At 34.5% G+C, this 115,343-nt stretch carries 102 protein-coding genes and 1 riboswitch (1 of these 103 only partly in view); of the genes, 67 read left to right on the top strand and 35 right to left on the bottom strand.

Annotation, left to right across the window (positions count from 1 at the left end):
• The 9 genes from der to HZY91_RS01000 form a co-directional block, all read left to right on the top strand.
• Positions 1-1,243, top strand: the 3' portion of a protein-coding gene (der, locus tag HZY91_RS01040) for a ribosome biogenesis GTPase Der (RefSeq protein ID WP_197113810.1). It extends 71 nt beyond the left edge of the window; the window shows 1,243 of its 1,314 coding nt (coding positions 72-1,314); its start codon lies off the left edge, out of view; the stop codon is at positions 1,241-1,243.
• A 140-nt stretch (positions 1,244-1,383) separates the two neighbouring features.
• Positions 1,384-1,659: a non-specific DNA-binding protein Hbs gene (gene hbs, locus HZY91_RS01035; RefSeq protein ID WP_197113808.1), complete on the top strand. Its 276-nt coding sequence runs from the start codon at positions 1,384-1,386 to the stop codon at positions 1,657-1,659.
• A 94-nt stretch (positions 1,660-1,753) separates the two neighbouring features.
• On the top strand, positions 1,754-3,019 hold the full coding sequence (locus HZY91_RS01030; protein WP_197113806.1) for a tetratricopeptide repeat protein: 1,266 nt from the start codon (positions 1,754-1,756) through the stop codon (positions 3,017-3,019).
• 39 nt (positions 3,020-3,058) lie between these two features.
• The gene (locus HZY91_RS01025; protein ID WP_197113804.1) at positions 3,059-3,589 is read left to right on the top strand and encodes a YpiB family protein; all 531 of its coding nucleotides are present in this window, start codon (positions 3,059-3,061) and stop codon (positions 3,587-3,589) included.
• A 4-nt stretch (positions 3,590-3,593) separates the two neighbouring features.
• A complete protein-coding gene (locus HZY91_RS01020) occupies positions 3,594-4,832 on the top strand; it encodes a CCA tRNA nucleotidyltransferase (RefSeq protein WP_197113801.1) in 1,239 nt (412 codons plus the stop codon).
• Positions 4,833-4,846: 14 nt separating this feature from the next.
• On the top strand, positions 4,847-7,378 hold the full coding sequence (locus tag HZY91_RS01015; RefSeq protein WP_197113798.1) for an exonuclease domain-containing protein: 2,532 nt from the start codon (positions 4,847-4,849) through the stop codon (positions 7,376-7,378).
• Positions 7,379-7,408: 30 nt separating this feature from the next.
• Positions 7,409-7,885, top strand: coding sequence for a hypothetical protein (locus tag HZY91_RS01010; protein WP_197113797.1), 477 nt, complete (start codon positions 7,409-7,411; stop codon positions 7,883-7,885).
• Between the two features lie 17 nt (positions 7,886-7,902).
• Positions 7,903-9,201 carry an asparagine--tRNA ligase gene (gene asnS / locus HZY91_RS01005; protein WP_197113796.1) on the top strand — a complete coding sequence of 433 codons (1,299 nt, stop codon included), beginning with the start codon at positions 7,903-7,905 and terminating at the stop codon, positions 9,199-9,201.
• Between the two features lie 23 nt (positions 9,202-9,224).
• The gene (locus tag HZY91_RS01000; RefSeq protein ID WP_197113795.1) at positions 9,225-9,956 is read left to right on the top strand and encodes a DnaD domain-containing protein; all 732 of its coding nucleotides are present in this window, start codon (positions 9,225-9,227) and stop codon (positions 9,954-9,956) included.
• A gap of 61 nt (positions 9,957-10,017) precedes the next feature.
• Here the strand turns inward: HZY91_RS01000 and HZY91_RS00995 are convergent, their stop codons facing one another.
• Positions 10,018-12,525, bottom strand: a complete 2,508-nt coding sequence (locus tag HZY91_RS00995; protein WP_197114539.1) for a transglycosylase domain-containing protein — start codon at positions 12,523-12,525, stop codon at positions 10,018-10,020.
• A 53-nt stretch (positions 12,526-12,578) separates the two neighbouring features.
• Entirely contained in the window at positions 12,579-13,166 is a 588-nt protein-coding gene (gene recU, locus HZY91_RS00990; protein ID WP_197113786.1) for a Holliday junction resolvase RecU, read from the bottom strand.
• 219 nt (positions 13,167-13,385) lie between these two features.
• Between recU and tig the strand changes: the two genes are divergently transcribed.
• The 6 genes from tig (at position 13,386) to rpoD (ending at position 20,957) form a co-directional block, all read left to right on the top strand.
• Positions 13,386-14,666: a trigger factor gene (gene tig, locus HZY91_RS00985; RefSeq protein ID WP_197113783.1), complete on the top strand. Its 1,281-nt coding sequence runs from the start codon at positions 13,386-13,388 to the stop codon at positions 14,664-14,666.
• 131 nt (positions 14,667-14,797) lie between these two features.
• A complete protein-coding gene (gene clpX / locus HZY91_RS00980) occupies positions 14,798-16,039 on the top strand; it encodes an ATP-dependent Clp protease ATP-binding subunit ClpX (protein WP_197113780.1) in 1,242 nt (413 codons plus the stop codon).
• Positions 16,040-16,056: 17 nt separating this feature from the next.
• Positions 16,057-16,638, top strand: a complete 582-nt coding sequence (gene yihA / locus HZY91_RS00975; protein WP_197113777.1) for a ribosome biogenesis GTP-binding protein YihA/YsxC — start codon at positions 16,057-16,059, stop codon at positions 16,636-16,638.
• Positions 16,639-16,658: 20 nt separating this feature from the next.
• On the top strand, positions 16,659-17,945 hold the full coding sequence (locus HZY91_RS00970; RefSeq protein ID WP_197113773.1) for an MFS transporter: 1,287 nt from the start codon (positions 16,659-16,661) through the stop codon (positions 17,943-17,945).
• Positions 17,946-17,957: 12 nt separating this feature from the next.
• Positions 17,958-19,796 (top strand): DNA primase, encoded by a 1,839-nt coding sequence (gene dnaG, locus HZY91_RS00965; RefSeq protein WP_197113771.1) that lies wholly within the window; start codon positions 17,958-17,960, stop codon positions 19,794-19,796.
• Between the two features lie 12 nt (positions 19,797-19,808).
• On the top strand, positions 19,809-20,957 hold the full coding sequence (gene rpoD / locus HZY91_RS00960) for an RNA polymerase sigma factor RpoD (RefSeq protein WP_197113769.1): 1,149 nt from the start codon (positions 19,809-19,811) through the stop codon (positions 20,955-20,957).
• 52 nt (positions 20,958-21,009) lie between these two features.
• Here the strand turns inward: rpoD and HZY91_RS00955 are convergent, their stop codons facing one another.
• The gene (locus HZY91_RS00955; RefSeq protein WP_197113767.1) at positions 21,010-22,914 is read right to left on the bottom strand and encodes a LysM peptidoglycan-binding domain-containing protein; all 1,905 of its coding nucleotides are present in this window, start codon (positions 22,912-22,914) and stop codon (positions 21,010-21,012) included.
• A 370-nt stretch (positions 22,915-23,284) separates the two neighbouring features.
• Positions 23,285-23,881, bottom strand: a complete 597-nt coding sequence (locus HZY91_RS00950) for a TetR/AcrR family transcriptional regulator (protein WP_197113753.1) — start codon at positions 23,879-23,881, stop codon at positions 23,285-23,287.
• A 273-nt stretch (positions 23,882-24,154) separates the two neighbouring features.
• On the opposite strand from HZY91_RS00950, the gene HZY91_RS00945 reads away from it, so the two are divergent.
• The 5 genes from HZY91_RS00945 (at position 24,155) to addA (ending at position 34,512) form a co-directional block, all read left to right on the top strand.
• Positions 24,155-24,889: a tRNA (adenine(22)-N(1))-methyltransferase gene (locus tag HZY91_RS00945; protein WP_197113750.1), complete on the top strand. Its 735-nt coding sequence runs from the start codon at positions 24,155-24,157 to the stop codon at positions 24,887-24,889.
• Entirely contained in the window at positions 24,876-25,679 is an 804-nt protein-coding gene (locus HZY91_RS00940) for a Nif3-like dinuclear metal center hexameric protein (protein ID WP_197113747.1), read from the top strand. The genes HZY91_RS00945 and HZY91_RS00940 overlap by 14 nt, the downstream gene beginning before the upstream one ends.
• A 23-nt stretch (positions 25,680-25,702) precedes the next feature.
• Complete coding sequence (gene pepT / locus HZY91_RS00935; RefSeq protein ID WP_197113733.1) at positions 25,703-26,926, top strand: peptidase T; 1,224 nt, start codon at positions 25,703-25,705, stop codon at positions 26,924-26,926.
• 79 nt (positions 26,927-27,005) lie between these two features.
• Complete coding sequence (locus HZY91_RS00930) at positions 27,006-30,623, top strand: PD-(D/E)XK nuclease family protein (RefSeq protein ID WP_197113731.1); 3,618 nt, start codon at positions 27,006-27,008, stop codon at positions 30,621-30,623.
• Entirely contained in the window at positions 30,610-34,512 is a 3,903-nt protein-coding gene (gene addA / locus HZY91_RS00925; RefSeq protein ID WP_197113728.1) for a helicase-exonuclease AddAB subunit AddA, read from the top strand. Before HZY91_RS00930 ends, addA begins: the two co-directional genes overlap by 14 nt.
• Before the next feature lie 38 nt (positions 34,513-34,550).
• Here the strand turns inward: addA and HZY91_RS00920 are convergent, their stop codons facing one another.
• Positions 34,551-35,903, bottom strand: coding sequence for a putative glycoside hydrolase (locus HZY91_RS00920; protein WP_218957721.1), 1,353 nt, complete (start codon positions 35,901-35,903; stop codon positions 34,551-34,553).
• A 23-nt stretch (positions 35,904-35,926) separates the two neighbouring features.
• Positions 35,927-36,559: a YkyA family protein gene (locus HZY91_RS00915; RefSeq protein ID WP_197113725.1), complete on the bottom strand. Its 633-nt coding sequence runs from the start codon at positions 36,557-36,559 to the stop codon at positions 35,927-35,929.
• A gap of 128 nt (positions 36,560-36,687) precedes the next feature.
• Here HZY91_RS00915 and lspA point away from each other — a divergent pair, with 128 nt between their 5' ends.
• From lspA to HZY91_RS00895, 4 genes are all read left to right on the top strand, one after another.
• On the top strand, positions 36,688-37,146 hold the full coding sequence (gene lspA / locus HZY91_RS00910; RefSeq protein WP_197113722.1) for a signal peptidase II: 459 nt from the start codon (positions 36,688-36,690) through the stop codon (positions 37,144-37,146).
• On the top strand, positions 37,147-38,091 hold the full coding sequence (locus HZY91_RS00905) for an RluA family pseudouridine synthase (protein WP_197113719.1): 945 nt from the start codon (positions 37,147-37,149) through the stop codon (positions 38,089-38,091).
• A gap of 19 nt (positions 38,092-38,110) precedes the next feature.
• The gene (locus HZY91_RS00900; RefSeq protein ID WP_197113716.1) at positions 38,111-38,821 is read left to right on the top strand and encodes a DUF2786 domain-containing protein; all 711 of its coding nucleotides are present in this window, start codon (positions 38,111-38,113) and stop codon (positions 38,819-38,821) included.
• 65 nt (positions 38,822-38,886) lie between these two features.
• The gene (locus HZY91_RS00895) at positions 38,887-40,401 is read left to right on the top strand and encodes a pyruvate kinase (protein WP_197113713.1); all 1,515 of its coding nucleotides are present in this window, start codon (positions 38,887-38,889) and stop codon (positions 40,399-40,401) included.
• Position 40,402: 1 nt separating this feature from the next.
• Here the strand turns inward: HZY91_RS00895 and nth are convergent, their stop codons facing one another.
• The gene (gene nth / locus HZY91_RS00890; protein WP_197113710.1) at positions 40,403-41,032 is read right to left on the bottom strand and encodes an endonuclease III; all 630 of its coding nucleotides are present in this window, start codon (positions 41,030-41,032) and stop codon (positions 40,403-40,405) included.
• Positions 41,033-41,062: 30 nt separating this feature from the next.
• Here nth and HZY91_RS00885 point away from each other — a divergent pair, with 30 nt between their 5' ends.
• Positions 41,063-41,350 carry a DUF503 domain-containing protein gene (locus tag HZY91_RS00885; RefSeq protein ID WP_197113707.1) on the top strand — a complete coding sequence of 96 codons (288 nt, stop codon included), beginning with the start codon at positions 41,063-41,065 and terminating at the stop codon, positions 41,348-41,350.
• Between the two features lie 209 nt (positions 41,351-41,559).
• Positions 41,560-45,000 carry a pyruvate carboxylase gene (locus HZY91_RS00880; RefSeq protein WP_197113705.1) on the top strand — a complete coding sequence of 1,147 codons (3,441 nt, stop codon included), beginning with the start codon at positions 41,560-41,562 and terminating at the stop codon, positions 44,998-45,000.
• A 40-nt stretch (positions 45,001-45,040) separates the two neighbouring features.
• On the opposite strand, the gene HZY91_RS00875 is transcribed toward HZY91_RS00880, so the two are convergent.
• A complete protein-coding gene (locus HZY91_RS00875; protein ID WP_197113702.1) occupies positions 45,041-45,307 on the bottom strand; it encodes a DUF1294 domain-containing protein in 267 nt (88 codons plus the stop codon).
• Between the two features lie 136 nt (positions 45,308-45,443).
• Between HZY91_RS00875 and HZY91_RS00870 the strand changes: the two genes are divergently transcribed.
• Positions 45,444-45,941 (top strand): ECF transporter S component, encoded by a 498-nt coding sequence (locus tag HZY91_RS00870; protein WP_197113699.1) that lies wholly within the window; start codon positions 45,444-45,446, stop codon positions 45,939-45,941.
• Positions 45,942-45,987: 46 nt separating this feature from the next.
• Here HZY91_RS00870 and HZY91_RS00865 read toward each other — a convergent pair whose 3' ends face one another.
• Complete coding sequence (locus tag HZY91_RS00865) at positions 45,988-46,536, bottom strand: cysteine hydrolase family protein (protein ID WP_197113696.1); 549 nt, start codon at positions 46,534-46,536, stop codon at positions 45,988-45,990.
• Between the two features lie 122 nt (positions 46,537-46,658).
• On the opposite strand from HZY91_RS00865, the gene HZY91_RS00860 reads away from it, so the two are divergent.
• The 12 genes from HZY91_RS00860 to HZY91_RS00805 all read left to right on the top strand — a co-directional run bounded on the left by HZY91_RS00860 (position 46,659) and on the right by HZY91_RS00805 (position 60,662).
• A complete protein-coding gene (locus HZY91_RS00860; protein WP_197113693.1) occupies positions 46,659-47,504 on the top strand; it encodes a hypothetical protein in 846 nt (281 codons plus the stop codon).
• 63 nt (positions 47,505-47,567) lie between these two features.
• Positions 47,568-47,661: riboswitch (NiCo riboswitch) on the top strand.
• A gap of 67 nt (positions 47,662-47,728) precedes the next feature.
• On the top strand, positions 47,729-49,576 hold the full coding sequence (locus HZY91_RS00855) for a heavy metal translocating P-type ATPase (RefSeq protein ID WP_197113690.1): 1,848 nt from the start codon (positions 47,729-47,731) through the stop codon (positions 49,574-49,576).
• Between the two features lie 109 nt (positions 49,577-49,685).
• Entirely contained in the window at positions 49,686-51,449 is a 1,764-nt protein-coding gene (locus HZY91_RS00850; RefSeq protein WP_197113687.1) for an ABC transporter ATP-binding protein, read from the top strand.
• A complete protein-coding gene (locus tag HZY91_RS00845) occupies positions 51,442-53,220 on the top strand; it encodes an ABC transporter ATP-binding protein (protein WP_197113668.1) in 1,779 nt (592 codons plus the stop codon). The genes HZY91_RS00850 and HZY91_RS00845 overlap by 8 nt, the downstream gene beginning before the upstream one ends.
• A gap of 77 nt (positions 53,221-53,297) precedes the next feature.
• Positions 53,298-54,248, top strand: coding sequence for a TM2 domain-containing protein (locus HZY91_RS00840; RefSeq protein ID WP_197113665.1), 951 nt, complete (start codon positions 53,298-53,300; stop codon positions 54,246-54,248).
• A gap of 124 nt (positions 54,249-54,372) precedes the next feature.
• A complete protein-coding gene (locus HZY91_RS00835; protein ID WP_197113662.1) occupies positions 54,373-55,014 on the top strand; it encodes a DUF937 domain-containing protein in 642 nt (213 codons plus the stop codon).
• 192 nt (positions 55,015-55,206) lie between these two features.
• Positions 55,207-56,316 carry an S-(hydroxymethyl)glutathione dehydrogenase/class III alcohol dehydrogenase gene (locus HZY91_RS00830; protein ID WP_197114535.1) on the top strand — a complete coding sequence of 370 codons (1,110 nt, stop codon included), beginning with the start codon at positions 55,207-55,209 and terminating at the stop codon, positions 56,314-56,316.
• Positions 56,317-56,334: 18 nt separating this feature from the next.
• The gene (fghA, locus tag HZY91_RS00825; protein ID WP_438940304.1) at positions 56,335-57,156 is read left to right on the top strand and encodes an S-formylglutathione hydrolase; all 822 of its coding nucleotides are present in this window, start codon (positions 56,335-56,337) and stop codon (positions 57,154-57,156) included.
• A gap of 66 nt (positions 57,157-57,222) precedes the next feature.
• On the top strand, positions 57,223-58,212 hold the full coding sequence (locus HZY91_RS00820) for an MsnO8 family LLM class oxidoreductase (protein ID WP_197113656.1): 990 nt from the start codon (positions 57,223-57,225) through the stop codon (positions 58,210-58,212).
• A 123-nt stretch (positions 58,213-58,335) separates the two neighbouring features.
• Entirely contained in the window at positions 58,336-58,608 is a 273-nt protein-coding gene (locus tag HZY91_RS00815; protein ID WP_197113653.1) for a YkvA family protein, read from the top strand.
• A 111-nt stretch (positions 58,609-58,719) separates the two neighbouring features.
• Entirely contained in the window at positions 58,720-59,535 is an 816-nt protein-coding gene (locus HZY91_RS00810) for an HAD family hydrolase (protein WP_197113649.1), read from the top strand.
• Positions 59,536-59,576: 41 nt separating this feature from the next.
• Positions 59,577-60,662 (top strand): M42 family metallopeptidase, encoded by a 1,086-nt coding sequence (locus HZY91_RS00805; protein ID WP_197113646.1) that lies wholly within the window; start codon positions 59,577-59,579, stop codon positions 60,660-60,662.
• A 39-nt stretch (positions 60,663-60,701) separates the two neighbouring features.
• On the opposite strand, the gene HZY91_RS00800 is transcribed toward HZY91_RS00805, so the two are convergent.
• A complete protein-coding gene (locus tag HZY91_RS00800) occupies positions 60,702-61,223 on the bottom strand; it encodes a biotin transporter BioY (RefSeq protein WP_197113643.1) in 522 nt (173 codons plus the stop codon).
• Positions 61,224-61,394: 171 nt separating this feature from the next.
• Between HZY91_RS00800 and HZY91_RS00795 the strand changes: the two genes are divergently transcribed.
• The 14 genes from HZY91_RS00795 to HZY91_RS00730 all read left to right on the top strand — a co-directional run bounded on the left by HZY91_RS00795 (position 61,395) and on the right by HZY91_RS00730 (position 76,656).
• A complete protein-coding gene (locus tag HZY91_RS00795) occupies positions 61,395-62,285 on the top strand; it encodes a formylglycine-generating enzyme family protein (RefSeq protein WP_197113640.1) in 891 nt (296 codons plus the stop codon).
• On the top strand, positions 62,278-62,718 hold the full coding sequence (locus HZY91_RS00790) for a DUF202 domain-containing protein (RefSeq protein WP_197113638.1): 441 nt from the start codon (positions 62,278-62,280) through the stop codon (positions 62,716-62,718). The genes HZY91_RS00795 and HZY91_RS00790 overlap by 8 nt, the downstream gene beginning before the upstream one ends.
• A gap of 18 nt (positions 62,719-62,736) precedes the next feature.
• Positions 62,737-64,575 (top strand): SulP family inorganic anion transporter, encoded by a 1,839-nt coding sequence (locus HZY91_RS00785; RefSeq protein ID WP_197113636.1) that lies wholly within the window; start codon positions 62,737-62,739, stop codon positions 64,573-64,575.
• Between the two features lie 72 nt (positions 64,576-64,647).
• Positions 64,648-66,285 carry a sulfatase family protein gene (locus tag HZY91_RS00780; RefSeq protein WP_197113634.1) on the top strand — a complete coding sequence of 546 codons (1,638 nt, stop codon included), beginning with the start codon at positions 64,648-64,650 and terminating at the stop codon, positions 66,283-66,285.
• A gap of 59 nt (positions 66,286-66,344) precedes the next feature.
• Positions 66,345-67,646, top strand: a complete 1,302-nt coding sequence (locus tag HZY91_RS00775; RefSeq protein WP_197113632.1) for a cation:proton antiporter — start codon at positions 66,345-66,347, stop codon at positions 67,644-67,646.
• 116 nt (positions 67,647-67,762) lie between these two features.
• Positions 67,763-69,265, top strand: coding sequence for a DUF1846 domain-containing protein (locus HZY91_RS00770; RefSeq protein WP_197113630.1), 1,503 nt, complete (start codon positions 67,763-67,765; stop codon positions 69,263-69,265).
• A 142-nt stretch (positions 69,266-69,407) separates the two neighbouring features.
• Entirely contained in the window at positions 69,408-69,881 is a 474-nt protein-coding gene (locus HZY91_RS00765) for a GNAT family N-acetyltransferase (protein ID WP_197113628.1), read from the top strand.
• Positions 69,871-71,262 (top strand): CapA family protein, encoded by a 1,392-nt coding sequence (locus HZY91_RS00760; protein ID WP_197113627.1) that lies wholly within the window; start codon positions 69,871-69,873, stop codon positions 71,260-71,262. The genes HZY91_RS00765 and HZY91_RS00760 overlap by 11 nt, the downstream gene beginning before the upstream one ends.
• A gap of 71 nt (positions 71,263-71,333) precedes the next feature.
• On the top strand, positions 71,334-71,717 hold the full coding sequence (gene tsaA / locus HZY91_RS00755) for a tRNA (N6-threonylcarbamoyladenosine(37)-N6)-methyltransferase TrmO (RefSeq protein ID WP_197113624.1): 384 nt from the start codon (positions 71,334-71,336) through the stop codon (positions 71,715-71,717).
• A 138-nt stretch (positions 71,718-71,855) separates the two neighbouring features.
• Positions 71,856-72,623: a dimethylarginine dimethylaminohydrolase family protein gene (locus HZY91_RS00750; RefSeq protein ID WP_197113621.1), complete on the top strand. Its 768-nt coding sequence runs from the start codon at positions 71,856-71,858 to the stop codon at positions 72,621-72,623.
• Between the two features lie 29 nt (positions 72,624-72,652).
• A complete protein-coding gene (locus tag HZY91_RS00745) occupies positions 72,653-74,092 on the top strand; it encodes a basic amino acid/polyamine antiporter (protein WP_197113618.1) in 1,440 nt (479 codons plus the stop codon).
• Between the two features lie 102 nt (positions 74,093-74,194).
• Entirely contained in the window at positions 74,195-74,719 is a 525-nt protein-coding gene (locus HZY91_RS00740) for a P-loop NTPase family protein (protein ID WP_197113615.1), read from the top strand.
• 302 nt (positions 74,720-75,021) lie between these two features.
• Positions 75,022-75,849 carry a DUF2785 domain-containing protein gene (locus tag HZY91_RS00735; protein ID WP_197113612.1) on the top strand — a complete coding sequence of 276 codons (828 nt, stop codon included), beginning with the start codon at positions 75,022-75,024 and terminating at the stop codon, positions 75,847-75,849.
• Between the two features lie 57 nt (positions 75,850-75,906).
• Complete coding sequence (locus HZY91_RS00730; protein WP_197113609.1) at positions 75,907-76,656, top strand: nucleoside phosphorylase; 750 nt, start codon at positions 75,907-75,909, stop codon at positions 76,654-76,656.
• Between the two features lie 505 nt (positions 76,657-77,161).
• Here the strand turns inward: HZY91_RS00730 and HZY91_RS00725 are convergent.
• Positions 77,162-77,986, bottom strand: coding sequence for a metallophosphoesterase (locus tag HZY91_RS00725; RefSeq protein ID WP_197113606.1), 825 nt, complete (start codon positions 77,984-77,986; stop codon positions 77,162-77,164).
• A gap of 351 nt (positions 77,987-78,337) precedes the next feature.
• Positions 78,338-78,616 (bottom strand): GNAT family N-acetyltransferase, encoded by a 279-nt coding sequence (locus tag HZY91_RS00720; RefSeq protein WP_197113603.1) that lies wholly within the window; start codon positions 78,614-78,616, stop codon positions 78,338-78,340.
• Positions 78,617-78,762: 146 nt separating this feature from the next.
• On the opposite strand from HZY91_RS00720, the gene HZY91_RS00715 reads away from it, so the two are divergent.
• Positions 78,763-80,667: a DUF2207 domain-containing protein gene (locus tag HZY91_RS00715; RefSeq protein WP_197113600.1), complete on the top strand. Its 1,905-nt coding sequence runs from the start codon at positions 78,763-78,765 to the stop codon at positions 80,665-80,667.
• Positions 80,668-80,703: 36 nt separating this feature from the next.
• Here HZY91_RS00715 and HZY91_RS00710 read toward each other — a convergent pair whose 3' ends face one another.
• On the bottom strand, positions 80,704-81,138 hold the full coding sequence (locus HZY91_RS00710) for a DUF1801 domain-containing protein (protein ID WP_197113597.1): 435 nt from the start codon (positions 81,136-81,138) through the stop codon (positions 80,704-80,706).
• A 13-nt stretch (positions 81,139-81,151) separates the two neighbouring features.
• The gene (locus tag HZY91_RS00705) at positions 81,152-81,556 is read right to left on the bottom strand and encodes an iron chaperone (RefSeq protein ID WP_197113594.1); all 405 of its coding nucleotides are present in this window, start codon (positions 81,554-81,556) and stop codon (positions 81,152-81,154) included.
• A gap of 125 nt (positions 81,557-81,681) precedes the next feature.
• Between HZY91_RS00705 and brnQ the strand changes: the two genes are divergently transcribed.
• Together brnQ and HZY91_RS00695 are read left to right on the top strand one after the other, a co-directional pair.
• Entirely contained in the window at positions 81,682-83,001 is a 1,320-nt protein-coding gene (gene brnQ, locus HZY91_RS00700) for a branched-chain amino acid transport system II carrier protein (protein ID WP_197113591.1), read from the top strand.
• Positions 83,002-83,048: 47 nt separating this feature from the next.
• Positions 83,049-83,837, top strand: coding sequence for a threonine/serine exporter family protein (locus HZY91_RS00695; protein WP_328751347.1), 789 nt, complete (start codon positions 83,049-83,051; stop codon positions 83,835-83,837).
• 33 nt (positions 83,838-83,870) lie between these two features.
• Here the strand turns inward: HZY91_RS00695 and HZY91_RS00690 are convergent, their stop codons facing one another.
• The 4 genes from HZY91_RS00690 to HZY91_RS00675 form a co-directional block, all read right to left on the bottom strand.
• Entirely contained in the window at positions 83,871-84,590 is a 720-nt protein-coding gene (locus tag HZY91_RS00690; protein WP_235991441.1) for a TraX family protein, read from the bottom strand.
• 68 nt (positions 84,591-84,658) lie between these two features.
• Positions 84,659-85,039, bottom strand: a complete 381-nt coding sequence (locus tag HZY91_RS00685; RefSeq protein ID WP_197113588.1) for a PH domain-containing protein — start codon at positions 85,037-85,039, stop codon at positions 84,659-84,661.
• 79 nt (positions 85,040-85,118) lie between these two features.
• A complete protein-coding gene (locus HZY91_RS00680) occupies positions 85,119-85,823 on the bottom strand; it encodes an RluA family pseudouridine synthase (protein ID WP_197113585.1) in 705 nt (234 codons plus the stop codon).
• A 79-nt stretch (positions 85,824-85,902) separates the two neighbouring features.
• On the bottom strand, positions 85,903-86,781 hold the full coding sequence (locus tag HZY91_RS00675) for an LCP family protein (RefSeq protein ID WP_328751342.1): 879 nt from the start codon (positions 86,779-86,781) through the stop codon (positions 85,903-85,905).
• Between the two features lie 192 nt (positions 86,782-86,973).
• On the opposite strand from HZY91_RS00675, the gene galU reads away from it, so the two are divergent.
• The 10 genes from galU to atpC all read left to right on the top strand — a co-directional run bounded on the left by galU (position 86,974) and on the right by atpC (position 95,175).
• A complete protein-coding gene (gene galU, locus HZY91_RS00670) occupies positions 86,974-87,843 on the top strand; it encodes a UTP--glucose-1-phosphate uridylyltransferase GalU (RefSeq protein WP_197113582.1) in 870 nt (289 codons plus the stop codon).
• Between the two features lie 13 nt (positions 87,844-87,856).
• Positions 87,857-88,732 carry a UTP--glucose-1-phosphate uridylyltransferase gene (locus HZY91_RS00665; RefSeq protein ID WP_197113579.1) on the top strand — a complete coding sequence of 292 codons (876 nt, stop codon included), beginning with the start codon at positions 87,857-87,859 and terminating at the stop codon, positions 88,730-88,732.
• 244 nt (positions 88,733-88,976) lie between these two features.
• The gene (gene atpB, locus HZY91_RS00660) at positions 88,977-89,684 is read left to right on the top strand and encodes a F0F1 ATP synthase subunit A (protein WP_197113576.1); all 708 of its coding nucleotides are present in this window, start codon (positions 88,977-88,979) and stop codon (positions 89,682-89,684) included.
• A 21-nt stretch (positions 89,685-89,705) separates the two neighbouring features.
• Entirely contained in the window at positions 89,706-89,918 is a 213-nt protein-coding gene (gene atpE / locus HZY91_RS00655) for a F0F1 ATP synthase subunit C (RefSeq protein WP_218957723.1), read from the top strand.
• A gap of 26 nt (positions 89,919-89,944) precedes the next feature.
• Positions 89,945-90,445: a F0F1 ATP synthase subunit B gene (atpF, locus tag HZY91_RS00650; protein ID WP_197113573.1), complete on the top strand. Its 501-nt coding sequence runs from the start codon at positions 89,945-89,947 to the stop codon at positions 90,443-90,445.
• Positions 90,432-90,833 carry a hypothetical protein gene (locus HZY91_RS00645; RefSeq protein WP_197113564.1) on the top strand — a complete coding sequence of 134 codons (402 nt, stop codon included), beginning with the start codon at positions 90,432-90,434 and terminating at the stop codon, positions 90,831-90,833. Before atpF ends, HZY91_RS00645 begins: the two co-directional genes overlap by 14 nt.
• Entirely contained in the window at positions 90,830-92,365 is a 1,536-nt protein-coding gene (atpA, locus tag HZY91_RS00640) for a F0F1 ATP synthase subunit alpha (RefSeq protein ID WP_197113561.1), read from the top strand. The genes HZY91_RS00645 and atpA overlap by 4 nt, the downstream gene beginning before the upstream one ends.
• Positions 92,365-93,291 carry an ATP synthase F1 subunit gamma gene (gene atpG, locus HZY91_RS00635; RefSeq protein WP_197113558.1) on the top strand — a complete coding sequence of 309 codons (927 nt, stop codon included), beginning with the start codon at positions 92,365-92,367 and terminating at the stop codon, positions 93,289-93,291. The genes atpA and atpG overlap by 1 nt, the downstream gene beginning before the upstream one ends.
• Before the next feature lie 2 nt (positions 93,292-93,293).
• Complete coding sequence (gene atpD / locus HZY91_RS00630) at positions 93,294-94,754, top strand: F0F1 ATP synthase subunit beta (RefSeq protein ID WP_197113555.1); 1,461 nt, start codon at positions 93,294-93,296, stop codon at positions 94,752-94,754.
• Positions 94,738-95,175, top strand: a complete 438-nt coding sequence (gene atpC / locus HZY91_RS00625) for an ATP synthase F1 subunit epsilon (protein WP_197113552.1) — start codon at positions 94,738-94,740, stop codon at positions 95,173-95,175. The genes atpD and atpC overlap by 17 nt, the downstream gene beginning before the upstream one ends.
• Before the next feature lie 79 nt (positions 95,176-95,254).
• Here atpC and HZY91_RS00620 read toward each other — a convergent pair whose 3' ends face one another.
• From HZY91_RS00620 to HZY91_RS00605, 4 genes are all read right to left on the bottom strand, one after another.
• Positions 95,255-96,418: a nucleotide sugar dehydrogenase gene (locus HZY91_RS00620; protein WP_197113550.1), complete on the bottom strand. Its 1,164-nt coding sequence runs from the start codon at positions 96,416-96,418 to the stop codon at positions 95,255-95,257.
• A 102-nt stretch (positions 96,419-96,520) separates the two neighbouring features.
• The gene (locus HZY91_RS00615) at positions 96,521-97,498 is read right to left on the bottom strand and encodes a uroporphyrinogen decarboxylase family protein (protein WP_197113534.1); all 978 of its coding nucleotides are present in this window, start codon (positions 97,496-97,498) and stop codon (positions 96,521-96,523) included.
• Between the two features lie 93 nt (positions 97,499-97,591).
• A complete protein-coding gene (locus HZY91_RS00610) occupies positions 97,592-98,194 on the bottom strand; it encodes a DUF4230 domain-containing protein (protein WP_197113531.1) in 603 nt (200 codons plus the stop codon).
• A gap of 140 nt (positions 98,195-98,334) precedes the next feature.
• Positions 98,335-99,636: a hypothetical protein gene (locus tag HZY91_RS00605; RefSeq protein WP_197113527.1), complete on the bottom strand. Its 1,302-nt coding sequence runs from the start codon at positions 99,634-99,636 to the stop codon at positions 98,335-98,337.
• 286 nt (positions 99,637-99,922) lie between these two features.
• On the opposite strand from HZY91_RS00605, the gene HZY91_RS00600 reads away from it, so the two are divergent.
• The gene (locus tag HZY91_RS00600; protein WP_197113524.1) at positions 99,923-101,776 is read left to right on the top strand and encodes a polysaccharide biosynthesis protein; all 1,854 of its coding nucleotides are present in this window, start codon (positions 99,923-99,925) and stop codon (positions 101,774-101,776) included.
• An 845-nt stretch (positions 101,777-102,621) separates the two neighbouring features.
• Here HZY91_RS00600 and HZY91_RS00595 read toward each other — a convergent pair.
• The 13 genes from HZY91_RS00595 to HZY91_RS00535 form a co-directional block, all read right to left on the bottom strand.
• Complete coding sequence (locus tag HZY91_RS00595) at positions 102,622-103,206, bottom strand: hypothetical protein (protein ID WP_197113521.1); 585 nt, start codon at positions 103,204-103,206, stop codon at positions 102,622-102,624.
• 23 nt (positions 103,207-103,229) lie between these two features.
• On the bottom strand, positions 103,230-104,816 hold the full coding sequence (locus HZY91_RS00590) for a glycosyl hydrolase family 28-related protein (protein ID WP_197113518.1): 1,587 nt from the start codon (positions 104,814-104,816) through the stop codon (positions 103,230-103,232).
• A gap of 32 nt (positions 104,817-104,848) precedes the next feature.
• Positions 104,849-105,721, bottom strand: a complete 873-nt coding sequence (locus tag HZY91_RS00585; RefSeq protein WP_197113515.1) for an NAD-dependent epimerase/dehydratase family protein — start codon at positions 105,719-105,721, stop codon at positions 104,849-104,851.
• Positions 105,722-105,735: 14 nt separating this feature from the next.
• Positions 105,736-106,890: a glycosyltransferase family 4 protein gene (locus HZY91_RS00580; RefSeq protein WP_197113512.1), complete on the bottom strand. Its 1,155-nt coding sequence runs from the start codon at positions 106,888-106,890 to the stop codon at positions 105,736-105,738.
• A complete protein-coding gene (locus tag HZY91_RS00575) occupies positions 106,883-107,809 on the bottom strand; it encodes a glycosyltransferase family 2 protein (RefSeq protein ID WP_197113509.1) in 927 nt (308 codons plus the stop codon). The genes HZY91_RS00580 and HZY91_RS00575 overlap by 8 nt, the downstream gene beginning before the upstream one ends.
• A gap of 22 nt (positions 107,810-107,831) precedes the next feature.
• The gene (murJ, locus tag HZY91_RS00570; RefSeq protein WP_197113506.1) at positions 107,832-109,349 is read right to left on the bottom strand and encodes a murein biosynthesis integral membrane protein MurJ; all 1,518 of its coding nucleotides are present in this window, start codon (positions 109,347-109,349) and stop codon (positions 107,832-107,834) included.
• On the bottom strand, positions 109,350-110,282 hold the full coding sequence (locus HZY91_RS00565) for a glycosyltransferase family protein (RefSeq protein ID WP_197113503.1): 933 nt from the start codon (positions 110,280-110,282) through the stop codon (positions 109,350-109,352).
• Positions 110,248-111,459, bottom strand: coding sequence for a hypothetical protein (locus HZY91_RS00560; protein WP_197113500.1), 1,212 nt, complete (start codon positions 111,457-111,459; stop codon positions 110,248-110,250). Before HZY91_RS00560 ends, HZY91_RS00565 begins: the two co-directional genes overlap by 35 nt.
• 18 nt (positions 111,460-111,477) lie before the next feature.
• Entirely contained in the window at positions 111,478-112,062 is a 585-nt protein-coding gene (locus tag HZY91_RS00555) for a YdcF family protein (RefSeq protein ID WP_197113497.1), read from the bottom strand.
• A 123-nt stretch (positions 112,063-112,185) separates the two neighbouring features.
• A complete protein-coding gene (locus HZY91_RS00550; protein ID WP_197113494.1) occupies positions 112,186-112,671 on the bottom strand; it encodes a serine O-acetyltransferase in 486 nt (161 codons plus the stop codon).
• A 230-nt stretch (positions 112,672-112,901) separates the two neighbouring features.
• The gene (locus tag HZY91_RS00545) at positions 112,902-113,510 is read right to left on the bottom strand and encodes an acetyltransferase (RefSeq protein ID WP_197113491.1); all 609 of its coding nucleotides are present in this window, start codon (positions 113,508-113,510) and stop codon (positions 112,902-112,904) included.
• Complete coding sequence (locus tag HZY91_RS00540) at positions 113,503-114,117, bottom strand: sugar transferase (RefSeq protein ID WP_218957724.1); 615 nt, start codon at positions 114,115-114,117, stop codon at positions 113,503-113,505. Before HZY91_RS00540 ends, HZY91_RS00545 begins: the two co-directional genes overlap by 8 nt.
• A 6-nt stretch (positions 114,118-114,123) precedes the next feature.
• Positions 114,124-115,233, bottom strand: a complete 1,110-nt coding sequence (locus HZY91_RS00535; protein ID WP_197113488.1) for a DegT/DnrJ/EryC1/StrS family aminotransferase — start codon at positions 115,231-115,233, stop codon at positions 114,124-114,126.
• Positions 115,234-115,343: the final 110 nt, after the last annotated feature.

Raw genomic sequence — 115,343 nt, 5'->3', positions numbered from 1 at the left:
GGGGGATCGTCTATCGATTGTGGCAGATTACGAAGGCGTCACACGCGATCGGATCTATGCTAATGCTGAATGGTTGGGCAAAGAATTTCGACTTATCGATACGGGTGGCATTGATATGTCAGATGAACCCTTAATGAAACAAATCAAATACCAAGCAGAAATTGCAATGGAAGAAGCTGATGTGATTATTTTCATGGTATCTAGTCGTGAAGGACTGACAGATGCTGATGAGGCAATTGCCTATTACTTGCACCGAACAGATAAACCTGTAGTTGTAGCTGTGAATAAGGCAGATAACCCTGAGCAAAGAACACAGTCTTATGAATTTTATTCCTTAGGACACGGTGATCCTTATCCTATTTCCGGAACCCATGGAACTGGCACAGGAGATTTATTAGACCAAGTTATTCAATTCTTTCCTGATGAAGCGGGAGAAACAGATGGACAAGAAAGGATTAAATTTTCTTTTATTGGACGCCCCAATGTTGGCAAATCAAGTTTAGTAAATGCCATGCTTGAAGAAGAACGAGTCATTGTTTCAAACATTGAAGGAACGACTCGAGAAGCAGTTGACACTGAATTTATAAGTCAAGATGGTCGACCTTTTACAATGATTGATACAGCAGGTATCCGTAAAAGAGGAAAAGTATACGAAAATACCGAAAAATATTCCGTTATGCGCGCATTATCAGCGATTGATCGTTCAGATATTGTTTGTCTTGTATTAGACGCAGAAACAGGTATTATTGAGCAAGATAAAAAAGTAGCTGGCTATGCTTTTGAAGCTAATAAAGGAATCGTCATCTTGGTAAATAAGTGGGACGCTATTGACAAGACGGATAAACAATTCGAAAAATTCACTGATCAAATCAGACAAGAATTTCAATACTTATCTTTTGCTCCAATCCTTTTTGTATCAGCAAAAACGGGACAAAGACTAGAAAAATTACCAAGTATCTTGGAAGAAATTTATGAAAATCGCCATCGTCGTATTCAATCTTCTGTACTAAATGATGTCTTGATGGATGCAATTGCAATGAATCCAACCCCGACAGACAAAGGAAGAAGATTAAAAATTTATTATATGACCCAAGTAGCTGTCAATCCTCCAACATTTGTCGTTTTTGTCAACGACCCTGAATTAATGCATTTTTCTTATGCACGATTCCTTGAAAATAAAATGAGAGAATCATTCTATTTCGATGGTACTCCTTTAAAATTATTAATTCGAGAAAGAAGTTAAATTTTTAAAAAAACGTCTAAAAACAAGTGGATATCGTTGTCTTATAGCCAATGTTATGTTATTCTAATTAGGAAATAATCATTCAATGATTAATTTTCAATAATGCTTTTTAAAGGCATAATTATAAGGAGGATGTACTAATGGCAAATAAAGCAGAATTAGTAGAACGTGTTGCAAGCAAAACAAACTTAACTAAGAAAGATGTTACAGCTACTGTTGAAGCATTATTCGAATCTGTTCAAGAGTTTTTATCTGAAGGTGAAAAGGTTCAAGTAATTGGTTTTGGAACTTTTGAAGTTCGTGACCGTGCAGCTCGTAAAGGTCGTAACCCTCAAACAGGTGAAGAAATCGAAATTTCAGCAACTAAAGTTCCTGGATTTAAAGCTGGTAAAGCTTTAAAAGATGCTGTTAAGTAATGATTTTCACTGGCGCTCTATTGAGCGTCTTTTTTATTTTAATTAATTTTGTTGTAAACTGTTGATCATGTTATAATAGCATTGAGGTGTAAGAATGACCGATATATCTGAGATTATTTATGAAATAGAATCTTTTTCTGAAATTTCTGATCAAGTAGCTATGCTTGAACAAGTAGTTAATCAAGCATTGATAACCGAAGAAGATAAGGAACAGCTTCTTTTATACTTTGCCAAACAATGGGGAAAATTAGGCTATCGAGATCTACAAATTCATTATCTAGTTCAAGCATATCATCAGCATGCTAAGGCAAACACTGCTTATCAAATTGCTAAATCTTTTTTAGAATTAAACGCTATTTCTGAAGCAAAAAATTGGTTCCAGCAAATTGATACATCGGATTATGATTATGACATCTGGTTACTAGCCGCTGAACTTTCAAAAGAAGAATTCCAAATTAAACAAGCTCTCAAAATCTATCAAAGCCTAATACAAAAAGTGCCCGAAAAGTATCAAGGTTATGAAAAATTGGCTGAACTTTATGACCACCAGAAAATTTCTGAAAAGGCTATTTACTATTACGAAATATTGTTAGATTATTTCGGACAAGAAGATCCTAATTTAATTAGAAAATGGCGAACTCATCTATTAACTTTATATACCACTGAAGAAATAATTGATTTTCAAAAAATCGAAAAATTTATTCAAAATAATGAAACAATTACCATGTCAGCTGATGATCAGTATCTATTAGCCTATGCATTCTATTCAGGCAAGCAATTTCATAAGGCCATTCAAGCTGGAGAAAAAGCAATTCAAATGAATCCTGATCATTTAGAAGCAGGATTTTTGCTTTTAGAGCTTTATGCTACCATTTCGGATCCACAAAATTTTAAAAGAATTCTTCAATTTTTAACTAAAGCAATCCCAATCTACGATGATTCTATTAAGGAATGTTTAGAATGGGCTGAATACATGAAGCTCTATACAGCAGACTTTATTGATGCGATTACTGCTTACTTAGCACTTGAGGATGATCCATCTATCCGTTATCAGATCATTAAATCGATCTTGGAATATCATCTTCAAACCAATCAGCTCCAAGCTGCTAAAGATGTATTAGAAACTTATCAGGATGAATTCACACATATGCCCAATTTTACTTATTTAAAAGGTCGTTTTTATTTCGCAAGTAAAAACTACTCTTTAGCGATCAAATTCTTTGAGAATGCTTTAGATGCTTTGGCTGAAGAGGAAGATTTAATGGACTATTTATTTAAAGCCTATCAGGCTTTGGGATTAGAACATAAAGCACAAGAATTATCTGAACAATATCCTAATTCTTTATCTCATGAACAATAAGTTATTGCTTAAATAGCAAACCATAAAAAGGGGAAGACCATGGAAAGTGACACAAGAAAAGCCGATTTTATTAAATGGTTATTATCAACTTATCCCTATTTAAATTATGAGATCAATGCGTTTTTTAAATACCTACTTTATAATCAATCCGTCCTAAAATTTATCGAATTTTCGGACCATGTTGAATATGCACCCAGAGGAATTTGGATTTCTTTGCAGCCCGATACAGAGCCATTTTTTAAATACTATAAAGATCAATATACTTATCAATCGATTGAACAGGCTTTCCATGACTTTCGATTAAATGTAATGCGACATAAGTTAACCTTTTTTCTTGAAATAGAGGTTAGTGATTATTTCTTAAAAGCTTCGCATCTAAATGTATTTCAAGAAAATCCTTATGTTCCCTTATATATGACGGATTTAAAAAAACTTGATCAAGAAACTTTGTCAATTAGTAAAGAAGCCTTTCGTCGTTATCTCATGAATGAAATTGACCATGCATTGGATCAAGGTAAATTTAGCCATTTAGATCAAATGGCACATACATTAGAAAAGTTGATGGAGTGAGTCTGTGATTATCGATATTTCAAACAAAAAATTTCAAGATGCCATACCTGTATTAACAACAATTGAGTCTCATGGTTATGAGGCTTATTTTGTTGGTGGTTGTGTGAGAGATAGTATACTCAATAAAGAAGTTAATGATATTGACATTGCGACTTCAGCTTTTCCAAGTGAAATTCAAGAAATATTCCCAAAACATTTTGATGTTGGTGTTGAACATGGTACGATCGTGGTTCTACATCAAGGCAATGATTACGAAATCACCACTTTTCGTACAGAATCGACATATACAGATTTTAGAAGGCCTGATCATGTTGATTTTGTTAGAAGTCTTGAAGAAGATACATTACGAAGAGATTTCACCATGAATGCCATGGCAATCGATGCAAAAGGGAAGGTGTATGATTTTCATCAAGGACTATTAGATATTCAGCAAAAATCGATTCGAGCAGTAGGAAAAGCGGAAGAACGTTTTCAAGAAGATGCTCTTAGAATGATTAGGGGGATACGATTTGCAAGCCAATTAGGTTTTGACATTGAATCTCAAACTTTATCAGCTATTCGAAAATTAGCAGCAAACTTGGAAAAAATCTCTGTAGAAAGAGTTCGAATTGAAATGGATAAATTGTTAAAAGGTGTCTATCTTAAAGAGATGTTACCCACTATTTATCATAGTGGCTTATTACAATATTTACCTCTTGCTGACGAAGCGGTTTATTATCGAGCAATTCAAACCATTAGTCACCAAACAGAACATGTTCCAGTTAAAGATTCTGTCATGATGTGGGCCTTGCTAATGATCGAGATGGAAATTCATCATTTGGATCAAATTCAATCTTTTTTAAAGGGATGGACACATTCTAAACAATTTATACGAAAGGTTCATGAATTTATAGAACTTTATTTTCTTTATCAGACCAAAAGTCTCACCTCCATTCACTTATATCCTTTCAATCAAGAAAGTATCAATAGGATTTCAGAATTCTTAAAGTATAATTCGGATCCAAACTCTGCACAAAAAATTCAAAATCTTTATAAAACATTACCGATCCATCATCGCAAAGAACTTCATATAAATGGACAAATGATAATGGAGCATTTACAAGTTCAAAAGGGGGGACCATGGGTAGGAGAACTCTTATCCTTCCTTGAAGAATCTGTCATTAAAGGAGAAATTGAAAACGCTCAGCCCGTACTTATTCAACTAGCAACAAAATACTACCAGGATAAAATTAATCACAAATAGAAAGGGGGAATAGTATGAAATATGCAGTGGTAGATTTAGAATCAACCGGTCCTAATATTGGAGATGGTGACCGCATTGTTCAAATTGGTGCTGTTATCGTTGAAAATAATCATATTATTGCCCAACATGAAATGCTCATTAATCCTGAATGTCCGCTTCCTCCCCATATTCATAAATTGACTGGAATTGAGGAGCAAGAACTAAAAACAGCTCCTACTTTTTTATCAGTCGCAGGGCTTTGGTATGAAAGATTAAAAGACTGTATCTTTATAGCGCATAATCTAGCACATGATTTAAAATTTATGCAAGCTCATTTTGAAGAAGCAGGCTATAAATATAATCCTATGGCCATCGATACTGTTAGTTTAAGCAAATGCTTATTTCCACAATCACAAGGCTTCAACTTAATTGATTTAGGTAATTATTTAAATTTAGATTATAAAAATGCTCATCAGGCACTTGCGGATGCTAATGTCACGACCCAGTTATTGAACAAAATTGCTGAAAAAATAACGCAATTAAACCGAGAAACATTTAAAAAACTTGCAAAAATAGCCACTTATTTTACTCACCAAGAGGTCTTATTATTTGAAATCACTCAATCATTTTTAATCGAAGATTATTCTCAATCAACTAACGATCGGAGTCATGCCCTAACAGCTTGCAAAGATGTCAAAGTAATTAATTTCGAACTCATTCAACAAAAAAACTTAACCTTTTCCCATTTGATTATAGAAGGACATAAAAGACCAATTAGTCAGCTGTTCAAACATCAATTCTATCGCGAAATATTTACCCATCAACAAGAAGCCTGTTTGTCTTTTTCATCAACTAAATTATTGTATAAATGGTTAACTGAAATGAAAGATTTTCCGTTATCTGAGTTTCAAATTATCCTACCCAAAAAATATTATCTCAATTTAGCAGATTTTGATAATTATTGTCAAAAAATTGACTATCAGCAATTAAATCAACATGAATTGATCGTTCTTGGATCATGTTGGGTTTGGCTAAGTGAAACAGAATCAGGTATCCTTTCCGAATTAAATCATGAAATTAATATTCAAGAGCAAATAGACAAAATGTTAGAAGTGATTGATTATAGTTCGAAGCACTATTTTTATGAAAAAGCTCTTCAAGATATCAAACAAAATCACTTAATATTAACAATTAATCCTTTTTTATCTTATTTAAGTCGGTTAAGTCCTGATTCTGTTAGACCCTTTAATTTAAAGAAATATCATTTAATTGTAGATAATTTAAGTGAGTTAAATCGCCAAGAAAGTTTTCATAATCAAATTTTTACTAATTTAAGTCAGTCATTGGTCCAAATTCAACAGTTAATTGATTTTGATCATCAAAATATTCCTCAACAAAACCGAAATAACTCTATTTATCAACAGTTAGTTAGTTTCAGATCACTATTCAGAGAATTAATAGATAAAATTGAACAAAATTTTATTTCTCAATCTCCATGGACAGACCGTCAACAAAGAAAAGAATTTTACCTAAAAGATTCTTCCAAAATTTTATCCGAAGTTTTATCAATTATTGAAAAATTAATCAAAAATAACGGTTTAAATAATGCTATAATTGAGAAGTACTTTCCTAAAAATATGCAAGCTAAATTAATTCATCTTCAAAATAGTATAAAAAATTTGGAATATTTACTCATCGTCAGTCAAAAGAAAGATAGAGGGTATTATTCTGTAAAAATGGAACAATACCAGAATCATTTTTATCATATTCATCTCTTCTGGACTCCTATCCGCCATTCTAGTCAAATGTCTGAACTGTTTGATCATTTTAATAAAGTACTCTTATTTAGCCCTGGGGATACATTCTATAAACAAACGATTGGAAGCTATCATCAATTAGGCCTGCATTCCTTTAAATACTATCAATTGAATCAAGAAAAGGATCTATTACAAGTTCAAATTCCGGCTGCATACCTAGAAAGTAAAGATCAAATGATCGATTCTTTTGGCTTCCAAATAGAAAAGCTCGGAATATTACTTAATGAACAGTTCCCATTAACGAGTAAACTTAATTTGATTATCGTTAATAATCGTCAGCAAGCAATTGACTGTTATGCTAGTTTGAGACATTCGATAGACGCAGCAGATCAAATCCGAATTTTAAGTCAACATGTTTCGGGGAGTTTAAATAAAATAAAACGCTATGTCATTGAAGGCGATTCTTCGATTGTTATTATTCAATGGCAATCTCTTCTAAACCACAACTGGTATATTGAAGACTGTTCAACAAGCTTTTATTGGATGAATTTACCTTTCCAATCCTTGAAAAAATCCAGTATACAGGCACAAGCAGAAGTTTTAAAAATCAATGAGGATCAAATTTTTGACCAACTCCTTTTACCACATATGCTGAATGATTTAAGCGTTGGAATACAATATCTCAGGGATTATTTCAACATTCAGCAAGCCTTTCTAATGGATGATCGTGTTTTTACAAAATATTATTCAAAAGATATTCGTCAAAGACTTGATGAATCGATACAGTTTAATTTACAATATGATTTATGATTTAAGGAAATATAAAGGAGTGATGATCCCGTGAAACGCCGTACCGTTTCTATTCTAACCTTGATTCTATTGATCATCATGATTGCATTGTTATCAGTTTTTATGGGAAGCCAAGCAGATTTAAATAGAGCTGAAGAAGAATTGGTAGCCTTAGTGGAGTATGATTATCAGGTTAAGGCAATTAATGACTTTTATTGGACGACCACTGATCGCTCATACTTTAGTTTAGACTTTCAAGATGAGAAAGATCAACAAATATATGCAATTGTAGCTCGAGAGGGTGGAGATATTGAGTATTATCAAGGTGATGAGATAATTACTGAAATGGATGCTAAATCGATCACTGCCAGTGCGATAGAAAATCCAAATATTATTCAAACGCGCTTAGGTAAATATCAACAGAAGCCAATTTGGGAAATGACGATCAAAAATAGCAATCAAACCATCACCTATTATGTAATTGATGCAATAACAGGTGAATGGGTTCAAACAATTTCAAATATTTAGAGAGGAAGAACATAACAATGGAAATAATTAGTATGCGTCAAGCTGAGGATTTTTTAGATCAAGAAGTGATTGTAAAAGCGTGGATAACCAACAAGCGCTCTTCTGGTAAAATCGCCTTTTTACAATTGAGAGATGGACAAGTTTACTTTCAAGGGATTGTGCTAAAAAATGAAGTAGGTGAGGAGGTATTTGAACTCGTTAAAACGCTTGGGCAAGAATCAAGTGTAGAACTTCAAGGAATTGTTCAAGCAGACGATCGTTCAAATCTTGGTTATGAATTATTGATAAAATCAATCAAAATAATAGGTGAGAGCCATGAGTATCCAATCACACCTAAAGAACATGGGACAGACTTCTTAATGGATCATCGCCACTTATGGCTACGTTCTAGCAAGCAGCATGCTATTATGCAAGTGAGAAATGAAATTATTCGTGCAACTTATCAATTCTTTAATGACCGATCTTTTATAAAAATTGATCCTCCTATTTTAACAGGGTCAGCACCTGAAGGAACAACAGAATTATTCCATACTAAATATTTCGACGAGGATGCTTATCTTTCGCAGTCTGGACAATTATATATGGAAGCAGCCGCAATGGCTTTTGGAAATGTTTTCTCGTTTGGACCTACATTTAGAGCAGAAAAATCAAAAACACGTCGTCACTTGATTGAATTTTGGATGATGGAGCCTGAAATGGCCTACACTGATCATGAAGCTAGTCTAAAAGTTCAAGAAGAGTATGTTGCATTTCTTGTAAGATCAGTAATTGATAATTGTCGACTTGCTTTAGAAACACTAGAACGTGATATTAACCAATTAGAGAAATATTGCCAATTACCTTATCCAAGAATTGAATACACAGATGCTGTTAAATTACTTCAAGATAATGGGTTTGATGATATTGAATGGGGAGAAGATTTTGGTTCTCCGCATGAAACATTTATTGCTAATCAAAATGACCAACCCGTCTTTATCATTAATTGGCCTAAATCAATTAAACCTTTTTATATGAAGATTAATCCTGATAATCCTGAAACAGTTCTATGTGCGGATATGATTGCTCCTGAAGGCTATGGAGAAATCATAGGAGGATCTCAAAGAATTGATGACTATCAGACCTTGGCAGAAAATATTCATAAGTATGGATTAGATCCCGAAGTTTATGCTTGGTACTTAGATTTACGTCAATATGGAAGTGTGCCTCATTCTGGATTTGGTTTAGGACTTGAACGTGCGGTTGCATGGATTGCTGGTATTGAACATATCCGAGAAGCCTCACCATTCCCACGCTTGTTAAATCGTCTCTATCCATAAATTTCAACTAGAAGGGAGGACATATGGGAACGTCAATTTATGATTGGATGAAAACAGGTTATACGATCGTACCCAATGTATTTATCAAGCATTTCGCTAAACTAAAACTTAATTCAGATGAGTTTGTGGTGATTGTTTATTTATTACAACATCTCAATCAAAGTCAGCCTGTGTCTACAATCGTGAGCATCGCTGATCAACTTGGATGGGAAAGTGATCAGCTATATGCGACTTTAAATTCGTTAATGGATAAAAATTACTTAAACATAGAATTAGTCCCAAATAAAGAAGGCAAACAAACAGATCATTATACTTTAAGACCTTTATTTGAATCATTAGATGCAGATCTTAATAGTCAAAAAGAGAAAAGCCAGGAAGTTGTTTCGAAACCAACTATCTCTACCCACATAAGTCAAGAAAAGGAACTTAAACAGTTAATCTCTTTATTTGAAAAAGAATTTGGCAGAGTTCTCTCTAATCTAGAATTAGAGACCATTAACACATGGGTTCACCAAGATCACTATCCAATTGAATTGATTACTGCAGCACTAAAAGAAGCCATATTAAGGCAGGCCTATAATCTTAAATATATTGACCGTATTCTTTTAAACTGGCAAAATCAGAATATCAAAACAGTAGAAGAGGCTCAAATAGCGAGCCAAAACTTTCAAAAAAAACAAAATCAGCAATCCGATTCATCCCAATCCACCTTTCAAAAAATTGATATCCCCATTATTGATTGGGATAAACGTTAAAAGCAGACCTTCCATAAAGAAGGTCTGCTTTTTAATTAGATTCTTTATTTTTAAAAATTGATCATGGATTAGGATTATTAATTAAATTTTCTACACTAGTTTGTGGGATCGTTGATTCTATAGGATCTGTCGTTGAACTAGAATCCGGATCTTCTACTGAAGTTGTACTTGTTTCTTCAGTAGAAGTTGTAGAATCGAGACTAGTAGTATTAGGTTCATTTGCTTCAGTAGACAAATCAAAGGTAATAATCAATGTATCTGAAGATACAGAACCATCCACAATTTTTAAACCTAATTCGTAATAACCAGGTGCTGGTGCAGATACTCTATAAGAAGTATCTTTTCCTGAATAAATTAATGTTCCATTCAGAGTTAATTCAAAATGAGCAGTTGAATTATCAGGTAAAGCCTGCCAATTGCTCACAATTTCTTGGGTCACCTGATCATAACTAGCATCAAAGCCTTTCGGAGCTTCAATAGCACGGTAATTATCTGACACTTGTGCAGGTTGACTTCCTTTTATAAAGAGTTCTTTAGAACGTAAGTCTTTTGGTGTACTTGCACTAGGTTTCTTAATCGGATCTGTGTATTTTTCGATTTCAGCTTGTTCAACAGAGTCAGGCATTTTCCAATCAGTTTTAGGAACATCTTTCATCAGAAAGCTCATCATTTCATGATAAATCTCTTGTGGAATACGTGTTTCTTCTAATGAAAGATAATTTCCTGCTTCCAGAGGATTATCATAACCAACCCAACTCGTCACCGCAAATTGTGGACTAATTCCAGCATACCAACCATCTGGTGCAGCATAAGTCGAAGAATCTATTCCAAGCTGTGCTAATTGATCTTTTGTATAATTTGTTGTTCCTGTTTTTCCTGCATGGTGAAGACCATTAATATCCGCAGCTGCTGCAAAATCACCTGGAACTCCTTTTAATATATCTATCAACATATAGGCTGTAGAATCTTTCATTGCTTGACGTTCTTCAGCTTTAAACTCTTGAACCGTCCCCGCTTGAGTAACAACTTTATTGACTGTATACGGTTGCTGATAGACCCCGTAATTAGCAATCGTTGCATAGGCTGCTGAAAGTTGAATTGGAGTCATTTCGCCCCCAATAGCATTTGATTCAACTAATTCTCTTTGGTCATTATTCATCAGATTGATATCCATCTTTTGTAAGAAAGAATAAGCTTTATCTAAACCAACTTTTTGTAACATTTTTAAAGCAGGAATATTTCGGGAACCTGATAATGCCTCACGTATTGTCTGTTTACCTTTATAATCAAAATCATAATTATAGATTTCATCACCATTTGTATATTGATATTCTTCATCGACAACTAACTGTCCAGTAGAATAGTTTAAATATTCGATGGCAGGGCCATAAGCACTAAGTGGCTTAATGGTCGATCCTACACTTCGATTCAGGGTGGATGCTCGGTTAAGTCCCATCGCAACTTCTTGATTACGCCCTCCCAGTAGGGCATAGAGTTGTCCGGTATCAACATCAATGATTGAAACTGCTGTTTGCATTGTATCGTTAGGGAAAATTTGACCATGTTTGTTATGGACTGTTTCATAAAGATGCTTTTGAGCATTCATATCAATATTCGTATAGACCTCTAGACCATCCGTAAAAATATTAAGATTCATTTTATCTTGTACTTCTTGCGCTACATTATCTAAGTAGGCATCAATGATTAAATCGGTTTCTGAAACTGTGTCTTCATTTAAGGGTTGTAACATATCTGCTATGGGGGTGTTCACAGCAGACTCATATTCTTCTTCATTAATCATCTTACGGTTTAGCATCACGTCTAAGACTAAATCTCGTCTTTCCTTAGCATTTTCTGGAAAAGCATATGGATCATTTTGAGAAGGAGCTTGAGGAAGTCCAGCTAATAAGGCAGCTTCCGCCAAATTAATTTCATTTAGTTCTTTACCAAAGAAAGTCTTAGCAGCTGTTTTTGCACCGTATACATTATTTGAATAAAAAAGTTTGTTCAGATACAACGCTAAAATTTCATCTTTATCATACTCCTGTTCAATACCGAGAGAAAGCCAAGCCTCTTGAGCTTTTCTTTCTAATGTTTGATCTTCAAAATCAGTTGAGAACACCGATAACTTTACCAATTGTTGTGTAATGGTAGAGCCACCTTGTTGAATATTCCCAGCCTGCAAGTTTGCAAAAGCGGCTCCTAAGATTCGGATGGGATCCACACCATTATGCTTAAAAAATCTCGCATCTTCTATTGCTAAAACTGCATCAGAAAGAAGAGAAGGGATCTCCTCTGCAGACATTAAATCACGATTTTGTCCACCTAGAGATTTAATCAGTTGACCTTCACGATCAAATATTTTTGAAGAAACCTGTCCTCGAAGATCCTCTTTACTAATTTCTGGAGCTGACATCGCATAATATGTAAATAATCCGCCTCCAGCTAGCAATAGTAAGGTACCCAATCCAATCATGAAAATGATGATTCGTTTAATCCAACGCTTTTTATTTGGTTTCTGACTTCGTTTTTTATACTGATTTCTTTCAACTCGACTTCCTGTTACCATCGTCAAAATCCTCTCCTAAGTTACTCATACTAAATCCTTATTAGTTTTACCCACTATTGTTGATCTAAGAACTTATCCAGAGCTTGTATATAATCAATAGGTGGGAAAATTCCTTGCGAACATACAAAAGCATTTTGTTCAATAAATTCATAAGGAATACTTTGTTTTTGGAAATGATCCAAATAATATTGCAAAAGCTTAAAAGGCAATAAATAAACAGTTTGATTACTTCGAAACGAAATTAAAAGAAAAACGACTCCCCCGTGTTGATAACAATCATGCATATGCTTTAGTTGGTGATCATGTAAGTTCGATAAGGGAAAAGAAGTTTTATTTTTTGTTTCTTTTGTTTCAAAGTCAATATATAAGCCTTTGTAAATGCCATTATAATCAGTAGTCGAAGCATTACGATAGTAAGCCTCTGTAATTTTTGCAGCAGATCTTTTCGGATAATCTACTTTAACGACTTGAATGGGTGTAGGCTTTTTGTGAATAACAGCAATTTGATGCTTAAGATAATATAAATTACTTTGATTAATTTTGTCTTCAAAAGACATCCCTCGACTACTATAATTTGTTGCAGAAGAGTAGGGATTCCTTCGTTTTTTATGGGGGCCTTGCCCAGCTGGATAATTAATCATCGGTTCACCCCTTTGAGTATTTTACATTATACCTAAGAAATGTAAAATAAAACAGTTAAAATGTTTTTAAGCCTCTTAATACTAGTCTTAATTTAGCAAATCCTCATGAATATTATAAGAATTTATTTAGAAGAATGAAAATAGGTTTACAAACACCAATTATTTAGCTAAAATGAATAGGTATGTAAATTATATACTAGTCTTGGAGGAAAGATTTTTATGACAACAAAATTTGAAAAAACTTCAACTAACGAAGGAATCTTAACTTTTGAAATTCCAGTTGAAGATGTGAATAAAGGACTGGATACAGCCTATAAAAAAGTACGTAAAAATATCTCTGTCCCTGGTTTCCGTAAAGGAAAAGTGCCTCGTCAAATCTTCAATAATGTATATGGAGAAGCTTCGCTATATGAGGAAGTTTTAAACATATTATTACCAGATGCTTATCAAAAAGCAGTAGAATCTGAAGATTTAGATGTAGTGACTCAACCTGAAATTGATATTGTTTCAATGGAAAAAGGGCAGCCATGGGTATTGACAGCTAAAGTTGTTCTTAAACCAGAAGTTAAACTTGGAGAATATAAAGGTTTGACGGTTGAAAAGCAAGACCGTGAAGTTAAAGAAGAAGAAATCAATGAAAGAATTGAAATGACTCGTCAACAACTTGCTGAATTAGTCGTAAAAGAGGACCCAGCTGTTGAAGGTGATACTGTTATTATTGATTATGAAGGATTCAAAGATGGGGAACCTTTCGAAGGTGGAAAAGGAGAAAATCATTCACTGGAATTAGGCTCAGGCTCTTTTATACCAGGATTTGAAGAACAACTTATTGGTGCCAAACCTGGAGATGACCTAGAAGTAAATGTAACCTTCCCTGAAGAATATCACGCAGAAGATTTAGCTGGAGCAGACGCGACTTTCAAAGTTCATGTTCATGAAGTGAAAGCTAAGGAATTACCAGAATTAGACGATGAATTTGCTAAAGATGCCGATGAAGAAGTAGAATCTTTTGAAGAATATCAAAACAAAATTAAAGTTCAATTAACAGAAGAAAAAGAATCACAAGCCAAAGAGATGGTAGAAGATCTAGCGCTTCGTCAAGCAGTAGATAACGCTGAAGTGGTAGAGTTACCAGACGAAATGGTTCAAGATGAAATCAAACGCCAAATGGATCACTTCTTAAATAATTTAAAACGTCAAGGTATCAATGAAGACCTTTACTACCAAATTTCTGGTACAAGTCGCGAAGATTTACAAAATCAATTCTCTGAGGAAGCAGAACTTCGTACAAAGACTAATTTAGTATTAGAAGCGATTGTTGAAGCAGAACAAATTGATGTAAATGAAGAGGAAATTAAACAAGAAGTAGAAACTCTTGCTGGTCAATACGGAATGAAATCGGACCAGGTTCGTCAATATGTAACAGAAGAAATGCTAAAATCTGATATTCGCTTGAAGAAAGCAATGAGCTTAATTGTTGACTCAGTTGAAGAAAAATAAGATAATTAATTCAGAAGATTAAATGATATATAAAAGAGGGATTGCAATAGTCGAACGGTATGTGAGTCGTATTGCATCCCTTTTTAGTATTATCCATTTCTAGATAACTCTCTAGAATAGAAGGAGGTATTATGGCAAAAACAACTAAGATGAATGACTATTTTTGCTCATTTTGTGGTAAATCGCAAGATGAAGTCAATAAAATTATAGCTGGACCGGATGTCTATATATGTGATGAATGTGTTGATCTATGCAAATCGATTATTGAAGAAGAGAAACGATTCGAGTCCCAGCAAGGACCTATTAAAGTGCTACGTCCACAAGAAATAGCTGATCAATTAAACCAATATGTTATTGGGCAAGAAGAAGCTAAAAGGGCACTTTCGGTTGCAGTATACAATCATTATAAGCGAATTAATTTTGAAACTGATCAAGAAGATGATGTTGAATTACAAAAATCAAATATTTGTATTATCGGTCCTACGGGTTCAGGTAAGACCTATTTAGCGCAAAGTCTAGCAAGAATTATTAATGTTCCTTTCGCAATAGCGGATGCTACCACCTTAACAGAGGCTGGATATGTAGGGGAGGATGTAGAGAACATTCTCTTAAAGCTTGTTCAAGCAGCTGATTATGACATTGATCGAGCAGAAAAGGGCATCATTTATATTGATGAAATAGATAAAATATCAAGAAAATCAGAAAATACATCCATTACACGTGATGTATCCGGTGAAGGCGTCCAACAAGCCCTTCTAAAAATTCTAGAAGGGACAGAAGCCAATATTCCTCCAAAAGGAGGGCGCAAACATCCTAACCAAGAATTTATTAAAATGGATACGAGTCAAATATTATTTATTGTAGGCGGTGCATTTGACGGGATTGAAACCATTATTAAGGAAAGGTTAGGAGCGAAAGTAATTGGTTTCGGAGCTGATTCGCATAACCATTATCAAAAAGACAACATTATGCAACTAGCTACACCTGAAGACCTATTAAAATTTGGTCTAATCCCTGAATTTATTGGACGTTTACCTGTATTAACTGTTCTCAATCAATTGACAGAATCAGATTTGATTCGCATTTTAACAGAACCTAAAAATGCTCTGGTTAAACAATATCAACGTTTATTAGACATGGAAGAGGTTGACCTTGAATTTGAAGAAGAAGCGTTACACTCGATTGCTCACAAGGCCTTAGAACGAGAAATAGGAGCCCGAGGGCTTCGTTCAATTTTAGAGAGTGTTATGCTTGATATTATGTTTGAAGTCCCACAAAGGGAAGATATTAAACGAATTATCATAACGAATGATTTAGTCGAAGGTACAGGAGAAGCACTTTATTATGATGAAGAGAATTTAAAAATTTCATAATAAGACAGGAGATCAATATGCAGATTAAACATGCTAACTTAGTGATTTCTGCTGTTAATCCTGAACAGTATCCCCAGGATTCTATACCAGAAATCGCTTTAGCTGGCCGCTCGAATGTTGGAAAGTCAAGTTTTATTAATAAAATGATTCAACGTAAAACACTCGCAAGAACTTCTAGCCAACCAGGCAAAACGCAGACACTCAACTTTTATAATATTGATAACCGTTTTCGCTTTGTTGATGTGCCAGGCTATGGCTATGCTAGAGTCTCTAAAAGGGACCGTGAAAAGTGGAATAAAATGAATGCCACCTATTTACAGAAACGAAATAATATTGAGCTATTATTATTGTTAATGGATATTCGTCATGAACCAACTCAATTGGACAAAGAAATGTACCTTTTTGCTGAAGACTTAGATTTACCTTTTGCAATTTGTCTGACAAAATTAGATAAGATCAAAAAAAGTCAATTAAATAAACACTTATCCTTCTATACAAAAGCGCTAGAACTTCCAAGCACTGATGCCTTATTTCCTGTTTCTGCTGAAACAGGAGAAGGCTGTGAGGAAATATGGGAAATCATTAATTCTATTGTTTAAATGTAGAATAGGAGCAAAATATGATCAATAAAATTAAGTCGACCTATAGCCGGGATGAATTTTCTTGGATTCTCCAAGACTGGGCCAATTCTGCATATTCTTTGATGATTACAACAGCCGTTTTTCCAATTCTATACAAGGAAATAGCAAATAAAGCTGAAATGACAGATGCTAATTCAACAGCTTATTTGGGTTACGTCAATGCGGCTGTAACGATAGCTGTCGCTCTAATGGCACCATTATTAGGAAGTCTAGCGGATTTCCCTGGCCTAAGAAAAAAGATGTTTACCATTGCGACCATGGCGGGCGTTCTTTCTGTCTTGTCGATGGCCTTTATTAGTTATTCTTGGCAATTATTACTTGCTTTATACTTAATTTCGGCCATAGGCTTCGGAGCCGCTAATATTTTTTATGATGCTTCTCTAATGGATGTTACTTCAAAAGAGCGTTTCGATTTAGTTTCATCTGCAGGCTTTGGCTTTGGCTATATTGGGAGTGTCATTCCTTTCTTAATCTTTATGATCTTTCAATTTGGAAAACTACTTCCCACTGATTTGAATATAAAATTAGCCTTTATCCTCACAGCAATTTGGTGGTTTGTATTTACGATTCCTTATTGGAGAAATGTCAAACAATCTAGCTTTCAAAAAGGAATGAACAATGAAAAGCAGGGCGATATCATCCGATCTAGTTGGCAATCAGTTAAAGTGACGATACAGGAGATCCGAAAATATCATCTGGTTCTTATCTTCCTATTAGCCTATTTCTTTTATATCGATGGCGTTGGCACCATTATAAAAATGGCTACGTCTGTTGGAACAGATCTGGGCTTAAGTCCTACCGAATTAATCATCATGCTCCTAATTGTTCAGGTTGTGGCTTTTCCCTGTACACTTTTATATGGCGTATTAGCTAAACGTTATTCAGCTAGTAAGATGCTATTTGTTGGGATTTTTACTTATATTATAATTTGCGTAATGGCTTTACGACTATCAACTTTTAAAGATTTTATTATGCTAGCCATTCTAGTTGGAACCGCTCAAGGTGGAATTCAATCGCTTAGTCGATCTTACTTTGCTAATTTAATACCCGATCAGAAAAGCAACCAATTTTTCGGTTTTTATAATATTTTTGGGAAGTTTTCTTCCGTACTAGGAACTACCACCTTGGCAATTGTCTCCCAGTTAACAGGCGATTCACTCAAAGGATTATTTGCTATTATCGGGCAATTTATCTTAGGGGCTGGCTTGCTTTGGATGGTACAAAGTAAACGAACAAAATCAAAAAACAATCCAGTGTCCAGGTAAGGAAGTGGCATCATGAGTCGAATCCCAAACGAGCTTATTGACGAAATTAGAAATAAAGTAAATATCGTAGATGTCATTAGCCAATATGTTAATTTAGATAAGAGGGGACAAGGCTATACAGCCTCTTGTCCTTTTCATGAAGACCGTAACCCTTCTTTTTCAATCCATACGGGTAAACAAATTTATAAATGCTTTTCGTGTGGGCGCGGAGGAAATGTTTTTAGTTTTATCCAAGAAATAGAAGGAATTTCTTTTGTTGAAGCAGTCAAAAAAGTAGCAGAATTTGCTAATATTTCAATCGATAGCCAGTATTTTAGTCAAACTTACGAATCACAACTAACTCCTAAGCAAAAATCTTTATATTTAATCCATGAAAAGGTTGCAGAATTCTATCATTATTATTTAACTGCCACCAAAAATGGTCAACAAGCTTATGATTATCTTAGAAATCGGCGCCTTTCTGAAAACACTATCAAGGCATTTGGTTTAGGTTTAGCCCCAGCAAATTCTAAACTTTTATTAAGTTTTTTAGAATCAGAATCCTTTAGTCAAGATGACCTACTGGCTTCAGGTGTTTTTTATTTAGATGAAAAACAGGAGCTTTTAGTCGATCGTTTTCGTGATCGTTTAATTTTTCCATTGAGATCGAGTACCGGCAGCGTCTTAGGTTTTTCTGGTCGAATTTATCTTGAAGGTGACCAGCGTAAAGCTAAATATGTCAATTCACCAGAAACTGAAATATTCCACAAAAGTCGCTTATTATATAATATAGATTTAGCTCGACCACATATTCGTAAGCTTAATCAAGCTCTAGTATGCGAAGGCTTTATGGATGTTATTGCTTTGCATGATGCTGGATATCAACATGCGGCTGCCACGATGGGAACGAGTCTCACCAAAGAGCATCTTGATTATTTGACTAAACTATCTAATGAAATTATCTTTGTGTTTGATGGCGATCATGCGGGACAAAAGGCTACTGACTCAGCCTTTCGTTTAGCAGAGCCTTTTCAACACACTCAATTTAAATCTATTACCATCCCCCAAGCGATGGACCCTGATGAATGGATAGCATTTAAAGGGAAAGAATCTTTTCAACAGCTAATTAATCAAGCGGTACCAGCTTATACTTTTAGGAAAAATTTTATTAAGCAACAGTATAATTTAAAAGATAAGCAAGAACTAGCAAGTTATATTGAAGAACTGCTTAAATTAATTAGCAAGATTCAATCTTCTATTGAACAAGAATTATATTTAGCGGAACTCTCTCAAGAATATCAAATTGATGAGCAAATCTTAAAAGAACAATTGACACGAATTAAAGCAAGAGAAAAAAATTATGCGAAACCTCAAGCTGTTACGAATGATCTATCAGTAGAGCACACTTTATCTGAAGAAAGTTCCTTATCCATTACATCTCAAAAAGCCTATCAAAGCGAAAAGCTCTGGTTAGGACAACTCATATTTTACCCACAAGCTTGGCATTATGTTGAAAATATGCAAGAAATGCCGATTCTCTACCATCAATTTGCTCAAAAAGCTTTTATGGAACTTTTCGAATATTATTATGCAGGAAATCAATTGCCATTAACGGGAATTGTTGGTAATATAAAAGATACGCAATTAAACAGTTATTTGTCGGGACTCATGTGGGAATTTGAAGATCTTGGTTATCATGACCAAATTATGGAAGACTGTTTAGCCGCAATTAATGAAGCATTTATCCTTGAAGAAATCAGTGAATTAAAACAACAAATGAGAACCTTTATCTTAGAACATGACCAAGAAAAAATAGCCATGATCGTTAATAAAATTATTGTACTTGAACGTCAATTGAAATTAAAACAATAGGGGGCCTTTCAAATGACAGAAAAAAAAGACCGAACAAAGCTTAAAGATGAGAACAAAGAACTACGCCTCTCACTAGAAGCTGCAACACAAGAGCTAATCACTGAAAAAAAATTAGTTGGACAAATTCATTATGATCTTTTAACAGACAAAATAGCGGTCCCTTATGGACTGGATGCCGATGGAATTGATAAATTAATTCAAAAAATTGAAGACCAAGGCATCTCTGTAGTAGGGGATGATGGTGGACCTACTAAGCAACAAATGGTCCGTGCAGAAGATATTCCAGTTGAAGAAATTTTAACAGCTTCACAAAAGGCAGCGGCCTCAAAAATTAAGGTAGCCGATCCTGTCAGAATGTACCTAAAAGAAATTGGACGTGTCGACTTATTAACGGCAGAGGAAGAAGTTAATCTAGCCGTTCGAATTATTGAAGGAGATGAGATTGCTAAACAAGAATTAGCTGAGGCTAACTTACGTTTAGTCGTTTCAATTGCTAAAAGATATGTAGGGAGAGGAATGCAATTTCTGGACCTTATCCAAGAAGGAAATATGGGATTAATGAAAGCTGTTGAAAAATTTGACCATACCAAAGGATTTAAATTTTCAACTTATGCGACTTGGTGGATTCGTCAGGCGATTACAAGAGCCATTGCAGACCAAGCCCGCACCATTCGTATTCCTGTCCATATGGTTGAAACAATCAATAAATTAGTCAGAGTTCAGCGTCAACTATTACAAGACTTAGGTCGCGAACCAACTCCTGAAGAAATTGGGGCAGAAATGGATCTCCCAACAGAAAAAGTTCGCGATATCCTAAAAATTGCCCAAGAACCTGTTTCGTTAGAAACACCAATTGGTGAAGAAGATGATTCTCATCTAGGCGATTTTATTGAAGATGATGGAGCATTAAGTCCCGAAGACTATACATCTTCAGCCTTATTACGTGAACAATTAGAAGATGTACTGGATACATTAACAGACCGGGAAGAGAATGTGCTTCGACTTAGATTTGGTCTCGACGATGGAAATATTCGAACCTTAGAACAAGTGGGAAAAGTATTTGGAGTCACTCGCGAACGTATTCGTCAAATTGAAGCAAAAGCACTTCGAAAATTAAGACATCCAAGTCGATCTAAACAATTAAAAGATTTTTTGGAATAAAGCAAAAAACAAAGACGCCCAGTACACATCTAGTGCTAGGCGTCTTTACTCATTAAGCTTTCAACATTTGGTAACGAACGCGATAACCGTCTCTCGTCCAATCTACAAACCAATTTTCATGAATCGATGGATTAAAATATTTTTTTGCTTGTTTTATTGCTTCATCTAAGCTCAAATAGTAGTTTTTCTGTATATCCATTTCTGGATTTTTTTCTTTCTCTTTATTGTCTTCATTTGCATTTGTATGGAATTTTTTGACTAAAAGTTTTTGATTCGGATGGATGAGATCACTGCTTAGATTGTTCAAGCGTTTTAATTCAGACACAGTGGTATTGAATTTACGTGCAATGATACCTAAGCTTTCTCCAGCTCGAACAATGTAATAATTGTCTTGTGGCTTGGGCTTTGTGGTTTCTTCTTGTCCTGGTGTTTCTTGATTATCACTTGGTGAAGGTATTTTTAAAGTCTGATTCGGATGGATGAGATCACTGCTTAGATTGTTCAAGCGTTTTAATTCAGACACAGTGGTATTGAATTTACGTGCAATGATACCTAAGCTTTCTCCAGCTCGAACAATGTAATAATTATCCTGGGGCTTGGGATTTGTGGTTTCTTCTTGTCCTGGTGTTTCTTGATTATCACTTGGTGAAGGTATTTTTAAAGTCTGATTCGGATGAATGAGATCACTACTTAGATTGTTCAAGCGTTTTAATTCGGACACAGTGGTATTGAATTTACGTGCAATGATACCTAAGCTTTCTCCAGCTCGAACAATGTAATAATTATCCTGGGGCTTGGGATTTGTGGTTTCTTCTTGTCCTGGTGTTTCTTGATTATCACTTGGTGAAGGTATTTTTAAAGTCTGATTCGGATGAATGAGATCACTACTTAGATTGTTCAAGCGTTTTAATTCGGACACAGTGGTATTGAATTTACGTGCAATGATACCTAAGCTTTCTCCAGCTCGAACAATGTAATAATTATCCTGGGGCTTGGGATTTGTGGTTTCTTCTTGTCCTGGTGTTTCTTGATTATCACTTGGTGAAGGTATTTTTAAAGTCTGATTCGGATGGATGAGATCACTGCTTAGATTGTTCAAGCGTTTTAATTCGGACACAGTGGTATTGAATTTACGTGCAATGATACCTAAGCTTTCTCCAGCTCGAACAATGTAATAATTATCCTGGGGCTTGGGATTTGTGGTTTCTTCTTGTCTTGGTGTTTCTTTATTATCACTTGGTGAAGGTATTTTTAAAGTCTGATTCGGATGAATGAGATCACTACTTAGATTGTTCAAGCGTTTTAATTCGGATACAGTAGTGTTGAACTTACGTGCGATGATACCTAAGCTTTCTCCGGCCTTTACTGTATAATCATCATGACGACTGTCATCTTCGGTCGGTGAGGGAAGGGGAGCCTCTGCACTTTCTGGGTCAACTGTTTCAGGAATCCGTATAATTTGACCCGGATGTATTAAGTCATTAGCTAAGCCATTTAGTCGCATTAATTCCATTATAGTCGTATGATATTTTCGCGAAATAATCCCTAAACTTTCACCAGCTTTCACGACATGTGAGTGATAATTTTTTAAAGATGCTACTTGGTTATACGCTTCGTTTATATTTCTTTGAGAGGAAGCATCAGATTCTAATTTTTCTGTTTCATCTAAAACATTTTCTGACGTTTCAGGAATATTTCCCTCAACCTCAATTTCAGTCAATGATTGATTGTTGGAAGGGATGATCAACTCTTGATTTAGAAAAACAGTAGACGAGGTTAAAAAATTTGAATTTTTTAGTTCTTCGATGGACACACCATAGCGTTGCGAGATATTGTATAGGGTATCTCCCTCTTTAACATGATAAAGAGTTTGGGCCTCAACCAATTTGTGATTTAGCATCATTGAAGCAGTTGCAACTAAAGGGATGATTACTTGTTTCATAGATAATTTTTTCATAGAATTCTTCCTCTCTTTTATTTCTTATTTTTCATTACTTAAATCTTACAACTATTACATTTATATTACAATAACAAAACAATGAATATTTTGTGAATTCTTTTCATCATTGTTTATACCGATAAGAATGCAAACTATCAGTGTTATTTCGATTAATATCTTTGTAACAAAAAAGAGAGAGTAACAAAATAAAAAAAGCCCTTTTTAGGACTTTTATATCACAAATCAGCTTTTAAACACTTAGAAAAGCAATTCAACTATCTTTAGCATCATTATAAAATTTTAGAAATTAACTTTGAGAGGGCCATAAGAATTCTTCAATTTCATGGCTATTTTTTAAAATATTTATATGAAATACTTAACTCATTTGTTAATGCTGGGATAAATCCAATATAAAATCAAAAGTTCCTTTCGGTGCTTTAAATAAGAGTTCAAGATGATAAATAAATGATTCCATTCTTCTCTTTTGATTAGTTTGTGACGAACCTAGAGCATGGTTATCAATCACACCATTTACATATGCTACTATTAATTCACAGGCTTCATATGGATAGGGTGTTTCCATCATACCTAACTCAATACCATCTTGAATCACCCTTAATAAAATAGAAGGTAATTCTGACAGAATAGAATGACTAATTTTTTCATGCATTAAAGCGTTTTGAGGCTGATGAATATAATCAAAAAGCTGATTATCTTGAGCATTAAGACTAGCTATCACCTGAGCTAACCTCTGAGTAACCGGTATAGAAGAGTCTTGTGCAATTTGACGAGCTCGATCAAAACTTTTCTGACAAAATTGCTCAATAATCGAATCTAAAATATCTTCCTTTGATTTGAAATGATGGTATAGGGTCCCTCGTGCAATTCCAACTTCTTTTACAATATCATTGGTTGAAACGGTATCATATCCTTTTTTTTCAAACAATTCAAACGCAATGTCTAATATTTCTTGTTTGCGACTCATGTTATCCCTCCATTAAAAAAACCGACAAGTTGTCAATGTTTTATATTACCATCAAAACTTCCTAATAGTCAATCTTTTCTATCCAACCTTCGTTGTTATTAAAGACTAATCCTATAGTTATCATGAGAAAAAATTATTCTATTCGTTAAGAAGTTCGAATTTTATAAAGAGTGTCATTTAAATTTTTAGACTATCAATTCCAAATATTCACACATTGACTTAACAAGACTCCATTGTCTAGTATATAATAAAAGAGTAGAAAGGGAATTATTTATGAATATTGATAAATTATCAGATAGGCTTCAAAATGTAGCAAATTTTATCCTTCAGTTTAGTGAAAGCCCTCGACGTTTAGTCGATATAGGAAGTGACCATGCGTACTTACCATGCTATTTAGCGCAAAAAAGACAGATTGATTGGGCAATAGCAGGAGAGATTGCAGATGGTCCTCTACAAGCAGCTAAAACACAAATACAAGCTCACCAACTTAATACTATGGTTGAAGCAAGAAAAGGGGATGGATTTGAAGTCATACAATCTACAGATCAAATCAACGTTGCATCGATATGTGGAATGGGTGGCAATTTAATTACTAACATTCTTGAAGAAGGAAGGCAAAGAAACATCTTACCTTCCACTTTAGTTTTACAGGCAAATAATGGAATGGAAAGGCTAAGAAAATGGTTAAATAATCATTCTTATGCCATTCTAGCAGAAGACATCGTTCTTGAAAAAGATCAATTCTATGAAATGTTAGTCGCTAAAAAACAAAACGAAGTGAAAACTCTTAATCAAAAAGACTTTGTCTTTGGCAGCCATCATCTTCAGTGTCCCAGCAATCTTTTTTATCAAAAATGGCGACAAGAACTAAGTCACCAAGTCCATGTTTTAAACCAATTAATGACCAATATTGATACCACTACTAATCCTAAACGTCATGCAAAAATTAAAGAAACTCAGATAAGAATCGCAATGATTCAGGAGGTGCTTAATAATGAAAGCCACTAAGCTAGTAGACTTAATTAAACTTCTTGACCATTGGTACCCACTTAGTTTAGCAGAAGACGGAGATCCAAGTGGATTACACTTTGGTGATCCGCAACATGTCATACAAAAAGTTTTAGTCGCACTTGATATGCGTCCACAAACTGTAGAGGAAGCTAGAAAACGACAAGCAGATACTTTGCTAGTCCATCATCCACCCATCTATCGTCCTATTAAGCGATTTGATTACAACGATCCACAAGTAAATATGTATCGTCAAGCTATTCAATTAGATCTGAATGTCTTTGCGATGCATACCAATTATGACTTTGCGGCGGGAGGAATGAATGATTGTTTAGCACAAGCACTATCACTCCAAAACATTTGTGATTTGCATGCTTTTGAAGATTCTCAATCCGTCCCGGGAAGAATCGGCTTGTTGCCTAACCCCTTAAATAGATCGGCCTTGATCGATTATCTAAAGATTAACCTTGAATGCTCGAATCTTACACTCATTGAGAAAAAACCTAAAAAAGCCTATCAAAAAATAGCAATTATTGGTGGGGCAGGAGCAAGTATGATCAAAACAATCGATAAAGCTCAGCCTGATATTTTCATCACGGGAGATATTGACTATCATGCTGGTCACGACCTATATGAACGACCTTACTTGTCCGTTGATGCCGGTCATTATATTGAACATCTCTTTATTAAATATGAAACAAACAAATTAAATCAGTATGTTAAAACTGAGGGGTGGAACCTAGAATTTATGGCAAGTCAAGTCTCTACGGATCCATTTGAGTATGTCTAAAATTATTGAAAGAGGGTCACAACATGAAATTCTTTAACGAAACTAGAGATCGTTTGATTAAATACGCTAAAATCAATACACGATCTGATGAAAAATCAACTACTATTCCTTCAACTGAAAGACAATTCGATTTACTAAATCTTTTAGTCTCAGAATTAAAATCAATTGGGATGCAAGAGGTCGTCTTAAATCATGACAATGCTTTTGTGACTGCCACCTTACCAGCTAATATTGAAGGCGCCCCAGCAATCGGGTTTATTGCCCATGTCGATACGGCGGATTTTAATTCTGAAAATGTTCAACCACAAATTCATACCTATTATAATGGCAAAGAAATCCGCTTGAATGAAGAAATAATAATGAGTCCAGAAGATTTTTCTAGTCTCAATGCTTATATAGGGCAGACCCTAATCACAACAGATGGGACTACTCTTTTAGGTGCAGATGACAAAGCTGGGATTGCTGAAATTATGACAGCACTGGAATTTTTAATCCAACATCCTGAAATTAAGCACGGTAAAGTCAGGGTAGCCTTTGGACCAGATGAAGAAATTGGCAGAGGTGCTGATCACTTCGATGCTGAAGATTTTGGAGTTGATTTTGCTTATACAATGGATGGAGGACCTGTGGGAGAACTCGAATATGAATCGTTTAATGCTGCTCAGGCTATTCTCACCATTCAGGGTAAAAATATTCACCCAGGCACTGCTAAAGGCAAAATGATTAATGCGATCACTTTAGCTAATCAATTTATCTCTTCATTACCAGCAGACGAGGTTCCTGAAAAAACAGAAGGGCGTCAAGGTTTCTATCATGTATTAGAAATAAAGGGAACCGTTGATGAAGCAAGCTTACAATTAATTATTCGCGATTTTGATCGAGAAGAATTTGAAAACAGAAAACAATCCATTCAACAAATTGTCAATGAAATTAACCAACAGTATTCACAAGATCCCATTCAACTTCAACTCAATGATCAATATTATAATATGGCAGAGATCATTGAAAAAGATATGACACCCGTTAATCTAGCTCAAAAAGCGATGGAAGATTTGAATATTGAAGTCGACATTAAACCGATACGTGGTGGGACTGATGGATCAAAAATCTCTTTTATGGGTATTCCAACACCTAATATTTTTGCTGGTGGAGAAAATATGCACGGACGTTATGAATATATCGCAGTCGAATCTATGGTCAAAGCAACAGAAGTCATCATCAAAATTATCGAACTTAATGGTCAATAATTATCACCAGTTTAGTTCCTTTATTTAACTTCTAGTTAAGTGGGGGAACTTTTCGTATTTTGGCTATATTGGAGGAAATATGAGCATTCAAATTATTACAGGAGATTTAAAATATAATAAGAAAGAACCGATCATTGATCATCTATTAGATATTCTTGAAAAAGATCCCACTAGCAAAATTTTTTATATTGTTCCTGAACATTTAAAATTTAATATGGAAGAATACACCTTAGCCCAGATTCGGAAGAGATATCAACGATCTGATGCTAGTTTATTCAACTTTCAAGTAGCAAGTTTTTCTCGTTTAAAATGGTTTTTAGTCAATCATAAATCTGATCAGGACACTCTTAGTGATCTCGGTTTAACCATGATTGTAAGACAAGTTCTCAACCAATATCAACATAAATTACACGTTTATCGAAAGCAAGTGAATTATCAAAGCTTTGCAGAAACCATTATGGAATTGTTCAAAGAATTTATCGAAGGAAATATTTCACCTGAAGATATTACTGACTTCTCTTTCCAAGAGGATCTCTTGACTTTAGCCACACAAGCAGATCAAATGGAGGGACAGCGTTTAGCTGAAATAAAATTTCTGTATCAAGCTTTCTTAGACCACTTACAAGAATTAGAGATTAATAATTATAAAATGATTCAAAACTTGATCCATTTTTTTCAAACAGAAAAGTTAGAAAAACACTATTTTGTGATTGATCATTACTATTATTTTTCCAGTCAAGAATTGCAAATACTATTAGCAATGGCTCAAGCTTCCGAGAAAATATGGATAACCTTACCGATCACCCAACAACAACTTAAAAGTTACCAAGATGTGACGCTTAATAAAGTGGCTTTTCAAACCTATGCACAAATTAAAGAATTGAGTCAACTTTTAAACATTCCATTCGATGCTCCATGGGAAATCAATGCCTGCACTTTCAAATATCAGCCACAAATCCAACACATAGCGGATAAATTTTCCGAATATCAACATCATTATGAAGTATCAACCCATGAAAAATCACATAACGATTGGGCAGAAAGACATTATTTTTATGAATTTGATAGCATTCAAACAGAACTTCGTTATGTATCTAATAAAATTCATCAACTAGTAGTCGAAGAAGGCTATCGTTATAAGGATATTCAAGTATTTACTCGCAATATGGAGCGTTACCAATCGCTGGTAGATCCAATTTTTAAAATGAATAACATTCCTTATTTCTTTGACCACGAAAAAACAATGATGGATCATCCTTTTTTCGATTGGGTCATTAAATTAATTCAACTCGAAAAGTATAATTGGCGAATCCCTGACATCATAGGAATTTTGAAATCACCTTTATTTATCCCTCCTAAAATACGACAAATTGAAGACGCTGATCAACGGCTAGAAGCTCTTAAAAATTATGAACAAGTTATTTTTAGCTTTGAAAATATGCTGATAGAAAATGGCTATGAAGGTTATCGTTTTTATCATCTAAACTTTGAATGGAGTCGACTTTTTGATCCTATTAACTCTTTGTCTGACAAGAATGATACGCCTTCAAGTGAACCTTTAGAACAAATGCTTGAAATTAGGCAATGGATGATTTCCGAGATCCACGATCCCTTAATAAAATTGAAGAAGGTTTATTTAGGTTCTGACTTTGTCACTAAATTTTACAGATTGATTCAAGAGTCTGGAATCAAAGACCAATTGGAAACATTAAGAAATGAATGTCTCGAACAAGGGCTAGTGGGAGAGGCACGACAGCATGAACAAGTATGGCAAGTTTTTACTGATACTTTAGATGAGTTTGCAAAAGTATTTTCAAATGATCAGATCACCTATGAATTGTTTACCGATATCCTAACAGCTGGATTTAAAGCAGCTACTTATCACATTATTCCACCAACACTTGATCAAGTAGCCTTTACTAATATAGTGAGCCCTCAAATTCAACCCAACAAAATTGCTTTTATCATCGGTATGGATCGATCATCTTTACCTCAAAAGATCGAAAATAACCCCATATTAACACGTGAAAATCGTCAATCTATTCAAAGCAATTTATTAGCTCACCAATTTCTAGTGGATAAGGAAAGGCAACAAGGAAGTTTAGAAACGCTTTTAGCCTATCAAATTTTATTATTAGCAACCGATCAGCTTCATTTTTCCTATGCAATTAATTTAGAAGATCGTCTAGAGAATTGGTCTCCTTTCATCAAGCAGATTATCAGAATTGGTCACTTCAAAACACTCTCTTTAGATGCCAATTATGATATCAGACTCGAAGGGGAAGCTCGGTTCATCAATAATTTTGGAAATCACTCAAGCTTTTTAACTACTTTACTGCAGAGCACAAGAAAAATATATGAAAGCAAAGCTGAAGTTCCACTTGAGCTTGCAGGCTTGATCCAGCTAGTTGATAACCAAACTAATAAACCTTATCATCGAAATTTATCTGAAATTCTAAAGCTAGCCATTCGTTTTGATGGGCTTCCAGAAAACATAACAACTGATACTGCGCTTAAACTTTATGGTCAAAATTTAAATTTATCAGTGTCGCGTATCGAGCAATTTTTTCAAGATCCTTATTCTCATTTTCTTTTATATGGTCTTAAACTTAAAGAACGTAAACGATATGAAATAGATTTTGCTACTACTGGAGAATTTTTTCACCAAGCATTAGATTACTTTTCAAAATATTTAAAAGCAAATAATCTCTTAGCCTATCAATTAAATGACTCTAAAATCCATCAAGCTATTCAAAAAGTTCTAACTGGAGTTAAACAGAATCCTGATTTTGAGATTTATCAGCAACAAGGCCATACCTATGCGATTTTTCAACAAATCGAAAAAAGATTATCTCATTTTATTCGTTTTTCGATCGAACAGCAAAAATTAATTCGCAATCAACCATTAATTTCTGAAGCTATTTTTGGGATGCCAGGTAAAGACTCACTACCAGGGCTCATTTATCCATTACCTTCAGGCGGAAAATTAATAATCCGAGGGAAAATCGACCGAATTGATGAGATCAATTATTTTGATAACCAATACCTCCAAATTATTGATTATAAATCATCAAATAAGAAATTCAGCCTAGTAGATGCCTATTATGGCATGGATTTACAGATCCTAACCTATTTAGCAGTGGGATTGAGACATTATCCAGACCACCAACCACTAGGAGCATTTTACCAACCTATTATTCAATCTTTTGATAAAGCAAATGGCTTCTTCTTAGAAAGTAATTCTGAACACATTACTGAATTACAATTAAATAATAATAAATTAAATGGATTTATTACCATAGAAGCAGACTATTTAAAAGAACTTGAGTTAGGAGCAAGTGAATCTAATAAAAGTTTAGTTTATCCAGTTCAATATAAAAAAGAAGGCTTCTATGCCTCCAGTCCCACATTTAATTCAGAAGAATTGGAAGTATTAGTCCAGTATACTCATCTAATGTTCAAAGAAGCAGCAGCTCAAATTCAGCAGGGTGAAATTCATCTTGCGCCATTTGAAGATCATCCTTATACCACCTCAATCAATGAGCCATTTCGTGTTATCACTGGCTTCGATGCGAGTCAAAATTATCATTATTATCGACATAAAACTATTTCTTCTGATCAAGCTATTGAAGCAATGAAAGCTAAATTGATCGAAAATGGATTACTAGAAAAGGAGGAGGACATTGAAAGAAAGTAATATTCCTATCAAACCTGCTAATAGTAAATTTAATGATGAACAGTGGCAAGCGATTCACCACACTGGAAACAATATTCTCATAGCAGCTTCTGCTGGTTCTGGTAAAACAACCGTCCTAATTGAAAGAATCATGAACCATCTACAAACACAATATACACAATTAGAAAATTTATTAGTGGTGACATTTACTGAAGCTGCCGCTAACGAAATGAAAGAAAGAATGGAAGTTCGTCTTAAGAAAGCGATCAATAATAGCAATGATACCCATCATAGAGCCGTCTTGCTTGAGCAACTTAATCAATTACCGAGTGCTCAAATCCGAACCTTACATTCCTTTTGTCTCCAAGTCATTCAAAAATTTTTCTACCTTTTAGATTTAAATCCGGACCAGCACTTGATAACTGATAATAGTCAAATGGAGCTCATTTATACAAATGTTTGGAAGCAACTCATTGAACAGATTTATGAAGAAAAAATTGAAGATTTAACCATATCAGATTACCAAGATCTTCTATCCTGCTTTTCAAATGGCAGAGAAGATCAGGGGTTAAGACAGCTAATATTAGAAATATATCATTTTGCTTTATCTAATCCTGAACCTCAACTTTGGATCGACAAAATAACAAAAGAACATTTTGAACTTGGTGATTTCTGGACCTCCCAGTTATATAAAAACAGCATACAAAAACAACTCGCATCTTCATTAAATATAGCCTATCAGAGCCTTGTTTCAGCTAATGATATCCTATTAACTTGTTCACAGGCTTGTTTTGAAAAGTATCACACACTTTTAAATACCGAACTCGAAATCACTCAAGAATTATTCGAACTGCTAAAGAATCAAGACATGGCTTTATTTATTGATCAGATTCAGAGCATTAATTTTAAACGCTGGCCCTCAAACCGAGCAAAAGCTCTGGAAGAAGATCTAGAAATGATCGAAGAAATGAAAAACTTACGTGACAACAGTAAACTATACTTACAAAATATCCAAAAATTATTTCCATTTCCATACCAAGATAGTGAACAAATTGAAACTAGTCTGTTTCCTATTTTACAAAGGCTCAAAAAGATTATAAGTATTTTTCATGAGCAATTACTGGCTTACAAACGTAAAGAAAATTTAATCGATTATACGGACTTAGAACATATCACGTTAGATATCCTTGCTCCCTACCATCCTGAAGAAGGGCAACGCATTCCAAGTCCAGCAGCTCTGTACTATCAAGACCTCTTTACTGAAGTGCTTGTTGATGAATATCAAGATATCAACGAAATTCAAGCATCCATTCTCTCATGGTTGTCCCGAGAGAAAGATTCAAAACGAGCCGGCAATTTATTTATGGTAGGGGATGTCAAACAATCAATTTACGGTTTTAGAATGGCCGAACCTTCACTTTTTCTAGAAAAATATGAACTCTATCAGCACAGTAATCAGGGAGATTTAATCATTTTAGATAAAAATTACCGTTCTAGAAATGAAGTGCTAAATTTTGTCAATTATTTATTTGAACGATTAATGAATAAAGATTTTGGAGAAATGGATTATGGCCCTAAAGAAGCTTTAAAATATGGTAATTCTGAATTTGAAAATAATTCATCAGAGCAAAGCTATCATTTAGAACTGCTGCTTTATGACAAATCAGAATCACACGATGATAAAGAGGAAAACATTCCTAACTCTTATTCCATCAAAAAGAGCCTTGAAGCAGAAGCCATGATAATCGCCCAAGACATCCAAAAAAAAATAGAAACTAACTATCTTATCTATGATAAAGACACGCAAAACTATCGTCCAATCACTTTCAAGGATATTGTGATTTTAAGCGCCACTAGATCAGCTTTTAGTCCTTTACAAACTGCCTTCGACTACTATCAAATTCCCTTTGTTTCACAAGCGATCGAAAGATATTTTCAGCGCCAAGAAATCCAATTGTTGCTTGCACTTTTACGGATTATTGACAATCCTATTCAAGACATTCCATTAGTGGCTGTTTTAAGATCATTTTTTGTTGGTTTATCAGATGAAGAGCTAAGTCATATTAGGATTCATCAACCTAATGGAGATTTTTATCATGCCACGATCAATTTTTTGGAAGCCTATGAATCTGGCAATTATCAGGCAGAAACTGACCTTTATCATAAGCTATATCATTTTAAAGAAAGGGTAGACAAGTGGCGCCAATATGCGAGAAAACATGCGATAGATGAAGTCGTTTGGCTTATTTATCAAGAAACGGCTTTTTTAGATTATGTTGGAGGTTTAGATAATGGAATTCAAAGACAAGCTAATCTCCATGCTTTCTATCAAAAAGCCCGTAACTTAGCCGCCCATAACCAAGAAAGTAAAAATATTGCTGGTTTTATTGAGTATATTGATCAATTAATCAAACAAGAAAAAGATTTAGCAGAACCGATCATTTTAGATGATAACCAAAATGCTGTAAGGGCCATGACAATTCATGCGTCAAAAGGAAGCGAGTTTCCATTGGTTTACCTCATCAATACCGGCCGTAACTTTAAACGCCGTCAGGGAGTTCAAGCCATCATCCCTACCAAACATTATGGTATTGGTGTTAATTATTACAATACGAACTATCAAATTGAATATCCTTCTATTAGCAAAAAAGCACGTCAAATCTTAAAAGAAAAACAAAACCAAGCCGAGCAAATGCGCTTATTATACGTTGCATTAACAAGAAGTGAGCAGAAGATAATCATCGTCGCAACTATTGACTCGAGAGAAAAATGGGAAAATATGATGGACCAAACAAAAAAAGAAACCGATCCAGATGAATTACTCATTAATTTAGCCCATCGGTCTTCCAGTGATAATTATCTTACTTGGATTGGGCAAGCTTTATCTCTCTATCAGCGAAAACTGCCAGCAATCGCTCAATTAGAAGATGAAAGTTTTTCGATTCAATTTTTTAGCATTAATGATATCAATGATGGTTTAATAATTAATAGAGAAGAGACATCTGATCCAGATAAGTGGCTAGAAAAATTACTAACTTCTAAACAAGATAATAAAAGCCTTCAGCATCCAATTATCAAACGTTTACGAAAGCTTCAACATGCTCAATATCCTTATCAATTTGCGAGTCAAACCGCCTCTTATCAATCTGTTTCTGAATTAAAACGCTTATATGAGGAACCACATCATCAAGCATTATCATTTTATCAAGATAGGTCTAAAGGGGAGACACAACAGTCAGAATCTTACCAAGGAATCCAGGCAGTTCGTTATACTCAAAACACATTTGAAGATCCAAGCTTCTTGCAAGAAAAACGATATGATGCAGCTAAAATCGGGATTTTAAATCACTATTTCATGCAAGAACTAGATTTTGGCCGATTTAACCATGTCAGTCAAGAAAATTATTTAAAAGTTTTAAAAGAAGAAATTAAGAGAATGATTACTGAGGGGAAAATAACAGATAAAGATTGTCAATTTATTCAACTTGAGAAGATCGTGACTTTTCTCATTGATCCTCTCGGTCAAACTGTCATACAAAATGCTCCCCATCTGTTTCGAGAACAAGCTTTTTCATATTTAATTAAAGCTACTGATATTTTTACACATATTGGAGATCATCTTTCTCTTGAGGAAGATTCAGTCTTAATTCATGGTGTCATTGATAACTACTTTATCATTGAAAATCAAGGATTTATCTTAATCGATTTTAAAACAGACCGTTATCGTCAATATGCGAATAAGAGCAAAGCAGAACAAATCGAAGGGTTAAAGAATAAATATCGATATCAATTATCTCTTTATAATCAAGCTTTACAGAGTCATTTGCAACTTCCCAATTTGGGAACTTATATTGTTGCCATTGATTACCAAGAAGTCGTCAAAATAGAAGAATTAGTTCATTTCAAATAAAAAAAGACTTTCCACTTCAAAAGTGGAAAGTTTTTTTGCTAATAATAGAACTCATTTCCTGTAATTTCAGGGGCATAATCAACGCCTTCTGTATAAAAGCCTCCTGCATTCCAAAGCAGAAATTCATGAATTCCATACTCATGTAAAGCAACAATCTGTTCTTGGACTTGTTGAGCGCCATACTCTTGATAAGTACCAGGATCCAATCCCGAATCTGTAAAATCTTGTAGCCAAGGACGACTAGTTGCCGGGTTGGTCACCTTAGATAGTAATTCTTTTTCGGTATACATATATTGATCGACAACTTCATATGGGAACAAATCAGGCGACTCTAGACCAAAAAAGCCATAATCCCAGTGAGAAGGGTAGATCATAGAGGATATCACATCCACACGCTCTGCCATTTGTGAGAAGTTCTGACCAATCCCTCGTACATCGGCTGCATCTCCCGCAATAGCCGTATAACCAAAAACATCGGCTGAAACATCGGCTCCAAAAGGAGCGATTCTTTCATTGGCATATTCTAGGAAATCATTAATCGCATAGACGCGTTCCTGACCAAATAGCTCTGGATCATCCGTCACATAGGCTTCATAATCACCTAAGTTGTATTCCAATGTATCTGAAAAAGTTTCAAAACCTTCCGGAAAACGGATATAGTCAAATTGAATTTCTTTAAATCCCATCTTAGCAGCCTCAATCGCCACTGCAACATTATAATCCCATACTTCTTGCATAAAAGGATTAATGAATTGAGCACCATTACCATCTTGCCAGATTTCACCATCTTCAGCTGATTTAAAAGAGTATTCTGGATGAGAAGTAGATAATAGGTTGTCCTTAAAGGTAACAATCCGAGCAATCGGATAAATCTGTCGTTCTTCTAAATCTTTTAATATTTTCTTGAAATCAACCAAAGCGATCGAATTTTCATTTACCAACTTGTTATCAGAGTCAACATCAGAAACAATTTGCCCAAGGTCATCTTTAAAATCAATGACCATGGCATTTAAAGCGGTTTGATCGACATAGTCAAGCAATTGTTGATAGTACTCAGGATCTTCTAAAACAGAGGCGGGGACATAAACCCCTTTTACCCCTTCCTCAGGATAAGGAATGTTGACCCCCGAATCATAAAAGAGGGCTGGAGGAAGCTCCTCAGGTGCCGTTAAGAGGGGGGTATTATGAATATTTAAGCCTTCATATTGATTGGCTTCTCCTTGGTTAACCCGATTATTGAATGCTACAATCTCTTCATCACTATAATCCATTTCTACCGTCGGCAAGTCATAAGTTTCAACTGTTTCTTCTTTTTCTGCCTTAAGATTACAAGCAGATAATAAGAATAAAGTAAATAATAAAATTATTCCTTTATAGGATTGTTTTTTCAAAAAAACACCACTTTCACTATCGATTATTTATCAGTCAGATTCACAAGATAAACTTTTAAATTAACAAGTAAAACGTTTAAAGATTCAAAGTGACCTAAAACAGCATCTAAATTGATATTATTTTCAATGGCTAAATCATTGATATTATCAAATACCCCAAAGAAGGATTCATGATTAATCTCAGGATTGGCTACAGATTTAAAGGTGTCAGCTTCTACTTTTAAATTCTCTTGATAATTACTAACATATAATTCAAGGTCCTCACATAAGGCCTGAATATATTCAATCACTTTCTGGGTTTGTTCATCGGGTAAATCTTTGTGCTCAGGTATTTGATTTAGCTCTTCAATTAATTCCAATAAGTCTTGACGGCTACTATCAATATCAGTTAAAAGTTGCTCTCTTTCTTGAATATTTCCAATTACAGGATTGGTGTCTTTAGCAAAAGCCGACAGATCATCACTTTCTTTCAGTGTCTCTTCAAAATCTGCTTGTAAGTCAGATTCTTGATTCTGAACTTCACTAATCTTACCGATAATATTGGTGACATTTTCTTGGATCAAACCGATTGTTCTGCTAGCGCGCTCGATCGAATTGCCACAGCCGCTTAGTAGTATTAAGGTTATTCCAAGAAGGATTAATTTCTTATTTTTCATCTGTTCTCCTTAATCGCTATAGATGATTTATCTAAATTGATATTAATAACGAGTATAGTATATAATAAGAAGTATTATAAACACAAATATTATAGCAAACTATTACTAATTTAGACAAGGAGTAGACAATGATCTTTGCCTTTTTAACCGTTTTTTTTATCCTTTTGGCTGATCAAAGCTTAAAATATTGGATATTAACAAACTTCGATCTCTATGAACAGAAAGAAGCCCTTTCTGGTGTGTTCTCATGGTTCTATATTCAAAACAAAGGAGCAGGATGGGGGATACTGGATGGAAAAATTCCATTCCTTGTGGTGATCTCTCTACTAGTTAGCGGTTATCTTCTATACCTTATCATTCGAAATCGTCACCAGAAACCACTAGTCCAACTTGCTTATGGACTCCTATTAGGTGGTGCTCTCGGTAATTTGATTGATCGCTTACGAATAGGATACGTGGTCGATATGTTTAAACTAGAATTTATAAATTTCCCTATTTTTAATATAGCGGATCTGGCCCTGGCTCTAGGCATAATACTTTTACTATTAATAGTATTATTTGATAATGATGTAGAGGAGTTATTATAAATGAATAGCACCATTGAAATTCAATTACAAAATAAAGAATCAGATGGGGGAAGGTTGGATAAAGTTCTTCAGTCCTATTTAGAAGACATGAGCCGTTCCTCTATTCAAAAATTGATCAAGGACCAGCAGATAACGGTAAATGGAAAAATAGAAAAAGCCAATTATAAATTAATAGGCAATGAAGTCATCCAAGTTAACATGATAGAAGAAGAGGCAGAAGTTATTCAATTAATTCCTGAAAAAATGGTATTAGATATTCAATATGAAGATGATGCTATTCTTGTTATCAATAAACCAGCTGGAATAGTCGTTCATCCTTCCAAAGGACACCCAAAAGGAACACTTGTGAATGGTCTTTATGCCTATTTAAAGGATAATTTATCAAGCGATCATACTAATATTAGACCAGGGATCGTTCATCGAATTGATAAAGATACATCTGGTTTATTAGTAGTAGCTAAGCATGACCTGGCTCATGCTGAATTAGCCAAACAATTAGAAAATCATACTATGGGACGAACCTATTATGCACTCGTCAATGGTGTAATAAAAGAAGAGTCAGGACATATTGAAATGCCAGTCAAAAGAGATCCTTCTAATCGTTTACGCTGGCACGTAGATGAAAATGGAAAAGAAGCGATTACTGATTTTGAAGTCCTTAAGAGATGGCCAAGCGCCAGCCTTGTTAAAGTAAAGTTAAAAACTGGCCGAACGCACCAAATTAGAATCCATATGGAGGCAATTGGACATCCTATTATTGGAGATCCAGTATATCGTCGTCATTTACAACATATGACTGGTGAATTTACTCAATTAAAAGAAGGTCAATTACTCCACGCTAAAGAGTTACAACTCTATCATCCAACGCGTCAGGAAGCAATGAAATTCACTAGTCCACTTCCCGAGCGGATGCTAAAAATTATTAATCAATTAGATAATCGCTAATAGAAAGTTGGGGAAAGAATTGTCCGAAATCAATCAAAAAATATTAGCCAAAATACAAAATTTACTTTCTCTTGCAGAAGATGGCGGAAATGACGAAGAAAGCCAAACGGCTCTTTTAATGGCACAAAAATTAATGTTGAAACATCGAATATCTCAAGACAATCTTTCAGATACCGTTCAAGAAGAAATTGTTCTTAAATCTCTCTCCGTATACAAGCGTTTATATTGGTGGGAAAAATCTTTAATTAGAATCATTGCTGATAACTTTAGATGTATGTTCTATATCCAGAGCAATCGCTTACCTCATCAAAATTCTGTTCAAAGAAAAATTGTTCTTATGGGGTATCCAGAAGATGTTGAACTTGCTTACGAAATGTTTCATCTAGCAGCAGATACAATGAAATATTACTCTAAAATACATATCCAGCAACTCAATGAAGTAGAGATGAGAAATCCTGACAAAGCTAACCTTCGTAAATCTTATTATCAAGGCTTTATGGATGGCCTCAAAGAAAAATTTAACCTACAAATGCAAGCAATGAGACAAGAAAATGAAAAGTATGCTCTAATCATTAAAACACCAAAAGAGGTTGAAGATAAATTTCATCAAGAAATAACAGGAAGACTTTCTTTTAGTCAGCCAAAATTAAATCGAGAAAATCATGCTTATCATGATGGTTTTGAAAAAGGTAAAAATGTCAACTTAAATCAACATCAACTCAATGATTAATCAAAGTAAAATTTGATTGAATCTGTTATACTTTACTCAATAATGGAAAGGGTAGGTGGAGAAAAATGCCTGAAGAATATCGCAAGAAAGAAGCCAGACGCCTTTTAACCGAAATGACTCAACTCTATGAAGATGTAAAAGAAAAAGGCGACCAATATTACTCTGTCTTTGCCAAAGAAGTTAGTAGAGCAAGCTTTAAAGAGAGTGCCCATAATTTAAGTTACTATCTCGCATTAAGAAACTATGATTTACGTAAACTACAAGCTGAACTCGTTCCATTAGGAATCTCTTCACTTGGAAGGCTAGAAAATAAAACAATCGGAACACTTCAATCGGTCATACACTCTCTCGCTTCTATATCAGAAACCGAAACAGAATTTCCTCGACCTGATCTCAATGCTTTCACTCGTGGAGATCACCAACTTGATCGCAACGTCTTTACGATTCTCGGTGAGAAAACACAGGGAAGAAACACATTGATTATGGTGACGATGCCAAGCGAAGCAGCAAATGATCGTCAACTCGTAAAAAATCTGATTGACTCTGGAATGAATATTGCTCGAATAAACTGTGCTCATGATAATCCAGAAATTTGGTCACAAATCATTCAAAACATCAAATCCGTAGCGGCTGATCAAGCAAAAGATATCCGGATCTTAATGGATATTGCCGGTCCCAAAATACGAACAGAGTGGATATTCACCCAATATAAAAATCCAAAAGTTCAAAAAAATGATGAAATTCTTTTAACAGGTAACTTTGATAGACTTCCCCTTAACTTTCCAGGAAAAGTCGTGATTGGTAGCGATATCCAGCCAATTTACCAAGCTTTATCAATTGGTGATCCTGTCTTGATTGACGATGGTTCAGTCGAATGTGAAGTGATTGAAATAGAAGAAAATCAGGCTCTACTGAAAGTAACCAAAGCAAAGGGATCGGGTGTACGACTTAAAGCAGAAAAAGGACTAAATTTTCCACAGACTCATTTTGACATCGATATTATTTCCGATAAAGATCATGAAGATATTGCCTTTGCTTGTGAGCATGCTGATGTTGTTGGATGTTCCTTCGTTCGAACACCAAAGGATATTCAAGACATTCAAAAAAGAATCGATGAAGTTCTGGGAGAATATGCTGAAGACATGCCCATTTTAGCCAAAATTGAAACGGTCCAAGCTGTCGAGAATTTAGCTGAGATCATTTATGCTGCTGCAGGCAGAAATCCATTTGCCATTATGATCGCACGGGGAGATTTAGCGGTTGAGACCGGTTATATTCGATTAGCTGAACTTCAACAGGAAATTATGTGGATTGCAGAAGCAGCTGATGTTCCTGTCGTTTGGGGAACAGAGGTCCTGGCTAATCTAGTAAAATCTGGAATTCCAACAAGGGCCGAAGTCACCGACGCTGCTGAAGGAGCAAGGGCCGACTGTGTCATGTTAAACAAAGGAAACTATATCGTAGAAGCGGTTAAAATGCTAAACCAAATCTTCAAACGTATGCGTCAACATCAATATAAAAAGACCCCTAAACTAAGGGCCTTAAACATAGCGGATCTTTCTACCGAAACGGATCAATAATTTAGATTTCGTCGGTACAAAGATATAACTGAGGATAATCTGAACATTTAGGATTCCGCGGATGGCAAACCCGCCGACCAAAAATAATGAGTGATTGATGTGCCTGTGTCCAGCGTTCTGGAGGCAAGACTTCCATCACTCTTTCTTCAACTTGCCGAACACTTGCCCCCGGATCCACAATATTATGATGTAAGCAAATTCGATGAATATGGGTATCCACAGCAAAAGCAGGGATCCCAAAACCTACACTCAACACAACATTTGTAGTTTTACGACCAACACCTGCTAGTGCTTCTAACTCTTTTCGAGTATTTGGAACCTTGCCTCCATGTCTTTCAACTAATTGTTGTGCACAATTATATAAATACTTAGCCTTATTACGATAAAGTCCAATAGTTTTTAAATAAGGCATAATTTCTTCAGGGCTAACACTTGTGAGAGATTGAGGATCAGGAAAACGTTCAAATAGAGCAGGTGTTACTTTGTTTACCGCAACATCTGTTGTTTGGGCGCTCAGCATCACCGCTACTAACAATTCAAAATGATTAGAAAAATTTAATTCAGGTTTAGCATCCGGAAAAATTGCAATTATTTCCTCTAAAACTTTTCGAGCACATTCTGTCGTTAACATCTAAAAATCCTTTCTAATGGGAGCATCTCAATGTATATCTTAGCTTTAAAAATTGAAATAAAAATCTATCTTTCCAACTCATTAAAAGATAAACGAAAAATCATAAAAAAAATCACTCATCACATCCGACATCGCTTTCCTATTACCGTTTCAGAAATAGATCATCTCGATCTATTAAACTACAGTACGATTGGGATTGCAATGGTCGGCAATGATAAAGTCTACCTTGATCAGGTTAAACAAAAAGTCATAAATGAATTAGATCAATTCTTTGAATTTGAAATCATTGAAATCACCAATTATTTAGAACTTTATTAACCCAAACAAATATATTCAATTTTAACATTTATGAAGTAAAATGTCATTTAGATTAGATCTACAAAACTTTATTAAAATAGTGTAAGATAAAACCATTCCATAAGTATTTAGCCAGAAATAATGATCATCCAAAATATAAAATTTGTCTTCCTGAGGAAGTATGCGGCGAAATATAAATGAAACGAAGAATAAACTAGAGGAGAATCAGTATGAACAAAATTAAAAAAGTCTTAATTGCTAATCGTGGAGAGATAGCAATCCGTATAATTAGAGCTTGTAAGGAATTAAATCTCTCAACGGTCGCAATATTCTCCAAAGAAGATCTTGGCACACTTCATCGCCAAAAAGCGGATGAATCATACTTGATAGGAGAAGAGCTAGACCCAACTCAAGCCTATCTCGATATAGAGGGCATTATTGAGCTGGCAAAAGAAAAAAATGTTGATGCCATTCACCCAGGCTATGGTTTCCTAAGTGAGAACCAAACTTTTGCAAAACGTTGCCAAGAAGAAGGGATTATTTTTATTGGCCCTGATATTAAACATCTCAACATGTTTGGTAATAAAACCTCAGCCCGAGAAACAGCTATTCAAGCGGGAATCCCTGTAGTTCCAGGATCAGATGGAGAAATCACTTGCATAGAAGAAGCAGAAGCTTTTGCTGAAGAACACGGTTATCCAATCATTTTAAAAGCCGTTTCGGGTGGTGGAGGAAAGGGAATGCGTATTGTTGAGAACCATCCTCAACTTCTCGATGCTTATGAGCGCGTTAAGTCCGAAGCAAAAAAATCTTTTGCAAATGAAGCGCTCTATGTCGAAAAATATATTGCTAATCCTAAGCACATCGAAGTACAAATTATCGGTGATCACTACGGCAATGTCATTCATTTATATGAACGCGATTGTTCCATCCAGAGAAGACATCAAAAAGTAGTAGAAGTGGCACCTTCTTTTAATCTACCAGAAAATATGAGACAAAAATTAACAGATGCTTCTCTTCATTTGATGAAAAATATTCAATATGTCAATGCAGGAACTGTTGAATTTTTAGTAACAGAGGATAACTTTTATTTTATTGAGGTTAATCCTAGAGTCCAGGTAGAACATACGATTACTGAATTAGTCACAGGCATTGATATTGTAAAATCGCAAATTCTGATTGCAGATGGAGAATCTTTATATGACGAAGTCCTTGATTTTCCAAGTCAGGAAGAGATTCCATTAAATGGTTATGCCATTCAGTGCCGAATTACCACAGAAGACCCTTTAAATAATTTTGCACCAGATTCAGGAAACATTACAGGCTATCAATCGCCAGGTGGCTATGGCGTTCGTCTTGATGCAGGGGACGCCTTCACAGGAGCCAAAATATCACCTTATTATGATTCTCTTCTCGTTAAGATCTCTACCTATTCCGCTAGTCCTAAAGGCGCAATTGATAAGATGAGAAGAGCTCTAAGTGAGACAAAAGTAAGAGGCTTAAAAACTAATCTACTTTTCCTACAAAATATCATGTTTCATGAGGATTTTATTACTGGAGAATATTCCACCAACTTTATTGATACAAGGCCAGAGTTATTTGAAATTATTCCTTCTCGCGATAGAGGGTCAAAACTGCTCAATTATATCGGAAATGTGACGGTCAACGGTTTCCCAGGAATCGCAAATGAAATGAAGCCTGATTTTGCTCAGAGAATTAAACTTAAATCATACTCAAAGCTTCTTAGCAAAGATTCTTTTAAATCTCTATTAGAAAACCAAGGGCCAACTGCTGTTATTGAACAAATTTTACAAGAAAAAAATGTTCTACTAACAGATACAACCCTCCGAGATGCTCATCAATCTCTGATTTCTACCAGATTAAGAACCACTGATATGCTAGGTGCTACTGCTTATATGAATACTGAACTTAGCGATTATTTTTCATTTGAAATGTGGGGCGGGGCCACCTTTGATGTTGCCTATAATTTCTTAAAAGAAAGTCCTTGGGATCGGTTAACTCGCATCCGTCAAACAATGCCTGATAGTTTATTGCAGATGTTATTCAGAGCTTCGAATGCAGTTGGCTATTCGAATTATCCTGATAATGTTGTGCAACGCTTCATTCATGAATCCGCCAAACAAGGGATAGATGTTTTCCGAATTTTTGATTCTTTAAATTGGCTAGAAGCTATGAAAGTCTCAATCGATGCAGCTTTAGAAACAGGTAAATTAGTAGAAGGAACCATTTGTTATACCGGAGATATTTTAGATCCTAATCGCTCTCAAATATATACTTTAGACTACTATGTCCAGCTTGCTAAAAAAATTGAAGCTTTAGGTGTCCATCTCTTAGCCATTAAAGATATGTCTGGAATTCTAAAACCTGAAGCAGCCTTCCAACTCATTAAAGCTTTAAAATCTGAAATAAATATCCCCATTCACTTGCATACACATGATACATCTGGCAATGCTATTGCAATGTATTCTAGAGCTATAGATGCAGGGGTCGATATTGTCGATGTCGCAAATGAAGCTTTTTCTGGACTAACGAGTCAACCGAACGCTTCTTCATTATTTGTGACAAGACAGGGAACTGACCGACAAATTTTGACCAATATAAAAGCTAATGAAAAATTAGCAGACTATTGGAAAGTTACGCGTTCCTATTATCAGCCATTTGAATCAAAATTAAAATCCCCTTGGCCTTCTGTCTACGAATATGAAATGCCAGGTGGACAGTACACCAACTTCCAATTTCAAGCCTCATCACTCGGATTAGGTGAACGCTTTGAAGAAGTTTTGGATATGTATAAACGAGTAAACCAACTATTAGGCGACATCACCAAAGTTACTCCTTCTTCGAAAGTAGTAGGAGATCTTGCCTTATTCATGGTTCAAAATGATTTGGATGAAGAAAGTGTCATTAGTCAAGGTCACCACTTAGATTTTCCGGCATCTGTGGTTGAATTTATGCGAGGAGATATTGGTCAACCGCCTGCTGGAATGAATTCAGCGCTTCAAAAAGTAGTTTTGAAGCAGGAGGAAGCTTATACGATTAGACCGGGAGAACTCCTAGAAGATTATGATTTTGAAAAGGTTTCGAAGCATTTAAATTCAACCTCATATGTCCCGGTTCCAGGTACTATAGAATTATCTTATGCCCTCTATCCGAAGGTGGTTCAACAATTTATTGATTTTGTTGAAAATAATGGCTTAATATGGAATCTTTCTACGCCTATCTTTTTCTATGGTATGGCGATTAATGAAACTATTGCTTATGAATTAGAACCAGGAAAAACATTAGTTATCGAACTAATCAATATTGGTCCAACAAAAGCTGATGGGTATAAAACCGTACATTTTGAAATAAATGGACTCAACTATCGCACTGAGATCCCAGACCTTTCTTTTGAAGGGAAAATGACGGTAAATCCTAAGGCTGATAAAGGAAACCCTCATCACATTGCTGCGTCAATGCCTGGCTCAGTGGCAGCAGTCACTGTAAAAGTGGGGGATAACGTCGAACAAAACCAAGTTTTATTGGTTACTGAAGCAATGAAAATGGAAAATTCAATCCAAGCGCCTAAAAAAGGAAAAATCAAGGCAATTTATGCAGAAGTTGGAGCACAAGTTGCTGGGGGAGACCTTCTAATTGAACTCGAAAACTAAAAAAATAGGCTAAGACTGCACAGTCTTAGCTTATTTTTATTTATTTACTATATATAACACCTATTAAAACCACAGTGATTAATATAGAAAAAAGCGAAGAAGCAAGAAAAATCGATTTTTGAGTTTTGTGCCTAAAAAACTGAATAGCAAAAAAAGCTCCTATCCCTCCAAAGAGGAGAGTTATGGTCAATAAATGCTTTTCACTTAAACGCCAAGCTTGCAATTTTGCCTGTCGCTTGTCATAACCATAATTTAAAAAAACAATAAAATTCCAAAGCCCTAATGCTATTAATAAAAAATGATTCATACAATAAATCCTTTCCGTAGAGTCTTTTTATTTTAGCATAATCTTCACAAGAAAGAGTTACACTTTTCAAAATAACGCTTTCAAAGGAAGTTAAAAAAGTGTATATTGTGAATATAATACTGAAAGGATAGATAGAATGAAAAAAATTTCGAGAACGCATGGTCTAGTTTTAGCTGCCATCTTTGCTGCCATTACTACTATTTTTACCATGCTAGTCAGAATTCCAATTCCAAATGGTCAAGGCTATTTAAATATTGGTGATGGGATTTTAATGACCGCTTCTTTATTATTTGGTCCCTTTATTGGATTTGGAGTAGGTGGAATTGGCTCTGCATTAGCAGATATTTTATCAGGCTATGCAATGTATGCACCTTTTACATTTGCAGTCAAAGGAATAGAGGCTTTTTTAGCAGGCTACCTTTTTCACAAATGCCATATTAAATGGATGGCTACACTTATTGCAGGGATTGTCATGGCAGGAGGATACTTTGCTACCGACTTTCTTTTATATGATTTAGGAGCTGCTAGCGTAGGGCTACCCATGAATATTGGACAAGGAGTACTAGGAAGTTTAATGGCTAGTCTACTCTATCCCATTTTAAATAAAATGATCCCACAGATAAAGCCAGCATAATTCAAATTATTCAACCACTCGATTCTCTCACAGAATAGAGTGGTTTTTAGAGAAGCTCTGCCCCCAGGCAATTCTTGAAATGCTCTAATGCCCATAAATGTCCTTGTGAATTAAATGAAGTCACACAATTCTTAAATATCTTAATCGAATAACCCAAATTATAGGCATCAATAGCGGTATGCAAGACACAAATATCCGTACAAACACCCAAAAGATAAAGCTCTTCAATTTTTCTTTCCCTTAATTTCAAATGCAAATCTGTTCCCGCAAAAGCTGAATAACGAGTTTTATTTAGGTAATAAACATTTTCCTTCTCTTTGATGCTTTGATAATAATCTTCTAAACCGGAATATAGTTGATGACCTTTAGTCCCTAACAAGTTATGTGGAGGGAAGAGGCGACTTTCAGGATGGAAAGGGTCATCCTTCTGATGAGTATCAATCGCAAAGACTAAGTATTCTCCCTCTTCTACAAATTGTTTTGTCTTATCCATTATCTGGTCAAAAATAGCGATGGCATTAGGCCCTGCAGTAAGAGCTCCGTTCTCAGCAACAAAATCATGCGTATAATCCACATGAATTAACGCCTTTTTCATTATCATTACCTCCTTAATATATTGAATCTATTATATCTAAAAAATCGATTATGCAAAATATTTCTGCTTCGATTTAAACTAGGGTATAATAACATTAACTAAATTTAAAGGAGAGATAGAGTATGGATACAACAACAATTTTAATAATCTTGGCTATTATTGCTATATTAGCCATAATTCTTTTCACCAGTCGAAGCAAAAATAAAGACACTAATATTACTCCTCATGTCACAGATGAACATTATGAAGATGGTTTAGGTGTTCGCCATGTAAATGCAAGTACTGCTTCTTCAACAAACGCTTTAAATCAAGAAGAAAGTGATGAAGTTCAAATTATGAACGAAGGTCAAGCCGCTCAAAAAGTGCAACATAATGAAGACCATCAAGCTGACTTATCAAGAGAAGATGTAAAATTTACAACTTTTGATCATCATAAGGAAACGGATGAAGAAGATATATTTGAACAAAATAATAAAGATAATTTAAATGATCATTCTGACGTAAGAGAGGTTGAAACAGATTCAGAAACTATTCAAGAAGATGATTTAGATGATCATTCATCCGTAAAAATAGTTGAAGCTGAGAATGAGACTGATCCTACAATGAACATGGAAGAGCAAACATTCAACAGCACTTCCCCCGTACAAAATCAAGATTTACAAACGGTAACTTATGAAGACTTAATTAACAGTCCAAATGGAATGGCAGGTAGCCAGGTTACTTTAACGGGACAACTTGCTTCATTCTTTACTGAAGACTTAGGTGTCGAAGGAGCAACAGCTTTAGGCTCATTGAATGCAGATGAAAATGATCGAACAAAACTAGTTGCCTTAAAATTTATTAATCATGATCATTTTAACCTTCAATCAGGAGACCAAGTAAAACTTACAGGTAAAATGGACGGTCTTAAAGTATCAAATAAAAATGTTGTACCAGCTCTAACCGTTGAACAAGTTGAAAAAATTTAAATTGTCAAAAATAGTTGACTTTTCATTTTTTTGACAGTATCATATAAATATGAGTAAAACAAGTTAATATATCTGAACAAGCGGTGAATTTAATTCATGCAGCCGGGTTCCTAATATTGGAACAGCAGAGATGTGGGAGCACACCTGTGAGACAGTAGTTTATCTATCTGTCTTTGGTGTGCTCCTTTTTTTGTTTTCTCGAATAATTTTTAGGAGGAATATTCATGTTACAACATCTATTCAAAAGTCGAGAAGGGCAATTTTTTATTGTTGGGACAGTCTTTTTAATCGGTGGATTTATTCTCTTAAATCTTCATCCTGTACTCTCGCAATTTGCCTTTTATCTTTCCATTATTTTTCTTGGGTATTTTGCTGCTAAAGATGCACTGCTTGAAACTATACAAAATGGCAAATTAAACGTCGATTTACTAATGATCTTATCCGCTTTAGGTGCCGTATTAATCCAATATGAATCAGAAGGGGCGATGCTACTGTTAATTTTTGCAGGCGCAGAAGTATTAGAAGATTACGCCACTAACAAATCCAGTAAAGCTATTTCTGAATTAATGGGACAAGTTCCCAATACTGCTCAATTACTAAATGAAGAAGGAGAGATCATTGAAATCGCTACGGATGAGCTCGTTATCGGCAATACTGTTGTCGTTGCCAAAGGTTCTTCTATTCCAATAGACGGTATTGTCGATCGTCAGGTATTAATTAACGAAGCTGCTTTAACCGGAGAATCTCTTCCCGTAGAAAAGGATTCAGGACAAGAAGTATTTGCTGGGACCCTCAACCTCGGTGATGCCTTCCATTTAGAGGTGAACAAAACAAGCAGTGAGACTATCTTTTCAAATATTATTCGCATGGTGGAAGAAGCCCAAACTCGTCCTTCCAAAATCGCCAACTTTATTGAACGGTTTGAATCGCGCTATGCTCTAGGCGTTATTATTATTGTCCCGCTCTTTATAGCAAGTCTATATTTTCTATTAAACTACAGCTTCCAAGAAGCTTTTTATCGAGGAATGGTGCTATTAACGGTAGCAAGTCCATGTGCTTTAGTTGCTTCGGCAACTCCAGCAACCCTGAGTGCTATTTCAAATGGTGCCAAAAATGGCGTCCTAGTAAAAGGTGGGGCCGCTATGGAAGCCCTTAATACCATGGATCTTCTCTTTTCTGATAAAACAGGCACTCTTACAAAAGGTGAATTCTCTGTTGTAGATTATCAATTAGAAGACAGTATTCTAGAAGAGGTCGTTTTTATGGAACAACAATCTTCGCATCCAATCGCAACTGCTATTGTCGATCATTTCTCTCACTTAAATTTGAGTCAGATTGATCGCAATCAACCTGTAGAAGAAATAGCAGGTTCTGGTATTCAAAAAGGAAACATCCGAGTTGGAAAACCTTCTATTTTTGCTAATCTTTCTAATATTCACGACTATACTGACAAAATAGAAACAGCTTATACTACCATACTTGTGGCGAATGACCGAAAAATATTGGGCTATCTCTCTCTAGCAGATCAAATCCGCCCCCAAGCTATCCACGCTGTATCTAATTTTCAACAGTCAGGTGTTGAAATGTACCTCATTACCGGTGACAATGAAAAGGTTGCAGCCGATGTTGCCCAACAACTTGGCATCAAACGCTATCAAGCAGCTTGCTTACCCGAAGATAAGATTAATTTGGTAAAAGAAAAACAAAATGATCATAAAACCGTAGGTATGATAGGAGATGGGATTAACGATGCTCCTGCTCTTGCTAATGCTGATATTGGAATTGCGATGGGATCTGGATCATCAGTGGCAATGGAATCAGCAGATATCGTAATTGTGAAAAATGATCTCTCAAAATTATTTTACTCTTATGAATTAAGTCATAAGCTTAATCAAATTATCAAGCAAAACATTGTGTTTGCAGTTGGTGTGATCATTCTCTTAATTATTTTGAATTTAATGGGAATCTTGGATTTACCAGCGGGGGTTATTTTTCATGAAGGATCTACCATCTTAGTCATTTTAAATGGTTTAAGATTACTTAAACAGCATCATGTCCCAGAAGCAAACTAGTATTTTTTATAAATCATAAGCTAGACCCTCAAACAAAAGATAATCTTGCATGCAATTATGACTCAAATATATTACAATCATGATTGGAATATATTAAAGGAGCTTAAAAATGTTTGCTATATTTAAAAAATTAGCATGGTTTTTCAAATTACGATGGAAATCCTACGCTTTTGCAATCGGTGGCTTGACAGCGTGTGCAATCTTATCTGCTATCATTCCACTAATGATTGGTTCTGTTGTCGATCAAATGAGTAAGGGGACCTTAACAGGAAAAAGTTTATGGATCCATAGTATAGGGTTATTAGCTATTGGACTTCTAATGTATGCTCTTCGCTATATGTGGCGTAGTCATCTCTTTACTAATTCTACAATTTTAGAATCCATTATGCGTAATCGACTTTATCACCACTTTACCCAGATGGACCAAAATTTTTATAATCAATATCGAACTGGCGATTTAATGGCACATGCTACAAATGATTTAGCCGCCTTGCGTTTTGTTGCTGGTGGCGGAATTTTAACTTTGACTGATGCACTTTCTATTACGGTTGTAACTTTATTTTCCATGATCGTATTAATTGATTGGAAATTAACGATTACTACTATTTTGCCTTTTCCTCTCTTAATCATCGTGGCTCGCTATTTAGGCAAATGGATCAATATATTTTTCCGCGAATCCCTCGAGTCCTTCTCTCAAATGAATGATCATGTCCAAGAGAGTATTGCTGGGATGAAAGTTATTAAAGCATTTGGAGAAGAAAAAGACAATTATCAAGATTTTATTACCACAACAGAAAATGTCATTACTAAAAATCGAAAAGTTCATCTTATGAACTCTGCTTATACGCCTATTATCGATTGGATAACAGGACTTTCTTATGTTCTTACTATATTTTTTGGTTCTTACTTTGTAGCCCAAAACCGTATCAGTCTAGGGGAGTTAATTGCCTATTTTTCTTATCTTGGCAATATGACCTGGCCGTTGCTTGCAGTAGGGCGACTTGTTAATACAATGGAAAGAGGTAACGCTTCTTATGATCGAGTAACAGAATTGTTATCAACTAAAGCAATGATCACTAGCCCCTCTAACGGAATCTCCTCGCTTCCATTCCATGATATAGGAATTGATATTAAAGAATTTAGATATCCTACTTCTACAACTACCGCCTTAAATAATATTCAATTGCATATTAAATCAGGAGAGACACTAGGAATTGTGGGTAAAACGGGCTCTGGTAAATCAACCCTCCTCAACTTATTAGTTCGTCACTTTGATGTTAACCAAGGTCAAATTCTCTATGATAACGTTCCACTGGAAACTATCGACCTAGATTATCTTCATGAGCATGTCGGTTATATTGCTCAAAATAATTTGTTGTTTTCATCGACAATTAAAGATAATGTTCGTTTTGGACAACCTAAAATGACGCAAGAGAAATTAGAAGAATATACTCGATTAGCACACATTCATCAAGATATCCTCGATTTACCAGATGGATATGGCACTTACGTGGGTGAAAGAGGAGTGAGCTTATCAGGAGGCCAAAAACAACGAATTTCAATCGCTAGAACACTTGCACTTGAACCTGACATCCTATTAATGGATGATGCACTTTCTGCAGTAGATGCGCGAACAGAGCAAATTATCTTATCTAACTTAAAAGAAAAACGCCAAAAGGGGATAACCATTATTGCAACTCATCGTGTTTCATCTGTCATGGAAGCCCAAGAAATAATTGTCTTAGATCAGGGTCGCATCATCGAAAGAGGAAACCATAATGAACTCATGGCAATAAACGGTTGGTATGCAAATATGTACACGCAACAACAACTAGAAGAAAAATTAGCAGGAGGAGGGGAGTCGCATGAATAAAATCCATAAACAAACCTCCTTTTCTTTCCTAGAACAATTTAGTCTTCTAGCTTACTTATTCTCATTCGCCAAGAAACAGTGGTGGCGTTTTACTATTTCAATTTTAGCCATGTTGGCAGCCTCTAGTATTGCTGCTTATCTACCCATCATTATCCAGCGCTATCTTGACAACCTACTCGTCACAAATTCAGCCACATATAAAGTTACCTTACAAGTAGCTTTGACCTATCTTGGATTGTTAATCGTGAGAATGATACTCGTTTATATCAAGGATTTCTATTTTTTTATGGCCTCAGAATACACAGTAGCTCAAATTAGAAATCGTATATATCAGAAGCTTGGAGGGCTCAGTCTAAATTATTTCACTCTCACACCTAATGGCGAAGTAGTCTCGCGAGTTACAAATGATACAGAAACCATCAAAGAATTCTGGAATGTCTTTTTGACCTTTTTTGATGGATTTATCAACGCTGTAACAGTCGGAATTGCCATGTTCTCCTTAAATTCACAAATTTCTTGGGCATTTATGGCCTTTTTGCCCCTTATTTTTGCTTTAATTTACTTTTATCAAAAAATTTCAACCATTGTTTATCGCAAAATGCGGTCAGCATTAGGACAAGTCAATGCGAGGTTGAGTGAATCAACTACTGGAATGTGGCTTATCCAACAATTTAACCAAACCGAACGAATGAAACAAGAATTTGATGAAGTCAATCAAGATTATGTAACAGCCAGAATTGATATGTTCAAGATGAATGCCTTATGTTTGATGCCTGCTGTTAATCTAATTGAACAAATTGTATTAGTTCTTGTCATTATCATTTTTGGACGACAATTACTCAAAGGAATGGACCTGGATATTGGGATTATCTACGCCTTTACTTCTTATTCAAAATCTTTCTTTAACCCTATTGGAAGTATGCTCGATTCACTGTCAATTTATCAAGACGGTTTAGTGGCTGCCTCCCGAGGTAGAGATTTACTTGCTAATCCTGATCTCATTCCAACCCAATCAAGCAAACAATTAAATTATGAAATACAAGGAAAATTAGCAATTGATAACGTCAGCTTTTCCTATGATGGCATTCATAATGTCATAAGAGACATCTCAGTAAGAGCTGATCAAGGGCAAATGATTGCTTTAGTAGGTCATACTGGATCAGGTAAATCAACTATTATTAATCTTCTAATGCGCTTTTATGAATACGAAAAAGGGACCATTTCATATGATGATGTATCAATAAAAGATTTTAAGATTGAGCGTCTGAGGAAAGATATTGCGCTGGTTCAACAAGACGCTTTTATGTTCTATGGAAATTTTTACGATAATATTCGCCTTCATGGACAATATTCAGACGAAGAGGTTATAAAGGCGGCTAAATTCACAGGGGCCGATTCCTTTATTCGAGAATTACCGAGAGGTTATGATACCATAGTCAGTGAAGGAGGAGACTCTTTATCAGCAGGGCAAAAACAATTACTCAATATTGCACGTTCAGTCATTCGTCAACCCAACATCTTAATATTAGATGAAGCAACCGCAAATATTGATACAGAAAGCGAACAATATATACAAAACAGTCTTGAAAAAATTCGAGAACAATCTACTTTAATCGTTATTGCCCATCGTTTGTCTACGATTAAGAATGCTGATCAAATCTATGTTTTACACAAAGGAAAAATTATCGAACAGGGCAAACACCAAGAGCTCATTAAGCAAGAAGGCACTTATTATGATATGTACCGTTTACAGTCACTTCAACAAAATTAAAATGACATTTGTCTTAACTTATCTTTTTAGTATATAATTGTTATAATAAAACAAAACAGATTAAATGGGGTAAAAGCATGCAAAGAATCACTAATTTATTTTTTATACCAGCCGATGAATTTTATGAACAAGAAAAGAGTCCAATTTTTGCAGGGTTTTTATGCTTAATTGCGGGCATTTTTGGCTATCATCGCTTATATGTGAAACATGATCTTCGATTTTTATTAATCCTACTGCTCACAGGTATCTTTTTTTATCTAGGATTCACCAAAACTTGGATCTATTTAATTGGCTGGTGTCTATGGTTTGCTATGCAATCACTTGTTTATTTTATTATGAACTTTACCAAACCCAAACGTAAAGAAGTACAACATCGAACAATTGATTTCAGTGGCTCTAACCAGAATATAAAACTAGAAGATCTTCAACCAATCGAAAATAATAATACAAGTGATGATACTTTCTTACACAATACAGTAGGCATTAAAGATTTGAAGCCACTCCATCTTGAAGAATCAGATGATCCTCAACCTTTTGAAAGTGAAATAACTGAAGAAGCTGAAACCCAACATCAAAATATGGATGAAAATCAAACGATTGAAAAAGGCAATCTTACTTTAACTGATCAAGAGGTAAGAGACCTAAAACTTTATCCTACACATATCTCTGCCATCAATGCGATTAATGTGCCAAACATTGATTTATGGAAAAACACTACTACCCGTAGTGATATGTTCACGCACTACAAAGAAATGATCAATATCATAGGTTCTGATTTGGCATCTGATGAAGAGCTTTTAAGTAATAGTCAATATGCTTATCTCGTCGAATTTTTCCAGAAGCAAGAAATTAATGGTCCGATGAAACTGGCTTTACAATCGATCGCAAATCTATGTGAGAATTTGATTCTGAACCAAATAGTCGATGATGGACAACTCTCTACTTCTAATGACCTTATGATTTTAGATACTTTACTTCCTGCTTCAAGTATTCAAAAGTTAACAAATTATTACGTAGAAAATTCATAAAGATTTAAACAACCAGAAACAATTGTTCTGGTTGTTTCTTCTTATAATGGGGAAGATGCGTTTTACTAGCGCTTTCAAATTTATTATTGTATTCTTAACCTATCAAACTTTAGGAGATGAGAATATGGCATTATTTGATAATGTAAACTTAATGGAATTATTGTTATCTGGTTCTCAAGTACAAAGTAATAAAAATTTAGCAGATAAAGCAGGACTAGATATGGCTGATTTCGGAAGAATTGCTGCCGTTGGATTACCTGCGATCCTTTCTGCTATTAACAAAAACAATCAATCAGATAGGGGATTAGAATCCTTTGACCAGGCTCTTAACAAACATGAAGATGTTAAACAATATGATTCACTTGATCAATTAACTCAAAATGTCGATCCTCAAGATGGAGATAAAATTTTAGGCCACGTTTTTGCTGATAAGCAAACCAACATCATTGATCGCATTGCAGATACGCTTGGCTTAACGCCAGAAGCTGTAAAACGTGCTTTAATTGTAATTGCTCCCTTAGTATTAAAATATTTAGCAGATCGTAAGGATACAAAACAATTAGATAGAGACGGAATCCAGAAAGAAACTAAGAATTCAGTCGAAGAAATCAACTCTTCTTTACGTAACTATCAAAAGAAAGCACCAAGTAATGAGGGTGGAAGTATTCTAGATTCTATCTTTGGTCAAAATCAAGCGCAATCCTCAAACACACAACAAAATTCAAATGGTGGTCTTTTAGATAATATTTTAGATTTATTAAAATAATCACATCCTAAACAAAACATAGCCCTGAAGACTAAATAGTCTTTAGGGCTTTTATTCATACCGCCGATAATATGACTTCCACATTTATCAGATTTGATCATTAAAATTCATATTAATTGAATTCCTAAGAATAATTATGAGATGATACTTATAGAGTAATCAACGAAAATAAAAAGGAGTACACCCATGACCATTAAATCTAAAGCGGCAGTTGCCTTTGAAGCAGGAAAACCATTATCCATTGTAGAAATTGATGTTGAGGAACCTAAAGAACATGAAGTCCTTGTTAAGATCGATTTCACCTCAGTCTGTCACACCGATGTTTATACCTTATCAGGAAATGACCCCTCAGGAAAATTCCCCTGTATTTTAGGTCATGAAGCCACTGGTACAGTCGTGCAAGTCGGAGAAAGCGTCTCATCAGTCAAAGTAGGGGATAAAGTAGTTCCTCTGTGGAAGCCTGAATGTGGCGAATGTGACTATTGCAAAAAAGGCTTAAACTTCTGTTCTGCCATTTCAGAAACTCAAGGGCAAGGTCTTATGCCAGATGGAACCAGTCGTTTCTCTTATAATGGTGAGATCATTTATCACTTTATGGGAACATCTACATTTTCTGAATATACCGTATTAGCCGATATTTCCGTTGCAAAAATACCAGAAGGGGCAGAAGAAGATAAAGTTGCTCTACTAGGCTGTGGTGTAACAACCGGACTGGGTGCCGTTAAAAATGATGCTCAATTTGAGGAAGGATCCACTGCAGCAGTTTTTGGAGTCGGAACGCTCGGTTTAGCTTCCATTCAAATGTTAAAGACTCTAAATGCTTCTCGAATCATAGCGATTGACATCTTCGATGAAAAACAAACGATTGCGGAAGAATTTGGAGCAACGGATTTCATCAATTCACAAAAGATCGATCAACCTATCCAAGATTACATTATTGAAATGACTAATGGTGGCGTTGATTACTCCTTTGTATGTGTCGGCGATACTGATACCATGAATGCAGGTCTCGAATGCACCCACAAAGGCTGGGGACTTTCCGTGATTATGGGAGTAGCATCAGGTCAAGAAAAAATTGCAACACGTCCCTTCCAACTTATTACAGGTAGAACTTGGAAAGGATCCTCATTTGGTGGAGTAACAGGAAAAACTGGCTTACCTGAACTGATAAAAGAACATATGGCAGGAAAAATTGACTTAGATCCTTTCATTACACATAGAATGACCATTGATGAGATTAATACAGCGATCGACTTGCAAACACAAGGTAAATCTCTACGCGATATTATTACTTTTGCATAGGAGGACAACATGCCAATGATAGAATTATTGGAAGACGTCAAAGTTCATGGCGGATTTCAAAAACGATACCAACATGATTCAAAAGTTTTAGAATGTCCCATGACCTTTTCTCTCTTTTTGCCCGATAATCCTCAAAATGAAGCCCTTCCTCTTACTTGGTGGCTTTCAGGATTAACCTGTAATGATCAAAATTTTTCTACTAAGGCAGCATTCCAAGAACATGCTAATTACTATAAAATGGCCATCGCTATTCCTGACACTTCACCAAGAGGAGAATCCATCGCTGATTCTAATGAATGGGATTTGGGACAAGGTGCTGGGTTTTACTTAAATGCAAGTCAAGAACCATGGAAACACCATTATCAAATGTATGATTATATATTAGAAGAACTTTCAAAATTAGTCATTGATTTACTGCCAAACTTTAACCAGCAAGAAGCCATCATGGGGCACTCAATGGGAGGGTTTGGAGCGTTAATGATCGGATTAAAAAATCCCGAACGCTTTAAATCAATCTCTGCTTTTGCTCCTATCTCTAATCCAAGCCAAGTGCCGTGGGGACGCAAAGCTTTTACTGCTTATCTTGGAGAAGAATCATGGGATGAATGGGATCCAGTTTATTTAATTAAACAATCCACCGCTACAACTCCGATCCTCATTACACAAGGCGGGGCGGATAATTTCTATCCCGAACAACTTCATGAAGAAACATTTATTCACGCCGCCAAGCAGTCAAAACATCCTATCCAATATAAATATGAAGAAGGCTATGATCATTCTTACTATATGATCCAAACTTTTATTAAAGAACATTTAAGTTTCCATCACAAATACTTATAAGAAGAACAAGCTCTTCCCAACTATGAACGGGAAGAGCTTTCAATTAAAAGAAAAAGGAGGATTGTCATGAAATTAGGAATCCATGACCTCTTACCCCTTAGTGAAGGGGAAACAACACAAGAACGTTATCAAAAAACAATCAAGATGGTTCAGGCTTTAGAAGAAATAGGCTATGATCGCTATTGGGCCTCAGAACATCATGGTATGTCATCTGTTGCCAGCTCATCACCTGAAATTTTACTGGCCTATTTGGCAGCAATAACAGATCGGATCCGACTCGGAACAGGTGGCACCATGATTGTGAATTATTCTCCTTTGAAGATTGCAGAAGTATTTAAGACCTTAACCCTCTTAGCGCCTGACCGAATTGACCTTGGGATTGGAAGAGCCCCTGGAACCGATCACAATGGGATGATGGCTTTATCTCAAGGTAACCCGATTAATTTTGATCATTTATTTGAAAAATCTCAAATTATTTTGGACTATCTAACAGATAAAAAGCCACCCGCATTTTACCAATACACCAAGGCAATTCCTGAAAAAACAAGAACCTTTGCTCAGCCTTGGATGCTGGGTTCTTCAGGCCAATCAGCCATTAAAACGGGTGAAATGGGATTAGGTTATTCTTTTGCTAAATTTTTTGGAGTAGCGACAGACCCTGAAGTCTTTCAAGCTTATCGTGATCATTTTACAGTGAGTGAATTCTTTCAAGAACCGAGCGTAATGGTTTCTTATCTTATTATCTTAGCAGAAAGTGAAAAAGAGGCGAATTATCTAGCAAAACCAGCTGAAATAGCTAATCTTAAAAATCCGACAATTCAACTGATGAAATTAGAAGATGCAAAAGATATTACTTTTACTTCGGAGCAACATAACATGTTAAAAGAAAAGTATGATCGACGCTTTCTTATTAAAGGAACACCTCAACAAGTAGAAAGCATTCTAAGCGAAGAAATTGAACAACTTGGCATAGACGAAATAATGGCTTACATGCCAATCCCTGACCAAGAGGCTCGCATTCATTCATATAAATTACTGTATGAAATTTTCAACTAAATATTAAATAAACTGCATCTTAACAAGGTTTCATAAATAGGTCTCAAGCATGAGGGCGAATAAAATACCACCTGTTATAATGTTCTTATAGTCGTTAGAATATCTTAAAAAGGAAGTGTTTTTATGAAAACTAAACAATTAAAACTAAGCTTAGGTGATAAATTACCTTTATTCTTTAAATCAATCTTTAAATCTGAAACGCCTTTATTAGCTCGACTATTAATTCTTTTTACTTTTGCATATGTTATTTTACCAACTGATATGTTACCGGAAATCCTTGGTCCTTTGGGACTAATTGATGATGCTCTGCTTATCCCTTTAATGGCAAATATAGTCGTTAATATGCTACCAAAAGAGATGATTCAAAAAGAAATGGAACCTAAATTAGTCAATTAATTTTTAAAAAACGGGGATGAATTTCCTCGTTTTTTTATTATGCACTTAATGGATGATGAATAACACTTTCTATTAAAACGCTTATCATCTATAATGAGCAAAGGTGATGATATGTATAAATTATTCGTTTCAGATGTTGATGATACACTTCTAGATCACAACAAACAATTTGGTAAAAACTTTGATCTCTTTCTTCAAACTCTCCAAAATCATAATATTTATTTTACGATTGCAACTGGAAGATCAGGACAAGCTATTCAACCCATTATTGACCAACTTCAACTAAAGTTACCTTATGCAACAAGTAATGGGGCTGCAATCATGCAAGAAGGTAAAGTAATTGAGTCCTTTACAATTAAAATTGAACCCTTAAAAGAAATAATTACACAAGCACACGAAATGGGAATAACCGTTATTTATGCCATTAACGGTCAAGAATACGCTTTATCTGAAAGTCCATTTATCCTAAAAGAGCGAAAACAAAATTTTACCCATCAAATTATTCAACCTCTAACTGAACAGGATTGGAAAACATTAGAAGTCGATAAAATATTACTAGTAGATGATGATCCAACCACAGGATTAGAAAGATTATTGAACCTTTCTCAACAATTAGAGGAAGAATATGATTATCTGACTTTCTCAGATTGGGCCATGGATATCATTGGTAAAAATGTTAATAAAGGACGAGCTCTCGCCTGGATTGCAGATTATCTGAATGTTCCCATGGAAGCAACTATTGCAGCAGGGGATAATCATAATGATATTGCGTTATTAAGAGCAGCAGGAAAAGGAATTGCTGTTCAAAATGCGCTTAGTGAAGCTAAGGCTGTTGCTGATATTATTGCGAAACAAAAATATTGTGACGGTGTTATTGAAGAAGTTCAGAAGTTGATAAAAAATAAAACAAGCGCAACTATATTTTAGCGCTTACATCCACTATAATATGCATATAGAGGAGGATGGAAATGAAGTATTTAAATTTAATCGAAGATTTAACAAATGCTAAAGGAGCACCTGGATTTGAAGATGACGTAATCAAAGTGATTACACAGTATAAGAACAATTACCAACTGCAAGTAGACCACTTAAAGAATGCCTACTTAAATCTTGACCAAATAGATTCAACAAAACCTACTTTAATGCTAGATTCTCATACAGATGAAGTTGCTTTTATGGTTAAAGCAATTGATAGCAGGGGATTAATATTGATTCAACCATTAGGAGGATGGCTCCCTACACATATTTCTGCTCAACATTACTTAGTACGAGATAGTGAAGGAGACTACCACCATGGTATCTGTACAAGCAAACCTATACACTTTATGACCGCTGAAGAAAGACAAAAACCTTTGACGATTCAAGACTTAAAAATTGATATAGGGGCTTGTTCAAGAGAAGAAGTGATACAAGAATTTAAAATTGAAGTAGGTCAACCCATTATTCCAGCCACTCAATTTATCTATCATTCAAAAAACCAGACAATGTTAGCAAAAGCATTTGATAATCGCATTGGGGTTGCAGTGTCTCTTGCTGTCATGAATGAATTAGCTGATAAAATACAAGACCTTCCATATAATTTAGTGGCTGCTTTTGCAGCACAAGAAGAAGTAGGCTTAAGGGGAGCTAAAGTGACCAGTCAACTCGTAAAGCCAAATTTGGCAATCGTTTTTGAAGGAACACCTTCTGATGATTTTACTGGCGATGAGTTCACCGAACAGGCTCGAATGAACATGGGGCCTCAATTACGCTATTTGGATAATTCCTATATTGCAAATGAATGGCTACTTAAACGTTTTAAACTATTAGCATCTAAACATGAAATTCCTCTTCAACATGCCGTCAGAGAAGGGGGATCAACCAATGCTGGCTCTATCCATCTTTCAAATTTAGGAGTACCCACTGCTACTTTAGGCACTCCCACTCGATATGCTCATACAAATTTATCATTCTGTTCTTACAGAGATTTTCAAAACACTGTAAAACTAGCCAAAGTATTTTTGGAATCTTTATCTGAAGAAGATTTCAATGATTTTAAAGTTAAAACGTTTTAATCATCCTAAAGACAAGTCAGGAAACTGACCTGTCTTTTTTTATGAAAATTTCTTGTTCAAACGTCGACTCACGATAACTGCAATGATCGCTTTACCAATATCGCCTGGAATAAAAGGAAACATTGCTAAGGACAAAATCTGCATCATTCCTAAATTTTTATCCAAATAAATATTTAAGATAACTGCCATATAAATAAGTCCAATAATATAAATTAAACAGCTAGCAAGTCCCACATTAATAACAAGAGGAATTGTTAATTCTCTAAGCCGAGCCAATAAATACCCACTTATGGGAAATGATAAAAGAAAGCCAAATGAAGGGGATAAAACGGAAGAAAAACCTCCACTAAATCCTGCAAATACCGGCAGTCCAACTAAACCTAAAACTAGATAAAGAACTAGACTCACAAATGCTTCTCGTTTATTTAGTGTTAATCCAATAATTAACACTACTAACGTTTGTAAAGTAATGGGAACGGGGCCAATTGGAATAGTAAGCTGACTTGCTACTGTTAAAAGAGCAATAGCAATTGCGATTCGTGTAATCTCTTGTGTTTTCATAGTATCTCCTTTCAATAATAATTATAGTTTATCCATCTCCCTCTGATTGTCAACCTATTTTTAAAATAGGTTGACAATAGTGAGCTTTTTTTAAGTCAATTTATAACATGTATGATAAATTATAGAAGTAAATTGTAGGCAGAATTTTTAAGATTCTAGGAGGTCTTTAACATGACAAGTGATTGGATAATGATTTCTGCTGGTCATTTTATTATGGGAAGTGACGAACAAGAGGGCTTTAAAACAGATAAAGAGGGCAAAGCGATAGAAGTTTCTATTGATCATTCTTTTGAAATTTGTAATCACACGGTTACTAATCAAGAATTTTTAGACTTCTATTTAGCGACAGCTTATATCACTGATGCTGAAAAAGAGGGGAGCTCCTTAGTTTTCAGCTCATTATTAGATCCAAAAGTAAAACAAAAAAGTATACCGCTTAACCATGCTAATTGGTGGTATCTTGTAGAAGATGCTAATTGGAGAAAACCATACGGACCCGATTCAAAGATTGAAAATATACTTGATCACCCAGTTGTACATATTTCACGGAATGATGCGATTGAGTATTGTTTATGGAAAAACTATCGCCTTCCAAGTGAAGCTGAATGGGAATATGCTGCTAGGGGAGGATTGGAAGGTAAAAAATACCCCTGGGGAAATGAACTAACCCCTGAAGGTAAACATTTCGCTAACATATGGCAGGGATCTTTCCCTGACAAAAATACTCTAGAAGATGGTTACCTTGCAACTGCACCTGCGATTTCATTTCCACCCAATCATTTTGGACTTTACAATATGTCAGGAAACGTATGGGAGTGGTGTAGTAATCCTGAAAGAATTGACTTAACAACCTTTAATCAACAAACAGGATCCGAGATTTGGAAAGAACACTGTAAATACAGTCAAGAACCTTATGCCTTAAAAGGTGGATCATTTCTCTGTCATCATTCTTATTGCAATCGTTATAGGGTAGCAGGACGAAATGGAAATACTGCCAACTCTTCAACTTGTCATACCGGCTTTAGATGTGTAAAAGACATAACGGAGGCTAAAAATGACTGATACTAATCAACACCAAACAACCAAACACCCTAGCAGTTACGACTTAGCATTAGAAAGAACCAATTTAGCAGAAATCAGATCCGATTTGGCAAGAAACCGTACCCTACAAGCGGCAGAAAGAACGTATGCAGCTTGGATTCGGACCGGCTTCTCAATGGCAGGTGTTGGCTGGTCGTTAGGAGGATTATTAAGAGATTCTACCGATAGAAGCTTAGCTCTTTTATTAGGTGGAGGACTCATCTTATTAGGGATCCTCTGTTTTATCTATGCTTGGTTTGGCTTTAGACAAGTTTATCGTTATATCAATCATATCCACCGTCAAGATAAAGACGAAGAAGATTTCTTGGGCCATTTAAATCTAATCACAGTCACGATTTTAACAGTAAGTTTAGTCATTATTTTTATTATTGGCTACACCTACTTATTATTCTAGAAGAAAGAGAGTAAAGATATGAAAAACAAAATAGATCCGGAAAATAATTTAGAAACGTTTGAAAAGACTCCACCTAATAATCCAGATGGAATCAATATTTCAGATGCCTACCTTAAGGGAGTAGGCACAGAGGATGCTCAAAAAGCAAAAATTGAACGGATTCTAAATGCTGATAAAGAAATATCCCATGATAAGCAAGGTCTATTAGCCGATATAATGGCTTCCCTCGTTAACGGGATTTCAAATGTTCCAGATGGCCTTGCAACCTCTCTCATGGTAGGAGTGAATCCCATCCATGGCCTCTACGCTTCTATTTTTGGACCGAGCGTTGGGTCATGCTTCACCTCTTCACAGCTAATGCTGATCTCTGCAACCGTTGCATCAGCAGTTTTTGCCGGTGATGTAGTTGAAAATATACCAGAGCCTGAACGACTAAGCGCTTTATTTACTTTAGTCTTTCTAACAGGCATCGCCATGTTACTCTTTGGATTATTAAAATTTGGCAAACTAATGAAATACATTTCTTATCCCGTCATCCGTGGCTTTATGTATGGGGTCGGTCTATTACTAATCGTTGGACAGTTTTCAGGTTTAGTTGGATATACTCCACACGCTTCTAATAGTGTGCTTGGTTTCCTAGAAACGTTAATGAAAGTCAATGAATGGAACTTCATCGCCTTAGTCACAGCACTCATCACCATGGCAACAATGTTGTTCCTTAGAAAAACACCTGCTAAATTATTTTCATCTGCCTTGGCCCTTGTAGCTGGGACACTTTTTGTCTTTTTGGGAAATTTTGAATCGGTAGAAATTGTCAAAGACATTAGTGAGATTCCCAAAGGACTCCCCCAACTATCTCTACCTAACCTTAGTATTATTACACCCAATATCATCGGATCGGCTGTCATGCTTGCTGCTATTTCAGCTATTCAAGGAGTAGGAGTAAGTCAAATGGCTGAAAATCCAGATAATTCTGAGATTAGTCCTTCTCGAGATATGATTGCACAGGGAGTTGCTAATATTAGTTCGGGGCTCTTTTCTGGGATTCCAGTTGGAGCATCAATTGGATCTACCGCCTTAAATATGACATTAAATGCACAAAGTAGAATCGCTGGTGTTATGGCAGGTTTATGGATGCTTGCGATTGTTTTAATTTTTGGCGATATTGTCGAACAAATTCCAATGCCAGCCCTCACATCCCTCATCATGATTGCGGGGTATGGAGCGGTTAACATTAAAGATTCTATTTCCATTTTAAAAAGTGGTTGGTCTGCGATTCTTGGTTTTACCGTCACTTTACTTTGTGTTCTATTTATTAATATTCCTACTGCCTTTGCCGTTGGGATTCTACTTTCAATTTTGTTTTACTTCATTTCTTCTGCAAGTGACATCGAGGTCAAAGAATTAATTCCTTTAAATAATTCTTATCAGGTTGCTGAGGTTCCAACCACCTTATCCTCAAATAAAGTTTTATTACTAAATGTTGAAGGAAGCTTATTTTTTGCAGGAGCTCAGACTTTCAAAGAACGCTTACCAGATATAGGACAAGCCCAAAATCCTGTTGTCATTATACGCATGAGAAATCAAAATCAAATGGGCGCTACGCTCATTGAAATTCTTGATAATTATGCTGAAGATCTTCAAGCTGTTGGAGGAAAACTTTATTTAACAGGCCTTGATAATAATCAGATAAAATATTTAAAAGCTTCAGGTAAGTTACTTCCCGATGATGAAGCAGTCTTGTTCCCTGAAACAGATATCATCGGCGAATCTACTAAAAAAGCACTAGAACATGCAAATATATGGGTGAATCAAAACAAGAATTTTAATAGTCAATCTAACTATTCCTCAAAATAAGCATAATCATAGTGTGAGACTGGTGTTTTATATATAATAATATTATTACAACATAACACAGGAGGTTTAGTCATGTCTAAGAGAAAAAATATCATCTTATTTTTTGCTGATGATCTTGGAATTGGAGATGTATCAGCTTTTAATTCAGAAGCCAAATTTGAAACCAAAAATATTGATCGTTTAGCTGAGAAAGGAATGCGTTTTACCGATTCACACGCTACTTCAGCAGTCTGTACCCCTTCTCGCTATGGTCTCTTAACAGGGAGATATAACTGGCGCTCGAAATTAAAAAGTTATGTTATTCCAGGTGACGCCGAAAGCTTAATCGAAAAAGATCGACGAACGCTCGCTCAATTACTGAAAGATCATGGCTACAATACAGCAGCCGTAGGAAAATGGCATTTAGGACTAGACTGGGAACTGAAAGAAGAGAAGGATTATGATTATTTTGGTGTCAGTGAAGAATTAGCTGAAGATAAAAATGCAGAATTTCAAAAAGGACGCTTTGATAACTTTGGTAACAATACCGGTGAAGCCTATGTTAGAGGTTTGGATATTGATTACAGTAAACCGATTAAATTTGGTCCCAACCAACTTGGTTTTGATTACTTCTACGGCACACCAGCCTCTCTTGATCAGGGGCCATTTGTTATCATTGAAAACGATCGAGTCTTAGATCCTCCCGTGAATGTCATGGGAAATGCTAATATCAGTCGTGTTGCAGATAACACACAAAAAACATGGGAATTAGGAGTCGCTTCTCCCGAAGTAAGTCCTTATCATATTCCCGATCAAATGCAATCAAAATTTATGGAAATCCTTGAAGATTTTGTGGAAGAAAAAGATCCTTTCTTTATGTATTATCCTAATCACTTAGTTCATGGTCCAATCATCCCACAGGAACGATTCCAAGGAAAGTCTGGCATTGGAGATTATGGTGATTTTGTTCTTCAGCTAGATTCTTATGTTGGCGAAATTGTCGATTATTTAGAAGCCAGAGATGAATTTGATAATACAATTTTTATTTTTACCTCTGATAATGGAGTCTCAAGTATTGTGGATCTAGAAGAGTTAAGAAACAAGGGACATGATTCTTCCAATGGACTTAGAGGGCATAAAATGCACATCTGGGAAGGAGGGCATCGTGAACCCACGATTGTCTGCTACCCAGAAATGATTCAAGGAGGCCAAATTTCCAATCACATGATCTCTCATTCTGATATCTTTAAAACGATTGCTGACTTACTTGATGCTAATACTGCTGATGATGAGGCTGAAGACTCAATCTCGAACTTATCGCTTTGGCAAGGAGAAGATAAACCTGTCCGAGAAGATATTATTCACTCTTCCATTAATGGTGGCTTTTCAATTAGACGTGACTTCTGGAAACTAATATTTGTAACCGATGGTGGCATGTCGATTGATTATGAGAGAAACAAAGAGAGTTATAAAGAAACATTCTACCCATCTGAACTCTATGATCTTCGAGATGATATTAGTGAAAGTCACAATGTCATTGAAGAACATCCGGAAATTGTCAAAACATTAAGTGAAAGCTTAACTCGATATATTAAAGAAGGACGTTCTACAGAAGGTGTTCTCCAAACCAACCAGCCTGACAAACCAACAGGGGATTGGGAGCAAATAGTTTGGATGGATGGTTATGAAGAATATATTGAACAACTGAATGCGCAAAACCCTACTGAGTAATCTGCTTTGTGCAAAATCTATTGGCTTAGATTTTGCACTTTTTTATTGAAGGAGGACACATGTCATATATTTACTATCTATTAGCAGTTATAATGGTTTATCTGGGAGGCAAACTAGTCCAGAAAGTTAATTTACCCGCTATTTTAGGCTGGCTCCTTGTAGGAATCATCGTGGGGCCTTATGTCACCAATATTTTAAGTCAAGAAATCATCAATCAAGAATGGTATCAAGTTTTAATGATTTTTGTTCAAGTCTTTGTTGGAATGATGTTAGGGAAGAACATTGATTTTAATAGAATGAAAAAATCCGGTAAACAAATGATTACCCTGTCTCTTTCTGAAATCTTTATTACATTTATCGTCGTTTCAATCGCTTTTGGTATACTTTTTACAATCAGAGGCTTCCCACTTATACTTGCACTCGTAATAGGGGCCGTGGCTACAGCAACCGCGCCTGCCCCTCCAATTTCAGTTACTAAAGAATATGACACAGAAGGGCCTGTTACTAGGACTGTCATATCTTTAACTATTTTTAACGCTGTTTTTGTGACGACTTTATTTTTTACAGGATCAGCGATTTTACAATCCACACTACTTGAGACATCTACTTCAATTATTACTCAGCTATTAACGATGCTCATTATTCCAATCATTTATGGAGCTGTAATGGGAATGATCACCGCTAAAGTTTTAAAAGATGATTATCCACCACAGCGTAATTTATTACTCTATATCATTGCAATAGTTCTCACTATTTGCATAGCTATCTTTATAGATCAAACTCTTTACAAGGAGCCAGCTATGATGTTTCTAATGATGGGGATTGCTTTTAAAACAAGCTTTGTCAATTCGATGGATGATAATATTAAGACTGATTTAAGCAAGGTAGAAGGGCGGTTACATGAAATAGCGCTACTTTTACTGATCATTAATCTTTGCGCTCCTCTAAATCCCAATGCATTAATAAACGCAGGAGTAGGGGCCGTGCTTTACACACTTATACGGATGTTAGGTAAGTGGTTAGGCGGATATATTCCAGGAAAAATCATGAACTTAGACCAAAATGTCAGCAAATACATTGGTATTACAATGTTTTCTCATGCTGGACAAGGGCTTGTCTTCGCTGGAGTAGGAGCCAAAATCGTTTCATTCCTTAATCCTGCATATGGTGACTATATCATGACCATCATTCCAGCTGCCGCGATTATTACAGAAATAATTGGAATTTTATTATCCAAAAAAGTGTATGAATGGTCCGGGGAAATGGAAGTAGAATATGACCATGACGAACAAGAAACCTTTATTGATGAACACTCCATCTATAGATACTACGATCGATACGAAAAATATTTCGATAAATAATTTTTTTACATCTCTTCAAATAGAAGAGATTTTTTATGTTCAAAATCAAAATTTTATCTTCGTTTGCTTAGATTTTCTGTTAAAATGGTCTGTATGGAAGAAAGGAGTCATCATCTATGCAAACAATTGGTTTTGATAATGAAAAATACCTACAAGAACAGTCAAAATATATCTACCAAAGACTAGAAAACATCGACAAACTTTATCTTGAATTTGGAGGTAAACTCATAGGTGACAAACATGCGAAACGAGTTTTACCAGGTTATGATGAAGACGTTAAACTAACCTTACTCACCAAAATGAAAGATCGAGCTGAAATTATCATTTGTATTTATTCTGAAGATATCGAGCATAACAAAATGCGTGGTGACTACGGTATTACTTATGATCAAGAAGTTTTACGACTAATTGATGAATACAATGACTTAGAAATCCAAGTCAATAGTGTTCTTTTAACCCGATTTAACGGGCAAAAAAATGCCACAATCTTCAAAACAAATTTGGAAAATAGAGGCATCAAAGTTTATACGCATGAAGCAATTGCGGGTTATCCTACTGATGTTGAAGTCCTTTTCTCAGAAAATGGCTTTGCTAAAAATCCATACATTGAAACAAATAAGCCTTTAATTATTGTCACTGGGCCTGGAGCAGGTTCAGGTAAATTGGCAACTTGTTTAAATCAACTTTATCATGAACATAATCAGGGAATCAAAGCTTCTTATGCTAAATTTGAAACATTTCCTGTATGGAATTTACCCCTTAAACATCCTGTCAATGTTGCTTATGAAGCAGCCACCGTCGATTTAAACGATATCAACGTACTAGACTCCTACCACATTGAAGCCTACAATGAAATGGCTGTCAATTATAATCGAGATATGCAGATGTTCCCTGTAATTCGCCGTATCCTGTCCAATACATCAACGAATGATAAACTCTATCAATCTCCTACTGATATGGGCGTTAACTGTATTAAAGCCGGAATTATTGATAACCAAGTAGTAGAAGATGCAGCGAAACAAGAAATTATTCGTCGATATTATCAAGTCGAAAATGATTTTAAAGTAGGAATTATCGAAGAATCGGTTCGATCTAAAATGCATGTCATCATGGAAGAAAGTGATTTAAAGCCAGAGAATCGAATTCCAGTCCAAGAAGCTCATCAATATGCTGAAGAAGTCATTAATCGTACTAATTGTCCTGAACCAAGTGCAGTAATCGCTCTCCAACTTCACACCGGTAAGGTGGTGACTGGTAGAACCACCCAATTAATGGATGCTCCTGGCGCTGCTATTATGAATGCTTTAAAAGAACTAGCCGGAATAAGCGATCAAATAGATCTTTTAGCTCCAATGATCCTTGAAACCATCCAAAAATTAAAAGCAGATGCCCTTCAAAGTAAGCATCCCATTCTGACACTAAACGAGTTATTAATTGCCTTAGCGATATCAGCTGTCACAAACCCTACCGCTGAACTTGCTTATAAAAAACTTAATCAGTTAAGAGAAACTCAAGCTCATTCCACTGTTATTTTAACTCAAGACACAAAAAAACAACTTCAACAATTAGGCATTGAAACGACGTGCGATTCAGTCTTCGCATCTAGTCGCTTAAGCTAACTTATTTGACCATTAGATATATTCTAGTGGTCTTTTTTTTAATATTATCAAGTCATTCTACATATTCCGTGAGTTTTATAAACTTTCTCTGCTATACTGTAAATACCAAATAATCAAAATTTCAAAAGAAAAGGTGAGGTCAATGAACTGGATAAGTAAGCAATTCAATCAACTTACATTAGAGGAACTATATGAAATACTATTTTTAAGATGCAATATTTTTATTGTGGAACAAAACTGCCCATACCTAGATATTGACCACCATGATCAAGAATCGACTCATTTATTTTTGAAAAATGAAGAAAACATAATCGCCTATTGCAGAATACTACCCCCAAGTATCTCTTACGAAGAGGCTTCCATTGGTAGAGTAGTAGTAGATAATAATTTTCGTGGCTCTGGACACGCTAGAATACTAATGAAAAAAGCAATTGATTATATTTTTAACGAAATGAATTTGAATGAAATAAAAATATCAGGCCAAACATACTTGGTTAAATTTTATGAGAGTCTAGGATTTAAGCGTGTAAGTGAACCTTATTTAGAAGATAATATTGAGCACGTGGATTTATACTTAAATAAATCTAAGAGAGAAAAGGTGAGAGATGAAATCTAGCCAGAAGAATTATTCTCATAAGTGGAAATATTTCACAGTCCCTCTTTTCTTTTTATTAGCTTTATTATTGGCCATATTTTTCTTAACCAAATATTTTAAAAATCATCAGCTAGTGTCGTCAACCAATCAATCAGAAGCTGTGTCTACTGCAACTAACAGTCAAACTGAAGCAGCCATAGTGAGTGAAACAACTATTGAACAACTTCCATTAGAAAATGAATTTCTTTTTGAGGGGCTTGATAAGAAAGAGCAAAGTGAACCTTATGTTCCAACTGAGAATAAAATTACTCTGCGTTCTGTAGGAGATATCCTCATTCATGACCGCGTAAGTTTTATGGCAGATACTCAATCAGAAATTTATCAGAATAAGAAAGTAAAAATGCTTGATGAAGGCTTTGATTCAGACGCCTTTAATGAAGAGTTAGATTATGATTTTGCTCCCATGCTTGCCTACATCAAGCCTTATATAGAATATGCAGATATTTCGGTTGCTAATATGGAGGTCATTGCTGGTCATCCCACAATTCCTGTGTCAGGCTACCCATCCTTCAATGCCCCTCAAGAAATTCTTCCCGCCCTCAAAGATATTGGAATAGACATTCTATCTAATGCTACTAACCATACACTAGATTGGTCAAGTGAGGGAGTACAGGCATCATTAAGTAATATGAATGAATATGGTCTGATGTATTATGGAAGTTTTGATTCATGGGAAGATTATCAAACGCCTCGGATCATCGATAAAAATGGGATTAAATTAGGTTTCCTAGCTTATTCATATGGAACCAATGGAATTCCAGTTCCAGTAGGTGAAGAATATTTAGTTAACTTAATTGATTTACCAGTTATGCTCAAAGAAGTTGAGCAATTACAAAAAGAAGTAGATGCCGTTATTGTTTCCTTACAATTAGGCGGAGAATACGATACACTCCCCAATGACGAACAATTCTATATCTATCAAGCACTCAGCGACGCCGGTGTAAAACTCATCTTAGGCGGACATCCTCACTGTCTCCAACCCTATGATTGGTACAACGAGGGCCAAACCTTTGCTATTTATTCCCAAGCAAGTTTTCTAACAGGGCAAAGAGAATTAGATAACAAATTAGGTGGAATTACTGAAATTAGTTTTGTAAGAAATGAGCAAGGAGAAATTGTCCTAGAGAATCCTAAATTTATGCCTGTTTTTAGTTTAGGGGTAGAAAATGAAAAAATGTATCAAACAGTGCCCTTAGCTGATTTTGACTTTCAAGAGATCCCTGATGGTCAGTTATGGTGGGATACAAGCAAAGAACGAATGGAATACTATACTGAGGAAGTCGATTTTGTTAGCCATCTAGAAACAAACTCTAGCCATGAAGCGAAAGCTACTTTCCAGTAAAATTGTTGATAAACATTATCGTTATTTTTTAATCTATATGCAATCATAAATAATAATAAGGAGACGATTCCGTGCAACTAAAAGAGATTGGAACGATTCATAGCCCATACACTTGTCAAAAAAACACTCCTAAACAAGGAAGGGAATCGAATGAAATCCTAGAAATTGAAATTTATCCTGAATATCAGGATGGTTGCTTGGGATTAGAAAAAGGGCAAAAAATTGTAGTCATCTACTGGGGAGATCGTGCAGATCGCACTATCCTGCAGAATAAGAAAAGGGGAGTGAGACCGATAACAGGAATCTTTAATTCTCGATCACCGCACCGGTCCAACCCTTTAGCTATCAATCAATGCACAATTATTGAACTCAATGATAATCTTATAAAAGTAACAGGACTTGATGCGTTTGATCGTTCTCCACTTCTTGATATCAAATCTACACTCAAAAATTAAACTTATTCTGATAGTTTTATTCTGATATAAAGATTTTATGATAAATATATGAAAGAACTTTTACTATTTTTTAATGTAAAAGTTTACATAGCCCATATTTGTTATATAATTAAAGTAAATAAAAAAGGAGGCGTTATCATGTTTAAAAATGTTATCGTTCGTATCCCGTCAAAAACAGTAGTGGAAGGAATCACTAGTGCAGATGAAGGCAAGCCAATCTATGAAAAGGCCCTAGTTCAACATGAAAACTATGTCATGGCTTTAACTAAAGCAGGCGTTGAAGTAACTGTATTAGAACCAAAAGAAGAGTTTCCTGACTCTTGTTTCGTTGAAGATGTCGCTCTATGTACCAAGCATTGTGCTATTATAACTAGACCTGGTGCTGAAAGTCGTCGCTTAGAAGCAGAGCTACCTGACATGAAAGAAGCTCTATCAAAATTCTATGATAATATTGAACAAATAAAAGAACCTGGAACAATTGAAGCAGGCGATATTATGATGGTTGGAGATCATTTCTATATCGGACTTTCTGATCGTACTAATGAAGAAGGTGCAAAGCAAATGATCACTATCCTCGAGAAGTATGGTCTCTCTGGTGAAACGGTTGAATTATCAGAAATGCTCCATTTAAAAACAGGTGTTAACTATATTGAAAATAACAATATGCTTGCCGTTGGGGAATTCCTCACTAAAGAAGATTTCCAAAAATATAATTTAATCGAAGTACCAGAAGAAGAAGCTTATGGTGCAAACTGCATTTGGGTCAATGATTATGTAATTGTTCCTGAAGGTTATCCAACTGTTCAGGCTGAAATTGAAAAATTAGGTTATAAAGTTTTAGTAGTAGATACCTCCGAATATCGGAAAATCGATGGTGGTCTTAGCTGCCTATCACTTCGTTTTTAAACTAAACTAAATAGATCAGGAGAAAGAAAATGGAAGAAGATCAGTCACAAAGAACACTCGGCGTAGTACCTCTGACACTTTTTGCAATTGGGACAACCTTAGCGAGTGGAGTTTTCAGTTTATCTGGTGACTTTGCTGCCTCCGGAGCGCATACCTTGGCCGTATTGATCGGATGGGGTATTTGTGGTGTAGGAATGCTGGCTTTAACGATGTGCTTTTTCAACTTGAGTGTGGTGAAGCCAGAACTAACAAGTGGGATTTATACCTATGCAAGAGAAGGATTTGGTGAATTTTTAGGATTCAATTCAGCCTGGGGCTATTGGATGAGTGCCTTACTAGCACAAATATCGTTCATTTCATTATTATTCGCTGCTTTAGGAAATTTTTTCTCACTATTTGGTGATGGTTCAAATTTTGCCTCTCTAATCGTCTCTTCAATCATCATATGGGGATTATCCTACCTTGTATACCGAGGAGTCAATGAAGCGGTTCTGATTAATGCCATCGTGGTGTCAGCCAAGATACTTCCTATTCTGGTAATGTTAGGAGCCATCATGATGGCAGGAGCCTTCAGTCCAGAAACCTTTATGACCCATTTCAAAGGAGTAGAAGGCGGCTTAAGTCTTTTTGAACAAATTAAAGGAACTGTCTATACGACTGTTTGGATTTTTATCGGAATTGAAGGAGCTGTCGTATTATCTGGACGAGGCAAAAATACTAAAGTATCCGGGACTGCGACAATTTTATCTTTTGTTTCACTATTTATTTTATACCTCATTCTATCAGTCTTGAGTATGGGAGTCATGCCACAAGAACAACTGGCTGAACTCGCAAATCCACCTATGGCAGGTATATTAAAAGCAGTGGTCGGACAATGGGGTGCTAATCTTGTAAACTTAGCAGTTGTCATTTCTTTAGGAGGCGCCATGTTCACTTATACCATTCTATGTGTTGACAGTGCTTATGGTCCTGCAAAACACGGTGCTTTTCCTCAAATATTCGCTAAACTTAACAAACACGAAGCTCCCACTTGGTCAATCATCGCCTCTACAGTGTTTATTCAAATCTTTCTCATCATCCTGTATTTTAATGAATCAACTTATCAAGCCATGTATGCCATGTCTACCAGTGCGATTATGGTTCCGTATGTATTCTCAGCTTTCTATTATATGAAACTGATGATTCAAGGGAAAGGAACCGTTGGAACAATGAATAGAACCATCTCTTGGGTAATTGCAATAGTAGGATCAATTTATGGTTTCTGGTTACTCTACGCAAGTGGACTAACCTATATCTTAGTCTCAATGATGTTATATGCACCAGGCATCATTTTCTATGTCATTAATCGAAAAGAAAAGAAACTAAAACTCTTTAATAATTCGATTGACCTGTTCCTCTGCATTGCATTACTTGTAGCGGCAGGGGTCGCAGTATATCTAACACTAAACGGGACTTTACAATTTTTCTAACTTGATAGTGATTAATTAATTTAAATTCAATCAAAAAAGGGCGAATCTTTCGCTCTTTTTTATATAAGAACACAGTCATACATATTATAAGGAGATTCATTCATGAAGAAAATAATTATAATTGGTTGTCCAGGAAGTGGTAAGAGCACTTTTTCTCGAGCCTTACACCAAATAACAGGTCTTCCTCTTTATCATTTGGATATGTTAAATTGGAAGACTGATCGTACAACTGTTGAAAAATCTGTATTTCACGAAAAGCTAAGACAGACCATGCTAAAAGATGAGTGGATCATTGAAGGTAATTACGGCTCTACAATAGAACGACGTTTACAAGTCTGCGATACAGTATTCTTTCTAGACTATCCCGTAGATACTTGTTTGAAGGGCATCGAAGAAAGAAAAGGAAAAAAGCGAAGTGACTTGCCTTGGATAGAGACTTCCGATAATACTGATAAAGAATTTGAAAATTTTATTAAAAATTATCATACAGAAAGTAGACCGGACGTCATCCAACTATTAAACAAATACAGCCATAAGCAAGTACATATATTCTCCAATCGGGAGCAAGGCGATAAATATTTAGACCAGCTATCAAAGAATAATCAATCAAAAAAAGAAGACATTTGAACTGCATCGAGTATTTAGCAAAAAACATTATTACCATACTCATAATACATCATATTATGAACGTAGATTAATAAAACTTGAAAAACAATATCAAAAGATGTATTAAGCTAGTATTGGATAAATACTGAACTTTAATAATAGAATACCTTCCTTAAATGTTCTCTTTTATACTTATATAAATAATTATATAATTACTTTAAAACATTTACAGATCCAGACTACTAATATACTTAACAAAAATACCATTCGAAGAAAAATTACTGAAAAACAGACAAAATTTAAAGGTAAAAAAGGAGTTTGTTTTGGAAAAAATATTAATAAAAAAACTAAATCAAGAAAATTTCTTGATTACACAAGAAGAATTAAACTATATGTTGACTAATATCGGCAATAAAGATCCAAAAATTCGCGATCATTTAATTTATTCACTGATTGCAAAAGGCTTAGATAATAACTGTTTTTCCATTGAACAATCTAAATATATATTAAGTTATATACATGATCAAAATCTAATATCAAATAAATATAATAAAGATACCCTTGATTCCGAATTAACCAGGAGCTTTAGTGCATTAATATTAGCCCTATTATTACATAGCGATAATGACACAGATTCAGCATATTACAATTTGATTGAAATGAATGATAAATTGGAGATCTTTAGTAAAGCAATCACCGCTCTAACTGAAGAGAAATGTTTCAAAGGGTATGACAGTCACTATGGATGGATCCATTCAATTGCCCATTTATCAGAATTATTGCTGAGTATAGTCAAACATTCTTCTTATACAGGAGTCCTTAATAAGAATCTACTAGACGCAATCTATCATTGTTTAATCAGCCAATCAGAAGTATTTGGCGACGGTGAAGAAAAACGGTTAGCTCTAGTGATTTTATCATTAATAAAGCATGGAAAACTTAAAGAACATGAGTTAGAAACTTTCTGTAGTAAACTAGCAGATTATTATAATACAATGAATTCAGAAGAAGTGAGTAAATATAGAAGTAAAGACAATGTTGCAAACATGTTTAACTATATTTCTCAATTTTTAGATACAGAAAAACACAGTTACTTGATAAAATTTATCCAAGAATTTAATGGCATTTATCAACAATACTCGTATTGCTAATAATCTAAAAACATTATCCATTTATTAAAATCGATAATAAATTGAAGGAGTAAGGACATGATTACTGATAGTTTTGATATAGATACCGAACCAATGTTTACTTTAAAAGATTTTTATGGAGAACAAAATCATTTTGTTGAAAAGTGCTTCATTGTTATTTCTAAAGAAATACATGATTATTTACTGAATGAATTCAGCTGTGAAATTATAGGCTATATTGGAGCAGCGAATGGGAAGACGCCTATTTTTATGACTAAGTATGAAGGCATAAATTTTGCCTTTTATTTAACACAAATTGGCTCGGCATTGGCTTCTGGAAGTTGTGCAGAAGCGAACTGGATTACTGGGGCCAACAAATTTATTATGTGCGGATCTTGTGGTAGTTTAAATAAATCAATAACAAATGGAAAGTATATTGTACCGACAGAAGCATATAGAGGTGAAGGTGCTTCCTACTATTATGCAAAAGCATCTGATTATATTCGGATAACCAATAGTCAAGAAGTCATTTCTTTCTTCGAAAATGAAAATATCCCCTATGTCAAAGGCAAAGTATGGACAACAGATTCTATGCTAAGAGAAACAAGAGGATTAATAAATAGAAGAAAAGAAGAAGGATGTATTGCGGTAGAAATGGAGCTCGCAGGAGTACAAGCTGTGTGTGATTTTTACCATTTTGATTTGTATAACTTTTTAGAAGCAGGTGATGTTTTAGAAGAAAGCGGCTATGAACTAGAGGAACTACATCGAGCAAATCATCATTTAGGAAAATTATTTATCGGATTAAAATTACTGAAAATAATTTGAAAATCTTCAGGAAAAAGAATCAAAAACAATGTAACACCTATAAAGAAATAAGTGGTGAAGACTTTGAATTTTACTGCTATTTTTAATAAGAAAATCTGGTAACTGTTCAATTTATTCCAATAGAGAAAAAGAATGAATGCAATTAAAAACTGTCATATAAGAAATTTTTCATTTTCTATTTGTATCGATGATTAAATCAATCAAAAAAAGAGAGGAGATCCAAAACTTTAATATGAGTTTACATAATATACATTATCTTATTTTTATAGGGTTTTATATGTGCTAAATGTAAATAATGAATTTCCAACAAAACTTTTGTAATAAGAAATGCATTGAAGTTTAAGCCAATAATAATGGGATTATTTCTAGTCACTATATACAGCTTCAATATACTATCTGCGCATTTATTTGCCTAACAATTCTTTAACCTGCTATTTTAATATGAAATTTACTGAAAATACTTTTTTAAAAAATTCCCTTCTTAATCAAATAAGATAGGGAGATTTTATGATTTTTTAAATTCAATGACTACTAATTCTGGTGGATTATAAAAACGCGGAACATTAGGAATTTCACGACTCAAACCTCGGCTTACAATCAATTTAAAATGTTTTAAGTCATAAATACCTTGAGTATACTTAGGGAACAAGCCTTGTCCAGGGGCCATTAAACCATTTTCAAGTATATATGGGATGCGCCATTGACCACCATGAGCATGTCCAGAAAATACATAATCGACATCTAATCGTTGATAATCTTTAATTCTTTCAGGTCGATGAGCCAATAAGAAAGTCAATTGTTCAGAGTCATAGTGCTCAAGATCCTCTATTTGTTGCCAATAGTCAGCATAAACATTTGGATCATCCAAGCCCATTAAAGATATCGTTTGACCATTCACTATCATTTCGTCTCTTTTACCTGCTAATAATTTGATTCCAAAACTTGACAACTTCTTTTCAATGAATTCTACTTGTTTACTAGCGATCTCATGATTTCCCGTAACATAATAAGTAGGATAAGACTTTGCTATGTATTCAACCGTTCGAAATCCCACTTCCATCGGTAAACGATCATCTATAATATCCCCAGATAATAAAACAATATCAGGAGATGCCTCCTCTATCTTCGATAAAATTTCTTTCTGATCTTCCCCAAATCGGTTACTATGTAAATCCGTAACCAATAACACTTCAAAATCTTCTTCCACTTTAGAGTCAACAACTTGATAATAAGTCATAGTCAATTGATTGTTTAAGCCCAAAATAATAAAGATTATTAAAGAAACGGCAAAAAAAATCAATAAGATTACACTCAAATTATGATTTCCCATCCAAACATCCTTACTCTAATACTTTTATATTAATGTTCATATAAATAATTTAACTATCTCTTTTTTGATATTAGCCCTCAAATTAGATCATTTTCTATGCTAAAATCTGTTGAATATTAAGCTTACATCTTCTATCCAAAGGATTCAAGAAATTTTTAATATTCCTATGGCATCATGGAAGAGATAAACTGATCCCCATCAAATATGACAACCGATTACTAAAATATAACACCCACCTTTCTCGATTTTCTCTTTGACTTACCAAGCATGAAGTTCTGTTAATTATTGAAAATATTAATGACCCATAAAAAAAGGTTCAAACTAACGTTTGAACCTTAAAAGTTTACTTAATTATCCCATAACATGTTGATATTTTTCTGACTCTTGATCAAATTTTCTTTCAACATAAGAACAGGTTGTTGTTATTTTTTTATTTTCTTTTTCTGCTTTTTTTACCATTTGATCCAACAATTTTCCTGCTAGACCCTGCCCTTGAAATTCTTTGTTCGTAAATGTATGGGTCACATGAATCCTATTATGATCATCATGATTCTCATAAATCATTTGGCCCATTTCTTGTCCCGCTTCATTTACAACATATATTCTCTTATCATCGTCTTTAAATTCCATCATTACACCACCTCTTTTCTTTTATTAGTTTAATCATAACTTAAAAATTATCTAACCACACACATAATGCTCAATCGATGATTTTGAATATGTAAATATTAAAAATTAACTGATATACTATTCTTAATATTATAGGAGGATAATCTATGAAAAAATCAGCATGCTTTATCATTATTTTCATCCTAACAACTTTGTCACTATGGATTTGTATTCCTATCAACGCTGAAAATAATATTTCATATTCAATTGATCAAGTTGATATTGAGGTCACATTACACGACGATGGTTCTGCTACCTTCATACAGGACTATACTTATCAGATAGATCATATAAACGGTGCCTATCTATGGATCGATATCTCCAGTGCCAAAAATTCAAATATTCAACATAAAATACTAAATGAAACGATTTATACCTATACCTCTGGTAATACAAACAAACAAGAAGTATCAAATGAACCAACAACTTCAGGAGCAAATGTTCCCTACTATCTTCATGAAAGAGATGGTAGTCTGCATTCTTATCAAATTTTTATGCCTTCTGATAATGAAACACGTCATTTTGTTATTGAATATACTGTAGATAACATCATTACCAATTATAATGACACAGCTGAATTCAATTGGAAAGTTCTTGGTGATAGGGTTGAATCTCCAGTTGATGTAACCGGGAAAATTTTTTTGCCCGATAATATTAAAAACACAGACAAATTTAAAGCATGGGCGTTTGGTTCCCCACAAGGAAAACTAGAACTAATCACTCATCAGGATGAATCCTCTATCCAATTTGTAATAGAGAAAAATCCTCCTAAAAATTTCATCGAAATTTATGCTTTATTTCCTAGTGAATTAGTACCGAAGAATCAGAATTTTTCTCAATCAAATACTTCTTTTGATCAACTTTCCAATCAAATGACAAAAAAAGTAGCAAAATATAACCGCAATAACACACTAAAAAGATTGATTTATCAAATTTCGGCAAAATTATGCTTATATATACCAGCCATCTTCCCTATTCTTGGTTTTTTCAAACACTTCAGAAGGAGAAGACAACTTAGCTCCCAACCTCAAACTGTTCCTAATTACCTCTACTCCCCTCCTTCAAATATTCATCCAGCTCTATTAGGGATGTATTTAAAGTACTATAATACCCAACAAATGGGAGCAAGTAGAATTGAAATTGTAGCAGGCACATTAGAATTAGCGAGAAAAAAAGCAATTGAAATCAAACAAGTTAAAAAAAGCCGTTGGGAATACAAGACATATATTACTGCCTATCAAAATAAAGAAGATCAGCTAGAAATTTTTGAGCTTCCTTTATATGATTTTTACTATCAAGCAAACCATGAAAATCCTCTGGCTTTAAACCAATATCGAGATTATTATCAAGAAAATAACGAATTTTATACAGATAAAGTCCAAAATATTAATGATTATGAACAAGAACTAATAAAGGAAGTAGAAAAATTTTTACCAAAGATTGAAGCTCCCAACCGCTTTATTCTTACTGGGTGTCTTCTTCAATTTAGTAATTGGTTACCTTTAATTGTAATGATCGGTACATCAAAAGATAAATTTTTTACTGATGGGTTAACAAAAGAATTTATCCTTGTCTGGCCGATTATAACCCTCATTAGTTATTTAGTTCAGCGTTATGCCAAAAAACATCCTCTGGTAAATGATAGAGATGCAAATACATACCAGGAGTGGATGGCTTTTAAACGTATGTTATCAGATATTGGTAACATGAATATTAGAGAAATCGCAAGCATCCCTTTATGGGAAACCTACTTAATTTATGCCTATGTTCTAGGTGAGGGGGAAAAAGTCGCTAAAGAATTGAATCACTTTTATCAAACTGAAAATAATAGTGATACTCATCATACAATACTCACCCACAATTTCTCTGATTTAAATTCTATCGAGAAAAACATCGCTCATGCTAGTAATACCCATTTCAGCTCTGAATCTGATCGGGATTCAGGTTATGGGGGTGGTTTCTTTGATGGTACCTCAGATGGCGGTGGGGGTGGTGGCGCAGGTGCATTTTAACAAAAACTCAGAGAGCTAAAGCTCTCTGAGTTTCACTTATTTTGTAGCTGGATATTTTTCTTTCAAATAATTTATATTGAACTTTATCATTTCTTTCAAGACTCCAATGTCAATGTCCGATAATTTATTAATATACAAACAAGATTTGCCATGTGTAAATTTACCTAATTTTTCCATAAAAGGAGCCATCTCATTTGTATAAGGAATTAGTAGATATAATGATATTTTATGTCCTTTTCCTGGTGCAAAACCCGTTAAAGGAGCAGAACCACTATGACCAGACTTATATTGATAATCATATTTTCCAAAACCTATGATCGATGCCCCCCACATCTTTGCAGGGTAACCACTCACCTTTTCGAAAATTTCAAGTAGTTGGAGAGAATCTTCCCTCTTACGTTCCCTCTCAATTCGTTCAATAAATTCAAGAACATTTTGTTCATTTTCTTTCATTTTAGCTTCATATACCATCTACTTATCTCCTTTAATGATGATTTCCTGTCTGATAACACCATTCAGTTATTTTTTTAATTAAATCGTAATCAATTGTTTGATCATATGGAAATTTAATCGCTCCTTTTGTCGTTACATATGATTCTAATTGATGATCAAATTTTTCTATTGCTTCAGCTCCCGTGTATAAGTTGAAATACTTCTTATGGGCTGCAAAATGCATGATATTACGGTCTTCCCAATAAGACGGCATCCCCCATTTAATTCCAGACTCTGCATTTAATAACACTTCACGAATAACGCTATCAACTTTTTGTAAAATAGGCTGTATTTCTACCTCTTGAATCCGAATATAAGCTGAAATAGTCTTAGCCCTTCCCAAACAATGGTGTTTCACTTCTGATAGTTCTTCTCCACATTTTTCACAGAACGTCATTTCAAATCACCTCAATTTTAATTCTACCTACTTCGAAATAAAAATAATAGTAAATTCAATTTGTAATTTATTAATTTGCAAGTTATACTAGTTTTATTAAAATTCGATGATAGGAAGTGCCGATTATGAAAAACAAACTCACTTTTAAACAAACTTTGACAATAGGGTCTTTATTATTTGGCCTCTTCTTCGGTGCGGGAAATGTCATTTTTCCATTACAAATTGGACAAGATGCCGGAAATAAATTGTTTATAGCAGGATTAGGTTTTCTGCTCACAGCAACTGGATTCCCTTTATTAGCTGTTAATGCTCAGGGTGTTACCCAAAAGAATGATCTACTAGATCTTAGCCAATCAATTCATCCAAAATTTGGTTGGATTTTTACTTTACTTCTTTACCTTACCATTGGGCCTCTCTTTGCAATTCCTCGCTTGGCAAGCGTTTCTTTTCAAATTGGTATTTTACCATGGATTTCTAAAGACAATGAATCGATTTGGTTAGCTATCTTTTCAATTATTTTCTTTGCAATTATTCATTATTACTCTTTAAAACCTGGAAAAATAATTGATATTATTGGAAAAGTTATGAATCCACTATTTTTAATTATCATTGCTATTTTATTTTTAGTAGCCATTACTCATCCATTAGGAACACCAAACAATTTACCCGCTCTTAATAATTATCAAAATCATGCTTTCATGCAAGGTTTTACAGATGGCTATCAAACCATGGATGCCATTGCTGGACTGGCGTTTGGAATCATCGTTGTTCGAACGATCAAATCTTATCAAATTAATAATCCAAAAGAAATATCATTATCTGTTTTAAAATCTGGTATCATTTCGAGTCTCATGATGGCAATTGTCTATATTGCCTTAATTTACTTAGGTGCAATGCAAAGACATAAATTCTCACTTAGTGAGAATGGTGGCGATATATTGACTCATCTAATTTTTCATTATTTTGGTAATTGGGGAGGGTTTGTTCTCCTATTAACCATTACATTAGCTTGTTTTAAGACCGGGATTGGCTTAGTAACAGCTTGTGCTGAAATGGCAGAGCAACTTTTTCCAAAGACAGCTTCATACAAACAATGGGTCTCTGGTCTATGCATCACTGCATTTTTAGTCGCAAACCTAGGTCTAAATAGTATTATTTCACTCAGTTTACCCGTTTTGAATATTCTCTATCCCTATACCATAACCTTGATTGTGCTCGCAAATATTTCCCCTCTATTCCGACACAAATCAATCGTTTATTTAACCGCCTTTTCGATGATCGCGCTTTATCAAATACTCGATCAATTCCTTATTCATTTTAATCCTAATTTAATTAAAGCTTGGCCACTATATAGTGCAAATCTGGGGTGGCTACTTCCTGCAATTATTGGAGCAAGTTTTGGTTTTATTATTTATCGAACACACTCTAGACTTGCTAATCTTTAAAAGACATACTAAAATAATATAGATTAAAGAAGTGCATTGGGAAGGATGTGAGGACAATACGACTGCTTTATAAAAAAATATTCAAATTAGCTAGTCTTGCTGGACAAATCCTTCTAGAGTCAAATGCAGAAGAATATCGTGTGGAAGATACAACCTTAAGAATTATGCAAACTTCTGGACTTGACCAACCTTCCTCATTTTCGAATGCGACAGGTCTTTTTCTATCCTTAACCGATTCTGAATATACGGAATACAACTTTTCGGATGTAGTCCGTATCAACCATCGTGCAAATAATATTCAAAAAATTGTCCAAGTAAATGAAATTTCAAGACGCTATGTATCAAATGAAATTGATGTCGATGAGGCCTATAAATTATTAAAAGAAATTAAAAACCAGCCCAATTACAGACTGGTTCACTATACAAATATTCTCTTAATCATTTGCTTTGTTATCTTATTTGGTGGTAATGCCAATGATATCCTCGTTTCTATTTTAGTAGGCGGACTCATTATTTTACTGGCTTATACCCGGCAATTTATCTATTATACTAACTTTTCCTTTACCATGTTAGCCACTGCTGTGGGAACTATTTTTATTCTTTTTCTAGATGGTAAATTCCCAAATGAGCTCCATCATCATATCTTACTCAGTGCAATGATTATGCCTTTCTATCCCGCAACCTCAATGACAAATTCTATGAGGGATCTGTTAAAAGGCAATAATCTAGCTGGCATCATTAAAGCTTTAGATGCCCTAATGAATATTATAAGTATCGCTCTTGGTTTCGGTATTGGAATCATCCTTAGTCGAACCTTAGTTCTATATTTACTTTAAAAAAATCACTTTGAATTCTTTCAAAGTGATTTTTTATTGAATCATCCATAAATGAATCAGATACAGTAACAATAGATGAAGTGGATAAGCCCAATAATAGAGTTTTGAATTAATCTTTCCTCGATCACCATTATAGTAAAAAATAAAAACTGCACTTAAAAATACAAAGATTGAATAAAATTCAAATAGAAAAGCTGGAATAATGGATAACGCTTCTTTTGTTCTATTTCCATATGCATAAAACATTATGAAAGCTGCTATAATTCCATAAAAAGAGTAATCGAATTGAAAAAAATAGCTTATCGTGGCTATCACAATAGTTCCAGCTAAAATTTTTATCCATTCCCCTCTACACTTATCCAAGAAATAAAACAAAAACAAAATCGCTATCAATTCAAAGAAAATATTTTGATGACTCCAATTAAATATCTCACCATTTAACAACAAATCAAAAGGGATTTCAGAAACCAATGCCAAAATTAATAGCCTTTGAAAATATTTTTTAAGATTACTCGTATGAAAGTATCCCTCGATCATCAAATAAATATAAAGTGGGAAGGCAATACGTCCAATCATTCTCATCCAATTATACCATTGTTCGGCAATCAGCAAAAAATTTTCTGAGTATTTATACGATTGCATAAAAATTGTGTTTTGGATGATCGCAACAGCTGTATGATCAATAATCATTGTTATTAATGCAATTCTTTTTAAGCTTGCCCCTGTCATTATTTTTGATATATATTGATACATCTTCTTTGCCCCTGCTCCTTAAGTATCCACAGCATAAAAAATAAATTTCCACTTATCTCCACTGCTGATTAAGCAAATAATTCATTCGCCAAAGTTTTAGCAATTTTATAAACATTTTCTTTATTTCGACCTAATTCTAAGCTGACAACCTCTTTGCTTGATGCAGCAATATAAAGTTTAAGTTCAGAATCAAGGTCATTTATTCCGGCGGTTTCAATTGAAAAACGACTAATTGAATAGTATGGAATGCTTTGCATAACCTTTTTGGCACCCGTTCCTTGAACATCTACCATAATTAATCGCTTATTTGTAAAAATAACCAGATCTCGAACTAATTTAAAGCTTATTTCTAATTTTTCATTATCAGCAAGGATTTCCTTAACAGCACTTTCAACTTTTTGGTTATCAATTTGTCCTGCATTTCCCAAAAGACGATCAAATAGTGACATCTTTTTCCCTCCTATTTAGATAGTAATAAGTTTTCTTCTCTATTATATAAATCCTATTCCCATTTTTATAGCCCAATTTTCACTTTTTTAGAGATTCGATCGTATTTTTAAAGATTGACCAAATGGGTGTTTCCGGAGGAGAAAGGTGAAAAGTCATCCAATCTTTTTTTGTAGGATGAGTCATCCCTAATTCAAAAGCCCAAAGAGCGATTTGTTGTCCATATTTATTTTGATTGGATCCATACTTTTGATCTCCCCACAAACTAGCATCAATATTGGCGAACTGAACACGAATTTGATGCGAACGACCCGTTTCTAGATTTATTTTGACCAATGATAAAGGGCCATGTTCTTCATGCAAGATTGTTTCGAGCACTTCATAATTTAAAACAGCTTTTTTAGCTTGAGCATGGTCAGAGTCTACAATATAAACTTGATTTTGAATTCGATCTTTATACAAATAATGAGTTAAAGTACCTTTTTTAATAAGATGCTGGCTTCGTACAATGGCTAAATAACCTCGTTCGATAGCCTGTCGTCTTAATTGATCAGATAATCGACTAGCCGCCTTAGATGTCCGAGCAAAAACAACAATTCCCCCTACTGGACGGTCCAGTCGATGTACTAAACCTAAATAAACCTTTCCTGGCTTATTGTATTTTTTCTTTATATATTGTTTAGCCATGCTCAGTAAATCCTGGTCTTGACTATTATCGGCTTGGATCGGAACATTCACTGGTTTTTCAATGATCAGAAGATGGTTATCTTCATAAATCACATTCATTTCTCTCTCTCCTCTTTAATGAATTCCTTTTATTCTCTATAAAAAAAGAGCCGCTATAAAGCAGCGGTTCTTAAATTAACTAAGCAGGTTTATTAATTGTTTGTTCCTTATTTTCAATATTATCGGGACCAACTTCCAACTCACTTTTAATTATTTTTAAATTCTCCTGTAAAGATTCTTCCGTGATTTGGTCGTAATAAATACCATCAATTTCAGTTCCTTCCCCCTGAAACTGATTAAAATCTATCTGTGGATTCAAATCTCGGTGCTCAAGCGCTAAACTTCCTAAATCAACTAATGATAAATTAGTATCTAAATAATGCTCAATTTGAGTAGCCATCGACAAAACGTCTTTTATTCCGGAAGCATTCGCTAAACCAGAATTAACAATTCCCAATAAGATTTGTCGTTGTCTCTCTTGGCGTGCATAATCGCCACCAGAAGTATATCTCTCTCTAGCATATGCCAAAGCCTGATCACCATTTACATGAGTTTGTTGTCCTTCAACAAAACTATATCCCCCAATATCAAAACTAGATGGCGGAACTACATCTACACCACCCACCGCATCTACAATATCGGCTAAGCCTTTCATATCAACACAGACATGATATGGGATCTCAATGCCTAACCATGACTGCACAGTTTCTCGAGAAAGGTCCGCCCCTCCAAAAGCATAAGCATGATTAATTTTATCCATTCCATGACCCGGAATATCCACATAAGCATCTCGTGGAATAGAAGTAACCACTACTTTTTCAGTACTAGGGTTCACTGTCGCTACCATCAAAACATCTGACCGACCTCGATCAGTTCTTCCCTTATCCCCAGTATCTATGCCCATCAATAACATCGCAAAAGGCTCTTTAAAGTTTGCTGCCTCTACTCTCATTGACTGACCAAAAAATAGAATGCTAAAGAAACATATAAGTGCTATTTTGATTAAAATTCGCTTCACATTACTCTTCCTCTCTAAATAAACACTGTTATTATAGCGCTTTTATTCAAATTTGCCTAGGCTCAAAATAAATCTTCATAATTTAACCATAGTATATTCTAAAATCCTTTCATTTAAACTCTATTGTCTTGCGAACCTTAATTAAATAACATAGAATGAATAAAAACACCAAATAAGGTTAAGGGGGATTTTATGAAAGTCAGAAAAGCTGTTATTCCTGCGGCTGGACTAGGAACACGTTTTTTACCAGCCACCAAAGCAATGCCTAAAGAAATGTTGCCTATTGTAAACAAACCGACGATTCAATTCATTGTCGAAGAAGCCATTAATTCTGGTATAGAAGACATTCTCATTGTCACTGGACGAAGCAAACGCCCTATTGAAAACCATTTTGACGCTAATGAAGAGCTTGAAGCTGCTTTAGAAGCTAAAGGAAAAGAAGAATTGTTGGCTACAGTTAAAGATCTCAATAAGATCAATCTATTCTTCACCCGACAATCCTATCCTAAAGGATTAGGCCACGCGGTTCTCCAAGCTAAAAATTTTGTAGGGAACGAACCCTTCGTCGTGATGCTAGGCGATGACTTGATGGTAGATCAAATTCCACTAACCAAGCAGTTAATGAACAATTATGAACAGACCCATGCTTCAACTCTAGCAGTTATGCCTGTTCCCAAAGAAGAAACCTCAAAATACGGAGTGATTGACCCTGAAAGAGAATTTTCAGAAGGTGTCTATAATGTCAGACGTTTTGTTGAAAAGCCTCAACCAGAAGTCGCTCCTTCAAATTTGGCCATTATTGGACGTTACCTCTTAACACCTGAAATTTTTTCTTTGTTAGAAACGCAGGAACCAGGTGCAGGGAATGAGATCCAACTAACAGATGCCATTGATCGTTTAAATCAAATTCAACGGGTTTTTGCACTTGAATTCAATGGTAAACGCTATGATGTAGGGAATAAATTTGGCTATATGCAAACAATCATTGAATATGGGCTAACCTTACCTGAGATGAAAAAAAACTTGATCCAATTTATTAAAGAAACGGCTCAAAACTTATAATAGGAGGCTAAATATGACACATTTTCCCAAAGTAACCAAGGCTGTCATTCCTGCAGCAGGATTGGGTACTCGTTTTCTTCCTGCTACCAAAGCAGTCGCCAAAGAAATTTTGCCGATTATTGATGTACCTGCGATCCAATTTATTGTTGAAGAAGCATTAACAGCTGGTATCAAGGATATCCTGATCATTACAGGTAAAGGCAAGCAAGAAATAGAGGACCATTTTGATGCCAATTTTTCTTTGGAAAAAAATCTGAAATCCAAAGGAAAAGATAAATTATTGGAACTTGCAACCAAAACTTCTGATTTAAATATTCATTACACTCGACAACAATACCCTAAGGGTCTAGGAGATGCTGTTCTGCATGCCCAAACATTTGTAGGAGAAGATCCATTCCTCCTCCTCTTAGGGGATGATATTACTCGAGGAGAAAACCTCTCACAAAGTCTGATCAATCTTTATGCCGAATATGGTAAAACTACCATTGCAGGAGTACGAGTGAATGAAGATAAAGCCAAACGCTATGGCATGCTTGATATTGAAACAACTAATCAAGATCATATTTTTAATATCAAAGGGTTAATCGAGAAACCTCAAGGTGAAGCTCCCTCAAACTTGGCAGCAGCTGGCCGTTATATCCTAAAACCAGAAATATTTCCTATTCTCGAATCTTTAAAACCAGGTAGTACAGGCGAAATTGAATTGACGGATGCCTTAATTGACTATAATCAAAATCATGAAATTCTTGCCTATGAATACCCAGGTGAATGGTATGAAGTAGGAGAAGCCTATGGGATGTTGATCGCTTCTATTATTTTCGCACTTGACCACCCAGAAGTAAAAGATGAATTTATCCCTTATATTAAAAAATTGGCTGAATCTTTATAAATAATATTCTTAATTACAATAAGTTTGCTAAAGTGGACCACGATGATAACCCTTTAGCAAGCTTTTTTTGTATAATTTGAGAAATATTTTTTTTTGAATTATAGTAGTATGTGGCCCTCAACGCTGAATATGGCGTAAATTCTGTCGATTGAAAGTATCTAAACCAAACTTTCAGTTATAAAATTTGAATTTTCCAAAAAAAAGCGTAAAATAAGCCCATAATCAATTGAAAGAAGGAATGTAAATGGAAGAAACGCCGCTTATCCGCTTTTTTGGCTTATCTTTCAATTTTAATACCCTGATCTCAACAATCATTGTGGTATTAATTGTGTTAGCCATCTGTCTATGGACTAGCCGTCAGTTGTCACTAGATCGCCCTTCCAAAGCACAAGTTTTAATGGAATATATTATTGAATTTGTAGAAGGAATTTGTGATTCAACATTAGGCCAACATCAACCGATCTATGTTATTTTGGGTCTCACCTTTCTGATGTTTATTTTTGTCTCTAATCTGATCGGTCTCCCCTTTTTATTAGTGTCAGAACACTATTCATTTTGGCGAAGTCCCACTGCTGATCCCATCGTAACAGTTAGTCTTGCCGTGATTTCTATTCTCTCCGGCCATATTCTTGGAATTAAAACTAATGGATTAGGCGGACACTTAAAGCAATTTTATGCCTCACCCAACATCTTAAAGGCACCCATTCAGATTTTGGAAGAAACAATCAACACTACCACACTAGCCCTCCGTTTATACGGTAATATTTTTGCGGGGGAAGTGTTATTAGGATTAATTGCCTCTTTTGCTATGGTTTGGTTTCCAATCACATGGGGAGCAGCTTTACCCTTACAACTCATTTGGCAAGGTTTTTCTGTTTTTATTGGTGCGATCCAAGCTTATATTTTTACAACTTTAACAATGGTTTATTTATCACACAAAATTTCACATTAAAATTAGAGGAGTGTTATATCTATGAATACATTAGCTGCTGCACTAGCTGTCGGAATTGCTGCCTTTGGTGCTTCAATCGGTAACGGTATGGTTATTTCAAAAACAATTGAATCGATCTCACGTCAACCAGAATTAGATTCTCAATTAAGAACACTGATGTTTTTAGGAGTCGGTCTTATCGAAGCCATTCCAATTATGGCAGTTGTTATCGCATTTATTCTTATTTTTAGTTAAAAGTTTACAGAGAAGGAGTGTCCCCATTGAACATAAACCTAATTCTGGGTGAAGCTCTATTAACTATTATTGCATTCTCTACCCTCCTAATTATCATTTATAAATTTGCTTGGAAACCTTTTAATGAGACTTTAGAAGCTCGACAAACAAAAATAAGCAATGATTGGGATGCAGCAGAAAATGCAAAAAAGGTTAATCAAGAAGCGCAAGCTCAAATTGAAGAAAAATTGAAATTAGCCCATTTAGAAGCTGAACAGATTACACGTCAAGCCCATATTGACGCTACTCACCTTCATGACTCCATGCTAGCAGAAACCCGCCAAGAACAAGCAAGAATGATACATGCGACTGAAGAGGATCTTAAAATTCAGCGCCAACAATTTGCAGTAGATATGCAAGAATCACTCGTTCATATGGCATCTGCTATGGCTGAAAAAATTTTACAACGCGAAATTAAACCAGAAGATCATCAAAATATGATTAAAAGCTTTATTCAAAGAATGGAGGAATTAGATGAACAAATCTAAAATCCCAACCCTATTCGATATTGAATCACAAGCACTCGGAGCTGGTCGCCAGGTTAGTTATGAAGATGATTTATTACTTAAAATATTAGGTATATCACCAGAAAATGATGAAAACGGCGAAGATCCCAGCGAAGAACTTACTGGTGAAAAATTATTTATATCAAGTGCCGTTCCTCTAAACGAATCAGATAAAATCCGAATCGCAAAACAATTTATGCGTATTACCGGCTTATCAATTAAATCACTGATCACAATTGTTGACCCTACTCTTGTTATTGGAGTTCGTCTGATTAGTGAAAGATTTTATTACGAACTTTCTGGTCAAGAAATTCTTCGAAACTTACGTGACCAAATCGAAGTTCCAGAAATTGAAGAGGTGTCCAAATGACCCTAGATAAAAAATTTACACAAGATGTTATTCAACAAATAAAAGACTTTAAAATTGAAGACGCTGTTGAAGAAGTGGGAACTGTTTCTTACGTTGGAGATGGAATTGCTTTTTCTTCTGGCTTAGACAAAGCAATGTATGGCGAAATGGTTGAATTTGATGACGGGACAATCGGAATGGTTCAAAACCTTGAAGAAGATCAAGTTGGAATTATTATTTTTGGATCCTATCATCAAATTCATGAAGGTGATCTTATTCGACGACTGAATCGAACTATGGAAGTACCTGTTGGAACTCAATTATTAGGACGAGTCGTAGATGCGCTTGGCCGCCCCATTGATGATAAAGGACCCATTAATAATGAAAAATTTCGCCCTATTGAAATAGAGGCACCAGGAATTATGGAAAGAGAATCCGTTAATGAACCCTTACAAACTGGAATTAAGGCAATAGATTCCCTCGTTCCCATTGGTCGAGGACAACGTGAACTCATCATTGGCGATCGTAAAACAGGTAAAACAGCTCTTGCAATTGACACTATATTAAATCAGAAAGATCAAGACGTTATTTGTTTCTATGTGGCAATTGGCCAAAAAGAGTCAACAGTTAAAAACATTGTTCAAACTCTACAAAATCATGATGCACTAAAATATTCTGTTGTGATGACGGCTTCTGCTTCCAAACCTGCCCCCCTACTTTTTGTTGCTCCCTATGCAGCAACAGCAATGGCAGAAGAATTTATGTATCAAGGTAAAGATGTTTTGATAATTTATGATGACTTATCTAAACAAGCTGCAGCTTATCGTGAAATGTCACTCTTGTTAAAAAGACCACCTGGCCGAGAAGCCTATCCAGGAGATATTTTCTATCTACATTCTCGTTTACTTGAACGGTCAGCCAAATTATCAAAAGAGCTAGGCGGAGGTTCTATTACCTCACTTCCAATTGTAGAAACTCAGGCTGGAGATATCTCAGCATATATACCAACCAATGTCATTTCTATTACAGATGGGCAAATCTTTCTCCAGAGTGATCTCTTCTTCTCTGGTGTTCGGCCAGCTATCAATGCAGGCTTATCAGTTTCACGTGTAGGTGGAGCAGCCCAGCTGAAAGCTATGAAACAAGTATCAGGGACACTGAGGCTAGATCTCGCCTCTTATCGGGAATTAGAAGCTTTTACTTCTTTCGGATCTGATATTGATGAAATGACAGCCAGACAACTAAGACGAGGACGAAAAATTGTTGAAATACTTAAACAACCCTTGCATCGACCATTAAGAGCAGGAGTTCAAATTATAACTTTCTATGCCCTTGGACATGGTTTCTTTGATGATATTCCACTAAATCTTATTTCAAAATATGAGCAACAATTAACTGAATTTTTATCCATTAACTATTCTCAAATTTTAAAAGATTTAGAATCTAACCGTCCCTTGCCTACTGAATTAGAACTCCATAATATTTTAGATAAGTTTACAACTAATTTTAACCTTACTTATCAGCCAGAGCTAGCTTCAGGAAGTGATCATTAATGGCACTCAATGAAATAAAAAAACATATCTTAACTACTCAAAAAACAGCAAAAATTACAAATGCTATGCAAATGGTCTCTCATAATAAAGTGAATCATATGCTTGATATGGCACAAACATATCAAGTCTATATTGATCATCTACGTCGTACGATCATGCAATTGCATTATACGCTAAAAGTGACTCCACCTAATTTCACACAAGCTGATATTCAACAATTAATTAGAGCGAGAAACGTAAATAAAGTTGGGATTTTCTTAATTAGTATTGATAAGGGACTTGCAGGACCCTATAATGCTAATCTTTTTAATGGATTAGATGAATGGATAAAAGAACAAGGTTATACTCACAATGACTTATGCTTTTATACTTTAGGTAAAAGTGGAAAAAAATACTGTAAAGAACGAGATTACGAAATTGCTCGCTCTTACTATCCTTTATCAGATGAACCTTCTTATGAAGAAGCTCACTATTTCATTCGCCAATTACGTCAAGCCTTTATCTCAGGTGAAATCGATGAATTATATCTAGCATTTCATCATTACGGATCAGGCTCTGCCTATCATTTTGGTGTCGAAAAACTACTACCTATCCTATCTTTGAATAGTAACCTACCGTTAGACGATGGTCTCAAAAATGAAGATCCCATCACAAAAGTTTATCTAATCGAACCAAGTATCGAAGCTGTATTAGAAGGTCTCATTCCACAATATATTGAATCAAATATTTATGGGGCTCTCATTCAAGCAAAAACAGCTGAACATTTTGCACGAATGACCGCAATGAAAATAGCTACTGATAATGCCAATGAAATGATTGCAAACTTACAATTACAATATAATCAAGAACGACAAGTCAAAGTAACCAATGAAATTATAGAAATTGTTGCTGGAGCACAAGCACAACAAAAAGAAAGAAGGAAATAAAGATGCGCATCGGACATATTACACAAGTTATCGGACCGGTGGTAGATGTCTCATTTCCGGTAGAATTCGGAACACCAGAAATTCATCATGCACTAATCGTTACTGATTTAGAAGAAGTAACAAGTGAAACTGATATCAAAACCATTCTAGAGCATCGCAAGGTGGTGTTAGAAGTAGCGATTGATATTGGCCATGATACAGTCCGTACCATTGCGATGGAAGGAACAGAGGGGTTATCAAGAGGTATGGCTGTGATTGATATGCGTGAAGCAATCAAAGTTCCTGTTGGAGATGCCACCCTAGGCAGAGTTTTTAATGTGTTGGGAGATGTGGTAGATAATGGCCCTGATCTATTCCCAGATGTTCCTCGAAATTCAATTCATGCGGATGCACCAGAATATAGTGAACTAACTTCTACTTTTCAAATTTTAGAAACAGGAATTAAAGTAATTGACTTATTAGCCCCTTATCTTAAAGGTGGGAAAGTTGGTCTATTTGGAGGAGCTGGAGTAGGTAAAACAGTACTTATCCAAGAATTAATTCATAATATTACACAAGAACATGGTGGTTTGTCTGTATTCACAGGCGTTGGGGAGCGAACACGTGAAGGAAACGACTTAGTCCAAGAAATGCGGGAATCAGGAGTTTCTAAGAATACAGCCATGGTCTTTGGCCAAATGAATGAACCCCCTGGAGCACGTATGCGTGTTGCCCTATCAGGTCTCACAATGGCCGAATATTTCCGAGACGTGAAGCATCAAGATGTCTTGCTCTTTATTGATAATATTTATCGGTTTACTCAGGCAGGTTCTGAAGTATCTGCTCTTCTAGGTAGAATGCCATCTGCCGTTGGCTATCAACCAACACTGGCATCAGAAATGGGAGCCATGCAAGAAAGGATTACCTCCACAAAAGCAGGCTCTATTACCTCTATTCAAGCTGTCTATGTTCCAGCTGATGATTATACAGATCCTGCTCCTGCTACTACCTTTTCGCATTTGGATGCAACGACTAACCTTGAACGTAAACTAACTGAACAGGGGATTTATCCCGCAGTAGATCCCCTCGCCTCCTCTTCATCAGCCTTATCTGAAGAAATTGTAGGTGAGAGACATTACCGAATTGCTCGAGAAGTGCAACAAGCTCTACAGTCTTATCAAGATCTTAAAGATATCATTGCCATCCTAGGTGTAGATGAATTAAGTGAATCCGAAAAAATTACTGTAAGTCGAGCTCGTCGTATGCAACTATTTTTATCACAAAATTTCCATGTTGCAGAGGCATTTACCGGTATTCCTGGCTCATATGTCACGATTGAACAAACCTTAGATGGATTCGAAGGAATTTTAAACGGTCATTACGATGATTTACCTGAAGAAGCCTTTCGAAATGTTGGAACAATTGAAGATGCAATCACTAAAGCTAAGAATATGGGAGTGGATTTGGATGAAAGAAAGAACTAATCATTTCCAAGTTCAAATTATTTCTCCCAATGGACTGGTCTATATGAAAAACGCCCTCAAATGTCATGTTCAATCAGTTGCAGGTGGGTTAACCATTCTCCCCAATCATATCACCATGATAACGGCTTTAGAAATTTCTCCAGTCATTGTAACACCTCTTAAAAATCAAGATGACTTAGATTATATTGCGATTAATGGCGGTTTATTAGAAGTTCGCGACAACGATCTTACGATTATTGCAAATATGGCGATAAGAGCTCGAGACATTGATGATGCGAATGCACAAATGGAGAAAAGTTTAGCTGAAAATGCGATGAAACAAGCTTTGATCAATAAAGATATTAAAGCTTACCACATGGCTGAGATTGACTTAAAAAAAGCTCTTAATCAACTAGATGTTTTCAAACATCGTCATGATTAAAAAATAATAAAATGATCCCCCAAAAATTAGATTCATATCTAATTTTTGGGGGACTTTATTAATAACGTTTACGTAGAGCTTAATTATTATGAAAGATATCACGAGAATAAACCTTATCTTGAACCTGTTCTAATTCTTTTGAATAGCGATTTGCCAGAATTATATCAACTGAATTTATAAACTGATCAAAATTATTCATCACTTTCTCACCATCAAAAGTAGCCTCTTTTAAAGTAGGTTCATATATCAAAATCTCTTTACCTTCCGCTCTAATTTGTTTCATGATATCAATAATAGCTGATTGTCGATAATTATCAGAATTAGATTTCATGGTGAGGCGATATATTCCAACCGTTTTAGGTTGAGCTTTTAGTATTTGATCTGTTATATGTTCTTTTCGCGTTGCATTAGAATCTACAATCGCTTGAATTAAATTATTAGGAACATCTTTATAATTCGCTAATAGTTGTTTAGTATCTTTAGGAAGACAATAGCCTCCATAACCAAAGGAAGGATTATTATAATGACTGCCAATTCTTGGATCTAGTCCAACTCCCTCAATAATGTACTGAGCATTCAGACCTCTTACTTCAGCGTAAGTATCTAATTCGTTAAAATAAGAAATTCTAAGCGCTAAATATGTATTCGAGAACAGTTTAACAGCTTCAGCTTCTGTAGAAGGCATTAAAAGAATCGGAATTTGCTCATCCAAAGCGCCTTGAGCAAATAATTGTGCAATTTGCTCAGACTTGTAAGATTCTTCCCCCACTATAATTCGAGAAGGATGTAAATTATCGAATAACGCTTGCCCTTCTCTTAAGAATTCTGGAGAAAATATAATGTCCATTTTATACCGCTTACGAACCTCGCTGGTATATCCAACTGGAATGGTGGATTTAATGACAACTGTCGCATCGGGGGCGTATTTCGCAACCATTTCAAAAGCCGCTTCTACTGCACTCGTATCAAAATGATTGGTTTCATCATCATAATTAGTAGGAGTCGCTATAATGACCAGCTCAGCCCCTGAATAAGCAACTCGAGGTTCATTTGTCGCTTTTAGAGTAAGCGATTGATTGGCCAAGTATTCTGATATTTCTTTATCCACAATTGGAGACTTTCCCTTATTGATCAGTTCTACCCTCTCTGGAAGAATTTCCATCGCTGTCACATCATTATGTTGTGCTAATAGAATCGCATTTGATAATCCAACATAGCCCATACCCGCAACTGTAATTTTCATCCCATAACCTACCTTACAATTATTTATCTATTTCTTCTATTATACACTAATCAATTGATCAAAACATCACAAAACAAGATCATAAATCAACATTCGACTCATCTAACGATTTCCTAATTCACTTGCTGCTTCTATATATGCTTGTACATTTTCAACTGGTGTATCATATGGAACTCCACATCCTGAACGAATTATAAATCCTTTCGGACAATCATGTCCTTTTTTATAAGCCAAATCTACTTCGTTATAAACCATATCAGGGCTTCCTTGCATCAATACCTGAGTTGGGTTGATATTGCCCATCAGACCTATTTTATCACCAATAAGTTCTTTAGCCATTGCAATATCCACTACTTGATCTAATGAAAAGTAATCTGCACCCGTTTCAGCAATCTTTGGTAAAATTTTAGTGGTGTTGCCACATATGTGTAAAGAGACTTCTTCAGAGTAATGATGAAAATCAGCAATCACTTCTTTTAAATAAGGATGAGCAAATTCACTATACTGCTTAGGACTAATTAGTGATCCTGATGCTACAGGGTCAAAAATACAAAAATTTAGTTCTAGTTCTTTAAAATTTTCAGCCATTGATTTCAAAAAATCTGTCGTAAAGCGAAGTAATTGGTGTATAATCTCCTTCTCCTTACGTAATCCTCGAAGTAGTAATTCATGCCCCATTAATCCACCTGCAAGCGTAATAGGGCCAGAAACACCGTAAGTAATTGTGATTTCTTGCCCTATAGCTGCTTGAATTCTTTCAATTGCTTCATAATTAATCTTTTGTCGTCGATCTTTTTCAAAACTATAGTTAAAAGGGTCCAGTTTCGACACGTCAGAAAAATCATGGATCAAGGAAGAAGTATATTTTGGCATTCCAGTATACATCACTTGTACTTCATCCACACCGAATGTTGAATACATGTTGATTTCTCTTTTAGCTAAATTTTCTGCCTGAAAAGTAGACTCATGAACCGTCATTCCTAAGACTTTAGCTGCAAAATCAGGATGAAATAGAGTGATGGGTTGTCGGTCAACATCTTTACCTTGTCGAATCGCTTTTTTACGTTCTTTCGGAGTCATTAGTGATTACCTCAATCTATAAATTATAAATAAAGATTTCTTATAATATTATATCGCATTTAATTTGCTATGCAAGGAACCTAAAAAAGAAGCTTAAACCATTTCAATCTCGTAATCACCCATTTCATCTACAATTGAATGCAATAAATTTTTAAGATTATTCTCAGAATAACTTTGAGCTTGTTCTATCAAACCATTTTCAAGTGCTTCTTTTTCCATTTTATCAGATAAATTCACTTGAAGATCCGTAACATCCTCCACTTTCAGAGGATTAAAAACAGAAGTCTCTTCATTGAAAACTTCAATAGAATTTTCATCCACATCATGCGCGAGTATTTTTGCTTCAGGTAGGCTTACTTTTAAGGTCTCATTTTCAATCGATAAATCCACTTGACTCAAGTCAATCCCTGCATTAATGACCCCATTATAAGACAACATAAATTCAGATTTCGTTAAAGGAATCTTCCATTCTTTAACTGCTTTTTGATTTTCAAACATCCCCATATTGGTATAATAATATTTCATAGTGATCAACTCTTGAGATTCCTCTAATCGATCTTTCACTAATTCAGCATCTTCTTGTGTTAATTCATTATTCAAATCACTTGCAAAATGGCCTAAACTATAAAATCCTGCCCATAGAGCAAAACACAAAATTACCATTGTGACCGCTAAATACTTTAAAAATTTTTTCAAAATTATCACCTCTTTTACTTATTAATTAATGATACCTTATTTATAGAAAAAGACCTCCTACTTGAGAAGGACTTTTCAAAAAATAAATTCACCGCATTTAATTAAAAATACGGTGGATTTATTTTTATATTTTATATTTATTAGTTAACTCGCTTATTTTCCAATGAACGATCATACTTCACACGATGAATGTTATCATGATCATAATCATCATCTGGAACTGTTGTTTTTGATCCTAAATGTCCTGCTAATGAAGTTAAGAACAAGGCTGCTAGTAACCCTAGGAACAAGTATAGAGAGTATTTAGCTCCTTTATTTGTCACATCTTCTGCCACCTCTGGGGCTTCCTCAGCAACATTTTGTGCATCTTCAGAAAGTTTGTCCAATTCAGTTTGAGCCTGAGCTAATTTTTCCTCTGCTTCTTGACTCGCATTTCCATAGGCTTCCTCAATGTTTTGAACCGCTTGTTCCGCTTCTTGATCTGATAAGTCTGAATTTTTAGATACTGCTTCTACTAACTGATCATGGTCTAATTCTTTTCCAATTTCATCCACTCGTGCTTGGATACTCTGTTTAAGATCATCAAAAGCATTTTTTGGATCTTCTTGATCTACTACGATCGCTTTACCAGTCTCAGTGATATCATTAACAGAATCATCAATTTGATCTTGTAGATAATTTGGTTGTAATTGAGGAATATCAGTATCTTTCAACACTTCTTCTACTGTTCCATCTAATTCAGAAGTATCCACATTCATTTCTTCAGTGACTGTATTAAAGGCTTGTTCTGTAAGATTTGCAGTCCCTCGACCTACAGTTTGGGCTGCATCACCTACTGCCTGTCCCGTCATACCAAGAAAATTCCCCATCGCATTAAAAGTGCCAATAACCGCATTCGTTAATAAGAAGAATAAAGTAATTACACTAAGAGCCCAAGTAAGGAAACCATGAACAAATCCAGCTCGATTTGCGGTAATTCCTGCTACATAACCAGCTAATCCAAGCGAAATAATTAAAGAAACAACCAGCCAAATAATTAAGCCTGTTCCAACACCCTCCATTGGTTGAGAACTAGTAAGAGTTGGTACACCTAAACCAATTGCCGTTCCGATAAGAGAGAACATTAAACTTGAAGCTAAAAAAGTTATTAAACCGGCTAATACAGCACGCCATGATAAATTATAACCTGCTCGCGCATTTACTACATTATAATCACTATTAACAACATCATAATCGGTACTTGAATACTCACGATGTCTGCGGTCGCTCTCTACATATTCTGTAGAATGATCCGGATGTTTGATATTTACATCCTTATTTTCGATTCGATCATCATAATCATGAACGTAAACTGTTTCATCCTTAGCCTCTTTTATATCTATGTTATCATCCGACGTTACTTTTATATCTTTATAATCATTGTCTTTATCAACCTTTACCATTCCAATCTCTCCTTTGTAATTATATTTTTAACAAGTCTTTGATAATAACTATCCATTTTATAGGACAACTTTATTATATAGACTCTTTAAAAATCTTACAAATGAAATGCACTGACAAAATAGTACATAAAATATTAAGAAAATTTTCTCTCATTATTTTATTTAGCCTCTATATACAGTCAATATTATAATTAAATAAAATTTTAATTAATCTCAAATATTTCATAGGACAGTAAGAAAATTATGTTATAATTAATTAAGAATATATAATTTAGAAGGTGACGGAATGAAAAGCAATTTCACTAATTCAACGATACTTGATTTTGTAAATCAGCGATCATTAATCACAAAAAATATTATTTGGTTTATTTTTGATCTGATTATTTTAACTGTATCAATTGGAATTGGAAAAATAATTTTTGATGATTTAATATTTTTACCCCTTAAATATTTACTCATCTATGTTGGACTTACCTATCTTATTTATTTACTAGGTATGCATTTATTATCACTTAATAAAACAATCAATCGATATATCAGTCTTCTAGAGATAGGTTTGACTGGTTTAATTATTTTATCAAGTAATGTTTTTAGTAGCTTTATCGCAACCATGATTACTGGCAATTATTCTAAACGTTTTACTTTTATTGTCACTCTCCTCTCAACATTAGGTGTCATAGGAATTAGATTATTTTGGAAATTGATGTACAATACTATAACAGCACCTTCTTCCGAACAAAGTAATGAGAAAGCACTTCTGTACGGTGCTGGAGATGGATGCTCGCTTTATTTACAATTCTCAAATAGAACCAGTCAACACCATAATTTTATTGGGATAATTGATGATAACCCCACAAAAATTGGGACCAAAATTAAAGGAATCCCTGTACTAGGCAGTCTTGAACAATTAGAACATATAAAAAAAGAAAAAGACATTGATAAAATGATTGTAGCTATCCCTTCACTTTCATCAGAAAAATACGAAGAAGTCCTAGATATTTGCAACTCGCTTGATATTAATGTATTCAAAATGCCATCAGTAGAAAACATTATTACTGGAAATTATAAGCAACCTAATGTCCAACAAGTACAAATTTCTGATCTTTTAGGTCGAAAAGAAATAGAATTAGATACTAGTGTATTAAGAAATGAAATTGAAGGCAAAGTTATTCTTATTACTGGTGCTGGTGGTTCAATTGGTTCTGAGATAGTTCGTCAAATTTCAAAACATAGTCCTAGAAAAGTTATTTTACTCGGGCATGGTGAAAACTCTATCTATTTAATTTATCACGAAATCATTGAAAAATATACTGGAACTAACTATGTTCCAGTGATTGCAGATGTACAAGATTATGATACTATCTATAAAATATTTAAACGTGAAAAGCCTGATATTATTTACCATGCAGCCGCACATAAACACGTCCCACTTATGGAAGCCAACCCGTTTGAAGCAATAAAAAATAATGTCTATGGAAGCTACAATGTGGCCAAAGCAGTTGATCAAGCAGGAGTTTCAAAAATGGTCATGATATCTACTGACAAAGCTGTCCGTCCAACCAATATAATGGGGGCGACCAAACGTATGGCAGAATTAATTGTAACTGGAATGAATAAGAATTCAAATTCAATATATTGTGCTGTAAGATTTGGAAATGTTTTAGGAAGTCGAGGCTCAGTCATTCCCGCCTTTAAAAAACAAATTGAAGAAGGTGGGCCAGTAAAAGTTACAGACTACGAAATGACCCGATATTTCATGACAATACCAGAAGCAAGTCGTCTTGTCATTTATGCTGGTGCTTTTGCAAGTAACGGTGAAGTTTTCATTCTAGATATGGGTGAACCAGTTAAAATATTAGACCTCGCCCGAAAAATGATTTTACTTAGTGGTTATAATATCGATGAAATTGGGATTATTGAAAGTGGCATTCGTCCCGGAGAAAAACTATATGAAGAATTATTAACAGATTCAGAATTTATTGATAGAAAGATAAATGACAAAATAATGATTGGTAAAGTATCTGAAAAGCCTATTGATGAAACACTTGAACTCGCTAATAAGCTATTACATTCTAAATATACAGAACGTGAAATTAAAGAAATAGCTATAGACTATGCGATTCAAAGTTCATATAATTAGGAAAAATAATACTTAAAAATTTCTCAAAACTCACTTTTTTTTATTCATCTGAATAAAAAATTAGCTTTATTAAACAAATTACTCCCAAACTCTTTCGTAATAATTATTGTATATTTAAACGTTGTTTTTAATTCCTTATACCTAAAAAATGAAAAGCCATAATAAATTAATTATACCAACATCAAAAACACAGTCCATACTTTATTTTAAGTAATAACCATAGATCATCTATTAAGTTCATCCTTAAGCAGAGTAAAAAAATTCTTTATACCAATTCTGTTGCTCATTGACATAGACGAATTATTTTCCACTTATATAGAACCATCTGTCCATTAAAATCTAATTAATAACTTATCTGTCGTATTTTTTCTAAAAGCTAAAACTACTTACTCTACTCTTCTAACCTTCCCCACAAAATCAATATTAACCAAAGATAAGTCTTTTACATAATTGACTTGATATTAATTTTATTAATGATAATCATTAATTTACAATCGCACTTATTTTTATAACAATTGCCAAAATTTAGTATTCCTCAAAGATGCCAAGCATTTTTACAAACACCTTATCTGCATTCCGTGATCAAGTTATTCGTTCTATCTTTTTTAATCTAGCGTCAAACCAATAAAACCTGTAAGATGAATATAGAAAAATATCATTTCATACGACTTACATCTGAGAATATTTTTCCTTCCTTTAGCAAAATATCAACAAAATAGCTAATTTGACAAGTATAATTCAATTGTTATAACACATTTTTCAAGAAAATATTTACACATAAAAATACTGACTTCCAAAGGCCGGCTTTTGGAAGTCAGTTCAATTCTCAGTTATTTACTTTTTATCTACTCTACTTCCTCAACAATATACAAATCAGATAATTCAATAGCAACTTCATCAAACTCACTGCGATTCGGTTGAATAATTAAACGAGATTTTTCTGACTTATCTTTAGGCGTTGTAAAGAAAACTTCGACAACATTTTTTCCTTCTTTATCTGAGTATGCAGAATCTTCATCAGCAAACTCTCCTCTTTTCTCTCCATTTAAAACAACATAGTTATCAGCCCAAATTCCATCAGTGTGGGCACCAAAACTAAGCAGTTTGCCATCTATAACTTCATAAGTAAAACCTAAAATATAACTAGTTTCAGTTTCTAATCCTTCTGCTTCAATTAATAAACCACCATTTTCATTATCGATAGAGAGTATTAAATTACCATCTCTACTAACTAAACTAGCAGGACCATTAGCTTCAATAGAATCAAGATCAAGAATATTATCTCTCGATTTTGCTCGACTACTAGTCTCATCCATCACTTGATCAGAAGAGTTAGCTTCTGAGTTACTCTCTTCCGCATTAATATCTAAGACATTTGTAAATGTTGTTATTAATATCAATGTAAATACTACTGATATAAATTTTTTCATTTTATTCCTCCATAATTCAAAGTTTAATTAGAAATTTCGGCATGACCCATAGGTTCTTTCAGTTCCGGAGCTTCACGACCACTTGGGACATACCACTTAGGATCGAGAGTTCCTTTTGTAACATCATCTGTTCCTTTTGTAACTTTTGTTTTACCTTTAAATTTAACAGATTGAACATTTGGTTCACTAAATGGGCCTTTTAATAAACTTTCTGCTGTTTCAGTACTATTATTATCCAAATTAATTATAGAATTAATAAATTCACCTGAGGCATTAGTTACTAATTTAGAAGGTACGTTCATAAAAGAAGTTCCAACATACTTAGCTTTTACAGAATCTCCATAGCTCGTAGCTACTGGTGCACTCTTCCCGTCTATTGTAAGATACTCGATCTTCGAATTATACATTGAGAATTTATTATTTCCAGAAATATTATCATCACGCTCCTTTTCAGTATAATACAAGCCATGAACAACATCATTTCGGCCCCAAGGGGTCATTTTCATATTAATTCTATTAGATCGTTCTCTAAACTCTCCATTAACCCCTGCCATAATAAAATAATCTTTAGCAGTAGTTTCAATATTATCAGCATTCCAATATACATTACCAGCCATACTTTCGACATGAAAGGTCGTTTCATAATTATTAAAAGTTGAATTAGTAATATTCACCGTTGTGTTTTTATCTAAAATCCACTGATCTCTATTCTGTGATTGAATACTTCCATTCTCTAAGACAACTCCAATCCAAGCTGTATAACTTGGATCCTTTTCTGATAACATACCATTAGAGTGGACTTTATCAATATTTATCTCAGCATCTCCTTCGTGCCCTCCAAAATATAATGCCATGCCAAAACTATCTGTAATGTCATCTCCTCCGACATTATCAAAAGTCAAATTAGATATGTTTACATTTTTATAATGTTCAATCAGTAAACCATAACCACCATACATGTTTTTAAATTCAGTATTCGTTACCACAATTTCCTCAGCACCACTAATCAAAATTCCTCTTTGTAAAGGTAGCTCATAAACCTCACTTTGTTTTTCAAGAGTAAAAAACAAGTCTTGAGGATTTAACGATCCATCTATCGTTATCCCCTCTATCTTAACCCCAACATTATCTTTTGCCAAGTACAATTTTAAAAAATAATTTTCTGGAGGATTAATCATCGGATTTTTGGGTTTAAAAACTGCTCCATCTCCTTGAACATATAATCCTTTTATATCTGTAGCTTCTACATTAACAGCACCAGTACTCAAATATTCTCCTTTTGGTATTGTTAGTTTTAAAGGTTCCTTTTTGGCTTCTTTCAGTGCTGCAGTTAAAGCTGCTGAATCATCTTTACTATCATTGGGTTTGGCTCCAAAATCTTTCACTAAATCTTTAGTTTTAATCCCCTCTAAATCTTTAATGTCAGTAGTCAAAACCGCACTTTCTCTGGGTTCAATATACTTATCAGCATTTACCGTTTGACTGAAAATTAAATATATTAATCCAACTAATACTAAAGAATAGACAAAATATTTCAACTGTCTTTTTTTAAATTTACTATTACTAAACTTGTCCTGACTTTTAAGAAGATTTTGTTGTTTTTGTTTCAATTATTCACCTAATTTCTCAATACCTGAGTATATTATATCAGTTCGTCATCCTTAATATAACTAAAACCATCAAAAACATCTTTTATTTGATAAATATTATCATAGTGAGTACTAATAGCGGACGAATAGCTAATTCCACCAAACAATTTAATAACCAGAGAATTGTTCTGAAATAATTTAATAATAAAATTAAACAATCTAGTAAAAATAATTTTTTTATTACGATATCCAGCAATTATTTTCAACAATTCTACCGTACTAATTTGAGTTTTATCCTGCGGATGAAAATACAGCTCTGTTGGTTGAATCACTAATAATTCAATAAATTTCGTAAGGTTATCAATATGAAGAAAGCTTTGCTTGCTTTCTTTATAAATTTCAGGAAAAATTTTTATCCTATCAGCAATTCTAACGAATGTTGAAATATAATTTCCAGGACAATTGGGGCCATAAATACTTGGTGGCCTCACAATTGATACTTTAAATTTTTGATCATTTAATTCTTCCAATTTTTTTTCAGCTTCTCGCTTACTTTTACCATAATACGAGTTAACTCGCTTATTAATATTAGTCAATACATTTCCTGCTGGCAGTTTTTTGTCTTCTCCAAAAACAGCCATTGAACTGAAAAAGATAAAATGGTCTACTTTATATTTTTTTGCTTCTGTCGCTATATTCACAGGTAATTCTACATTCACTGAATAATAACTTTCCCATGGTAAGTCTTCTTTTGAATGAACAATTGCAGCCACATGAATAATAGTATCAAAACGTTCGAATTCTATATTATCAATCGGCTCATTTTTAATATCAAAAACTTCAACAAAAAAATTTTGTTTTTCTAAGTAAGTTTTAATATTTTCACCAATAAATGATCCTTTACCTGTAATCAATATATTTTTCATCTAAATATCCCTACCTATTTTGACTTTTGAATTAGTCTGTTACGATCATTAAGTACTTGTCGGCGAAATTCATTAGCTTCAAATTTTTCTTTCACAAAATCTATAGAATTATTACTTAGATAATCACGGAATTCTTTATCCTCAATTAAACGTTCAACTGCCTCAACAAGCTTCTCAGTATTTTTAACTGGAATCGTCAAACCAGTTTTACTCTCAACCATAGCATCGGTGGGCCCCGGAATATTCGTTACAATGGTCGGAACTCCTAAAGCCTGCGCTTCAATTACTACCATACCAAAGCCCTCTCGATAGCTTGGTAAAGCAAAAATATCCATTGAAGCATAATATTTTTCAATATCCATCTTTCTTCCACAATAAAGTACATTGGGACAGTCAAGTGACCACTGATAAAGTTCTGTTCCTTCTAAAGCTTTTTCTTCAAAGTCACCGATTAGTAATAATACCACCTTATGATTAGTTGAAATAACCTGCTGCATTGCTTGTAACAGCTCATAAATTCCTTTATCACGGTTTATCCTTCCAACAAATCCAACAATAATACTGTCAGGCGGTAAATCTAATTCATTAAATACTTCTTGTCTCCATTGAGCTTTATTTTGAATATCAAAGCGCTCTAAATCAATTCCACAGGCACTCCCATTCCATATCACACTACCTTTACTTTGAGAATATAAACCTTCCGAAAGACTAAACTCTAAATTTCCATAACTATCAGGTTGTATAGCTGTTGATAAGCTACAGACTATTTTTTCAATAACTTTAAAAATTTTTCTTTTCAAACCAGAAGAGCCCACATAATATATGCCCCACTGAGCATATAAACGAACGTTAATTCTTGCTAAAAACGCAGCTATAGCAGTATAAAGTGAAGCATTTGGTGTTGAGTATTGAACTATATCAAATTGCTCTTCTTTAAATATTTTATACAAATGATAAATTATACGAATAAAAGTTAAATCTATTCCTCGTTCCATATTAACTGGTCTATATTTCATATAGTCGGGTATCATATTTTTGAAATTTTCATTATGATCACAAATTAAAGTAATATCATAGTCGCCATTTTTATGTAAATATTCAGCAGTTGGAAGGACAAAAGTCTGTAGTGTTGGTGCGATGGTTGTGACATAGCAAATCTTTTTACTCAATATCTCCCATCCCCTTCTTTGTAAAGAATAGTATTACAAAAGATAACAATATCTTTAATCGAATAATAAAGCCAGGATTGCCCTGTTTTTTATAAGTTTTTAAGGTCTCAATCACTTTATTTTTTTCACTACTCGTAGCTGTTGCTATTCTTTTTAAATAGTGACCAGTTGTAATTCTCAATAGAAAATTAATATATCTATTAACCACCATTGGGTGGAAGCTATATAAAGTCAATAGATAAACACATTTTTCTAATGCATCAATTTGTGTAAATGCTTTTTTAGTTCTCATACGTCTAGTAATACTGGCATTTGTTGGTTCATAAAAGTATAAAACTTTGTCTAAATGTTTCGTATGCTTAATTTTGCAAGCATATTCTACACAAAACAAAAGATCTTCACACATATGAACACTCTGATCAAAACAAATATCATTATCTCTTATTATTGATGACTTGAACAATTTATTTCCCAAATAACCATTTGGTACTTTCGCATCTGCCAATTCGTATACAGTAGCATCACGATCCGTCATTTCTTTTTTAGTAATAAAACAATTTTTCCCAGTTTGGTACCCACAAATCACCCAGTCAATGTCATCAGTCATTGAAGCTAATAGTGTTTCAACATACTGAGGATGAATGTAATCATCTGAATCTACAAAAGCTATATAATGTCCCGAATGTTCTTTGATACCTTTATTTCTTGCACTTGATACTCCACCATTTTCTTTGTAAATATATTTAAATCGAGTATCTTTTTTACAGAATTCATTAGCTACTATAGCAGTATCATCCTGCGATCCATCATCAATCAAAATCACTTCAATATCATAATAAGACTGATTCTTAATACTTTCTAACGTTCGTCTTAAAGTATCGCTAACATTATACATTGGGACGATTATTGAGACATTCATCGGATACTCCTTCCTCAGAGATTTAATTTTTTTTTGGTCCTTTATTAAATCTTTTAATCATACTAGAAACATCTTCAAATCCTAAACATAATAACATGATAAGATAAATAATTGCACCTATCAAAACACTTGTAAGTAATGAGATTAAATTTCCTGTTCGGTTCATCATAAATTGATATAAGAAATGTACTCCTACTCCCATCACTAGAGATGAAATAATAATTATAGATGACTTAGAAATTATAGTTTTCATTCCAAGATTTCCAATTCTCTTTCTAAGACTAACAATCAATAAAAATGATGTAACTGATGCAGATATACTTGTCGCTAAAGCAAGTCCACCTATACCGATCCATTGAGAAATTAACAAATTGAGTACAATATTAATCACCACTCCTATTGTAGCATTTATCATTGGTGTTTTTGAATCTTGTAAAGCATAAAAAGCCCTTGAGTATAGTTCGCGCAATCCAAAACCTACAATTCCCAAAGTGTAGTAACTTAATGCGGATGTAGTCAACTGAATGGCTTCCTCATCAAAATTTCCCCGACCGTATAATAATTCAATAATAGGACGAGAAAGTACATATAACCCAACTGTGGCTGGAATAACCAATAGAAAAACAGATACAACCGATTCAGCAATCACTTTTTTTATTTTTTCTAATTGATGATCAGCTATTAATACAGAAATTGTAGGGTACATAATTTGAGTAATAGGCAAAACAAACAATCCTTGTACAAAAAACACAATCATATAACCATAATTCAATGAAGATATTCCACCGACTGAAATACTCGAAGCAATTGTCTTATCAACAATTACATTAATTTGATTAACCGATGTACCAAATATTACTGGAAGAGCAATAGTTATCAATCGTAATAATCCGGGATCTTTAATATTCAAATATGGCAGGTATTTATACCCAGATCTAAATACAAAAGGCAATAAAATTAGTACTTGGGAAATGACGGCTAATAGCATACCGAAACCAAGTACTCTAACATTAGTATAATAACTAATCACAATAGAGATCACTGTAATAATATTTAATGGAAAACCAATTAGAGCAGGAACTTCAAATTTTCCTTTAATTTGTAAAAAACCACTGAATAAAGAAATCATGGCAGTAAAATAAATACTAAAGATACTTATTCGCGATAATATTACTGCTAAAGTTCTAGTTTCTCCATCAAAACCTGCAGCTAAAATATCGATAAGTTGAGGTGTAAAATAATAAGTTACTAATAGTACTGTTAGACTGAAGAAAAAAACAATATTCATTAAATTATTAGTAAAAATATTTCCTGCACCTTCATCTTGGTCATGAACTATTTGAGTATATAGAGGGATATACCCTGTAGAAATACCGGTTGCAACAAAACCAAAAATTGTTTCAGGTAAAGTTAGAGAGATTAAATAAGCATCACTAACAGCAGACGCACCATAAAAATATGATAATGTTATATCTCTTGCAAAGCCAAAAAGCTTTGAAATAAGAGTAATGATCATTAAACGTATCGTAACTTTATTCATCTAAACCATTCCTATTTTTTTATCATATATCTCTAACAATTTTGACTTCAGTTGAGACTGATTTAGTATATTTTCCCAAAGAAAACGTTCACTAACTATATTATTTCTGAATTTAAAATTCTTAAGATACTCTCTTTTAATTTCAAATGAATTATCTGGGAGCATCAGGAAAGCACAATCATTATCTCTCATAAAATGTTGAGCCCAGAAATATTCAGTAGATATTACTTTCAAATTCATCGCCAAATATTCTATTAATTTAGTAGATGTTTGATAAAGATACGGATATTTATTTGGAATATAATTCAATGCATATACAGCTTTATTTGCAACTTGAGGTACTTCATCATAAGGTATTTTACCTGTAAAAGTAATATCAGTATTCGATTTATATCGCTCATAAACAGAAATTTGTGGGTCTCCAATTAACAATAGTTTTCCAGAATTATTAGAAATAATTCCATCAATCATTTGAGAAATTCTACGCTCCTCAGTCATGGCTCCAACATATACAAAGTCATATTCTTTCTCAATCGATTCAGACGAATGCTGAATAAAAACAGGATCAATCCCCATATCACGATAAACAGATGGAGTTTCATCTTTAAATCCAAAACCCTTTTTAACATACTCATTCAAAAAAATTCGAAGGTCAGGTTTGGGATTATAGAATCTTTTTATAGTATTTTTAACCTTAGCTAAGGTTCCAGTTGATAAAGAAGGATAATCATGAACAATTATTTTCTGATCATTCTGATACCCTCCCATTCCTTTAAATTCCCATATAATATCATATTCTTCATATGGCAAATGATCTGCTCCGTACTCAGAGCTATCTACTGCCAAAAAACGCTTATCTTCATTAAAATATTTAATATATGCATCAATTTCAGGCAAATTAGCGGAAAGTGGCCTGACGAATAATATTTTCAAATTTTTTACCTACTTTCTTTCGTTTATTTGTATTCCATAGGAGAGAGAAAACTAGCAATATTAGTATCCAAGAAATTGGACGTAACCTAGTTCCCGTTCCAATATTGTCATTTGATAATGCAATAAACAAAATCCAAGTGAATGAATGAACTAAAATATAACCGGCAGATACACTTAAATATCCTCTATTTTTATAAATATATATCAAAATGAGTACCATTGGAATAGTTTCTGTAAAGAAAATAATTAATGTACTTATCCCTGAAATTTGCCATGGCAAAGGACCAAAAAAGTTACTAGCATAACTATATAAATAATTGATTAAAAATAGAAAATAATTAGATTGTGCTAGGTCAATATTCATTTGACTTCCACCTGCCGCTCCAGGTTCTAGATAAGAAAGACGATAATTCAATCCATCTCTCAATGTCATATTAATAATTGGAACAGGAAAATCAATAAATTGAGTGTAATAGATTCCTCCTACAACGAACATAATAAACAGAAAAAAAACTAGATAATTTTTAGCTTTAAAATATTTACCTACTGAATAAACAAGTATTGCAACAATAAACGAAAGCAAAAGATAGGCTCTAAATTCTCCTAATAACCACAAAGATAGGATTAAACAAAGTAAATAATTGATTGAAATGCGCTTATTACGATAGACTCTCATAGAAAAATACAAAGAAGCTACATACAAAAAATACATCCAAACATCTCTTAAAATCGAGATATGAAGATTCATTTGAAGACTACCATAACACATTAAAGCGACAATCATAAACAATTTAATATCAATTGATTTTTTTTGTAAAGATTCATTATCAGTAAGTTTAATTAAGTAATTCATGAGCTTAATCACATATACAACCAGTAAAAAGAAAGCAAAATAATTAAATATTCGAATAAAAAAGGGATCATTGAAAATTGGGACTTTTATTATATTCCCAATTAATAGCGGGTAAATAGATGTTCGTATCCACTCTCTATTACGCGCAACATTTTGAGCTTGTTCCCAATAAAAAAGACCATCGTCTCCTCCACCAAAGACCTTAAAAGTGATTCCATTATTTCCCTGTACCTTAGATAAAAAATAAAATAATGTTAATAAAATTAAAGTAAATAATAAAACACATGTAATAACAAGCAAATACTGTAAACTTTTCTTGCTCAAAATTAACATCCCTTCTGTTTATAAATCTAAATAGCGATATAAGAAAAACTTATAGCCTAAATACTTTTTAATTTCCTCTCGAAGGATCTCTTTCCGTGATGTTTTCTCATCTTTTTCGAGAATATTATTTGAACCTCTCTTACTAAATTCAGGAAAAATATAGATCAGATCAAATTTATATTGAAAATTAACACGCTCAAAAATCATCCTAGTTCGAGGCATATGACACTCATCCGTTACAATGATTGCAGATTGGTAATCTAATTCTTTCATCATAGTTAATGTATTCACCGCATTATAATAGGTAGAAGTCGCCTCATATTCTGGTATGATATCCTTTTCCTCTAAACCACTTTCAAAATACATCGACTCGATTTCTTCAATATAAGGTGACATAATTGCCTTTCCCGAAGTACTGTATCCTTCTTTTAAAAGCTTAGCAGCCTGTCTAACTCTCTCAGGAAATCCTCCTTCTACTATTATAATAACATCAGATTTTTGCGGTGTATCACTGATCCTTGTATAATCAACTACTAAAGATACAATTAAGTATATACTTAATAATAATATCATAATTATGCATATTTTGAAGAACTTTTTCATTTGCCACCCCTAAAAGTATTTATCTATATTATTAGAGATTATTTCATAAAACAGTGATAATAATACACTTACAAAAGGATAGCAAGAGTAAAGCTTACTATCCTACATTGCATATTCGTAATGCTACCATTTTGTCATAGAATATTTTGCTTCTTCTTCGGTCAAAGTCTTGATAATTTTAGCAGGTACTCCTGCTACAACAGAATATTCAGGTACATCAGATAAAACAATAGAGCCTGCAGCAATTTGAGCATAATTCCCCACTTTTACGGGCCCTAAAACACAAGCATTCGCTCCGATAAAAACATTTTCTCCAATAGTGGGTGAAGTCCCTGTAGTTCCATCTTCACGGGTACGTCCGAAATTATGACCTAAGGTAACATTTTGCATTATGAGGGTATTGGCCCCGACAATCGTATCTACGTGCATCACAATTCCTAAACCATTATGCCCTAAACGGACAGTAGGATCGATTTTAGCAGTATATGGAACATCTGCACAAAAAATAATTCGATTGAACATCCAACACATTCTCGCTAAAAAAACCAAACGCTTTTCATAGCATTTACGCGAAAAATTATACATCTTCATAACAATATTTTGATTCATATTATACCCCACACACTTAAATTTATTATATTATATCTAAGATAAGTTGAAATAGCTTGAAATTGATATTTTTATTTCAACTTGCATTTTATTTGCACATCTTACTTTAACACATATACTCCCATATATGATAAAAAAATACCAGCTATCTACAAGATTTACATAATTTCCAAAACAAAATGCACAAATTATTCATAAAGAAAGACACTCATCCTAAAATGAGTGTTCTATTATAAAATTCTGTATTTTGTATTATTAACATAGGTCCCAGATTGATTAATATCCTGATAGGCAATAAATCCAGCCCCTAATTTAACTCCATCTGTAAGAGTAATGTTATTGCTAATTACTGAACCTATTCCCACCCAAACTAGTTCTCCGATAGAGACATTCCCTGCTACATGTGAACCGGGCGATATATGAGAATAGTCTCCAATAAAATTGTCATGATCAATAGAAGATGAAGTATTAATGATACACGATTTCCCAATTTTTGTGCAACTATTGATCACTGCACCAGCCATAACAACAGTTCCTACTCCTATGGTTACTGTAGAACTAATAATTGCACTAGGATGTATTAATTTGACTAATGAATATTCTAATTTTAAAAGTTGCTGAGTTAAAATTTTACGATATTCATTATTACCAATGCCAATAAAAAAATCGGCTGTTGGATAATTGGACAAAGAACCAATTGGACCAGAGATAGAAAAATATCTGTTATTGGGATTATCATCTAAAAATAATATTTCTTCCCATTGTGCCATTGATAGCGCAATTTCATAGCAAACTTTTGCATGCCCGCCAGCACCAAGAATTATTAGTTGCCTATTCATCAAAATTCCCCTCAAAAGGTTTCATAGTTGCTGAATCTTCAGAAGTTATCCCTTCCTGCTTAAACACCTTATATACTGTCATAAATATTATTTTCAAATCTAACAGCCAAGAAATATTTTCTACATATTCAATATCCCTTTCAAAGCGCTCTGTCCATGAAAGCGAGTTCCTTCCACTCACTTGTGCATAACCTGTTAAGCCTGGACGAACCTTGTGTCTTTTTTTTTGCCTTAGATTATATAAATCAAGATATTGAACCAGTAATGGTCTGGGACCTACAAAACTCATATCACCAATCAATATATTAAATAGTTCTGGAAGTTCATCTAAACTGGTAGCTCTTAATAACTTACCAAATCTCGTTAAACGAAGTTCATCTGGTAATAACTGCCCTGTAGCATCCTGTTCATTTGTCATAGTTCTAAATTTATACATTTTAAACAATTTTTCATTTAATCCCGGTCTAGTTTGAACAAAAAGTACAGGAGATCCAATCTTAAAACGTATTAAAAGTGCAATTACTATTAAGACTGGAAGTAGAAAGATAAGAGCAAACAAAGACAATATAATATCTACCATACGCTTTACATACTTTTGATAAATCATTCAACACTAACTCCAAACTTCTTTAATTATTTCAATTATTTTATCAAGATCCTCATCAGTCATCTTTGTGTCACTAGGCAGACACAGGCCTCGTCGATAAAAAGATTCTGAACGACTACCACCAATGACATCAAATTCATTAAATACTGGCTGGAGATGCATCGGCTTCCATATTGGACGTGATTCGATATTTTCTTTTTTCAAAGCTTTCCAAACATCCTTAGGAGAAATCGTCGTTGAATTAATCAAAATAGCACTTAACCAATAATTTGCCCTTTCATGATTGGACTCAGTAACAAATTCTATCTCAGGAATGGATGACAGTCCATTTACATATCTCTGAAAAACATATCTTTTTTGTTGCACTCTTTGTTCCAGGACCTTTAATTGTCCTCTTCCTATTCCTGCTACAATATTAGACATTCTATAGTTATAGCCAATTTCCTTATGTTCATAATGAACAGCAATTTCCCTTGCTTGAGTTGCCCAAAAGCGAGCTTTTTTTATAGCGGCTCCATCATTTGATACAAGCATTCCGCCTCCAGAAGTAGTAATAATCTTGTTTCCGTTAAATGAAAATATACCCAAGTCTCCAAAAGTACCCGTCCATTGTCCCTTATAAATTGTCCCTAAACTTTCTGCAGCATCTTCTATCAATGGCACTTCGTATTTTTCACAAATTTGTTTAATTTCATCAATTTTTGCAGAAAGGCCATATAAATGAACAGCAATAACTGCTTTAGGTTTATATTTCTGAAAAGCTTCTTCTAACAAAACTGGATCCATATTCCAAGAATCTTTTTCAGAATCGATAAAAACTGGTTCAGCATTAAGATAACAAACGGGATTAACTGTTGCAGAAAAAGTTAAATTTTGACAAAAAACAACATCTCCAGCACCAACACCTAAAGCCATTAGAGCTAAATGTATAGCTGCTGTTCCAGAAACCAATGCAGTGGAATATTTAATCCCTACCATATGCGCTAAATTTTTTTCAAATTGATCAACATTCTCTCCAAGAGGAGCGATCCAATTTTTTTTGAAAGCATCTTGGATATATTCCATTTCATATCCTTCATCACTCATATGGGGAGAAGCTAAATATATCTTAGTCATAACTATCTCCCAATTTTTTTATTCTACTCATAAAATAATCATCCTTTTCTATTAAAATATTATGGGTTTATAAGGAATAAATGACTTATCAGACTCTCTATAATTATAAC

It is taken from the genome of Facklamia lactis (genome assembly GCF_015863205.1).
GTDB lineage: Bacteria > Bacillota > Bacilli > Lactobacillales > Aerococcaceae > Facklamia > Facklamia lactis.
This window is presented reverse-complemented; position numbering and strand designations above follow the sequence as displayed.

What these genes read in the sequence shown, in the direction of transcription:
- hbs (WP_197113808.1), top strand. Translation starts at nt 1,384, where the DNA reads ATGGCAAATAAAGCAGAATTAGTAGAACGTGTTGCAAGCAAAACAAAC.
- HZY91_RS01030 (WP_197113806.1), top strand. Translation starts at nt 1,754, where the DNA reads ATGACCGATATATCTGAGATTATTTATGAAATAGAATCTTTTTCTGAA.
- HZY91_RS01025 (WP_197113804.1), top strand. Translation starts at nt 3,059, where the DNA reads ATGGAAAGTGACACAAGAAAAGCCGATTTTATTAAATGGTTATTATCA.
- HZY91_RS01015 (WP_197113798.1), top strand. Translation starts at nt 4,847, where the DNA reads ATGAAATATGCAGTGGTAGATTTAGAATCAACCGGTCCTAATATTGGA.
- asnS (WP_197113796.1), top strand. Translation starts at nt 7,903, where the DNA reads ATGGAAATAATTAGTATGCGTCAAGCTGAGGATTTTTTAGATCAAGAA.
- HZY91_RS01000 (WP_197113795.1), top strand. Translation starts at nt 9,225, where the DNA reads ATGGGAACGTCAATTTATGATTGGATGAAAACAGGTTATACGATCGTA.
- HZY91_RS00995 (WP_197114539.1), bottom strand. Translation starts at nt 12,525, where the DNA reads ATGGTAACAGGAAGTCGAGTTGAAAGAAATCAGTATAAAAAACGAAGT.
- recU (WP_197113786.1), bottom strand. Translation starts at nt 13,166, where the DNA reads ATGATTAATTATCCAGCTGGGCAAGGCCCCCATAAAAAACGAAGGAAT.
- tig (WP_197113783.1), top strand. Translation starts at nt 13,386, where the DNA reads ATGACAACAAAATTTGAAAAAACTTCAACTAACGAAGGAATCTTAACT.
- clpX (WP_197113780.1), top strand. Translation starts at nt 14,798, where the DNA reads ATGGCAAAAACAACTAAGATGAATGACTATTTTTGCTCATTTTGTGGT.
- yihA (WP_197113777.1), top strand. Translation starts at nt 16,057, where the DNA reads ATGCAGATTAAACATGCTAACTTAGTGATTTCTGCTGTTAATCCTGAA.
- HZY91_RS00970 (WP_197113773.1), top strand. Translation starts at nt 16,659, where the DNA reads ATGATCAATAAAATTAAGTCGACCTATAGCCGGGATGAATTTTCTTGG.
- dnaG (WP_197113771.1), top strand. Translation starts at nt 17,958, where the DNA reads ATGAGTCGAATCCCAAACGAGCTTATTGACGAAATTAGAAATAAAGTA.
- rpoD (WP_197113769.1), top strand. Translation starts at nt 19,809, where the DNA reads ATGACAGAAAAAAAAGACCGAACAAAGCTTAAAGATGAGAACAAAGAA.
- HZY91_RS00955 (WP_197113767.1), bottom strand. Translation starts at nt 22,914, where the DNA reads ATGAAAAAATTATCTATGAAACAAGTAATCATCCCTTTAGTTGCAACT.
- HZY91_RS00950 (WP_197113753.1), bottom strand. Translation starts at nt 23,881, where the DNA reads ATGAGTCGCAAACAAGAAATATTAGACATTGCGTTTGAATTGTTTGAA.
- HZY91_RS00945 (WP_197113750.1), top strand. Translation starts at nt 24,155, where the DNA reads ATGAATATTGATAAATTATCAGATAGGCTTCAAAATGTAGCAAATTTT.
- HZY91_RS00940 (WP_197113747.1), top strand. Translation starts at nt 24,876, where the DNA reads ATGAAAGCCACTAAGCTAGTAGACTTAATTAAACTTCTTGACCATTGG.
- pepT (WP_197113733.1), top strand. Translation starts at nt 25,703, where the DNA reads ATGAAATTCTTTAACGAAACTAGAGATCGTTTGATTAAATACGCTAAA.
- HZY91_RS00930 (WP_197113731.1), top strand. Translation starts at nt 27,006, where the DNA reads ATGAGCATTCAAATTATTACAGGAGATTTAAAATATAATAAGAAAGAA.
- HZY91_RS00915 (WP_197113725.1), bottom strand. Translation starts at nt 36,559, where the DNA reads ATGAAAAATAAGAAATTAATCCTTCTTGGAATAACCTTAATACTACTA.
- lspA (WP_197113722.1), top strand. Translation starts at nt 36,688, where the DNA reads ATGATCTTTGCCTTTTTAACCGTTTTTTTTATCCTTTTGGCTGATCAA.
- HZY91_RS00905 (WP_197113719.1), top strand. Translation starts at nt 37,147, where the DNA reads ATGAATAGCACCATTGAAATTCAATTACAAAATAAAGAATCAGATGGG.
- HZY91_RS00895 (WP_197113713.1), top strand. Translation starts at nt 38,887, where the DNA reads ATGCCTGAAGAATATCGCAAGAAAGAAGCCAGACGCCTTTTAACCGAA.
- nth (WP_197113710.1), bottom strand. Translation starts at nt 41,032, where the DNA reads ATGTTAACGACAGAATGTGCTCGAAAAGTTTTAGAGGAAATAATTGCA.
- HZY91_RS00885 (WP_197113707.1), top strand. Translation starts at nt 41,063, where the DNA reads ATGTATATCTTAGCTTTAAAAATTGAAATAAAAATCTATCTTTCCAAC.
- HZY91_RS00880 (WP_197113705.1), top strand. Translation starts at nt 41,560, where the DNA reads ATGAACAAAATTAAAAAAGTCTTAATTGCTAATCGTGGAGAGATAGCA.
- HZY91_RS00875 (WP_197113702.1), bottom strand. Translation starts at nt 45,307, where the DNA reads ATGAATCATTTTTTATTAATAGCATTAGGGCTTTGGAATTTTATTGTT.
- HZY91_RS00870 (WP_197113699.1), top strand. Translation starts at nt 45,444, where the DNA reads ATGAAAAAAATTTCGAGAACGCATGGTCTAGTTTTAGCTGCCATCTTT.
- HZY91_RS00865 (WP_197113696.1), bottom strand. Translation starts at nt 46,536, where the DNA reads ATGAAAAAGGCGTTAATTCATGTGGATTATACGCATGATTTTGTTGCT.
- HZY91_RS00860 (WP_197113693.1), top strand. Translation starts at nt 46,659, where the DNA reads ATGGATACAACAACAATTTTAATAATCTTGGCTATTATTGCTATATTA.
- HZY91_RS00855 (WP_197113690.1), top strand. Translation starts at nt 47,729, where the DNA reads ATGTTACAACATCTATTCAAAAGTCGAGAAGGGCAATTTTTTATTGTT.
- HZY91_RS00850 (WP_197113687.1), top strand. Translation starts at nt 49,686, where the DNA reads ATGTTTGCTATATTTAAAAAATTAGCATGGTTTTTCAAATTACGATGG.
- HZY91_RS00845 (WP_197113668.1), top strand. Translation starts at nt 51,442, where the DNA reads ATGAATAAAATCCATAAACAAACCTCCTTTTCTTTCCTAGAACAATTT.
- HZY91_RS00840 (WP_197113665.1), top strand. Translation starts at nt 53,298, where the DNA reads ATGCAAAGAATCACTAATTTATTTTTTATACCAGCCGATGAATTTTAT.
- HZY91_RS00835 (WP_197113662.1), top strand. Translation starts at nt 54,373, where the DNA reads ATGGCATTATTTGATAATGTAAACTTAATGGAATTATTGTTATCTGGT.
- HZY91_RS00820 (WP_197113656.1), top strand. Translation starts at nt 57,223, where the DNA reads ATGAAATTAGGAATCCATGACCTCTTACCCCTTAGTGAAGGGGAAACA.
- HZY91_RS00815 (WP_197113653.1), top strand. Translation starts at nt 58,336, where the DNA reads ATGAAAACTAAACAATTAAAACTAAGCTTAGGTGATAAATTACCTTTA.
- HZY91_RS00810 (WP_197113649.1), top strand. Translation starts at nt 58,720, where the DNA reads ATGTATAAATTATTCGTTTCAGATGTTGATGATACACTTCTAGATCAC.
- HZY91_RS00805 (WP_197113646.1), top strand. Translation starts at nt 59,577, where the DNA reads ATGAAGTATTTAAATTTAATCGAAGATTTAACAAATGCTAAAGGAGCA.
- HZY91_RS00800 (WP_197113643.1), bottom strand. Translation starts at nt 61,223, where the DNA reads ATGAAAACACAAGAGATTACACGAATCGCAATTGCTATTGCTCTTTTA.
- HZY91_RS00795 (WP_197113640.1), top strand. Translation starts at nt 61,395, where the DNA reads ATGACAAGTGATTGGATAATGATTTCTGCTGGTCATTTTATTATGGGA.
- HZY91_RS00790 (WP_197113638.1), top strand. Translation starts at nt 62,278, where the DNA reads ATGACTGATACTAATCAACACCAAACAACCAAACACCCTAGCAGTTAC.
- HZY91_RS00785 (WP_197113636.1), top strand. Translation starts at nt 62,737, where the DNA reads ATGAAAAACAAAATAGATCCGGAAAATAATTTAGAAACGTTTGAAAAG.
- HZY91_RS00780 (WP_197113634.1), top strand. Translation starts at nt 64,648, where the DNA reads ATGTCTAAGAGAAAAAATATCATCTTATTTTTTGCTGATGATCTTGGA.
- HZY91_RS00775 (WP_197113632.1), top strand. Translation starts at nt 66,345, where the DNA reads ATGTCATATATTTACTATCTATTAGCAGTTATAATGGTTTATCTGGGA.
- HZY91_RS00770 (WP_197113630.1), top strand. Translation starts at nt 67,763, where the DNA reads ATGCAAACAATTGGTTTTGATAATGAAAAATACCTACAAGAACAGTCA.
- HZY91_RS00765 (WP_197113628.1), top strand. Translation starts at nt 69,408, where the DNA reads ATGAACTGGATAAGTAAGCAATTCAATCAACTTACATTAGAGGAACTA.
- HZY91_RS00760 (WP_197113627.1), top strand. Translation starts at nt 69,871, where the DNA reads ATGAAATCTAGCCAGAAGAATTATTCTCATAAGTGGAAATATTTCACA.
- HZY91_RS00750 (WP_197113621.1), top strand. Translation starts at nt 71,856, where the DNA reads ATGTTTAAAAATGTTATCGTTCGTATCCCGTCAAAAACAGTAGTGGAA.
- HZY91_RS00745 (WP_197113618.1), top strand. Translation starts at nt 72,653, where the DNA reads ATGGAAGAAGATCAGTCACAAAGAACACTCGGCGTAGTACCTCTGACA.
- HZY91_RS00740 (WP_197113615.1), top strand. Translation starts at nt 74,195, where the DNA reads ATGAAGAAAATAATTATAATTGGTTGTCCAGGAAGTGGTAAGAGCACT.
- HZY91_RS00730 (WP_197113609.1), top strand. Translation starts at nt 75,907, where the DNA reads ATGATTACTGATAGTTTTGATATAGATACCGAACCAATGTTTACTTTA.
- HZY91_RS00725 (WP_197113606.1), bottom strand. Translation starts at nt 77,986, where the DNA reads ATGGGAAATCATAATTTGAGTGTAATCTTATTGATTTTTTTTGCCGTT.
- HZY91_RS00720 (WP_197113603.1), bottom strand. Translation starts at nt 78,616, where the DNA reads ATGGAATTTAAAGACGATGATAAGAGAATATATGTTGTAAATGAAGCG.
- HZY91_RS00715 (WP_197113600.1), top strand. Translation starts at nt 78,763, where the DNA reads ATGAAAAAATCAGCATGCTTTATCATTATTTTCATCCTAACAACTTTG.
- HZY91_RS00710 (WP_197113597.1), bottom strand. Translation starts at nt 81,138, where the DNA reads ATGGTATATGAAGCTAAAATGAAAGAAAATGAACAAAATGTTCTTGAA.
- HZY91_RS00705 (WP_197113594.1), bottom strand. Translation starts at nt 81,556, where the DNA reads ATGACGTTCTGTGAAAAATGTGGAGAAGAACTATCAGAAGTGAAACAC.
- brnQ (WP_197113591.1), top strand. Translation starts at nt 81,682, where the DNA reads ATGAAAAACAAACTCACTTTTAAACAAACTTTGACAATAGGGTCTTTA.
- HZY91_RS00690 (WP_235991441.1), bottom strand. Translation starts at nt 84,590, where the DNA reads ATGTATCAATATATATCAAAAATAATGACAGGGGCAAGCTTAAAAAGA.
- HZY91_RS00685 (WP_197113588.1), bottom strand. Translation starts at nt 85,039, where the DNA reads ATGTCACTATTTGATCGTCTTTTGGGAAATGCAGGACAAATTGATAAC.
- HZY91_RS00680 (WP_197113585.1), bottom strand. Translation starts at nt 85,823, where the DNA reads ATGAATGTGATTTATGAAGATAACCATCTTCTGATCATTGAAAAACCA.
- galU (WP_197113582.1), top strand. Translation starts at nt 86,974, where the DNA reads ATGAAAGTCAGAAAAGCTGTTATTCCTGCGGCTGGACTAGGAACACGT.
- HZY91_RS00665 (WP_197113579.1), top strand. Translation starts at nt 87,857, where the DNA reads ATGACACATTTTCCCAAAGTAACCAAGGCTGTCATTCCTGCAGCAGGA.
- atpB (WP_197113576.1), top strand. Translation starts at nt 88,977, where the DNA reads ATGGAAGAAACGCCGCTTATCCGCTTTTTTGGCTTATCTTTCAATTTT.
- atpE (WP_218957723.1), top strand. Translation starts at nt 89,706, where the DNA reads ATGAATACATTAGCTGCTGCACTAGCTGTCGGAATTGCTGCCTTTGGT.
- HZY91_RS00645 (WP_197113564.1), top strand. Translation starts at nt 90,432, where the DNA reads ATGAACAAATCTAAAATCCCAACCCTATTCGATATTGAATCACAAGCA.
- atpA (WP_197113561.1), top strand. Translation starts at nt 90,830, where the DNA reads ATGACCCTAGATAAAAAATTTACACAAGATGTTATTCAACAAATAAAA.
- atpG (WP_197113558.1), top strand. Translation starts at nt 92,365, where the DNA reads ATGGCACTCAATGAAATAAAAAAACATATCTTAACTACTCAAAAAACA.
- atpD (WP_197113555.1), top strand. Translation starts at nt 93,294, where the DNA reads ATGCGCATCGGACATATTACACAAGTTATCGGACCGGTGGTAGATGTC.
- atpC (WP_197113552.1), top strand. Translation starts at nt 94,738, where the DNA reads ATGAAAGAAAGAACTAATCATTTCCAAGTTCAAATTATTTCTCCCAAT.
- HZY91_RS00620 (WP_197113550.1), bottom strand. Translation starts at nt 96,418, where the DNA reads ATGAAAATTACAGTTGCGGGTATGGGCTATGTTGGATTATCAAATGCG.
- HZY91_RS00615 (WP_197113534.1), bottom strand. Translation starts at nt 97,498, where the DNA reads ATGACTCCGAAAGAACGTAAAAAAGCGATTCGACAAGGTAAAGATGTT.
- HZY91_RS00605 (WP_197113527.1), bottom strand. Translation starts at nt 99,636, where the DNA reads ATGGTAAAGGTTGATAAAGACAATGATTATAAAGATATAAAAGTAACG.
- HZY91_RS00600 (WP_197113524.1), top strand. Translation starts at nt 99,923, where the DNA reads ATGAAAAGCAATTTCACTAATTCAACGATACTTGATTTTGTAAATCAG.
- HZY91_RS00595 (WP_197113521.1), bottom strand. Translation starts at nt 103,206, where the DNA reads ATGAAAAAATTTATATCAGTAGTATTTACATTGATATTAATAACAACA.
- HZY91_RS00585 (WP_197113515.1), bottom strand. Translation starts at nt 105,721, where the DNA reads ATGAAAAATATATTGATTACAGGTAAAGGATCATTTATTGGTGAAAAT.
- HZY91_RS00575 (WP_197113509.1), bottom strand. Translation starts at nt 107,809, where the DNA reads ATGAATGTCTCAATAATCGTCCCAATGTATAATGTTAGCGATACTTTA.
- murJ (WP_197113506.1), bottom strand. Translation starts at nt 109,349, where the DNA reads ATGAATAAAGTTACGATACGTTTAATGATCATTACTCTTATTTCAAAG.
- HZY91_RS00555 (WP_197113497.1), bottom strand. Translation starts at nt 112,062, where the DNA reads ATGAAAAAGTTCTTCAAAATATGCATAATTATGATATTATTATTAAGT.
- HZY91_RS00550 (WP_197113494.1), bottom strand. Translation starts at nt 112,671, where the DNA reads ATGAATCAAAATATTGTTATGAAGATGTATAATTTTTCGCGTAAATGC.
- HZY91_RS00545 (WP_197113491.1), bottom strand. Translation starts at nt 113,510, where the DNA reads ATGAATAGGCAACTAATAATTCTTGGTGCTGGCGGGCATGCAAAAGTT.
- HZY91_RS00540 (WP_218957724.1), bottom strand. Translation starts at nt 114,117, where the DNA reads ATGATTTATCAAAAGTATGTAAAGCGTATGGTAGATATTATATTGTCT.
- HZY91_RS00535 (WP_197113488.1), bottom strand. Translation starts at nt 115,233, where the DNA reads ATGACTAAGATATATTTAGCTTCTCCCCATATGAGTGATGAAGGATAT.